This window comes from Peribacillus sp. FSL R5-0717, from assembly GCF_038002945.1.
In the GTDB taxonomy this organism is placed as follows: domain Bacteria; phylum Bacillota; class Bacilli; order Bacillales; family DSM-1321; genus Peribacillus; species Peribacillus frigoritolerans.
This window is the reverse complement of the sequence record NZ_JBBOOF010000001.1, coordinates 1-115,343: the sequence shown is the minus strand read 5'-3', so window position 1 is coordinate 115,343 and position 115,343 is coordinate 1. Positions and strand designations below refer to the sequence as shown.

Genomic DNA, 115,343 nt, shown 5'->3' with positions numbered 1-115,343 from the left:
CCTATGCCAAACTTGTTGGCTTGGAATACGTAGTTATTAAGTAATGTCTCTCCCTCCAAGGAGGCTCCGCTTCCTTGGAGAAAATAGGTAATCCAGAAGTTGAAGAATGGAAATAGTGACCATTAGTATGATTCCTTTATTTTCGTAAGCGTTTTCGTGGTTTTTAGGGAAAAGATGAAAGCGTTTTAATAGACAATGACGACACGGTATTCATCCTAATAAATAACTTTTACGATGGAAACTGGCATGTATTTGTGGTTGAAAACACTATTATTATTTCTCAAAAAGCAATCAATATTTTAGTAGTGGGATTAAATATATTTTAAAACCTTTAGGGGGAACTTAAATGGTTAATGAAAAGAAAATCTCAAGTGGATTCATTTATTTTTTTGGGGCTTTTGGAGGCATTCTCTTCGGTTATGATATCGGCGTTATGACGGGTGCTTTGCCTTTTCTGCAACATGATTGGAACCTTCAAAACAACCCAGGTGCCATTGGCTGGATTACCTCTTCGTTGATGTTTGGAGCTATTTTTGGAGGTGCCATGGCCGGACAACTTTCTGATCGTTTAGGACGGCGCAAAATGATTTTAATATCTTCTATCATTTTTGCTGTTGGATCCATTTTGGCAGGAATATCCCCTCATAACGGAATCCTTTTTATGATTGTTGCCAGGATTTTATTAGGCTTGGCTGTTGGAGCTGCTTCTGCGTTGGTCCCAGCCTATATGTCAGAAATGGCGCCTGCACGTTTACGTGGACGTCTGTCAGGAATTAACCAAACAATGATTGTCTCTGGAATGTTGCTTTCATACATTGTCGCTTATTTATTGAAAGACTTACCAGGGACAATGGCATGGCGGTTGATGCTTAGTTTGGCTGCCGTACCTGCTTTGATCTTATTTATTGGAGTGTCCAGGTTACCCGAATCACCACGTTTTTTAATTAAGAACAATAAAATGGATGAAGCTCGTAGGGTGTTGGGCTATATTCGTCCTAACAAAGAACAAATTGATTCTGAAATAACACAAATACAAGAAACTGTTAAAGAGGAAGAAAAGGTAAATCAAAAAGCATCATGGGGTACCCTTTTAAGTAATAAATACCGTTATTTAGTAATGGCTGGTGTGGGTGTTGCTGCGTTTCAACAGTTCCAGGGAGCAAACGCAATTTTTTATTACATTCCTATGATTGTGGAAAAAGCAACAGGGCATGAAGCCAGCTCAGTATTGATGTGGCCAATTATTCAAGGGGTTATTCTCGTACTAGGTTCATTAATATTCCTAATGATTGCTGATAAATTTAATCGCCGTACTTTATTAACAATCGGCGGAACGATTATGGGGCTATCCTTTATTTTGCCGGCTATATTGAATGTATTAATTCCTAATGCAAATCCGATGATGATGGTTGTTTTCTTAAGTATCTATGTAGCTCTTTATTCATTCACTTGGGCTCCATTAACTTGGGTCATAGTTGGAGAAATTTTCCCGCTGGTAATTCGCGGGCGGGCGTCAGGAGTGGCTTCATCATTTAACTGGATTGGTTCTTTCTTGGTTGGCCTGCTATTTCCGATCATGACCGCTTCGATGTCTCAAGAAGCTGTTTTTTCAATCTTCGGTGCTATTTGTTTACTTGGTGTTTTATTTATTCGAACATGCGTTCCTGAAACTCGAGGTCATACTTTGGAGGAAATTGAAAAAATTGGGGAAAGTAGACAAGCTAAGGGGAAAAGTGCTTAAATTAGACCTATTAAGGTTTGGAGCGGAATTAAAAGAAGCTATACCAGAATAGAAGAGATTATAAATCAGGGGGCAATAAGGAAAATACTTCATCAAGAATATGTTGATTTACTCATATGATTCCTTTTCTTAGGCCCGAGGTTGCTACTTCGGGCTTTACAATTATTAAAAATGGTAGCTGAACTCTTAGTGTAATTTATGGTGTTTTAGCTTTTTTTTATATGAAGGAATTTAATAGGGAAGGAGCCGATAAAAATGAAAGTATCACAAAGCTCGTTTGGAGATGAAGTCTTGCTGTTTACGATAGAAAATGATCATGGAGTAAGAATGGAAGTTACGAACTTTGGTGCAAGAATCGTCAATCTGTTCGTCCTAACGGAATCGGGTCGTAATAATATCGTATTGGGATTTGACTCGATTGAGGATTACAAAAAAGAAACGTATTATGGAGCAACAATAGGAAGAGTCGCTGGAAGAATAAAAAATGGCGAATTTTCAATTGGTGAATCACGTTACCAAACGTCTGTAAATCAATTAGGGAATACTTTACACGGTGGCAGCCCTGGATTCGATGAAAAAATCTGGGGTTATGAAGTGAAGGAGACGGATGAAAGTGCTTCGATCATCTTTTCAACCGACTCACCTGATGGGGAGAATGGTTTTCCGGGGAATTTGAAAGTAAGTGTGACTTACACATTGGACAACTTAAATATTTGGTCAGTAAGCTATCAAGCAAAAAGTGATAAAGACACAGTTTTTAATCCGACCAATCACGTCTATTTTAACTTAACAGGGCATCCCAGCCATCCAATCGATGATCATTTCTTACAAATCTCTTCTCAAGAATTTGCACCAGTAAATGAAGATACCACGGTAACTGGGGAAAAACGAAGCACAATTGGCACGCCTTATGATTTTCGAACCCCGAAGAAATTAAAATCAACCTTTGAAGCCATTGACGCAGAAGTTAAAAAGGTTCAAGGGATCGATCATCCATTCTTCCTTACGTGCCCAGGACTTCATCAAACTGCAGCCAAATTAATTAGTCCTGACCAGAAAATAACAGTCGAGGTATACACAGAAGAGCCTGCGGTTGTCATTTACACGGCAAACTTTGTGAAAGGTGTGCCACTTATGCACGGAGAAAAATTAATTCAACACGGCGGAATAACGTTTGAAACCCAAGCTGCTCCAGGGGCGATTGAGTTTGAAGGTTTTGGGGATATTCTTCTTTTAGCAGGCCAAAATTATACTTCCCAAACAAAATACAAAATTGAGGTCAGTACCCACTCAGCTGAAGGTTCCAGTTAGTGTTAAAGAGTAGAATTGGTTGATTTCATTTCAATAATTTTACATAGATTCGGCTGCTAGTTGGGATCAACATCCGTGACTGTAAGAACGATCGAGCATAGCTCGTGACATGTAGCAGGTAGGATTCCCGCCGAATAAGGGTTAGCCATTCACTCGAACTGAGTTTTCGAGGATAGAGGATAACTTATATCTTTAAGCGTAAACAGTTAGATAGTGGGCTGTAAAACTAAGGTTAAAGATAAGCACCCATTTAAACAGCACATATTCTATACGTAGCACCCCCTGATACTATCCTTGTATCAAAGGAGGTGCTTTTCCTATGCCTTAACAAAAATAAACGATTGTCCCCGACAAATCATTCACTCGATTGTTTTGTACGAAACAAGGAAGAATTGTACTAGAATGGAATGGCATCACGAAAAATATTCAGGCAGTTATTGTCGTGAGCGATATGCCTTTATTAGACACCACCTAATTTAAGGTTAAGAGGATTAAATCGAATATACCAAATTAATGTAGAACTTCGATGTATTTAATAAGCTCAAGGATATGTAACTAGTGAAAATAATAAAATGTAAGGAGTGGAAAATATATCACAGTACGAGGAGGCTATCCAAACCGGATGGTTACTACTATAAAAAGCAAGGAATTTACTCTTAATTACTACCTTTCGAAAATATGAGCAATATTTTGGTTATTTTGTATTTTATACTCACTTTATGTATGAATTTGTAATAATAATGTAAAATTAGGTAAATATGTGTGTCACTTAAAGGTGATAAAATGATAAAAAAGAGATTTAATCGGGGGAGAAAATGAAAAAAATCATAGCATCTTTTGTTGTTTCTGGATTGTTACTATCAAATCCGTTGGTTGGTAATGCTGCATTGGGCGATCGTACATTAAAAAGTGGAATGACTCATACAGAAGTAAAACAATTACAAGAGGTTCTAAAGAAAAAACAATATTTTAAGAGTAATAATACAACTAAATATTTTGGGACCGTTACTAAAAGTGCAGTCGTAAAGTTCCAAAAAAGTAAAGGTTTAAAAGCTGATGGTATTGTCGGTCCGAATACATATAAAGCTTTGGGAGTAAAAAAGAAGACCTCCAACGTAGCTAATGTAAATAAAACAAGCAATAAATCTACTGCGATAGTGAAGGAAGCAAAGAAACATTTGAATGTACGGTATGTATGGGGTGGAACTACACCAAAAGGTTTTGATTGCAGCGGATTCCTAAAATACGCTTTTGATAAAGGCGCAAATGTCAAATTACCAAGAACGGTATCGGAAATTTATAAAAAGGGGACAAAGGTGTCCAAACCACAAGTTGGAGATGTGGTCTTTTATGAAACCTATAAACCTGGTGCCTCACATGCTGGTATTTATATAGGCGGCAATCAATTCATACACAGCTCCTCATCAAACGGTGTAAGCATTTCCTCCATGGATAATAGTTATTGGAAGAAAAGATATGTAGGAGCCAAAAGAATGTAATAGAGAAAGTTGCCAGTTCTTTTTTGAAGAGACTGGCTTTTCTAGTTCTAACAATAGGTTAGGATACAAAGAAGTCCTATGGATGGTAGAATCGGTATTGATACATAAAATTTTTTTAAAATACAATTTTATCTTTTATTGCTCCCGGAAACACTTGGGTATAATGGATACTCTAAATACCACATATAATTTCTTTAATTCTCACATAAGACAGTCGAGGAAGTTTATAAAAGCCATGAAAAGTTTTCCCAGGAGGTTCAGAGGGTAGCCTCGCAGGACTTAGCTAAAGTTGGACTCATTATCGTAGCGTTCACCATTAAAGATGTTTGGGATTTTTATATACCTTATGTACACGATATATTAATAGTGTACATAAGGTATTTTATCTTTTAAGAGTAAGAATGAATAGGTGTACAAGTTTAAGAGGTGTTTACTTTACAAGAAATATCTAATGCAGCAGCCAATTATGTTCGATAAAGGTGTTATCGGTGCGATCTCCCCGTTTAATTCACCATATACAAGGTAGCTCCTGAATTGGCAGCGGGAAATACAATTGTGTTGAAGCCGGCATAAATGACGCCACTCATTGCATGCAAGATCGCAGAAATTTTTTCTGAAGCTGGATTGCCTGCAGGTTTTCTGAATGTGGTTTACGGGTTTGGATAGGAAACAGGTAAATACCTTTTGGAGGATGAACGAATTGCGATGTTCACTTTTATAGGGAGTCCCGGTTAGGTCGGCATATTAAGAGCAGTCGGGAATTCGTAAGTAACTTTGGAATTAGGAAATAACTCCCCGAATATCATTCACAAGAATGTCCATGATTTAGACAGAGCAGTTGAGCTCTGTGTCACCTGTGGGTATGTGAATGCAGGGCAAGTCTGCATCTCAGGGTGCGAGCCTTCTTTGTGGCGGACAAAGAATTGAAGGGGAATTGGCTGCTGGATTATACTATGAACCGACCGTACTGGGTGGAGTGAACAAGGATATGCTCATCACATACCAGGAAACATTTGGACCGGTCGCACCGATCACCCCGTTTAGAAGAGGTGATCGAGCTTGCCAACAATACAGAGTACGGGTTGGCCGCTTATTTTTACACACAGGATATAAGCAGGGGAGTCAGGGTATCCGAAGTTCTGGAGTTCGGCATCATCGGCTACAACGACGCCATTCCCACCGTTGTACAAGCGCCATTTGGCGGCATGAAAGAAGGCGGCCATCAAGGCCTTGAAGAATATTTAGAAGAAAAATATATATCGATGGGTTTTTAAAATAGGGCAAGATAAGGCTTAAGGTGGAGTCGAATCCTTAAGCCTTTCCTTATCTACCTCATAAAAAGTCTTAATTCAACACACGCTCCCCATTGATTAACAAACCTCAGTTACAGAACCTATGGCCAGGAGGAAATATCAATCTACTATCTCTACATTTCTAGAGTATTTAAAGGCAAGGCATGTTCTTGCAATTTTATTTCATCAAACAAATCCCTAATTATTTTAAAATTCATGAGATAATCACATACTGAAATAGAAAATGTAAAACTTTATTTAAATAATATAAAAAGCCTAACTTTCTCTTTAAAGAGAAAGTTAGGCTTTTTTAATTTTTTGTTTGGATCCGTCATCGGTCCCAACCCCTCATTAGAAAGCAAAGCAAGTACAACCGATGCCCCACTTAGTTCCATCATTTCCTATTACGGTATGAGTATGTTGATGGAGAGGGTTACTGCAACTATGTTTGTGATCATGGGCATCGTGAGAAAGTATATTGTCGGCTAGGTTAGCACCACCATAACCATAAACTCCCGTCGGTGACCAATCAGGTGATGCTGGCGGCAATTCAGGTGATAAATTTTTAAATTCATCATTTCCATAAACAACCTGCCCACCCATAATGGTGAGTATTGATTCAAGGTCTTTGATTTCTTCTTCTGGCACAGTAAAGTAGTCAGAAGACAATACAGCAATATCAGCAAACTGACTTACTGCAAGGGTACCCTTTTTATCTTCATCACCGGAGAACCACGCACTTCCTTTGGAATATAGTTCCAGAGCTACTTTTCTGTCAAGTTTATTCTTTTCATCGTATATCGAAAGACCACCAATGGTTTTTCCTGCAACCATCCAGTAAAGAGCAACCCAAGGGTTATAGCTAGAAACCCTCGTTGCATCACTACCGGCGCCAACAGGTATATCCAGGTCTAGCATACGATAAATCGGAGGAGTATGCTTTGCAGCTTCCTTTCCGTATAAATCAACAAAGTATTCACCTTGGAAAGCCATGCGGTCTTGGATGGCAATACCGCCATTTAAAGCCTTAACACGTTCCATACTACGATCTGAGATTGTTTCTGCATGGTCAAACCACCAGCGTAGACCATTAAATGGAATTTCTCTGTTGACTTCCTCAAAAACATTTAAGAAACGTGTTATTGACTCGTCATAAGTTGCATGTAAACGGAATGGCCAACGGTTTTCCACCAATAGAGAAATTACTTTCTTTAAGTCAGCTTCCATCATCGTAGCTAGGTCGGGCCGGGGCATTTGAAATTTTTCAAAATCGGCTGCCGAGAATACTAACATTTCTCCGGCACCATTCATTTTATACTTATCATTTCCTTGACCAGGAGAAACAATTTTTGCCCATGATGCAAAGTCTTCATATTCATGATCTGGATTTTGCGTAAATAGATTATAAGCAATACGCAAAGTTAATTGATCCTTCTCGGCTAAATGTTCAACAACTTTGTAATCATCAGGATAATTTTGGAATCCGCCACCTGCGTCAATGGCACTTGTGATACCTAATCTATTTAATTCGCGCATAAAATGGCGAGTTGAGTTAATCTGGTCGTCAATATTAAGAACTGGAGCTCTGCCTAAACTTGAATATAGAATAGAAGCGTTAGGATTGGCAATTAAAAGACCCGTAGGATTACCTCGTTTATCCCGCTGAATTAAACAGCCCGGAGGGTCTGGGGTATCTTTTGTGTATCCCAGTGCACGCAGCCCTGCTCGATTTACAAGTGCTCTATCATAAAGATGTAGCACAAAGACAGGCGTGTCTTCAGAAACAGCATTAATCTCTTCCAAAGTTGGCATCCGTCTTTCTTTAAACTGAAACTCAGACCAACCTCCAACTACTCTTACCCACTGAGGAGCAGGTGTACGCCTTGCCTGCTCTCTAAGCATTTCCAGAGCAATAGCAAGTGATGGTACACCTTCCCAGCGCAATTCCATATTATAATGAAGACCGCCACGAATAACGTGTATATGAGAGTCATTCAAGCCCGGAATAGCTCTCTTTCTTTTAAGGTCTATTTTTTTGGTTTTTTCTGTGGCACTATCAAGAAGCTCATCTCCACCTACTGCAGTGATTAAACCATCAGTTATGGCGATAGCCGATACCTCAGGTTGAGATGGGTCAAGGGTAGTGATTTTTCCGTTATATAAGATCATATCCGGTAAATTCATGTTCACACCTCGTCTACTTCCTTTTATTCTGTAACCATGGATGAAATATTTTACCGAGAACGGGCATTACTACCCATGATAGCAAAGACACTATACATACCGAAACAAAAAAAGTTGACATAATATGATTCATATTTTTTATAATAGGTCCTACCACTATAGGAACCAACATGCTAAGAGGCCATACACCAAGAACGGTAACAATGGACATTTTCCATTTTGGCGGCGGAACTGGCGTTTTCGGAGTAACAAACCAATAAGCCAAACTGCTTTCAGTTTTGTACGTTGGATTAGTAGCTTGAAATGGTTCTGCCTTTTTTAACAAATCTCGACGAATATCTGATTCTTGCCAAGCACGAAGATGATCATACGTATTAAAGCGAAAAACAACAGTATACTCTCTGGATCCGTTATTGGGGACTATTAGATTTACGCCTAAATGCCCTGGAAATTTAGTAGCGGCAGCTTCAATTTCATGTCTCCACGTTTCAAACTGTTTTTCTCTACCTTCTTGAATTTCCCATGTAACAATCGTGGTAACTGGACCACCGGCATCCATAGTGTTCCCTGTTTGAGTTTCTCCGACAGTTACTTTTTCTTGATTCATATTTTCCTGCTTGGAGGCGCGCCATGCACCATAGTATATGCGTATTCCACGCCTTGACCATAAGCGCCAGTGTGTTCTTTTACAATTTCCATAACAGCATCATAAGTGTCTTTGCGTGCCCAGTCACGTTGGTATTCAAGTAAAACTTGAATTGCTGTCACTGGAATTGCTCCAGCTTGTTCTACACGACGCATAGCAGCGTTATGTGCTGTCAAACTTGTGCCACCTGAAGCATCATCAACTGCATAAACTTCATAGCCAGCTTTAATTGCTTCAAGCACAGGGAATGCAAGACAAACTTCAGTCCAAAGTGCTGCAAATATCAATTTCTTTCTACCTGTTGCTTTAACTGCCGCAACAAATTTTGAATCTTCCCAAGAGTTCATTGAACTACGTTCTATAATTTCATGGTTTGGGAATATGTCAAGGATTTGTGGCCAAAAATAACCAGAAAAGCTTTGTGTTTCAACTGTAGTAAGAATAGTAGGTACATTAAAAGCTTTTGCTGATTTAGAAAGCAGCATAACGTTATTCATTAATGTTTGTCTGTCAATGCTTGCAACTCCAAAAGTCATTTGAGGCTGAAAATCGATCAAAATTAATGCACTGTTCTCCGGAGTTAACAATTCTAAATTACTCATAATAAAACACTCCTTTTTTAATTGTTTCATCTAAAAGGCAATTATTAGTTTCAGCTGTAATCGAAAAAATAAAAGCCTTGCTATACTTCTTAATTTAAAAAGGAGCGCTGATTAAATCAGCGCTAAATTTATACTATCCATTTTAAAAAAAGTGATTGATTTATAGCTATTTCTTAAGAATAAATTTATGCATTTTGTTTACTAAGATCTCGCTGAGCTCCCATATAGCTTCCAATTACATTTTGATAACCTGGAAGATTACTAGCAAGTAAATTGCCAAAACCTTCGACATCGTTGCGCCAATCGCGTTGTAGTTCGCAAGCTACGCTAAACCAGTTCATAAGTTGCACGCCACTATGTGCCATACGCGTATTGGCTGCTTCTGCAACTTGTTTACTGAAAGTTCCTGAAGCATCAGTAACAGCAAAAACTTCATACCCAGCTTTTATAGCGGAAAGTGCAGGGAAGGCAACGCATACATCCGTAACTACGCCCGCGATAATAAGTTGTTTTTTTCCAGTTTTTTCGATTGCTTTTACAAAATCGTCATTATCCCATGCGTTAATTTGTCCAGGACGAGCTATTTTTGGAGCGTTAGGAAAAAGATCAACCAATTCTTGCATAAGTGGTCCATTAGGTCCGTTTTCAAAGCTTGTTGTTAAAATAACTGGTAAATCAAAAAACTTAGCAGTATGAGCAAGAGCCAAAACATTGTTCTTAAATTCATCAACACCATAGTCACGAACAAGTCCAGCCATAAGGCCAGTTTGATGATCCACTAAAAGAACGACAGCTTCATCTTTATTAATACGAGAATAGAGATCAGACATTATGTATTCCTCCTAAATTAAAGTAATGAAGAAAGTTTAAACATTGGATTATTTACCAATTTCCTCATTTTCCGCAGTCACTTTATAACTAAACTTATATTTATGCCAATAATTTTCTTGAAAATCAGAAAAAACGTCAGATTTATTTTTAAAAATGCTTACTCTACTTCTTTATCTAAAACAAGAGTTTTATCTATCCAATTTATAAATTGTTGTAAATAACGCTGAAGATAACGTTTTGTTTGTTCGTCAGTAAGCACTTTCTGATCGGAATCAATCTTTTCATGTACTTGAGAAATCAGTACTTTTTGAAATGGAAGAACATGAGCTTGCATAGTTTCTAGTATTTCTCTGATTTGCATCTGAGCATAAACAGTACCTAACCCCCCAGGAGTTGCTCCGATTAGGCCAACCGGTTTTCTGCTAAGAACTGCGGATTCCCGGGGTCTTGATGCCCAGTCCAATGCATTCTTTAATACGCCTGGAATTCCAGAATTGTACTCTGGACTTACAATAATGATACCGTCAACGTCCTGGATAGCAGATTTAAATGATGTCACTGTTTCTGGAACACTTATTTCTAAGTCTTCATTAAACAAAGGTAGATTATTTATCTCGATCCAACGAAATTGATGGGAATCATCCATCTCTGTTAATGATTGAGCAATGATTCGATTATAAGAGTTTTTTCGTAAACTACCACAAATAAGGCCTATGGTTTTTGTCATACATTTCCTCCTCTGTTAAAATCACCTCATGATACCATGATATACCAAGATGGAAAAAGTGGCTTTATGCCTAATCATCAAACTGTTTAATTTACGGTGTTTAGTACAAATAATCTAGGATGTAAGGATTTCTCATTAGTTTTCTTATTATTGGCTTGTGTTTGCAAGCTATGGAAATAGACTATGTCTATATTATTTCCTCTTCAAATCACTATATATTTCCAGCATACTATTAACCGTAAAAAAATTGGAGGGAGGTGCAGAAATGGAAGAAAAGAAAGTTACGAACGTGGTTAGAACTATTTTATGATTTGTTGTTTGTGGCGACGGTTGCGGTCGCAACTCATGTTTTACTTCATGTTGAGGATGGTCATATCCATATAAAGTATTTAGTGAAATTTGTCTTAATTTTCATTCCGATCTGGTAGGCTAGGGTGAGGCAAACCATCTTTGTTAACCGTTTCGGAAAAGATTTATTTTATTAACGAATCTTTTTGATCCTGCAAATGTTTTTGTCCTAATAATGACATCAAGCTTTTCAGCTGATTTTGATCCTTATTATCTTTCTTTTTTAATAGGTTATATTGGGTTAAGGGCAGTGACTGCGATCCAATATCTTATTGTCCAGCGGATAGAAGCAGGAGTTCGTAAGCAAGGAGCACTTTTTCTAGGAAGATATTTTTGGATTGGAATCGTTATTTCATTATTATCCTTCTTTTTTGATTCTTGGATTCGGTATGCTGTGTTGTATTTTCGGAATTCTTATCGATATTATCCCACTGCTTGGAAGAAAGTGTTTAGAAAAGGTTCCGACTAATACAGCCCACTTGTTTTTCATCAATACAGGTTTGAACAACACCGTTTGAAAATTTATCATTTTTGCTTGTTTTTAGGGGGTTTTATCAGTCTTTTTTGTTATTAATTTGATTGTAGTAGTACCAAATATTATGATAATAGGACAATTAACCCTGTTTTTTATCATCTATGCTAAATTAACAACTACATAAATAAAAGCATCAATTAAACCAGTATCAATCTATAGTACTGGTTTATTTGTGTATATTGGTATTTTTTCAAATATCCATAAGTTGATTGAAATAAAAATGGGTATTATGAATAATTTCCACGCTTCTTTTTTTAATAAAATTAAGGTTCCAATATTTATAGACAATAAAAAACTTTGGACAAAGGAAAAAACACCCATAAAGTCGCATATACAATTATCGACAAATTGGCGATGCTTTTTTAAGGTTAGTGTCTAACCAGAAATAAAAAGAGGAGTGAAAATAAAATGAGTAAAAAAACGATGGGTATTCACCACATTACTGCAATTGTTGGTCATCCTCAAGAGAATGTTGATTTCTATGCAGGTGTATTAGGTTTACGTTTAGTGAAAAAAACTGTCAATTTTGATGACCCAGGTACCTACCATCTTTATTTTGGTAATGAGGGTGGAAAACCAGGAACAATCATGACATTTTTTCCATGGGCAGGAGCTAGTAAAGGGAAAATTGGTGATGGTCAAGTAGGCGTTACATCATATGTTGTTCCAAAAGGAGCTATGAAATTCTGGAAAAAAAGACTGGAATCCTTCAATATTCCTTTTACCGTAAGAGAGCGCTTTAGCGAGGAATACTTGGAATTTGATGACCCACATGGGCTACACTTGGAAATTGTTGAAAGGGAAGAAGGGGAAGTAAATGCATGGACCTTTGGCGGGGTAACACCTGAGGTAGCTATTAAAGGCTTTGGCGGTGCTACTTTATTATCGACCCATCCTGACAAAACGGCTGTATTGTTAGAAAACATATTGGGACTAGAATTAATCGGCAAGGATGGCGACTTTGCACGTTACCGTTCTTCAGCAGAAATTGGCAATGTCATTGACTTAAAATTAACGGCAATTGGACGCGGGACAATGGGTGCTGGGACCGTACACCACATTGCATGGCGGGCAAAGGATGATCAAGATCAATTGGAATGGCAAAAATATGTTGAGGAAAACGGATATGGGGTAACTCCTGTACGAGATCGAAACTATTTTAATGCAATTTACTTTAAAGAACACGGGGAAATTCTCTTTGAGATTGCAACAGATCCTCCAGGATTTGCTCACGATGAACCTGAAGCGACGATGGGAGAAAAATTAATGTTGCCAGAGCAGTATGAACAGTCTAGAGGGCAGATTAAACAAAGTTTAATACCATTTGAGGTAAGAGAATTAGAATTGTGAGCTTGTTAGCTGTTACAAATTATGCAAAATTAGGTGAGGTTTTTTCCATAGAGAGACCTAATTAATTTCTTGATCAAATTAATGAAGAGAATGGGAATGGTGAGGTTGCAAAAAACAACAGGGATCCATCATATAACAGCAATGGTGAACGATGCCCAAAGAAGTATTGATTTTTATGCTGGCATACTGGGGTTAAGACTTGTAAAAAAGACGATAAACTTTGATCGTCCAGAAGTCTATCATCTTTATTTTGGAAATGAAACTGGTCAACCTGGATCTGTTATAACTTTTTTTCCGTGGTCAAAGCAGTTAAAAGGTCGAATTGGAACAGGACAGGTTGGAGTAACCAGTTTTATAATCCCGAATCAATCGATTAAATTTTGGGAAAATCGTTTAGGGAAATTTAGAATCAGGTTTATTCAATCTGTACGTTTTGGAGAAAAATATTTACAATTTCAAGATCCAGATGGTCTCGAAATTGAATTAGTGGAACGAAATGAAGGGCCAAAAAATAATTGGAGTTTTGGGGAAGTTGATTCAGAGGTTGCAATTAAAGGGTTTGGTGGAGCTATATTAATTTCAACACAGCCTAATAAAACTGCAAATGTGCTTGAAAACGTATTAGGGCTCGAATGTCTTGGGCAAGAAGCGAGCTTCCTTAGGTTTAAATCGGATGGTCATTTTGGAAATACAATTGATATTAAGCTAACTCCTTCGGTTCGCGGGTTAAAAGGGGCTGGAACTGTTCACCATATCGCATGGAGGGCAAAGGATGACCAAGATCTATTGAGATGGAGAACACTTCTTCAAGATAAGGAGTATTATCCGACTGAGATTCGTGATCGAAACTACTTCAAAGCTGTGTATTTCCATGAACAAGGCGGTATCCTTTTTGAAATAGCGACAGATCCGCCAGGCTTTTCCGTTGATGAAACTGTCGCTGAGCTTGGAAGTAAACTGATGTTGCCATCCTCGCTGGAGCCAAAACGAGAAGAATTAGAAGAAGCCTTACCTACTGTGGAAGTTCGCGTTCTGGAGGGAGATCAATCATGAAACATATATTTAATAAGGGTAAAGATTCAACGAAACCAACGTTATTATTACTACATGGTACTGGCGGAAATGAATTAGATTTATTACCTATAGCGGGAAGAATTGATGACGAGGCTTCAGTGCTAAGTGTCCGCGGAAATGTATTGGAAAATGGAATGCCTCGATTCTTTCGGAGATTAGCTGAAGGTGTATTCGATGAGGAAGATCTGATTTTCCGTACAAAAGAATTATATAAGTTTCTTGATGATTCTGCTGCAAAGTATAATTTTGATCGTGAAAACATGATTGCCATTGGATACTCAAATGGAGCTAATATAGCTGCTAGTTTATTATTTCACTATCAAAATGCATTAAAGGGAGCCAGTCTCCATCACCCGATGGTACCGAGAAAAGGAATTGTTCTTCCTGATTTGTCAGGAAAATCAGTATTTATTGCTGCTGGTAAAAATGATCCTATATGTTCGCCGATGGAATCTACTGAACTTCAATCCTTATTTGAAAAGGCTAATGCAAAAGTTGAAATTCATTGGGAAAATAGGGGGCATCAATTGACTGTTGATGAAGTTGGAGCTGCGGCTCACTGGTATCGTAGGGTCTTTTAAACTTTAGTAATACAAATTAATTTTTTTGTAAATAACTTAAAATTTGCAGAGTGAAATCGATAAATAAGCCTTGATGTTTTAGGAAGGGCTGTGATTCCTAATTCCAACTTAATTGGAAATACCCCAATTGGAGTTGCTTAGAAATCTTTAATTCGATTTTTCAGTTTAGTTTTTTCAATATTTTTTAATAATTTACACACCTTGGTTTAAATAAATTGTAATCTAATAATATTAATCGATTTGATATTTTTTTGAATAATTTTACAATTTCGATAGTAGGGAATATAATAATCCTATAAACATTTTGCAAAAAATATGTTAAATGTTTTGGAGTGAAGAGTTTTTTTAGAGAAGCAAGAATATAGGTTTAATTCATGGGAGGAAATTTATATGGCAAAATTTACTGTAGGTAATGAAAATCATGCTCCAATTGAACTTTATTATGAGGACCAGGGTTCAGGGAAACCTGTTGTCTTAATACATGGTTGGCCTTTAAGTGGACGCTCTTGGGAATATCAGGTGCCAGCTCTTATTGAAGCAGGTTACAGAGTCATAACATATGATCGTCGAGGATTCGGAAAATCATCCCAGCCATGGGAAGGATATGAATATGAAACATTTGCTTCCGATTTACATAAACTGTTAGAACATTTAGATCTTCAAAATGTCACACTTGTTGGTTTTTCTATGGGTGGAGGTGAGGTAGCTCGATACATTAGTACGTATGGAACAGATCGTATTGAAAAGGCTGTTTTTGCTGGAGCAGTTCCTCCTTATTTATACAAATCAGAGGATAATCCTGAAGGAGCATTAGATGATGCAACAATTGAAGAATTCAAAAGTGGCGTGATAAATGACCGCCTTGCATTTCTTGATAAATTTACGAAGGGATTTTTCGCGGCGGGTAATCAAACAGATTTAGTTAGTGAGCCATTCCGTTTATATAATCGGGATATTGCAGCCAGTGCCTCACCTAAGGGTACGCTCGATTGTATAACGGCCTTTAGTAAGACAGATTTTAGAAAGGACTTGGAAAAGTTCAATATACCTACTCTTATTATTCACGGTGACTCTGATGCAACTGTACCTTTTGAGTTAAGTGGAAAACGTACATATGATTCCATTCCTGGTAGTAAGCTCGCTCTAATAAAGGGTGGACCGCATGGATTAAACGCAACTCATCCAAAAGAATTTAATGAAGCGTTACTAACATTTTTAAAAGATTAATAAAGTAATGACGATCCTATTTCAAATGAGAAGGAGGAGTAGTCTTTCTTTTTATAAGGTTGTAGGAAAACTCTTAATATGAGGCAGAAGTAGAGTGTTGCTTACTTTTAGTATAAATGACTCGTAGCCATTATTATTACACTGATATCAGGGGTTGATTGGATAATTCTACACTTTTCAATACCCTTTTTGTTAACTGCAATTGCATTTTTGGGGTTCAGCAATAAAAAAGTTAGCTGTGATATATACAGTATTATAGCTATTTGAAGAATCTAGGGCACCCCGAGATGTACTTGACCTTAATTGTTATAAATGTATTTCTAAAGGAAAAAGGCAGTCTAATACCTTCCTAGATAATAGAAGAAACCCGTCAAAAAAGGAGCCTTTGCCCAAAGTGGTAAAGGCTTACTTCTGTATTTATTTACCATTTATGTCCTTGCATCGAAACCGTCTTTAACTGAAAGAGTGAATGACTTTTTCTTCTTTCAGTCTCTCTATCAACTGTTTATCAATTCTATCTCTACTTTGAATTATTCGATTTGTTTTAAAGTTATATTTATGTGAATGTTTATTTAATTATTTTATTTAAACTAACAGCTACTCCTATAAGAGTTAATAGAATCTTCGATATTCAAATGCATACTTGTAGGAAATTTATCCTTTGTATAACCCTACAGCCGTTCCCCATACTAATATAGTCCAGACATATCCTTTTCATAATTCATCATATTTTGACGAATATCTTCTAAAGTTAATGTAAATGGAAGATGAATTTTGCCTTAATATAGTTACTGAGTTAATTAATTTATTCTCGTAACTATAACCAATGAAGGTGAAACAGTATTGGATTGTTTTATGGGTTCAGGATGAACAGGGCAGGCTACTATAAATCTAAATCGGAACTTTATTGGTTCAAATTAGACAATGATTACTTTAATGAAGCTTCGAATGCTTTACATAAAAGTTACGACAAGTTACATGATGTTGTTGCTGTTTGAAACCTTCTGAAGCCATCGAATTACCACCTCTTGTGACAATTACGAAGACGGACTGCGGGAATGCAGCCAGTAAAACTTGTATTAACCGGGGTGGGATTTTCTGTGGCCCTCTCAGGTCTGATGCTTGTCCTTATTTCATCTGCTGATTGACAAAAGGTGGATTTTATTGCAAATTGGCTGTCAGGGAACATATGGGGTGCAGACCTGATATTCTCATCCCCTTTACATTGTACAAAGCGACTCGGCTGAATCTTTTTGGGTTGAGTGAACCTATGCCAATAGGCTTAGGTGTATCAGTTGGAAAAAAGGGCAATCCTGTTGCTGAAATCGGTTTCGCTTGCAGCAGCAGCTGTCTTTGTCACAGGAGGCAGCGCCTTCGTCGGGCTCAGGGTCCGCACTTTGCAAAAGCTCTGGTCGGACCTCGAAATCAGCTCTTCCTGCCGGCAGCGATTCTGATCCGTGCCTGGCTACTGCTTGTGGCAGATACCATCGGAAGAAACATACTTGAACCTAAAGACATACCTGCGGGGATTATGATCGCTTTAATAGGGGCTCCTTATTTAATGTATTTGTTAATGAAGTGTAGGAGAAAAAGCATAATTTTTGTAAAAGCTGAAGATGTCTTCAGCTTTTTTTGTTTTTGCCTTATCATCTTCAAATCTCTGGCGCAGCGCAAATTGGAACATAATATAAGCCCGAACTGCGAAATATAACGATACATGCACTTACACGAATCCTACTTAAGCATGATTGACTTGGTTTTTTGATTTGATATAGTTTTAGGATGCTAAAGTGAGAAGATAAGTCAGACTAAAAAAATAGCCTTCTGCGAAAGGGGGTGCCTCCTTTGAAAAGCATACAAAGCCGTTTATTGATCATGCTGCTGATTTTCATCGTTCTGCCCTATTTCCTGTCCGTTTTTTTCATCTACACTTACACAAAAAAAAGTGTGGAGCAGTATGAACTTGAAAACAGCCGGGAGCAGCTTCAGAAGAATGCGGATGAACTGGAGCAGTATTTTGACGACATGATTGATTTTCCATATATTCTGTACCGCAACCCTGATCTGATTCGGATTTTTAAAAACGGCTTCGAAGACTCCATATATTTCAACCCTATGACCATGGAAAAGAGTCTCGAAACCTTTTATCTAATGAGAAACGAATTCCGGCAAATCCGTTTCTATATTGCTAAAAACAATGAGTCATTTACTGTCTATAATGCAATGATCAGCACACACAGGTATCAGCCGGATTTTCTGAACCGGGACCCGATCAGACAGCTGTATACATCTGACTCACAATATTTGATTGAGCCGCCCCACCCTCTTGAGAATTACAATAATGCAGCCATTGTTCCAAAATCGGACAAAACGATGGTGATGACTTTTCACCACAAAATTATTGACGTTCTTTCTAAAAGGTTTCTTGGGATGATTACAATCGACATTGATTTGGGCGAGTACGCCCGCATTTGCAATAACCTTGTCCAGGGAGACGCATCTTCAGTTTTGCTAATTGATTCAAAAGATCGCGTCATGTATGCAAATGATCGTGCCCTGATTGGAAAACCTCTTCCTGCCGAAGAAAAGCAACGACTTGACGGGAATAGGAGCCGGCATGATGACGATATTCTCTTATCAAAAGGGTTATCAGGGTCACTGAACGGCTGGAAATTGATTAAGGTCATGTCGAGTCAGGCTTTATATGAAGATGTCAGGAAAACCGCCTATACCAATATCCTTGTCGGCATCGGCGTAGGAATACTGGGTTTGCTGATGATAGGCATTATCTCAAATAGGATTACCCGTCCCATTACGAGGCTGAGCAGCAAAGTCCGCTCCATTGAAGGCGGAAATATGAATGTCCCTTTTGATGATACCAGAAGCGATGAAATTGGCCATTTGGAGTCACACATGAAGGACATGATGAACCGGATCAATTCCCACATTGACCGTGAATATAAGCTTGAAATTGAAAACAGGAAGAACCAGTTCAGGGCGTTAAAATCACAGGTTAATCCTCATTTTTTGTTTAACGCTTTACAATCCATAGGCGCTGTTGCCCTCAGGTCGAATGCACCAAAGGTCTATCAATTGCTGACTTCGCTGTCCAAAATGATGCGCTACTCAATGCAGGCAGATCAATGGGTACGGGTTCGGGATGAAGCTGAGTATACAAAAGCGTACCTCTCCCTTCAAACAGAGCGTTTTGGTGAAAATGTAAGTTACTCGGTCAATATCGATGAGTCCATTTTGGACATGACTATTCCAAGTATGATTCTGCAGCCCTTGGCAGAGAATTTCTTTAAACACACGTATGAGGAAGGGTACAGCAATGCTCATTTGTCCATTAACGGGGAAAAACAAGGAAACGATCTGTGCTTTACTGTCGAGAATGATGGTCCAGGTCTGAGGGAAGAAGAGCTTCAGAGACTACGGGAACATATCTATACACCCCCTTACGAAGGGACTTATTCGCATGAACATATTGGCCTGAAGAATATTCGTGACAGGCTGCTTCTAGGGTATGGACCAAGTGCAGAAATGAAAGTAGATTCGAATGACGGACTGGGGTTTTCCGTCAGCATGAGGATCCCGATAAAGAGCCCCTTGGGAATGATAAAGACTTACTTCAGGAAAGGAGATGAACACGGTGAAAGCACTGATTGTCGATGATGAATTCAATGTGCGGGACGTCATACGCCATTTAGGCCAGTGGGAAACTCACGGCATCACCAAGCTATTGGAAGCCAAGAATGGCCATGAGGCAAAATCACTGATTGAAAAAGAACGGCCGGAGATTATCTTTACAGACGTGAAAATGCCCGGTATGGGCGGAATCGAACTGATTGAGTGGCTGGATTCCATTTCCTATCCTGGGAAAGTTATTTTCATTACTGGTTATAACGATTATTCCTATATGCGCAAAGCCATTCAGCACAGCAGCTTTGATTACCTGCTGAAGCCGATTGAGTATGAGGCGTTCAATCATACACTGGAAAAATCGGTACAAGCCTGGAAGGATGACTTTGAACATGCTGAAGTGCTGGAAGACGTGAAAAAACTGCGGAGAAACCAGTTAGCCACTGCGATATGTCTGGGGGACCGTTCAGATTCAATCAGCCTTGCCGAGTTTCTTCCTGAATCGGAGGGCTATATGCTGACGCTGCTCTCCTTTTACCAGATGCACAATCCGGATCTCTATATTCAAAAGCTTTCAGATGAGCTTACGGAACGCAAATTAGGAAATGCGTTTTCCCTGCAGACGGATCTTAACCTTTGCCTTGTTATCACCATTCGCGATCAATGGCTCTCCGTTGAGGAATGGATCAGCCAGGAGTTCGATATCCCGGTAAGGCTTGTAACTGAAGAGCAGGTCGAAACTTTATCGGATATCAGGACCTCGTTTCAGGCTCTGCAGAAAAAGCTCGAGGAACAAAACTTCCGATCCATCCACCGTCTGGATGAAATAGATGCCGCTCGACGCATGGAAGACATGGTTTCCTATGTTGACATGTATTATATGGAGGATTTGAGTCTGGAAAAGCTGTCGAATGTTTTCTTTTTAAGCCGCGAGCATATCTCAAGAAAGTATAAGCAAGAAACCGGAATGACCCTGTCCAAATACATCACGGAGCTTAGAATCAGCCAAGCAAAGTCGTGGCTGAAACAAAAAGACAAAAGCATTTATTCCATCTCTACCATGCTTGGCTATCAAGATGAAATATACTTTTCAAAGCTATTTAAAAAGGTCGTCGGCATGACGCCTTTTGAGTTCAGGAACAGGAACGATCAACATGAATCTAAAGGGGTGACATGATGAAAAACAGGTTTTTATCCCTTTTGTTAATCGGAGCCGTCAGCCTGCCTCTTTCTGCATGTCAGGATGAAGCCCCACCAGAAAAAACAGAAAAGACAGAGCGGAAAATCACGCTGGATTTAAGGAATCCGAAAGTGGAAATCTCCACTCAATTTGAAGAAATGACGCGTGCTTATGAACGGGAAAATCCTCACGTCAATATCAGGGTACATACTGTTGGAGGGGCAATGGATGACCTCGCCGACCTAAAAGCCGAAATTGCTACCGGCACTGGTCCGGATATCTTTACAAACAGCGGCTATGAAAATGCCAAGCTGTGGCGGAACTATCTGGAGGATCTTTCAGGGGAGCCCTGGATTAATCAAGCATACAAAGAATCCCTGACGCCAGTCACATTGGACGGGAAAATTTACGGAATGCCGGTTAACCTTGAAGGGTATGGCTTTATCTATAATAAGGATCTATTTAAACAAGCCGGCATTACTGACCAGCCCGCCACTCTTTCTGAATTGACAGCAGCTGCCGAAAAGCTGCAGAATGCAGGCATTACTCCCTTTGCAACAGGCTATTATGAAGACTGGAAATTGGGAGACCATCTAATGAATGTTGCTTTTGCCCAGCAAAAGGATACTGATGCTTTTATAAGAAATTTAAATAACGGAACGGAAAAAATCAGTACCAATCAAACATTTAAGGATCTCCTTGCCCTGCTGGATCTCACCATAAAGTACGGAAATGATAATCCACTGTCTACGGACTATACAATGGAAGTGAATCTGTTTACCTCCGAAAAAGCAGCCATCATTCAGCAAGGCAACTGGATTCAGCCGATGATCGATCAAGCTTCGCCTGACATGAACATCGGTTTTATGCCGATTCCGATTAATGACCGACCTTTAAAGGAAGCCCTTGTCGTCAGCGTTCCAAATTATTGGGCCGTAAATAAACAGTCCATTCCTGAAAAGAAAAAAGAAGCCAAGAAATTTTTAAATTGGATGGTGTTGTCAGAACAAGGAAAACGGTTCATGACGGAAGAATTCAAATTCATTCCTGCGTTTAAGAACATTAAAACTGATGATATAGGGCCGCTCGCAGAAGAAACACTTCGAAATTACAAAGATGGGAACACCGTCCCATCTAACTGGTTTCACTTCCCTGTTGAAATTAGGGAAGAATTCGGAGCCGCGACTCAGCTCTATGTCGGGAAACAGCTGAACCGCAATCAGCTGCTCAATGAATATCAGAAGTCCTGGGAGAGGTTTTCGAAGGAATAGCCTCTTGCCGGGGCTTTTTTTGCCTTTTACAACTGCGATATCAATATACGACTAAATTCCAATCAATATGTGGCATACCTCTCTTTTCAGGAATCGCCTATAATTCTATTGTACTAGCAAACACATAAAACGAGGAGGAAGATTTATGAACTTTAGCAGGCTTGCCAAACAGGCAACAGCAGGAATACTCAGTACTGGCATTCTATTAAGCGGTACTGTCACCCAATCATTTGCAGCTCCAAAGGATCTGGCGGATTACAAAGAAACGTACGATACTTCACAAATCACTCGATCAGCTATGAAAGATATGATTAATCAGCACGGTGATACTAGATATGCCGTTCCTAGGTTTGACGAATCCACAATTAAAAACATCCCTTCTGCCAAAAAAGTAACGGAATCAGGCGAAACCATTGATTTAGATGTGTGGGATACATGGCCATTGCAAAACGCTGATGGAACTGTTGCAGAGTACAAAGGATATCATATCGTTTTTGGATTAGCAGGCGATCCTAAAAACGCGAGTGATACGTTCATCTACATATTCTACAAGAAAGTGGGCGACAACTCCCTTGATGCTTGGAAAAATGCTGGAAGAGTATTTGATGACAATGATAAAAACGTTCCAAATGATCCTTACCTAAAAGAGCAAGCCGAAGAGTGGTCAGGTTCTGCAACCTTCACTGAGGACGGGGAAGTTCGCTTATTCTATACAAACCGTGAACCGTATAAACCTGAGTCAGGGAATTATGGGAAACAAACCTTGACAACCGCTCAAGTAAACCTTTCAGAGCCAGATTCTGAAACATTAAAAGTGGATGGTGTTGAGGATTACAAATCCATCTATGAAGGCAAAGACAGCAAGTACTACCAAACTGTAGATAAATTTGTAGAGGACGGAAATTCCGCTGATAATCATACCTTCAGAGACCCTCACTATGTAGAAGACAACGGCCGCAAATACCTTGTTTTTGAAGCAAATACGGGTACAGAATATGGCTACCAAGGCGAAGAATCGCTATACAATAGAGCTTATTATGGCAACAGCAATAAATTCTTCCAGGGTGAGAAAAACAAACTTATGCAAAGCCCTAAAAAAGAGTTAGCTGAACTTGCAAACGGTGCAATTGGAATTATTGAAGTAAACGACGATTATACATTGAAAAAAGAAATGAAGCCATTGATTGTTTCAAATACGGTCACAGATGAAATCGAACGTCCAAACATCTTTAAAAAGGACGGCAAGTGGTATTTATTTACAAGTTCAAGAGGATCAAAAATGACCATTGATGGAATCGATAATCAAGATATTTACATGTTAGGCTACACGTCAAATTCCTTAACTGGCCCATATAAACCATTAAATAAAACGGGCATCGTCCTGCATCAGGATCTAGATCCATATGACATCACTTGGAACTATGCACACTATGCGATCCCGCAGGCTGGCAGTGATAATGTTGTAGTGACAAGCTACATGACAAACAGAGGTTATTTTGAAGACAATAAATCTACCTTTGCCCCAAGCTTCCAGCTTAACATTAAAGGGAAACAAACATCGGTAGTAAAAGACAGTATTCTTGAACAAGGCCAGATTACGGTTAAGTAGTTACCCAATGAAAAGAAAAAGAAAATGTCAGGAAAACTTGGCATTTTCTTTTTTCTATTTTAAAAGAGAAAAGTGGTGAGTTTAAGTGAACAAAAAGAAATATAAGATGGCAGGATTATTCTTTCTTGGATTATGGATGGTTATTTGCACAGGAATTTTGATTCATTCATTTTATAAAACAAAAGAAGCTAATCCGCCAAATAAGGTAGAAAAGCACTCATACCGGGCTGCCTATCATTTTACTTCTCCTGATCATTGGAAAAACGATCCACAGAAGCCCCTTTACTATGAAGGAAATTATCATTATTTTTACCTTTATAATGGAGATTACCCGGATGGCAATGGTACAGAATGGCGACATGCCACCTCTAAAGATTTGATTCACTGGAAGGATGAAGGAATTTCCATTCCAAAATATACGAATCAAAATGGGGATCCATGGACAGGGTCAGTCGTGTTTGACAAGGAAAATACAGCTGGGTTTGGAAAAGGGGCTTTTGTGGCGATCGTAACACAACCATCTAAGGATGGCCAGAAACAAGAACAATTTCTATGGTACAGTACGGACAAAGGAAATACGTTTACCTCTTACAGTGACGAGCCTATTATGAAAAATCCAGGAACGAAGGATTTTAGAGATCCAAAAATCATCTGGGATAACACGAATCAAAAATGGGTCATGACCATGGCCGAAGGATCGAAAATAGGTTTTTATGAGTCTTATAACCTGAAAGATTGGCGCTATACGAGCAGTTTTTCCACTAAGAACATTGGAGTTTTAGAGTGCCCTGACCTTTACCAGATCCGCGCTGATGACGGGACAGTAAAGTGGGTGCTGGGCGTCAGTGCAAACGGAAAAGCAGCAGGGAAACCCAACACCTATGCATACTGGACAGGAACGTTTGATGGAACGGAATTTCTTCCAGATAACAATGAACCGCAATGGCTAGATTACGGTTTCGATTGGTATGGCGGAGTAACGTTTGAAGATGGCAAGGCAAGTGACAAATTAGACAAACGCTATGCCCTCGCTTGGATGAATAACTGGGCCTACGCCAACAATACGCCGACATTAAAAGAAGGGTTTAACGGAATGGATTCGATCGTCCGTCAAATTGAACTAAAGCGTGAAAGCGAGAATAAGTATTATCTTTCTTCACAGCCTTCAGAAGCATTAAAAGAATTGACAAGCTCAACGAATTCTTTTAATAAAATCGAAGTGGATGGCTCGGAAACACTTGATTTTAAAGGAGATGCCTATCAAATAGAGGCGGATCTCTCATGGTCGGATTTTAAGAATGCAGGATTTAGGCTCAGGGAGTCAGATGATCAAAAACGCCACGTTGACGTAGGCATCTCTGCAGAAGGAAATTACTCTTATGTCAATCGGGTATTCACAGATCAACCTGACGAAACGAATCAGTTGGTTGAAAGTACTGCACCATTTGATGTCAGTAAGAAGAAGGTTCATTTAAAGATTCTCGTCGATAAAACGAGTATTGAAGTTTTTGTGGATGATGGAAAGGTTGCTTATTCAAACTTAATATTCCCTCATGCCGAAGATAAGGGAATTACTCTCTTCTCCGAGGGCGGCAAAGCGATCTTTAAGAATATGAAGGTTACACATTTTGATCCGATTAATTGAATCTCATCTTGGCAGATACCTTTCATATGAGTACACATACATTCTTTTATAAGAAATAACTCTTCAAATATGAAAATTTACTAAAAGGGACCCCACCAACATTTCGACAAAAACATACGTTAAGCAATTTCGACATAGAAAAAGCTCGATTTCTATAAACTAAGACTGTCTTATATGTACTGAAACTTATCTTTGTCATATTAACTGATCATAGATAAATGTATGAGTTTTTGAACATAAACAGATGAGGAAAATCTTCATAAATCCTTCAGCTAAAATGTGTTAAGAAACTTAGGTTTTCTGAATAGAACTTAGTTCTTAACACCTTACGGAAAAGATACAATTTTAGGTTTTATTTCTTCCAGAAACACTTGGGTTTAATGGATACTCATATACCATATAATTTCTCCCGTAATACAACCCTGTGACAAGGAGGGGCATCTTCGGTTCGCTGACAGTCGAGGAAATTTATAAAAACCATGGAAAGTTTGTAAAGGGGGTAGCCTCGCAGGACTTAGCTAAAATGGGACTCATTATCGTATCCTTCAATTAAAGATGTTGGGGTAAAAATGAATATCTTGAATCGCTCGGAAAGCCAAGGATTACGCAGGTGAAGAGGGAGGCCGATATAGCTACCGTCGATGCAGGAAAAAATCGCGAATCAAGCGAGCCTAAGCGAACATGAATATGGCAGCAAGCAAGGAAGAATAACAGGGGGAAATTTAAGGGGCACTTACCCCAGTATGTAGACAAAGTGGGTTCGGAAGTCAACATCCAAATGTATAGGCAAAAAACTGTAGGTCCAATCATATAGACAAGGGAGCTACGGTTTGTAGACTACTACTATCTAAAAGTTAAACCAAAGTTGATTGGAGAGAAAGGCGCGAGACTCCTGCGGGAAAAACGCGTCCAGGGGAGACCCCGCAGGCGCAAAGGCGCCGAGGAGGCTTCCCGGACCGCCCGCGGAAAGCGAGTGCCTGGAGCGGAATTCAACATCTAAATCGTACAACCAAAAAAAAACTGTAGGCAAACTCAATTTTAATCAAGTTTGCCTATATTCTCAGGTAAGGGACGATTATACTCTTACCTTTTTTTGAATAGTTTTGGCAGTTTATCTGGTCTTTTATACTTAACAAATATGTTCGTCATACTCGGTTTTCAAGTAATTCATCATCCTTTGTTTTTGGTGGGAATAATGAAAGCAATTAAAGTAGTAGGAAAAGTCGTCAAAAAAGAGAGGGTTTTTATCATCGAAGCCATAAGAATTTAAAAAATCCGAGATTACTTTTTCTTGTTCCACTACATCGAACAATCCGGATATATAAAAATGATAACTGAATTTATCATATAAAAAAAGGTATCCTGTATCATCAAAAATATTTTTCACTGTATGACCATCCAATTCTAACTCACTCCTTCCTTACCAATATACCTTTTTATCCATGAAATTATTCAGTGCTCATCTTTCAGGGATTATTATTATATTTATTGCAGCGTGTTTTTTATGCCTTCTATACATTAAAGGTATGGAATAAATGCAGGCAGAAGGAATAGCGAACGAAAAAAGCACATCCAATAAGGATGTGCTTTCATAAAAATATTATTTGTACATTTCAGCGACTTGTTTTTGCAATTCGCCATTTTCAAGGTACTCATCATAACTCATTTGCTTATCGACTGTACCTTTTGGAGTAAGTTCAATGATCCGGTTCGCAATAGTTTGGATGAACTGATGATCATGAGAAGAGAAGATCATAGATCCTTTAAAGCTGATTAAACCGTTGTTTAATGCCGTAATCGACTCTAAGTCCAGATGGTTGGTAGGTTCATCAAGCATCAGGACGTTCGAACCGCTTAACATCATTTTGGAAAGCATACAGCGGACTTTCTCGCCCCCTGAAAGTACACTTGCCTTTTTCGTGACTTCATCGCCAGAGAATAACATCCTGCCCAAGAAACCGCGCAGGAAGCTTTCACTCTGGTCATTAGGTGAATATTGACGGAGCCAATCGACAAGATTTAAATCGACACCTTCAAAGAATTCAGCATTATCCTTAGGGAAGTATGCCTGAGAGGTCGTAACGCCCCATTTGAATGAGCCGCCATCCGGTTCAATTTCACCTGCCAAGATTTTGAACATTGTTGTTTTAGCAATCTCATCTTTACCGACAAATGCAATTTTGTCGCCTTTATTCATCGTGAAGCTGACATTATCCAATATTTTTACGCCATCAATCGTTTTCGAGATTCCATCTACACGAAGCAGGTCGTTCCCGATTTCACGTTCAGGAGTAAAGCCGACATATGGATAGCGGCGTGAAGAAGGCTCGATGTCATCCAAGCTGATTTTATCCAATAATTTCTTACGGGATGTCGCCTGGCTCGATTTGGATGCATTGGCACTGAAACGCGCGATGAAATTTTGAAGCTCTTTGATTTTTTCTTCTTTTTTCTTATTGGCATCTTGAGTCAGTTTAAGGGCAAGCTGGCTTGATTCATACCAGAAGTCATAGTTACCGATATAAACTTTGATTTTACCGAAATCAAGATCCGCGATATGTGTACAAACTTTGTTAAGGAAGTAACGGTCATGGGAAACTACGATAACAGTGTTTTCAAAGTTTATTAGGAATTCTTCCAGCCATTTGATCGCTTTTAAGTCCAAGTGGTTGGTAGGCTCATCCAGTAAAAGAACATCCGGTTTACCGAATAGTGCCTGGGCAAGCAATACTTTAACTTTGTCGCCACCGTTCAATTCAGCCATTTTCTTCGTATGCAGGTCTTCTGTAATCCCAAGGCCTTTTAAGAGGATTGAAGCTTCGGGTTCAGCTTCCCATCCGTTTAATTCGGCAAATTCCCCTTCAAGCTCGGCCGCTTTCATTCCGTCTTCGTCGGTGAAGTTTTCCTTCATATAGATGGCATCTTTTTCTTGCATGACTTCATATAATCTTTCGTGTCCCATAATGACGACTTTAAGGACTTCTTCCTCTTCATAAGCGAAGTGATCCTGCTTTAGTACGGCAAGGCGTTCGCCTGGCCCCATATGGACATCACCGGATTGTGCTTCAATTTCACCTGAAAGGATTTTTAAGAAAGTGGATTTACCGGCACCATTCGCACCAATCAGGCCATAGCAGTTACCAGGAGTGAATTTTATATTAACATCTTCAAACAGTTTACGATCGCCATAACGTAAACCAACATTATTTACTGTAATCATTTATTTACATTCCTCCAAAATACTTTTGTTTCAACGTGTTCAACACTTTGTTTCATTAGTTTTACGCTGATTCATACAAACAGCAGTTTACGATCTTGTATGTTTTAAACTGTGCATCATTTAAATTGTATCTTATTTCTTAGGAAAATTAAAGGCAGATTAGTAAAAACAAACGTTTATAAGCAAAAATTACACAAAGATTTAATTTTGTTTATAAATTGCAACCTATAAATGTAAGTACTATTTTTTTATTGAATATGATTATGGGTATAAAGTCTCGTTACGCAACAACTTTATAATTGGTAATATAGGCAACTGTAACTGAACAATGGGAGGAACATATATGAGTGATTCAGTAGGTTTTTGGAAACTTCTTTTTGCAGGTGTTTTATAATAGTATCAGCACCATTAGCGATAATTTTCGGGGTGATTACCGGTGATTGGGAAAATGAAAATTTTTCAACTCTTTTTAACTTTCTTTACATGGTTGATTGTCCCGATACTATGGTATGGCTATACAGTTGGTAAAAGGATTATAGGAATACGCATAGTAAGGATGGACGGCAAAAAATTAGGCATAGGCACTATGCTATTGAGGTATTTAGTTGCTGCTTTGGTATATGCCATTACATTAGGGATAGGGTTTATTGTCAGTGCATTCATGGTTGGCATAGGGAAAGACCATAGATCGATACATGATTTCATAGCAGGTACATACGTGACATCAAATGAACCATGAATAACGGATAAGCAGTTTAATAGCTGCTTTTTTTTTTGCGAAAATACAGATTCAAACCGATATGATTTTTTAAATATGGAGGAAATTTTGCCGAATACTTTATTGTACGGTATTTAGGTATAAATATTACATTGGAAACCACGATAGAATATCCAGTGGCAGTTAGGAAGCTAAAGAGCACTTAACCTTAATGGTCAAGTGCTTTTGTTATTCAAAACCTCTTTATTTTGATTGATGATGATTTTATTTCTTAAAATCATTTCTTTATTATTAAGTCCAACATTAAGTTCTTTGGTATCATTCACTTTTTCCAGCAGTGAAATTACGGATATTTCCAGTAATTCAGAAATAGGCATTTGTGTTTTGGATGATAAGATTTCAAGTTCATGGATTAATTTAGGGGATAGCATTGGTTGTTTTTGATTTATTTCCATGACAGGACCCGCTTTCTTAAAAAAGTTATGTAATTGTCATTTAAGTATATAATGTCATTTTCCGATAAAACATTAAAGTTGCGTTATTTATGTTAAGAGTTGATGACAATTACAGAAGAAAGGCATAACCATGAAGGTCTCAGCATAAGTCAACATACCAAAGCTAAATCCAATCTGGAATATATCGTGTATTCTTCGAGTTATATGAAATATCAGGGAAGGTACATTACAACTATATAATTCTATGTCTCCAGATTTGTCAACCATTGGCTTTTCTGATAGTATAAATGTCCATTTCGTCTTAGCATCGGCATTTTAATAAGTTTGATCAATATACAAGGAAGGGGAGTGACTTCATTGGGTAATCACCCTGATTTTGAACAGGAACGACAGCGGCTGGATTTTACAAAACGTTATATCGATGTAGTCATCAAAACATCAGAAACAAGCAAAGATCAATTCCAGCGGAATATGCAAGAAGCCTTTGGCGATGCCGATTGGTCTGAATCAGCGTTATATTCACAGCTGCTGACGACGGCCAACTTTTTTGAGATGTCCAAGACCGAACTTGAAAGTTTACGCAAAGCAAGTAAAAAACCTTACTTTGCAAGAGTGGATTTTGAAAGGAATGATGGGGAGAGAGGCGAAGTCCTTTATTTCGGAAAAGCATCTCTTTATCAGAGGGAAAGCCAGGAACAGATCATCGTCGATTGGCGTTCACCGATTGCAAATCTGTATTATGAGGGACGGATTGGTGAAATAGAATATGAAGCGGAAGGAGAGACATTCAGCGGGAACATCACTTTAAAAAGACAGCTAATGATAGAAGAAGGTGTCTTGGAGGAGATAAGGGACATTGATTTGACAACAACGGATGAATTGTTGCAGGAATCCCTTTCCAAGAGTTCCAGCAATCGATTGACGGATATCATCACCACGATCCAGGAAGAACAGAATAGAATCATTCGGGCAGATTTGAATAAACCTATCATTGTCCAGGGCGCAGCGGGCAGCGGTAAAACCACAATCGCTTTACATAGGATCTCTTATTTCATTTACCACTATAAAGACTTGTTCGATCCGCGACAATTAATGATTCTTGCTCCGAGCCGGGTATTCATTGATTACATATCTGAAGCTTTACCTGAATTGGGTGTCGAAAAGGTAAAACAATTCACGTTTTCCGAATATGTTCAGGCAGCGATAGGAAAGCAAGTGAAGCTTATAGCGGATGATAAATTAACGCGATTGCTGGAAAAAGATGATGAAGAAATTAATTCAGCCGTCTGGATATCAGGTCTGAAAGGATCCCCTGCCTTTAAATATATATTGGACGAATATATAAAGGATATTTTCAGTGGGTTTCATCCGGATGCTGATTTTTATTGTGATAAATATCGCCTCTATTCCGCTAAGAAGTTCATTAGATTATTGGAAGAGGATTATTGGTATTTACCGTTATACAGCAGGCTGGACAAACTGAAGGCCATTTTACAAAATGAAGTGAAATTAAAAAAGAAAACAATGCTTGAACGTGTTGTTGATCTTTATGATGCCAAAATCGAGAAGGCGCTCTATAAGAATATCGATCCAGTCATACGCAAGGAATTTGTTACAAAATGCCTCGATAAAAAAGAGGAAAGGATAGGACAGATCCAAAAAGCGATCCGTTCTTCTGTAAAAGCGTATTTTAAGCAATTCAAAAGAAAAGATCTCCTGGAGTACTATCAGGAATTATACCAAGATCCAGAGCGCCTCGCCTCATACAGCAACGGTAAGCTTACTGTTGAAGATGCCAGGGTTTTATGTGAGTACAATCATAAATTATTTTCTGCTAATAGTTATGAGATGGAGGACTTAGGAGCACTATTATATCTTCAGGAGCGGCTTTTCGGTGTCGATAAAGAAAACAAAGCAAAAAATGTTGTCATTGATGAGGCACAGGATTATAGCTTCATGCAGTTACAGGCCCTAAAGACGGCAGTGGATACCGATATGTTCACACTTGTAGGCGACCTTGCACAAGGCATCCATTCATACCGCGGACTTCAAACATGGGAAGAGGTTCACAGTCGTATTTTCCCTCGGGCGACGTATACTGAATTACAAAAAAGCTACAGAACAACTGTTGAAATTATGAAACAAGCTAATGAAATACTTCAGTTGTTAACATACGATTTCCCGGAAGTTGAACCCGTGGTCCGGCATGGCAAGGATCCAGAATTCATTTACATTGAAAAGGAAGGTTGGGAAGAAGAACTGATCGAGCTGATCGCAACCCTTAAAGGAGAAGGTTTTAAAACGTTTGCCGTTATTGCAAAAACGATGAAAGATTGCAAGCTGGCAAATGAGAAACTAAGTGAATTCCATCAAGGCTTTCATTTAATAGATGAAGCGGGAAACATCCCTAAAGATAAAACATTGATTGTTCCTTCCTATCAAGCCAAAGGTCTCGAATTCGATGTCGTATTTGCAATATCCCTCGAAGAAGCGTATTGCCACGAAAATGAACTTGATATCAAATTGCTGTACGTAACAATGACAAGGCCATTGCACAGGCTATATTTTTTAGGTAAAGAGAAAAATGCTTTCCTTATTGAGACATGAAAGGGGGAGGGTGGAATGCCACCACCTCCTCGTGAAATGCTCATAGATGGAAAAGGATATCCTGAATATCTTCCCATCCGAAACCGACTTCGATAAGCTCGACGCCTGCCATTTTAACGGTTTTTTCAGCTATCACGTGACCTCCAAGTGCTTTGTAAAAACTGCATGATGGGTTATCCTTTAATGCCCAGATTATTAAATTCTTATGTTCCATTTTCATAAGCTCATGTATGACCGCTTTTATCATTTTTCGTCCAAGTCCCTGTTGTTGATATTCTTTTAAAAAATAAATGGCATATACTTCACCTTGAAAATGCGGATCATTCGTTTGTTCTGGTCCCCCGGCAGCGAAACCGATGATTTCCCCATTGGCGTTTTCCGCAACAAAGGTAGCATTATGCAGCATTTTTAAATTCCTTAGCCAGTTTTTCTTTTTGGCTTCAAGATTCATGGAAGACAAATATTGATCCGGAAGGATTCCTTTATAAGTTGTTTTCCAGCTGTTTATATGTACAATTGCTATTCCATCTACATCTTCTTCTATGGCTTTCCTTATCTTCATAAAAAACACCTTCAGATTTTCATATTTCCCCTTAGAATATCATGGAAAAAGTGAATAAGCATTTTATTTATGTTTATAACTGCTTGAGAAAGGATAAGAAATAAAAGAGTGATCAACCAGATGAAGGGAAGGATGAGAAAGATGAAATTGAAAGTTGGTTTTTATTTTCCGGGCGGCAAAGAACTAGAGCATGAGGTTGAAGGCGATGATTCAACTCAAATGATTTCAAATATTCAAAAGCACCGTTATTATAATTTAGTTAAAGGCGATTGCCATTATGTCGTAGATACGGAAAAAGCAGCATATTTTTCTGTAACCGAAATATTGGATTGAGAATGAACCGCATTGGACTTTTATTCCATTGCGGTTTATTCTTTTTGTTGTAAGGAAACCGGAAAAGGAGTATCGTCAATGAAAATCAATTTTACCAAGAAACAGTATGAAACATTATTCAAAATGGTTCAGTACGGATATTGGGTTGCTTCCGATACTGAAGATAATAAAGAATTCAGTGAAATGGAACAGTATATCAATTCCTTTGCGAAAGATTTCGGCATGGAAGGAGTACAGTTTATAAAGGATTACGAAATGTATGATCTGAGCAGGGAATTGGAGGATCAACTTCATACAGTCATAAATGAGTATGAGGATGGAGTGTTCAGGGATAAGCTTGCCTACCATTTGGCTAGGAAAGAGTTCGCCTTGGAGTCGGAAAACCATGAATACAATCAGGAGGAAGCGTTTAAACGTATCATGGAGCTCGAGGAAAAATATCACTTTCATATTGAAGAACACGGGTTAGGGAAATTGAAAATAGAAGAATAAAAAGAGAGAGGACGTAATCTGTCCTCTCTTTTCTGATTTTGAGAAGTAATGATTTCCATGATCATCACGTATGCCATCCATTACGGATCGGTTTTATGCACGAGGATTTTGACCTAATTTTTCAACTGAGTATTGATAAAATGCAATTAAGTCATTTTGTGATGCAAAGCCTGCTTGTGCAGTACGTCCGTTCCCTCCGCCTTTTCCATTATAGGAGCCCAGTTCCGCTTTGAAATATTGTCCGCAATTAAAGGGACTGTCCCCGCTGTGCGAGAGGATGACCTTTTGCTCCTTACGTGATGCAAATAATACGGTAACCTTTTCTTTTTTGACAATCGTACCTGCAAGGTAAAGCAGTTCTTTCATTGAGCTATCTTCGAAAATATGAGAGATGAATCCCCCTCCATTTTCTGCAAGCAGGGAGTCAGCAAGAAAATTTGCATTTTCAAGTTTTAAGTTTTCATTTGCCGATAGCAGCTGCTTATAGTCATTTTCAAGTTTCTCCACCTTATTCAGGATCTCTGTACGTCCGGTATTGAATTTAGTCGATAATGCAGAAAGAATTCCTAGACTTTCGGAATAATCATTCAATGCCCTGAAGCCGCACTTAAAATAGAGACGGGTAAGCTCTTTCTGCTTCTCCGCTTTGAAAATTTTTATTAACCCAATCTCACCAGTACGCTCTACATGAGTTCCACCGCAAGGGTTATATTCAATTCCTACTATCTCAACAATACGGATATTTTCAGACACTTTAGGCATTTTGACGACAGGAAGTGTCTGTAGTTGCTCGTTTGTCACGTAATAGATAAGTAATTCGCGATTCTCGATGATATATTGATTAACTAGCTTTTCAGCAGCAGCCGTATGTACCTCAGTCCATTGAAATCTTGCCATTATATCGATCGTTAAATATTCCTTTCCAAGGTGAAAGCTGACCGTATTAGAGTCAAACAGTTCCCTGCAGACAGCAGAGAGTAGATGCTGGCCGCTATGCTGTTGCATATGATCGAAGCGGCGGGGCCAATCAAGTTCACAGTGGACGATCTCTGAATCTGGCCGTCTCTCCATCTTATGAAGAATTTTTCCATCATTGTCTTTTATAACGTCAAGAACGGTGATTCCTTCTATTTTACCAGTATCTGCTGGCTGACCGCCGCCTTCGGGATAAAAAGCGGTTTCTTCAAGAGTGATATAGTAAAAGCCATTTTCTATAATGGTCTCCCGAATTTCGGTATCCCATTGGGAGGTCTTGGTGGACGTGTAATATAATTTTTTTGTCATGAATGATTTCTTTTTCCTTTCAGTTGATCATTAAATTATATCACCGAAATACTAGAGTTTAAAATCGCGGGTTTTAGAAGATTAGTCAGGGATAAAAGCAAAACTTTATGACAAATTCTAATTAAATGGTGTAAGATGGCATAACTATTTATAGACTGCCCTTTTGATGTAAAATATTCCTGAAAGTATACACTTTAGACCTATTAAAAATGCATTAAACAATTTATGTAGTTAAAGGATAATCATAGGGACATTTGGGTTGGGAGGGTTAAGTGATATGAAGTGAATCTTGTAAATGGTGGAAAAATACAAAAACAGCTTATTTGGGAATATAAAAAATAAACTTTCTGATTGGCTGGATCTGGATGTAGGGCAGACCATTCCGGCTCAAGAGATATTCCGATTTCTGCATTCAGTCAAAGGGTCGGCTGGAACGCTGCAATTATGCGGACTTATGGCCATCACCGAAAAGCTATTTGATGGACTTGATGAAGACAGTGAGCGGGTCTGGAATCGGACGGAACTTAGGAATTTCCTTTTTGAGCTCATTGAACATACATATGAATATGAGCATTTCGATGAAGTTGAAACAAAAGCTAAGCCTGTCCGCGATTCACAAGCTCCACTCATTCAGATCATTGATGATGATATTTCCATGTTGATTTTATTGAAAGACCTATTGGAGGATAAGGGGTGGATGGTCATAACGAATGCCTGATTTATATCTTCCCGTTTTATCAACGTTTAAAGAAGTGGATGCCATCATGGTTTACAGCAGGTATGGGACCCCGTTTACCGATCAGGAAGTGGAAGAATGCGAAACGTTGGCTAAGAAATTTCAACGTCGCTTGACAAGATCAAGCTTTACGAACAGACGGAAGAGAATAGAAGGCTGAATCAGGATATCCTGAAAACGATTCAGGAAGGCATCCAATTGATTGATCAGCAACGAAAGGTCATTTAAGTCAATCAGCCATTTTGCGATATTTTTAAAACAGGTTCTTTTCCTGATCAAATAATGGACTTGCCATGGGAAACGTGGAGTGCTGAAATGGTTGTTCAAATGGAGGGGGAGAGGTTTTTACATGCAATGGATGAAGCGATTGAAAATCTGGAAGGAGTAAATTATGAAGAACGAAGTTTTACATTCAAAAAGGAAGAGACGAATCAGGTCATAAAGGTTTATTTTGAGACACTGCATTATCGCGAAGAAGGATATGGCACAATTTTGGTATATTGTGATATCACAAAAGAATATGAAGTGGATCAAATGAAGTCCGAATTTGTCAGTACAGTTAGTCATGAATTAAGGACACCGCTTGCAAGCGTCCTGGGTTTTACCTAGAGTTACCCTAAAAGAAGTGGGGCTTAACAATGAAGGACAGTCAAGAAAACTGAGCCATGAAATTATGGTCATTGAAGATGATATGAACTTAGCGGAACTGCTAAAATATGAATTGATGGACAGTGGTTTCCATGTCAGCTATTTCAAAAGTGGTAGAAAGGCTTTTCAAAAGCTGAAATCCTCACCTCCGGACGCCATTGTACTGGATATCCTTCTTGAAGAGGGGGAGATGGACGGCTGGGCGATCCTGAGGGAATTAAAAGGATCCTCTGATTTGAATGAGATTTCCGTTTTTGTTTCGACTGCACTTGACGAAAGGGAGAAGAGGATTTCCTTGGGAGCTAAGGATTATTTAGTTAAACCTTATAAACCGGGCCAATTATCTAAAATGATCATGCATACCTTGTTAAGTAACGGTAAACAAGGACAGATACTAATCCCGCAGGCATTTCATGGAGAAAACAAGGGTTAAAAAATAAAAAACCGTAATAGGTATACAGAACATCAAAAAAATGATAAATTCAAATATGTTGGAAAAATAAATAATTGGGTACAATTGTAGGTAAAGGTAAGTTACAGGAGGATTTTTATTCATGCAAAAAATTCAGGCCGGCATGGCTGTAGAGTTAGAAGTGGAACGTAAGGCTGATTTCGGATGGTTTTTAACGGATGGTTCAGAAGATGTCTTACTTCATCATAATGAAATGAATGAAGGAACGGAACTTGAGATTGGCGATGAAGTAACCGTGTTCATCTACCATGACAAACAAGCAAGGCTAACAGCGACAATGAAGATACCCGAAATTCAGATTGATCAATATGGCTGGGCAGAAGTTGTCAATGTGAAAAGGAAACTTGGTGTTTTTGTTGACATCGGTCTTTCGAAAGATATTCTTGTATCCCTGGACGACCTTCCGAATATAGATCGATTATGGCCTGATGTTGGTGATCGTCTATATGTATCCCTGAAGACAGATCGTCATGATCGCCTGTTTGGTAAACTTGCAACAGAAGATGTCATTCAGGAGATTGCAGTAACAGCTCCATTAAAAGGGATTCGTAACACCAGTATTAAGGGAAATGTCTATCGTTTGCTTATGGTTGGATCATTCTTTATTTCAGAAGAAGGGTACCGCTGTTTCATTCACGAAAGTGAACGCAAGGAGGAGCCCCGTCTTGGTGAATTAGTTGAAGGGCGCGTCATTGATAGTAAAGAAGATGGAACGCTTAACGTTTCTTTAATCCCCTTTAAACAAGATTTAATGGGGGAAGATGCTGATGTCATTTTCACTTATTTAATGAATCGCGGCGGTGCAATGCCTTATGGTGACAAAACGCCACCTGATGATATCAAGTTTCACTTCGGTTTGAGCAAGGGAGCGTTCAAGCGTGCTCTCGGCAAACTGATGAAAGAAGAAAAGATTTACCAGGAAGATGGATGGACATATTCTTCAGACCGTAAATGAAAAAGGCAGCGGATTTATCCGCTGCTTTTTTATTGTGAATTTCATTAAAAGAACTTCTTTTTACCTTTTTCTTCTTTTAAAATCTCCACAGCTTCCCTGAACCTCATCGAATGGATAATTTCCCTCTCGCGTAAAAACCTGAGTGAATCATTGATATCAGGATCATCCGAGATGTCAATTAACCACTGGTAGGTTGCTCTGGCCTTCTCTTCAGCGGCGATGTCTTCATATAAATCTGCAATCGGATCGCCTTTGGCTTGGATATATGTGGCGGTCCATGGATTCCCTGCTGCGTCATGATAGAAAAGGGCGCTATCATGATTGGCATAATGATCCCCTAGCCCGGCGGCTGCCATCTGCTGAGGTGTGGCATCTTTTGTAAGCTTATATATCATCGTGGCGATCATTTCGAGATGGGCAAATTCTTCCGTTCCGATATCCGTAAGCAGGCCAATGACTTTTTCCGGAATTGTATATCGTTGATTTAAGTAACGGAGTGCTGCAGCCAACTCACCATCAGCACCGCCATATTGTTCTATTAAATATTTAGCCAATCGGGGATTACAGTCTCTTACTTTAACTGGATATTGCAGCTTCTTTTCATAAACCCACATAGCTCATCTCTCCTTATACCTGCCATGGCCAAGGGCCTTGGCCCCATTCCCATTTATTTTCACCGCCTGGACTGTTTCCAAATCCCAATAATGGACCATATTTAGGCTCAAAAACCGATTTCAGTTGTTGGGAGTATTCATGAAATTGATTGAATTGCTGTAAAGCCTGCTGGTCGTTAGGATGTGTATCCAAATAAAGAGTCAACTCGACAAGTACGAAATCGGCAGCCTGTATTTGTTCAAGCAACTGATAATATTCATCATCCAGTTTCTTATTCATTTACGTCTCCCTTTCCCGATATGGATTATCATAAAAATCATAAAAGAATTTCCAAAGTGTACCGTATTTCAAAGCTTCTTCCGGTGTGAACTGCTCCATATTGGGCGGTTGAAAATTAATATACAAATTAGGAGGTGTCCTGTAATACTTTCTCCCAATTGGCGGACACGGATCGAATTTACTATGGAAAGGTTTATATGACTTAACTAGGGTAAAAGTCTTTTCGCGAGTCACAAAAAATACCTCCTTTGTAAAGATATAGCCTCTAATTTTTATGCCTCGGTAATGCATAATATGACTGCTGTGGCCTGGAAAGGGAATTATATGGAAAATGATGTTTTTTCAGAATATTATAAAATCTTGTTATAGTCCCGTTATCTTACTGTGATGTTTGTCATCTATTCTTTATCTGTTTGTTCTTTGTATAGAAAAAAACTATGTTAAGATTTAACTCGTAGCTTATAAAGCAGCTCACAAGGAGGTAACAACATATGAAAAAATCAATCTTATCGTTAGCGGCAGCGGCTGCTATATCCGGTGCATTCACAATTCCGGTACAAGCAGAAGATGTCAAAGTGAAAGATGGAGACACATTATGGGGGATATCTCAAACATATAAAGTATCAGTAGAAGATATTAAGTCTTGGAACGATTTGTCTTCAGACGCGATTTATGCCGGAGAAACCATACATATTTCTCAAGAAGAGCATTATAAAGTAAAGTCAGGGGACACATTATCGGGAATTGCACACAAATATGATGTAAGGGTAAATGATATTAAATCTTGGAACGGTTTAAGTTCAGATACAATCCATCCTGGTCAAGAAATTGTCATTAAACCGGCAGCTAACAAAGTCGAAGCTGCAAGTGTAGGCCCTGCACAGAAATCAGAGCAAGCTGCACAAGCAGAGCAATCCGAACCAGCAGAACAAACAAAGCCGGTTGAACAATCGGAACCAGCAGATTCAAACAATGAATCCCAAGATCAAGCTGAATCTGGAAAAGAGATTACTGTTAGTGCAACCGCCTATACGGCTGATTGTCAAGGCTGCAGCGGAACAACAGCAACAGGAGTGGACTTGAAAGCTAATCCTGATGCAAAGGTGATTGCTGTGGACCCATCAGTCATTCCGCTAGGATCAAAGGTTTATGTCGAAGGTTATGGCTACGCAACGGCAGCCGATACAGGCAGTGCCATCAAAGGGAATAGAGTGGACATATTTGTTCCAAACGAACAGGATGCCGTGAATTGGGGCGTTAAAAACGTTAAAGTGCAAATCCTGAATTAATTTAGCCATGCAAAACATGTTTATATATTGAAAAAGCAGACACAGACATATTGTGTCTGCTTTTTTGTCCTTTAGGTTGTCGGGAAAAGCAGGTACAATAGAAGAAATAGATCCTTATAAATCCTTAGAAGTTAAATAGGAGGAATAGTAAATTGATGGAAAAAGCACGTGAATATTTACAAGAATACTTTGGTTATGAGTCATTCCGAAAAGGTCAGGAACAGATTATCGAACAGGTGTTGGGAGGAATAAACACTGCGGGAATCATGCCTACCGGCGGAGGTAAATCAATATGTTACCAAATTCCAGCTCTTCTGTTACCAGGTGTAACACTCGTTATATCCCCACTAATTTCCTTGATGAAGGACCAAGTAGATGCCCTCGAACAAAATGGGATTGATGCCACGTTTCTTAATAGCTCCATTTCTGGGTTAGAATCATCCAATAGAATGAACGATATTAAGCACGGTAGATATAAGCTGGTTTATGTTGCACCTGAACGTTTGGAAAATCTTGCATTTCAACAGGATCTATTTAATGTGGGAATTTCTATGGTTGCCATTGATGAGGCCCACTGTATATCTCAATGGGGACATGACTTCAGGCCAAGCTACCTAAAAATCAAAACCTTATTGAAAAACATGCCATCCGCTCCGACTGTACTGGCCTTAACTGCAACTGCCACACCGCATGTGACCGATGATATATGTCAGTCGCTCGGGATATCTGTACAGCATACAGTATCCACGGGATTTTCCAGAGATAACCTGTTCTTTTCCGTTGTGAAAGAAGAAAATCGCAGTCGGTTTTTAATGCGCTATTTGGAGAAAAACAAAAATGAATCGGGTATCATATATGCAGCAACCAGGAAAGAAGTCGATTCCTTGTATGCCAAGCTTATTAAAGCCGGATTCAAAACAGGTCGATATCATGCTGGCATGAATGAAAAAGAACGGTCGGAACAGCAGGATCAATTCATTCGTGATGACGTTCCCTTGATGGTAGCGACATCTGCCTTCGGGATGGGAATCGATAAGTCGAATGTTAGATACGTCATCCATTACCAAACTCCAAAGAACATGGAGAGTTATTATCAGGAAGCGGGCCGTGCAGGGAGGGATGGTTTGGATAGCGAGTGTATCCTCTTATATTCCCCACAGGATATGCAGATACAGCGTTTCTTGATTGATCAATCAAATCCCTCACAGGAGTGGCAATCCCAGGAATTGAAGAAATTGAACAGAATGAAGGATTATTGTTTTACCGAAGGATGTTTGCAAGCCTTCATTCTTAGATATTTTGGAGAAGAAAACCCTGAAGATTGCGGTCATTGCGAAAATTGTACAGATAAACGTGACTCAGTTGATGTAACTACACAGGCACAAATGGTCCTTTCATGTATGTTGCGAATGGGGGAGCGATTCGGTAAAACGATGATTTCCCAAGTGCTTACGGGATCACGCAATAAGAAAATTGAAGAGTTCGGATTCCAGAAGCTTTCAACCTATGGTATCATCAATGATCAAACTGCGAAGGATGTTGGTGATTTCATTGATTTCCTGACAGCAAAACAGTATATCGAAATGACGGGCGGACAGTTTCCGGTTCTTAAAGTTACCAATGCTGGCAGGGAAGTGCTTTTGGGACAGAAAAAAGTCCTGCGTAAGGAAATAAAAAAAGTAAGCAGCATCAGTGCTGATCATGGGCTGTTTGAAGAGTTGAGACAGTTAAGAAAAGAATTGGCAAGTACGGAAAATGTACCTCCATTCATTATTTTTTCCGATGCATCTTTGAAAGATATGGCCGTCAAACTGCCGAGGACGGAAGAGGAATTCCTGGAAGTCAAAGGGGTGGGGATGCAGAAATTCGAACGCTTCGGAGACGCATTTTTACAAGTGATTTCCCAGTATGTACAGGCACACCCTGAATTAGAAACGAATACTATGGTTACAAAGGAAACGGTAAAGAGAGCTACTAAACCATCTCACTTAGAAAGCTATCGCTTATATCAGGAAGGCAAATCAATCAAGGAAATAGGGGCGTTGAGAGGATTGTCTGCCATTTCAATTGAAAATCATTTATTAAAGTGTGCAGAAGAGCACTTGGATATCAATTGGGATGAGATTTTCTTGGAGAAAGATTTTAATCTTGTTTTGGAAACTGCGAAACAATTGGATTCAGAAAAATTGAAACCACTTAAAGAAGCCCTGCCCGAGCATATTTCCTACTTTATGATCAAAGCGATCTTGGTTAAGGCAGGGCTGGAAAACGAAAGGTGTTAAGGTTTTTTGGATAATTTCTTCATTGAATAAATAAGAATTTGGTTTAATGCGTATACTAGGAATGATAAAAAGGTGAAATTTCGCTCCTTTAATCAGAGTCTTTATAAAAAAGAGGAGGTTGCTCATGTATTTTGGTAAAAAGAATTCAGAGGAACCAGAAATAGTTATGGAAGATACGATAGTATATGCATGCGGATCAGCGGATTGCAATGGTTGGATGAGAAAAGATTTTGCCTCGGAAAACTATGATTGCCCAATGTGTGGAAGTCAATTGGTTGAAGAAATCAGGGAGCTCCCAAAAATTGAAAATGAGTATAATGCGTTTAAATAAAAGAGGTGAATCATAGCCTCTTTATTTTTTATTTTGAGAAGGAAGGATGGCGGAGTGTTTTTATCTGGGATTAATGCTTTACATATAAAGATATGTATGATATTATTAGATTTCAGTGTTATGAAAAGAATGCACTGGAGGGTAATTTAAAGTAACATTTTTATTAATAAAATAATTTTTCATCATTTTCATGATGAAGTAGAAACGAGTTAAACACATTTAGAAAAAAGAAATACATGTTATCACCAAGTATTTTCCTCGATCCATTTCTGTTCTTCATTAACTTACTTCTATGTACCATTTGTCTTTTGGAATTTAATCTACCCAATTGGAATTACGGACGGTTTTAATTAATAAACATGTACTTACAAGCTTTTATCTGATTCTCGCAGGCACGGTCTAGGAACCGTATGGATGGGAGAGAGGCAGGGCTTTCATTGTTTTAGGTTTTGGCATTAAAAATTACTCTCGTGCTCGCTTCGATTTGAAATGTTCAACGTACGAGCAGGAAGAACCATATGGAATGGATTCTTAAACAGGCGCAGTCTCGGTTATCTGAAGGGTAAGTCAGGGACTGTGTTTCATTTTGGGGAATACTTTCTTTTTTAGAATCTTTCCTCAAATATATAAAGCATATATATGATATAATGGTAACTGAGATATGAAAAATTCATGCCGTAATCTCAAGTTCTTACCATTCAAAAAGTTTGGTTGAAAGAACAATAATCATACTTAGATTTGCGAATGGTTATTTACTCACAATTTAGATTAAACGCCATCTATTCTTCTTTTATCTTTATGGCTTGTGATCTGTTATGCAGGACGGAGTCAATTCAATTCTAAGGAGTGAGATATATGTATAGAAGAAATAATACGGAAGAAATCATTCCTGAAGAAACAAAGGTGTGGGAATGTACATCAGAAGATTGCAAAGGTTGGATTCGCGATAACTTTACAAGTAATGATGAACATGTTTGTCCGTTATGTAGCAGCGAGATGAAACCTGGCACCAGAATGCTTCAAGCAATTAACAATCCAAGAAACTATTAAAGCTATAAAAAAAGCTGAAGGGGATTCCCTTCAGCTTTTTTTATCTTTCTGCCAATTGGATGAAGCAAAAAGCAGATGAATGATTAGTGGATATCTTTTTTCTTGAATCGGCCGCCTCGGACTTCCGCGATATCCCCTACAGCAAGAAATGCAGATGGATCGAAGCTTTTGACTATCTCTTTAAGTTTAGCTTCCTCAAGCCTGTTTATTACACAAAATATGACTTTTTTATCATCACCGGAATAAGCACCTTCACCAGCTAAAAAGGTTACGCCCCGTCCAAGGCGATTCATTATGGCTTCACCGATATCATTAAATTCATCACTGATAATCCAGACAAATTTGGATTCGTCCAAACCTGCGATGACGATATCCATCGTTTTATATGCCACGAAGTAAGCTATGATCGAATACATGGCACGATCCCACGAGAATACGAAGCCCGCACTTCCCAGGATGAATAAATTGAAAAACATGACGATCTCCCCAACGGAAAAAGGGAGCTTTTTGCTAGCGAGTATAGCAAGTATTTCTGTACCATCCAATGAGCCGCCATATCGAATGACCATTCCAACTCCAATGCCAAGAATCATTCCGCCGAAAGCGGACGCTAGGAGGATATCTTGAGTGAAAGCTGGTACATGATGAAGCAATGTAGTGGTAATGGAAAGGATTAAAATTCCATAAAGGGTAGATAATGCGAAGGTTTTGCCGATTTGTTTATAACCGATAAAAAAGAAAGGAAGATTCAAAATGAAAAGAAAGATTCCGAGCTTCCATCCAGTGATGTAAGATAACATAATCGATATACCCGTTATGCCCCCGTCGATTACGTTATTCGGCACTAAAAAAATCTCGAGGCCGACAGCCATCAAAACCGCACCGATTGTAATTAATAGACCTCTCTGTAAAATTTGTCTCAGTGTTAATTTTTTATGCTGGGTCTTCTTTTGCATAATTTCTGTTGTACTTGCACCTGCCAGGTCTGACATAATCATGCCACCCACTCCTTCTCTCTATATAGGTTCTATTTAATTATAAACCTATAGGTATAATTAAATAAAGAAATTAACATTCTGATTCATTTATTCCTGAATAATTATTGGTATCATTGATAACGTCCTGGGAATGAAGAAACAGGGTTGTTAATGCTTGTCATTACCATGTATTCTTATTCTACTCCATACAAAACAATAGTATTTCTAATTTTATTGAATTTATGAAAGAAACCTGCATTTTCTTTAGATATGGGGTGCACCGAAAGAATCGATGTGTAAATAAATAGGAATAAGGAAATAAAAAACCTTTGAGGTACTATAAAATTCCTTTACAATATAGGAGAATAGAACGTTTGAGGTGATCAAGTAAAAAAATGGAACAATCAATTGTAGCATCAAATCCTGTTCTCTTTATGATTGCAGTACTTTTGATAATAATGGCTTGTTATACGGCGTTGGATTTACTGACAACATTACTGACGATAAAGAGATTTAAACGCCTTGTGTATATAGGGAGCAGCTGCTCTATGGGAGTGGCTATTTGGACGCTTAATTTTGTTGTCATATTCACCCTCGATAATTCAGGAATGGCAGCAAACAACTTTTCTACAATAATTTTTTCGTTAGCATTAGCCATCGCTCTCGCAGGGGTTGGGTTATTGGCCATTTCGTATAAAACACAAGTACTGCAAATCGTTTTTTGCGGTTTCATGTTTACGATGGCCATATTATCCAATTATATAATGGGAACATCTTCATTAAACCACTCTTTGAACTTTAACCCATTATCGGTCTTCAGTACGCTTTTCAGCATCTTTATATTATTTGTAGCAGCACTTGCCATCTTATTTCATTTTAATAAATTAAGTCAATCCTCGCTAAAACCAGTCAGTACTCTTTTGATGAGTGGGGCAATCATTGAAGGCTATTATCTTTTTGTAAGGGTGTTACCGATGAACGCGAAAAATGAAGCGGGTGAATTTGTTCCACTCACTCCATTTATGCTTTATCTTACATGCTTCGTTTCATTATTCATCCTTGCCAGCTTGATAGCTTCAAGTACGATCGTGGGCCGGAGGTTAGCAAAAAGTGATAATACTGTAAGCGATATCCGTTATGCTTTAGATCAATCGGCGATCGTCGCCATCACGGATGCAAATGGGATCATTACATATGTAAACGAAAAATTCCTGGAAATATCACAATATGAAAAACATGAACTAATAGGGAAAAATCATTCCATAATCAATTCTGGTCATCATCCGAAAGAATTTTTCACTGACTTATGGCTAACGATCAGCAAAGGGAAAACATGGCATGGTGAAATATGCAATCGGGCTAAAGATGGTAATGTATATTGGGTGGATACAACTATCGTTCCTTTTATGAAAAAGGGTAAACCATATCAATATATTTCCATCCGTTCGGATATTTCCAGTCGTAAAAAAGCAGAAAATGCTTTAAAGGAGTCAATTAAAGAACTGGAAGATATGCATTATGCAATCAACCAGTCCTTGATTGTGGCGATTACCGATGATAAAGGAATCATTATCGAAGTGAATGAAAAGTTCTCGGAGGTTTCTGGTTATGGGAGAGGTGAATTGATAGGCCAGACCCATAAGATCGTTAATTCTGGATACCACTCAAAGGAATTCTTTGAAAAAATGTGGAAGACCGTCCGTGAATGCAAAGTTTGGAAAGGTGAAATTAGAAACAAGACGAAAGATGGCAGTTTTTATTGGGTCGATACAACAATTGTTCCATTTTTCAGCGAAGAAGGAAAGCCATTTCAGTATTTAACAATTAGATATGACATAACCGAGCGTAAACAATCGGAAGAGATGCTCCATCGGCAGGATAAATTAGCTGCTGTCGGTCAGCTTGCTGCTGGAGTGGCACATGAAATACGCAATCCCTTGACCTCCATGAAAGGGTATACGGAATTTTTGCAATTGGAAGAAACGGACGAAAATAAGCAAGAATATCTGGAAATAATCATGGAAGAAATCAATCGTGTGAATGAGATAGTTGAAGAGTTCCTACAATTGGCCAAACCACAGGCCTTGACTTTGGAGATGAAGAATCTCGTGCCAATCATTCAAAATGTTGTATCTTTGACGGAATTTGAAGCCAGGAAGAAGAACATCACGCTGTTTTCGGATTGTAATGACGAAGAGATCTTCGTTCGTTGTGATGAGAATCGATTAAAACAAGTCATATTGAACTTCATTAAAAATGGTATGGAAGCTATGCCTGACGGTGGGTTCATAAAAGTCATGACTGAAATTAAAGAGGATAAAGTGCAAATATCCATTACCGACACAGGAATCGGGATTCCGCCAGAGCAGCTTAAGAGACTGGGAGAACCATTTTTCACAACGAAAAAATCTGGTAATGGGTTAGGATTAATGATCAGCTTTAAAATCATAGAAAGCCATTTGGGTAATGTCTTTGTCGAGAGCGAGGTCAATAAAGGTACAGTCTTTAAAATTGTGCTCCCTATTTAGCCTAATGGGAGCAATGAAAAAATATCAACAACATTGTAGAAGATGTCTGCATGGGGGAACTGGATTTGGAAAAACAAAAGCAAGTCAATATCATTAGCTTGAAGGTGTTTTACCTTTTTTCATTTTTTGCAGTAGGAAGTTTAACACCGCTTTTAAGCGTTTATTTAGCCAATGAGGCAGGTTTGTCAGGTATTGAAATAGGTACGATCATGTCCGTTGGACCGATAGTGATGATCGTTTTTCAACCTTTGTGGGGGATTGTATGTGATTGGAGCGGGAGACCGGCAAAAATACTGGCAATGACATCGTTGCTTGCTGGTTTATTCGGTTTAGGTTACTTGCTGTTCGATCACTATTTACTTATAGTGTCCGTTGCTGTCGCATTGGCTATTTTTCAAAGTGCGATAATACCAGTTTCAGATAGCATCACCCTTCAATATACAACGAAGATCAAATCGAATTATGGGAAAATCCGTTTATACGGATCACTTGGTTACGGTGTGGCCGTTTTTGTAATGGGAAAATTATCTGAATCCTTCATGGGTCCTTCCGTGATATTTTATGCTTTTTTCTTCGGCCTTTTGATCGCGGCTAGTCTGGCTCTTCGTTTGCCCGAAGAGCCGCCTGGGGAAAAGGTGAAGCTTTTCGGTGGAATGAAAGAATTGATCACGATGAAACGATTTCTTATCTTTCTTGCTATAACGTTCTTGCTTTTTGGTCCTAATCTTGCAAATAACGTATACTACGGTTTGTTTGTAGAGGCAAGGGGAGGGACATATACAGGAATTGGCATTGCGTTCCTTTTAGCTGTATTATCGGAAATCCCCTTTATGAGAATCGCAGGTACATGGATTCATAAGATAGGCCTGCTGCCAATTACCTTATTGGCTGGAACGGCCTCATTGGTCCGCTGGGTTTTATACTTCACCGAACCAAGTTTGGCTACCGTATATGTGTCTTCGATCATTCAAGGGTTTTCACTTGGCTTATTCATTCCTGCAGCTTTACAATATATCAGGGAAGTTGTCCCTGTACGTATTACAGTAACGGCAATAACGCTTTATTCCGCCATAGGCAATGGATTGGGTAACTGGTTCAGTACCTTTAGCGGCGGAATAATCTTGGATAAATCAGGAATATATGCGGTCTATTTATTTTATGGTTTACTCACGCTTATCGGAATGCTGCTTACAATATGGCTCATGTGGTATGAAAAAAAATTAAAAGTTATGGGGAGACCCATAGGTATAATAGAAAAATGATGGAAAATAAAGCGAGAGACCTCTTTGCCTATCATGGTGAAGAGGTCTTTCTCTATTCTATGTACAAATTTGAGAGAACGCAGGCTAAATGATCAAGCAGAATGAACATACTTTGAAAGGGCGTAGGGGTTCATTAAAATTCCTCAGTAGACAAACTCGGTGAAAATGAATTTGTCTCCAATTTTATAAGGGTTTGTATAATTTACACGTTGATTGGAATGAAAGGCACTCGCTTTCCGCTGCTCTTTAGCCTGCCAGGTCTACCTTGGACACGCTTTTTCCTCAGAAGTCTCGAACGCCCGTTCCAATCAACTTTGTTTAAAATTTAGAGAGAACCCCTTTTGTAATCCCATTCCGCGGTAAGTTTATAAAAGATATGCTTTTATGTATTGGGAATTTTAACCAAAACAATCAGTTTTTTATTTTTGGAAATAATATGATTTAATGGAATATAGAGAATGAATGGAAGGGTGAGTGTTTTTGAGCAAACCAAAAGTGTTGGCCATTACCATCGCATCAGCTTTTATCGGCCTGTTTTTTTTATTTTGTCTTGGATGGGCGATTTTGGACCATTATGGAAAGGGAACTTCCGATAAGGAAGTGATTGAAGAAACCGCCATTAAAAAAAATGATTTTCCCGATAATTTTACGGTAGTTGCGATAGGCGATTCATTGACCCGCGGCACAGGTGATGAAACAGGGAAAGGTTACGTTGGACTTGTTATTGAAGATTTAAAGAGTGAGTACAATAGAAAACCAATCATTCATAACCTGGGAATTAATGGACAAGTGTCTAAAGAATTGGTACAGCAAGTTAGACAACCGGAAGTGAAGCGCCAAATCCAGGCTGCTGATGTTATTTTAGTTACAATCGGGGGTAACGATTTATTTCAAAAAGGCAGGACCCTGCTTGAATATGATCGTGAAGCTATTACGGTATCAAAAAAGAATTTCTTGGGAAATTTACATGAAATTTTTAAAGATATCAATAAAGTCAATGATACAGCTACCATTTTGTTGCTTGGGCTGTATAATCCGTTTATAGATTTGGATGAAGACTTTGATACGAACCGCATCGTACGGGACTGGAATAATGAAACGGCGGAAGTCGTGGCTCTTTATGAAAATGCCATTTTCGTTCCAACTTTTGATTTATTTCAATTGTCGGTAAATGAGTATTTGTATTCAGATAAATTTCACCCTAATAAGAAGGGATATCGTTTAATTGCTGATAGAGTTGCTCCTTTAATAAAATGGGAGGATGTGGAACGATGAAACAGGTGACATTGTCTGTCAGGGACTTGAAAAAAAGGATTGGCAAAAGGGAAATTATTAAAGGAGTTGATTTTGAGCTGAATGAAGGGGAAGTTTTCGGCTTTTTAGGACCGAATGGAGCAGGCAAGACGACGACGATCCGCATGTTGGTCGGTTTGATTAAGCCAACCTCGGGTTCCATCCATATATGCGGGCATGATGTTCGTCAGGACTTTACAAAGGCTATGAAGCAAATGGGCTGCATCGTTGAAAATCCAGAGTTATATCCATTTTTGAGCGGGTGGGATAATTTGCTCCACTTTGCAAGAATGTTACCTGATGTTGATGAAACAAGAATGGACGAGGTTGTTGAACTCGTCGGTTTGCAAGCGAGAATTCACGATAAAGTGAAGACTTATTCATTAGGAATGAGACAGCGTTTAGGAATCGCGCAGGCCATGCTGAATAGCCCTAAACTATTGATTTTGGATGAACCGACTAACGGGCTAGATCCTGCCGGAATCCGTGAAATGCGGCAATTCATCAGAAAGTTGGCTGAAGAAGATGGTATGAGCGTTCTGGTTTCCTCACACTTGTTAGGTGAAATCCAGCAACTTTGTGACCGAGTCGCAATCATTAAAGGTGGGGAAATTATTAAAACGGATACAGTGGAGAGCTTATTATCCACGCAGGAGCGGATATTTTGGCGGGTGGAACCTATTCAAAAGGGCGCGGAAATACTTAGCAGCTTCACCGAAATTACCTTAGATCAAAAATATATCATTACAGCCTATGATGAACTCAAGACACCTGAATGGAATGCTGCTCTTAACCAAGCAGGCGTGAGGGTCCATGAAATGAACCGAAAGCTCCCGGGATTGGAAGAATTGTTTTTGCAAGTTACGGGGGGAGGTGCGGGCATTGAATAACTTGGTCCAAAATGAAATGATGAAGTTGCTGGCAAAGAAACGGTTAATCATAATCGGTCTCATCGTTGGAATTTTAGTCCTGATGTTTACATATGCCCAATACAAACAAGTGGAAGAGCAGCGGGAGAAGTTGGGAACTGATGATTGGCGTGCAGCTCTTCAGCAGCAAATCATTGATACTCAAAATCGATTGGGCTCCAATAGGATGCTCGATGAATGGCGTGAACAGCTGCAAGTTAGTCTGAAGCAGCAGCAATATTATCTCGATCATGATATCAATCCCTCAGAACCAGGTGCAGCCACTTTTACACGCATGTTTTTGGAAAATGCAATCGATTTGTTCATTCCGCTGTTAATCATGATTGTGGCTAGTGATATGGTTTCTTCCGAAAATAGTCAAGGGACAATCAAGCTTTTGCTGACACGGCCAGTGGAGCGCTGGAAAATCTTATTGAGCAAATATGTAACATTATTATTATCGGTTTCGATTATCGTGGCGGTGACAGCCCTATTGTCTTACCTATTATCGGGTATCGTTTTCGGATATCAAGGTTGGGGAGCCCCTGTAATAACCGGATTTGAATTAAAGGGTGCTGACGTGGATGTCAGTCAAGTAAGGCTAGTGGAACAATGGAAATTCCTATTGATGGATTTGGGACTTGTCTGGCTGGTGGCGGTTGTTGTAGGGACCCTTTCTTTCATGCTTTCGGTTCTGGTGAGAAGCACCCCTGCAGGCATGGGTATCATGCTGGCTGCATTGATTTCCGGGGCTATATTGAACAATATGGTTTCATCATGGGAATCAGCGAAATATTTCTTTATGGTGAATTTGAAATTGACCGCTTATATTAGCGGAACGGCTCCGCCAATAGAAGGGATGACTTTATTATCCTCCGTCATTACTCTGCTCGTTTGGTGGGCGCTTGCTTTAATTGTATCTTTTACAGTATTTACCCGGAGGGATGTATACTGAGAAACAGCCTATAGAAATTATAAGTTGTTTCTGTTTGTTGACATAATTGGTTCGGAAGTGTCGCTTTTAAAACAAGACCTGGTTATCCACATGAAATTTTACTGTTTTATATGAACTGAAACACTCAATGGATTGAAGAAATTTGCGACACTCAGCCGAAATAACTGTCTAGCCGAGACACCACAGACGCTTGCGTCGAGGAGGCTTGGCAGAAAGTCGGCGGAAAGGGAGCGGATTTCTGAAATCAACTCCACCTTTTTTAAAAAAAATTGTAGGCTCGCTTTCGAATTTGCCTGGAGTCTGAACAGCCTATAAAAATTATAGGTTGTTTTTTATTTTCTCGTACAGGGTATCCTTTATAAAAAAGTATGTTCAAAATAGGAGGATTATAAATGGATGATAATCATTTGAATGAAAAATTCATGCCAATGACTTCAGTTTCCAGTGGAGATATACAGATTATAAATGAGGATATATATTGTCTGTCCGTCCAAATCGTTAATGTAATTTTTATAGGGTCACCCAAGGATGATAAATGGGTATTGATAGATGCAGGGATGCCACGTTCAGCAGAGGCAATAAAGAATACTGCTGAAGAAATATACGGACCGCAAAAACCACCTGCTGCAATTATTTTGACACATGGACATTTCGATCACGTTGGTGCACTTATTGAGTTAATGGAGTACTGGGAGGCTCCTGTTTATGCCCACATTAAAGAAATGCCCTATTTAACGGGACAGGAAAATTATCCCGAACCGGATCCAACTGTTGAAGGGGGGATGGTCGCCAAAATCTCATCGATATTTCCGAATGAGGGAATCAACCTTGATGAAAAAGTTCAGCCATTGCCTGATGATCATAGTGTTCCTGGGCTTCGTGATTGGAAATGGGTTCACACCCCAGGCCATTCGAAAGGACATATTTCACTTTTCCGTGAAAGTGACCGGAGTTTGATTGCTGGAGATGCTTTTGTGAATGTCAGGCAAGATTCCCTATACAAGGTTATCACTCAGGAGAAAGAAATAGCAGGACCGCCGCGGTATTTAACCACCGATTGGGAGGCTGCCAAAGAATCGGTACGTCTATTGGAAAGTCTGAAGCCTGCTGTTGCCATAACGGGGCACGGGTATCCTGTTGAAGGGAAAGAACTGGAAATGGGTCTAGCGAAGCTTGCAAAGGAATTCGATTCATTAGCTAAACCGGATCATGGGAAATATGTGGAATGAAGGGTGACCGTGTTTAATGAATAATTTCTCTACAAAAGTCAAAAATAAACAAGCAACTTATGAAAAATGGAGGGATTTCCGTGACTAATTTAAGAGATATCATGACAAAAGACGTTGACTGTTGCACTGCGGAGGATAATATATATGAAGCAGCAGTCAAAATGAAGAATGGTGATGTTGGTGTCATTCCTGTATTGGAGAATAACCATTTAATCGGTGTCATTACAGACAGGGATATCGTCATTCGCTGTGTTGCCGAGAAAAAGCCAAATTCGACTAGAATTACCGATGTCATCTCCACCAATCTTGTAACAGGTACGCCTGATATGTCAGTGGAGGAAGCTGAGGAGTTAATGGCTACCGAACAAATCAGAAGGCTCCCTATCATTGAGAATGAAAAGCTGGTCGGTGTCGTGGCATTAGGTGATCTTGCTGTACACCAACAGACAAATTCAATGGCGGGAGATGCTTTAAGTTCAATTTCCGAAGACAGAGATCAAATTCAGCACTAAAAATCAAAACTCTGTTAGCTATTGCTAACAGAGTTTTGGTTTTTAAAGATACTTATTGAACCAGCCCTTGATTTCCTCAACATGTTGCAGGCGCATTTTTGGAGATCCGCTTCGCGATACCTCATGAGTTTCATTTGGGAATGAAACAAGTATGGCTTCTTTATTTTGCCGTTTTAAAGCGACAAAAAATTGCTCGCTCTGTTCAATGGGACAGCGGAAGTCCTTTTCTCCGTGAAGTAAAAGTAAAGGCGTATCCACAGTGGAAACATATTTTAATGGAGAGTGCTGCCATAGTTTTTCAGCAGAGTTAATGATATCGCCGCCAACTTCCCATTCTGTAAAATAATAGCCAATGTCGCTGACCCCATAAAAACTTAGCCAGTTACTGATACAACGCTGAGACACAGCCGCCTTGAAGCGGTTGGTATGTCCGATGATCCAATTTACCATGAATCCTCCATAACTTCCTCCGGATACCCCTAACTCTTCATCGTCTATAAAATCATACGTAGCTAGAACGTGATCGACTCCAGCCATTAAGTCCTTATAATCCATGCCTCCATAGTCGCCACGGCAGGCGTTTACAAAGTCCTGGCCATATCCTACACTCCCTCGCGGGTTAGTGAACAATACAGTATACCCTTCATTAGCCAAGGTCTGGAATTCATGAACATAGGTATTAGCATACATCATATGCGGTCCGCCATGGATTTCTAAAATGAGCGGATATTTTTGACTACCATTAAAACCGTTCGGTCTCATGATCCAGCCGTGAATGGTAAGCCCATCGACTGATGGAAAAGTAATGGGTTCAGCAATGGACAAATGTTTATCCTTCAAAAACTCCTCATTAACAAAACTGATTTGTTCCTTATCACCATTGGTAAGGTTATAAGCAAAGAGATCGCCAGGATGAACAGGTGTACTGATGGCCACGACAGCACGGTGGCTTTCGGGATCTATAGTCAGGCCGTATATATGCTGCGGGTCAAGGATTGATGGATACATGGCTCCTTCAATGGAACCATAATATACTCCGGTATTACCATAATCACTTATTAAAAAGTAAAAACCTTGGCTATCGTTTGTCCACAAAATACCTGGGTCGACGGCTCCGATTTGGAAATCCCCTATTGCGGAATCTCCAATTTGCACGTCCCATCCGTCGGTCAAACACTTAGTCGTTTGGTCCATGATGGAATATAACCAGATATTTGAAAAGGTCGCACCGGCAAATTCTTTATTATGGCCTATGAAAGATAGATATTCGCCATTTGGAGACCATTTAGGATCTCTAAAGAAACCTGTACTATCCGTAATTTTCTCTAAAGATTTCGTATCAAGATCCATGATGAAAATATCTGAAAAAAGTTCATCATCACTTCTTTCTGCATCCCCGCTTATGAATGCAATACGTTGTCCGTCTGGAGACCACGCATTCGGAAGATGATCAATATTGTTTTCCGTCAGCAATGTGAATTCTCCCTTAAAAATGTCCGCTATTACAAGCTGCTGATATAACTGATCAAAATAGCCTCTCCCATCCCATTTGTACTTGATTCGGTCATACCTATTAACTTCTTTGGATAGATCATTTTCATTTACCGTATTAAGGTTTTCGCCTTCCTTTAACCCGGTAGAAAGCAGTAACTTGGTGGAACAAGGGGACCAAATTGGCTTTGATGCGCCGTTGACGAAATGGGTGAGCTGGCGAGCTTCCCCGCCAATGCTTCCGATAATGTGGACTTGTTTTTTTCCTGATCTATCTGATATAAAGGCGATATGCTTGCCGTCGGGGGACCAGGCTGGTGATGTATCACGATTATCCCCAAACGTCCATTGCTTTGTTTCATTCGTAATCAGGCTGAACATAAACAGATTGGAAATGTATTTTTCCGTTTTTTCATCTATTCTGGTTTGGACATAAACCGCCATGCTGCCATCCGGTGATAGCTTTGGATCGGTTACTGATTTCAAGTGAAATAAGTCTCTTGCTGTTATACCTATTTTGTTCATCCTTTTCACCCTTTCATTTCTCATAGTTATGTATTTCGCTAAAGAGAAATAAAATCCTTTAGTAAATGGTAAACGCGTCATGTTTATTTATCAAGGACGAAAGAAATGAAAATAATCCGGCCTTTTTATCAGGTCGGATTATCTGGAAATATCGGCAAAAACTTACAATTACTTATGCATATGTCCTGTATGCGGACGGTGCGGCGGTATTTGGAAATTATGTTCCTCCATCATTTTATAATGTTTTTCAAAATGTGAAACCATTTTATCGGCTTCTTCTTTCGAAAGCGCGCCATACTCAACATATTTTTCGATCAATATCTTTTTGTCAGCGAGTATTTGTTTTTGGATCTTAGCGATTTCCGATTTTTGAGCATCAGTGAATTGTACACTTTCAGTCTTTGCTTTATTTTCCTGTGCAGCCGGATGATTAAGGTTGACTAAGAATAGGGAACAAGCTGTTAAACAGATGACGAAAAACTTTTTCATGAATGAACGACTCCTTCTTTTTAATGATTTTTTCTGCCTAATTGAAGAACTGTAGAACCTTTAAAAAACCTGAAAGTCTCTTCCTAATGGTGAATGATAATCAATATGGAAGATTCCTTATTTCTCTATTATCATTTACAGCATTTACAGTTTTATGTAAAAAATAAGGGGGAGGTTTGTTAGAGAAAGATATGGGTATTTTAAATGTAAGTGGAATTCTTATTAATAAAAAGTCCTTTAAAAGGGAAGAAAGGGGGATTATCATGATTTGGACGATTATTGGTGTAATAATATTATTATGGGTTCTTGGTTTAGTCTTCAAAGTGGCTGCAGGCTTTATACATATCTTGCTTATCATCGCGGTCATTCTCATTTTGGTTAAGGTATTTAAGGGAAGGAATCGAATGTAGAGGTGTATTGAATGACTGACCTAGAAAAGCTTTAAATACCAATGTAAAAGGCGGCCTGGTGAACAGGGCGCCTTTTAATTCAGTAAACTGTCAATCATAAGGAAGTGGATGGCCTAACAGCCTCTTATGAATCCATATCGCTGACTGGGTGCCATCTCCCATGGAAATGGTGACTTGTTCGGAATGGGCAACGAGGTCGCCGCCTGCCCAGACTCCTTTAATATTAGTTTCTTTAGTCCGGGGATGAACCACGACATGATTGTTTTCATTGACCTGCACACCTAATTGTAAGGCTAGACCATTATTAAGCTTGTTCCCTTTAAACGCCGTAAATGCCTTTTCAGCTCTGATAATTTTACCAGATACTAATTCTATGCCCGTTAACTCGTGATTGGCATCGACATGAACCTCACAAACTTCCTCTTCAATTACGGGAATGTGATTTGCCGTTAACTTATCTCTATACTCATCATCAATTTTAGATTTCAAATGGTTTACGTAAATGATATCTTTTGACCAATATAATAGAGTAAGCGCCATGCCTGCACCCGTATTTCCGCCACCAAGAACAACGGTTTGCTTATCCATGATCTCATACCCATCACAGTCAGGGCATATATATGTGGATGTCCCAAGAGTTGAATAGATGTTTTTGATTGGAGGAATGTTATCGGTAATGCCAGTACCAAGAAAAATCATTTTTGCTTGATATTCCCTGTCATTTTTAGTTTGGATAAAAAACTTGTCCTGCTTTTTTTCTAGAGATGTCACTGTATCATCCATGAATTCGACACCGAATTTTTCAGCGTGCTGCCTGCCAAGCGTCCTTAATTGTTTCCCGCTTACCCCGTCTGGCCACCCAAGAATGTTATGGTATGCCTTGGCAATGGAGGAGCGGCCTTGAGCAGAATCAATGACGATAATATCATGTTTATATCTTCCTAGCTGGATGGCTGCCTGAATCCCGGCTATACCTCCACCAATAATAATGCAATCTGCTTGTTTCATGAATTCACCGCCCATAAATTTGGAATAAACCTAGTGTTATTCTATCTGTAAAAAATATACCACTAGTCGCTGGAGCTTAAACAAAAAAAAGGAGGAAGTCCGCATCTGGCAGATCTTCCTCCCTTATCTTTAGCCTATATCATTGATTTTGTATTGGTTCGAGCCATTCTTGTGCCCAATTTTGAATTTCGTTCATAACCGGTGCAAGGGCCTTGCCTTTTTCAGTTAAAGAATATTCAATCCTGACTGGTGTCTCTGGATATACGTCCCTTTTAACAATACCTTCAATTTCCAAGTCCTTTAAACGTTCAGAAAGAATCCTGCCGCTTATCGGGAATGCAGATTCAATATTACAAAACCGTTGAGGGCCATTAAGTAATTGATTGACAATCAATCCAGTCCAGCGTTTACTCAAGATTTGCATTCCTTTTTCAAATCGTGGACAAAGTGTCGTATTATTCATCATATCACCTCATTATTAATATATTATAATGCATTTACCTCATATGTAACAACTTTACCGAAAATTATTTAGTTACTAGAGATGTTATGGTATAAGAAATTCACGAGCTTACTTTAAGTATCATGAAAAGGATTCCGCCTCGGATTTGCCACATTTAAAAAAAAAGCGTGCTTTAAAAAAATGTGTTGTTTAGAGATACCATGAAAAATATGTTATTTTAATATGGAAGTCAAAGTTTTGCAAATGGAAGGATCCGTGGGAAAGATGAGTGAGTTACTGCAAGAGGCCGTATCCTTTATCAGGACAAGTTATCCGGAATTATTGAAAACGGAAGAGGACATAAATGGCAGGATCGAACAAATTAAAAAGGAAATAAATGAAACAGGCAGATATGAACATACATATGAAGAATTGGTTTATGGTGCTAAATTAGCTTGGCGGAATAGCAATCGTTGCATTGGGCGCTTTTTTTGGGAATCACTAAGGGTGATTGATAAAAGGATGATTCAAAGCGAAGAACAAATGGTATCGGCCCTCTTCGAACATATCGAATATGCTACGAATAATGGGAATATCAGACCTGTGATTACAATTTTTAAACAGAAAGATCATGATCGAAAAGTGGATATTTGGAATCATCAGCTTATTCGTTATGCAGGATATGAGACGGAACATGGTGTAATCGGCGATTCAAGTTCAATCGAATTCACCAAGCGATGTATGGCATTAGGGTGGGAAGGGAAATTCGGACCTTTCGATATTTTACCCCTTGTAGTCCAAGTGGACGGAAAAACCCCTAGTTTTCATGATATACCTGAAAGCCTCGTTAAAGAGGTTCAAATCACCCACCCTGAACTGACATGGTTCGAAGATCTTCAACTAAAATGGTATGCAGTTCCAATCATATCTGGTATGAGGCTGGAAATTGGCGGTATTACTTATTCAGCTGCACCATTTAATGGGTGGTACATGGGAACGGAAATCGGTGCGAGGAATCTTGCTGATGAACAACGCTACAATATGCTGCCGGCAATCGGTGAGAGGATGGGCCTGGATGTAAAACGTGATTCGAGTTTATGGAAAGATCGGGCCCTTATCGAACTGAATGAAGCAGTCCTTCATTCGTATAAAAAACACGGAGTCAGCATTGTTGATCACCATACAGCAGCTAAGCAATTCAAGAAATTCGAAGAAAAAGAAGCCTCTTATGACCGGAAAGTAACGGGGGATTGGACCTGGTTAATTCCACCGGTGTCACCAGCCACGACTCATGTTTTTCATCAGCCATATAACAATGAAATAATGAAACCTAATTTCTTTTATCAAATTCCTCCATATAAATAAAGGTTTACATGAACTGGCGGCGGGTATATATATAGCAAGCCAAAAAAATAAGGGGGAAGGTAATGATGGCATTAGGAAGAAACGTGGTATTACTAGGAGTCGGAGTTGCCGGAGTCTCATTTTTATCGAATAAAACGAACAGAGGAAAAGTGAAGGACATGTGGTCCAATGCAAAAGCAAAAACGGTACGCTTTTGGAATAGGACGGCTTCAGAGCTTGATCCTGTAATTGAAAAGGCAGGTCACCCTGATCCATATGATCATGATGACAATAAAATGGTGGATGAAGGCGCCATGTACGGTGTTCACTATTATAATAATGCAAAGCATGGATAAAGCAATCAGAATCGCTTGGGAGTACCCAAGCGTCAGACTGCAGACAAACTTGTTCAGTTTGTCTGCAGTTTTTTTAATTAAAAAGTTCTTTTGATTTCAGAAATCCGCTCCTTTTCCGCCGACTGTCTGCCAAACCGTATCAAAGCAAGCGCATGTGGTGTCTTGGCTACCCAGTAATTCGGCAGGAGTGTCGCAAATTTCTTCAATCTGAATGAGGGTTACCTCCATATAAAAAGTAAAAAAACATGAAGGATAACCATAATTTTAAAACAAAGTTGATTGGAACGTAAGGAACGAGACTCCTGCGGGAAAAGCGCGTCAAAGGGAGACCCCGCAGGCTTGCTCCAAGGAGGCTCCCCTATGCCCGTGGAAAGCGATTAACTGGAGTGAAAATCAACTTATGGAAATTTTAACCATCTACTAACTGTCGCTTGTGGCTACCCAAGCGTTTTTTTTGTAGTGGTATTTTATTTATCAATTGATAAAAGTCAGATAATTACGAATCCTGAACAAGGATTCAAGGTAATAAATTATTTATTGTGCTTTAAATGAATAAGGATTAAGATAAAAGAATCGAAAGGAAGTGGATACGAGTGAGCAGCAGTTCTTATGATCCTGAACCCAGAAAGCAAGAGGAAGCCAATATGATGCTAGAAGTCGAGACTGTTATTCTCCCTGAGTATCTGCTCGAAGAAGGTAAATAAGGCTTTCTCTATAGAAGAGGAGGTCAAAAAATGATTGAAATCTACAAGACGGATGATAACCGTCACCTGAACAATATCGAGGAAATGACAAAAGGTTCCTGGGTGAACATTGTCGCGCCCACAGAAGCTGAAATAGATTATATATGCTCGACTTTGAAGTTACCGATCAATTTCATGAAAGATCCACTCGATGATGAGGAAAGACCGCGAATCGAAAAAGAGGATGATAATGTTTTAATAATTGTCGACTTCCCATATTTGACCAGGGATGAAGCCGACTTACCGATTTTTGAAACGATTCCCATTGGCATGATCTTTACCAAAGACTGTTTCATTACGGTATCTCTGAAAGAAACTCCGATATTGGCGAATTTCAAAAACAATAAGATCAAAGGATTCTTCACCAATAAGAAGACGAGATTTGCTTTACAAATATTATTCGAGATTTCATCCTATTATTTACGTTACCTTAAACAGATTAACAAGATGACTAATGAAGCCGAACGTGAATTACATCAGTCAATGAAAAATAAAGAATTATACACTTTCCTTGCTTTGGAAAAAAGCCTGGTTTATTTTACGACATCATTGAAATCCAATCGTGTAGTCCTTGATAAGATCCTCCGATTTAATTATCTGAAAATGTATGAAGAAGATAAAGAATTGCTTGAGGATGTAATCATCGAAAATGCTCAGGCTATCGAAATGGCAGAAGTGTATCTATCCATTCTTAGCGGTATGATGGATGCATTCGCTTCGATCATTTCCAATAATGTCAATAATGCCATGAAGTTTCTAACATCAGTGACCATTATATTAACGCTGCCGACGATGGTGGCAAGTTTTTACGGAATGAATGTGGAACTGCCATTTGAACATAATCAGTTTGCTTTCATTTTTACATTATTAATTGCCATCACTTTGGCGGGGACGACTGCATTCATTTTTTGGAAGAAAAAATATTTTTAAGATCAACCGGCTTATTAAGCCGGTTTTTATTAGGGGTTTGTGCAATTTGAACATTGATTGGAACGTAGGGCACTCGCTTTCCGCGAGCTGTCCGCCCTCGGCGCATTTGCGCATGTGGGGTCTCCCATGGACTCGCTTTTCCCGCAGGAGTCTCGCACCTTACGTTCCAATTATAGATCAACTGGTGCCTGCGAACCATTTGGTTGAGGCTGCCAAGCATGTTTTGTTGTTTTATTCCTCAAAAAAATCAGAAAATCCTTCACTGTTAATGCGATCTGAATAAGGGTTCTCATCATTTACATTCTTTGCATCCAAATTGGTTTTAATCACTAAACGGGGACTCTGTGACGCTTCTCTTATAATACGATCGTTCAACTCTTTAAAATCCGGTACATTCTTATTGCCGGGTTTGTTTGGTTCCAATAAAACCACCTCCATTTTTATCTTTGCAATAAATGATGGGGTGTATTCATGAATATTCTTAGGTTTGGGAAGGATAAAGGACTGAGGAGGAGATCATGATGACCAAATGGAACGAGCAAGCATCTCGCAATAATAATTTAAGGGCAAGTGATTTAAACCCAGATGAAGCCGATAAAGGAAAAATGGATTCAAAAAAAATTGATGGAGATCAATTGAATGATCTAAAGATCCAAGAGGAAATCAGAAAGCAAAATATGTAAGAGAAGTCCCTGATTTTAAAGTAAAGCAAAAAAGAATCATGCATCGGAAAACGCTTGGCGGATAAACCAAGCGTTTTTTTCGTATCATGGTTTGAATTTCATGTTTGATTTAGGATTCTCTTTTATCAGGTACGCTTTTGCTTTTTAAGTGAAGAGGGTTGAGTGAAGGACCCGGTTTCTTTTGTAGTGGTACCTTGCCCCTCTACCTGAGAAGAACCTAAACGAGTTTGTGAAGCATCTTTCTTGTTTTTTCCATTCATGTTTATCACCTCGATATTACTTTTCCTATTTCCTTTGCATCCTATACATATATTGAGGGGGATAAGGACAGGTTAGAAGGTAGAGGAGGTGTGTGTTGATGTCAAGAATCGGTGTTGAAGAATCATTAACGAATATTCAGGAAGCACTTCGTGAAAAAGGTTTTGATGTTGTGGAAATTAAACAAGAAGCTGACGCAAAAAACGTGGATTGTTGTGTGGTAACAGGTTTGGAAAGTAATGTGATGGGTATAAGCGATACTTCATTAAAAGCGTCTATCATTGAGGCAAATGGTTTAACGGCTGATGAAGTGTGCCGCGAGGTTGAAAATAAAGTGAATACCATTCAATAGTTCAAAAAGTGCCTAAACCGATATAGGGTTAGGCACTTTTTCCGTTTATTCAAGGTTCCTGTGCTATGGAAATTTCCGCAATCAACTCCACTGTTACATTCCCTTTGATCGCCCTGGAAATCATACATGAAGTCTCGGCTTTTTCAGCAAGTCTCCCCGCTTTTTCAACCACTTTTTCAGAAGTACCCGGCACCAATATAAGTGCGGGGCGATGAATGATTTTCTTATAGGTGAATACACCATTCGTAACATCCACTAACGCTTCCGATTGCATGGTCAAGCTCACCTTTTCTATATGGGACCGCTCTAACATGGCAGCATAGGTAATGATATAGCAGGTCGATGCCGCTCCAAGCAGCATTTCATCGGGATTAGTTCCAATCCCTGGTCCTTCCATTTCCGTAGGAATGCTTATCTGTGTTTGAAGATTCCCTGAATGAATCGTGCCGCTATCATTTCTGCCGCCAGGCCACTCGGCAGTTAAATGAAAGTGATGTATTGTCATTTTTTAACCTCCTTACTATTCTATAGTGTAAACGACAAAACTGGTTAAGTATCCGATTTTGCTCAAACATTCAAATAATCCAGCGATTGCCAGAGTTTTTAAATGGCAAATAATCCACCGCTGTGCGGATCTAAGATATGAATCGATCAAATAAATTACCACCCTGCCGAATTACGTTTCCAGTAGGTTCAATTTCTGCTAGCTGACAGAAGCATACTTATTAAATATAAGATACATGTTGATGAAACAAAAGGCAGAGGCATTAGGCTATTTTAAGCACAATATTGGATAAGCTTTTCTATAATGATATAGACGGTTTTATATAAATAATACTTCATTAAGGAAGGGCTGAAAAGTTGACTACATTGAGTAATATGTTCGATTTGACTAATAAAACGGCTATCATTACCGGCGGCGGCAGAGGACTGGGCAAACAGATCGCCATGGCGTTGGGAGAGGCTGGCGCAAATATAGTCATTGCTTCACGAAATTTACCTGTCTGTAAGGAGGTATGTGAAGACTTGCAATCGATGGGTGTTAATGCCGTTGCATTTGAATGTGATATCACCGATGTGAGCGCCATTGACCATGTCGTTCAGGAAACGGTTGCTCAATTCGGCACGATTGATATTCTTGTCAATAATAGCGGTACATCTTGGTCAGGTCCGCTTTTGGATCTTCCCAAGGACAAGTGGGAAAAAGTATTGAATGTTAACGTTACAGGTACATTCCTGTTTTCACAGGCTGTAGCGAAGGTCATGAAGCAGCAAAATTCCGGAAAAATCATAAATATTGCATCGGTGTCAGGTCTTGGCGGGACGTTTCCTGAGCTTTTGGATACGATAGCTTATAACACCAGTAAGGGTGCCATCATTACAATGACCAAGGATTTAGGAGTTAAACTTGCTAGATACGGCATTCAAGTCAATGCAATTGCACCTGGATTTTTCCCGACTAAAATCACAAAGAAAATTCTTGAAAAGTCTAACTATGACATATTAGGTAAAACACCGGCTGGCAGGTTTGGCGATGAAGATGATTTAAAGGGTGCCGCCGTTTTTTTAGCCTCACAGGCTTCTGACTATATGGTGGGTCATATTTTGATCATTGACGGTGGAATATCAGCATTAGTATAAACGGAGGAGAAAGGAAGGAAGAAATATATGGCAGAAAAATCCAATTTTTATAAAGGGTTTAAATTACTGGGCACACAAAAAGAGCAACAGCTGAATAGTAAAATTCAAGATCTGCTGAATAATCGTAAATTAATCGAAAGAGTGAGTAATAATGCGCAAATGCAGGTACCAAGAATAAATAGTCTGCAGGAAGCCTCAGAAAGAATGTCCATCATCATGAATTATCCAACAAAAAAAGATGTGGCGAGTTTAGCGAAATTAGTCATCCAACTCGAAGAAAAAATTGATGGGTTGGAAGAATTGGTCTCTATACTTGTTGAGAATGGGGGCGGGAATGTCGGGGGTAATTCTTCAATTCGCAATAAAGGCAATGCCAATTCATCCCGCAGCATCAAAAAGAAATCAAGATTGGCATCCAATGAAATGGAAGGGAGTAAAAAAAGGTTATCTGATTTTATAAATAACTCCTTATTGTTAAGCTCACAGTTGCCTGAGTTCAATTCAGTTGGACAGGAGAATTCAAATGGCTAAGCGGAAAGTGCCGAAAAATCAATCTGAATCCAAAACTAAATGGCAACATTTATTGGATATTCCCAATCAGCCAATGCCTGAAATGGGACTGACTCCGAAAATAGCGGTGTGGAAAAAAAACAAATCAACGCTTTGGTTTTATCCCTCAGCACAAAAAAAATATGATGTACCGGTTTTTCTTATATATTCACTAATCAATACTCCTTTGATTCTTGATTTATCTCCGGGGAATAGTTTAATAGAATCTTTTGTAAATGAAGGTTTTGATGTGTATTTGCTTGATTTTGGAAGCCCGGGCTTTGAAGATGGTGACATATCGATCGAAGATTATATCGTCGATTATATTCAAAAAGGAGTGCAGCGTGCATTACGTCACTCTGGAGCATCAGAAATTACAGTCATGGGGTTTTGTCTCGGAGGTACAATAGCCGCAATATATGCTGCCATTGCAGACGAGCCCATCAAGAATTTGATACTTTCCGTGACCCCGGTGGATTTCAGTGCCTCGGAATTTTTTGATCAATGGCAGGAAGCGTTAAAAGAAGGAACAGCGGATTTTGACGAGACAATAGATATTTATCAAACGATACCGGCCAGTGCAGTTAAATATGGTATCAGGTTAATTACATCGCCCGTCTATATATCACCTTATTTATCTTTATTGAATCAAGCGGATGATGAAAAATACGTTCAAAACTGGCGCCGCTTCAATGCTTGGGCTAATGGGCATGTACCGTTATCCGGAGCAGCCGCAAAACAAATAACCGAGGATTTATTGATAAAAAATAGCTTGGTTAATGGTGGTTTTAAGGTAAGGGGAAAAAAAGCGAAGCTATCGAAAATTGATGCTAGTGTTTTGGTCATAGCAAGTAAGTATGATCGACTGGTCCCACAGGAAATGATTTATCCGGTAATGGAGCATTTAACATGTAAGGATAAGACATATAGCCTACTGAAAAGTGGACATGCTGCTAGACAATATTCCGGTGTACTCCCATATTATTTGAAGGAATGGCTGCCAGCGCGTTCTTCACCAATTCAATAAGATTAATAGGGGGATGTGAAATGCACGTGTTGAACGTCAGTGAGGATATCAAAATCATGCCGGTTGTTGAGTATATAGGCTTTGCGTCATTGATATTTTCAAAATTTTTTGCAACATTTCCGGATTACTAAAGCGAAATAAAATAAAAGGGCTGGCTCGTTAAGTAGAGCCAGTCTCTATTGTATCATTGATAATATTTCACACGTTCTTCAAGTGGTGAGAAGTCTTTATCGCCAGGTTCTGCAGTGGGTTTTCCAAAAGGCAACTGTGCGATGAGTTTCCAATCTCGTGATATATCCCATGTCTTTCTCACTTCGTCATCGATTAAAGGATTATAATGCTGAAGGCTTGCACCAAACCCCTCAATTTCCAAGGAAGTCCATACGACAAATTGTAAAATGGCAGAAGATTGGTTCGACCAAATCGGAAAATTTTCGGCATACGTTTTGTATTGTTCTTGTAGCCTATTTATTTTGGCCTGTTCTTCAAAGAATAAAACCGTTCCATAACCATTTATAAATGATTTTATTTTTTCTTCCGTTTTTGTAAAATCTTTGCCATCGGCTGCTTTTTTTAATGTTTCTTTCGTGATATCCCATAATTGGTCGTGGCTTTGACCAGTTAATACAATCACTCTGGCACTTTGGGAGTTGAAAGCGGAAGGGGAGTATTGAACGGCATGATCGATAACTTCCTTAATCCTTTTATCAGGAACAACATGTTCCTTGCTAAGGGAATAATAAGAGCGTCTATCTTCAATTGCGCTAAAAAAATCTTTAACCATATATCACAACCTCCATTCTTATACCGATTTATTTTGGCCTGTATTTTTTATTTTATGATAAGTGAATCCGGTTGAAATTATTTGAATGAAAATGGTTGACAATTTTATCCCTGTCGTTTATCTTTAAATCAAGATATTTGCATTAAAAGTATTATGTTAGGTTAAATGCCTTGAATTCGAGATATTATTAGCGGATTAATTCATCTCCGTAAGGGGAGATTTATAAAGATAGGAGTGGTACGGATGGAATTAAAAGGATTACATCATGTTTCAGCGATTACAGCAAAAGCGGGAAATAACTTTGAATTCTACACAAAAGTCTTAGGGATGCGATTAATCAAAAAAACGGTGAATCAAGATGATGTTCGTGTGTATCACTTATTTTATGGAGATCAAATTGGTTCACCGGGTACGGAATTGACGTTTTTTGAAATTCCAAATGCTGCCCGCACTCATGAGGGAAACAATAGCATTTCAGAAATTTCTTTAAGGGTGCGGGATGATGAAGCGCTAGGATATTGGAAAAAACGGTTTGTGGAATTCAATGTTGAGCACGATGAAATATCGAGCCGTTTTGAAAGAAAGGTGCTTTCTTTTAAAGATCCTGAAGGGCAAAGGCTTCTTCTGGTTTCCGATCAGGATAATAACGGCGTTGATGGAGGATTTCCGTGGGATGGAAGCCCAGTCCCGCAAGAGTTTTCCATACTTGGATTAGGACCAGTAAAACTCACAGTACCCAATATTGAACAAACAGAAAGTGTTCTTATCGAGGTATTGGGGTTCAGGAAATCAGGCACATACCCATCCGCAATCAGCGGGCAAAATCCGATAGTCGTTTACGAGACAGGTGAAGGAGGAACTGGAGCAGAACTCCATATTGAAGAAAGGAATGACATACCTCGGGAAAGGCTGGGGAGGGGTGGAGTACACCATGTTGCCTTTCGGGTGGATGATGAAGAAGAATTGAGAAAATGGGTAGAAAAGATTAGTGAATCGAAATTCGTGAATTCGGGATATGTGGACCGCTTTTATTTCCGTTCACTCTATTTTAGGGAGCCGAATGGCATATTATTTGAACTAGCTACTGATGGACCTGGTTTTGAAGTGGATGAAGCTGAGCAGCATCTAGGTGAGAACCTTGCCCTGCCACCTTTTTTGGAATCGAAAAGAAAGGATATTGAATCGAATTTAAAACCACTTAATACAAAATCAACTAATTAATCAAAGGGAGGAAGTAATCGGCATGCAAAAGCAAAATGCAGGGATACATCATATAACCGCAATTGTAGGCAATCCTCAAGAGAATGTGGATTTTTATGCTGGAGTATTGGGAATGCGTATGGTGAAGAAAACCGTTAATTTTGATGATCCAGGCACCTATCATTTATATTTCGGAGATGAATCCGGTTCACCGGGCACAATCATCACGTTCTTTCCTTGGCCTGAGGCATACCGAGGGACAATTGGCTCCGGACAAGTGGGAATTACAACATATGCAGTTCCGGAGGGTTCAATGGGCTTCTGGGAAAATCGTTTAGGTAAATTTAATATAGACTTTGAAAAGGTTTCACGTTTCGGTGAGGAATATCTTGAGTTCCAAGACCCACATGGTTTGCAACTTGAACTGGTTGAGCGTAAAGAAGGTAAAAATAGCGAGTGGTCATTCGGCGGTGTACCAGCTGATAAGGCGGTCAAGGGTTTCGGCGGAGCTGTATTATTGACGTCAAAACCGATCAAAACGATGGAACTATTAGAGGAAGTGATGGGCCTTCAAAAGGTTGGGGAAGAGGGCGATTTCATCCGCTTCAAATCCACATCGGATATCGGAAATTTGATCGATGTTAAAAAAACGGTTTTACCAAACGGTAAAATCGGAGTGGGAACTGTCCATCACATCGCATGGCGTGCGAGCGATAATGAAGATCATAAAGAATGGAGGGAGCATATCGGTAACCATGGCTATGGTGTGACACCCTTTACAGACCGACAATACTTCGATGCGATTTATTTCAGGGAAGATGGAGGCATACTCTTTGAAGTTGCCACAGATCCACCTGGCTTTGCTCATGATGAAACGAAGGAAACGATGGGCAGTAAATTAATGCTGCCGCCATGGTTGGAAGAAAAGCGGGAAGTTATGGAAAAAACGTTACTGCCGGCAGTGCCGAGAGTACTAGAGGAGGATAAATGATGAAACATATTTTTCAAAAAGGAAGTAATCCAGAAGCTCCGTTACTACTGCTTTTACATGGCACTGGAGGAACGGAAACAGATCTCTTGCCATTATCCGAAATGGTTTCACCGGGTTCGTCCGTACTGAGCGTACGGGGAAATGTACTTGAAAATGGAATGCCCCGTTTTTTCCGACGGTTAGCTGAAGGGGTTTTTGATGAAGAGGATTTGATTTTCCGAACGAAGGAGCTTTATGACTTCTTGGAATCAGCGTCCGGAAAATATGACTTCGACCGTGACAGAGTGGTGGCATTAGGTTATTCCAATGGTGCAAATATAGCTGCAAGTTTGCTGTTCCATTACGAGGGGGCCTTACAAGGAGCAATTCTTCATCATCCAATGGTTCCAAGACGAGGGATCGCTTTGCCGTCCCTTTCAGATATACCTGTATTTATTGCTGCAGGTAAAAACGATCCGATTTGCCCGGCAGAAGAAACTGAAGAACTTAATCAACTTTTACAGCAAGCTGGCGCAACAGTTGGAGTTCAATGGGAAAATTATGGTCATCAGTTAACACGTTCAGAGGTTGATGCAGCAGGTTCATGGTTTCAAAAGAACTTTTTATAAGAATGAGAGGGAATGAAGATGATTTCTGTTAACCCTGAAAGTCTGACTGAACGGGATAATTATAAGTTTTTGACTGGAAGCATTATACCGAGACCTATAGCGCTGGTTACGACACAATCCGAAACCGGTACAATCAATATAGCACCGTTCAGCTTTTTTAACATAGTCAGTTCAAATCCTCCGATGATTTCCATTTCTGTTCAACGGAAAGAAGGAGTTTCAAAGGATACAGCCCGAAATGCAATTCAAACAGGTGAGTTCGTTGTTCATATCACTGACGAAAATAATGTTGCCGATGCAAATCGAACGGCCAAGGAACTCCCATCTGAAGAAAGTGAATTGGGTCTTACTAATTTCACGCTGGCTGTTAGTGATAGGGTATCCGTACCAGGATTGGAAGAAGCGAAGGTACGTTTTGAATGTACATTAGAGCAATCGATTCCATTGGCAGGTTCCAAGAATGAACCTGGTTGTGATTTACTGATAGGGAAAATAGTCTGCTATCATATAGAGCAAGATATTTACCATAATGGCCGTATTGACCCGAATGGGCTAAAACCTGTAGCAAGATTAGCAGGTCATTCTTATACAAAACTAGGGGAATTATTTGAAATAGAACGTCCTTAAGGAAAAAGTAAAAAATGGCGACATCTTTTAAGATGTTGCCATTTTTAAGACCAAAATGACCCCGGTTAGTTTTATTTGCCATTATAATACGCTTAGCGCCTGTTCCAAAAATAAGCAACCTTTTAATATTAATGCCGCAAACGCCATGATCGTTAGCATTTAAAAGGAAGTCTTTACATTCCGAAACAAAACTTGACAAATTTTTCATAGATTGATACAGTTATAAAAAAATAATTTCTTATCCAGAGAGGTGGAGGGACTGGCCCTATGAAACCTCAGCAACAGGTCTACAAAGACACTGTGCTAATTCCAGGGGGTGAAACCTTGATAGATAAGACCGTACGTGTTTATTTGTCAGTAACGCACTCTTTTTTAGAGTGCGTTTTCGTTTTTTCTGGATGCAAGATTAAGGAGAGTAAGAATGGATAACAAAAGGAAGCATGATTTTCAAAGGCAAATGCAAGCACGGCATATAATAATGCTATCGCTTGGCGGGGTGATTGGAACTGGTTTATTCTTAAGTTCGGGTTATACGATTCAACAGGCTGGTCCGTTCGGAACCATCCTTTCGTATCTGATTGGTGCATTAGTGGTTTATCTAGTCATGCTATGTCTAGGTGAACTATCTGTGCATATGCCCGAGACAGGTGCGTTTCATAGTTACGCAGCCAAATACATCGGACCAGGGACAGGGTATACAGTAGCCTGGTTGTATTGGCTAACCTGGACTGTTGCACTAGGTTCGGAATTCACGGCTGCAGGATTGTTGATGCAGCGATGGTTTCCATCAATCAGTGTCTGGATATGGAGTGCTCTATTTGCCATTTTGGTTTTGGCATTAAATGCGTGGACCGTTAAGTTTTTCGCTGAATCCGAATTCTGGTTTGCGTCTATAAAGGTATTTGCTATTGTAATATTCATTATTCTGGGAGCTGCGGCAATGATAGGTTTCATTCCTATGATTAACGCACAATCAGCTCCGTTATTTTCCAATGTTACAAGTGCAGGTTTATTTCCAAATGGTGCTTTTGCCATTCTAATGACGATGCTCGCGGTGAATTTTGCATTTTCTGGAACTGAATTGATCGGAGTTGCAGCTGGAGAAACTGTGAATCCGGAAAAAACGATTCCAAAGGCAATCCGTATGACATTATGGAGATTGATTATCTTTTTTGTAGGTACCATCGTTGTTTTATCCGCATTATTGCCTGTTTCGGATGCAAGCGTATTAGAGAGCCCCTTTGTTGCCGTTCTAGAACGAATTGGAGTGCCATATGCAGCGGATATTATGAACTTTGTTATATTAACTGCCATTTTGTCCGCTGCGAACTCAGGACTATATGCCTCATCCAGGATGCTTTGGTCACTTGCAGATAAGAAAACTATTTCACCAATATTTGCAAAATTGACAAAACGGGGTGTTCCCTTGAATGCAGTCCTTTTCAGTATGCTGGGCGGTGTTTTAGCACTTTTCTCGAGTATTATAGCGCCGGATACTGTTTATATAGTGCTTGTATCCATTTCTGGACTAGCCGTGGTGATAGTTTGGATGAGTATTAGCGCGTCACAGTTTCTATTTCGCAGACGATATATAAACGAAGGAAACTCAGTTAATGATTTGGCTTATCATACACCATTATATCCATTCGTTCCAATCGTTTCATTTATGCTATGTCTTGCTTCTTGCATAGGAATTGCATTTGATCCTACACAAAGAATAGCACTATATTGTGGCATTCCGTTTATTTTGTTTTGCTATGGAAGTTATTATCTGACACAAACCATAAAGAAAAGAGGAGTAGACCATGAAAAATAAAATTAACCCAATTGAAGCAATTTTACAAGGTCATTCAGTTATGATTTTGGACGGAGCTTTAGCTACAGAGCTTGAAAGTCATGGGTGTGATTTGGACGATCCCCTGTGGTCTGCACGTGTATTACTTGAAAATCCAGAAGTGATTTACCAGGTGCACTCTGACTACTTTCGAGCTGGTGCTGACTGTGCGATAACGGCAAGCTATCAAGCAACGGTTGAAGGTTTCGCCCTCCGCGGAATACAAGAAAAAGAGGCATTGGATCTAATCAGGAAAACGGTTTTACTAGCAAGAAAAGCAAGAGATGAATTTTGGAAGGAAGAATTTCAAACGATTAGACCTAAGCCATTGGTTGCTGCATCAGTTGGACCTTATGGGGCTTATCTTGCAGATGGTTCAGAGTATGTCGGGAATTATGGTGTTTCAGATGAAACTTTGGCGGCATTTCATCGCTCACGAATATCAGCTTTGATTGAAGCAGGAGCTGACATTTTAGCATTTGAAACGATTCCTTCCCTGCAAGAAGCAAAAGTATTACATTCATTATTGAAAGATTATCCAGAAGTCTATGCTTGGCTGTCCTTTTCTTTGAAAAATGAAAAAGCGATTAGTGACGGCACATTGCTGGAGGAGTGTGCCAGATTGTTTGGGGACAGTGAGCAAATTGCCGCAATTGGCATCAACTGTGCGCCTGTATCAGTTATCACGGAAGCCATACAGGTGTTGCGTGCAAACACGCATAAACCAATTATCGTTTATCCGAATTCCGGTGAATCATATAATCCAGAAACTAAAACATGGCATGGTCCAGAATCATGTAATAGGCTCGATGTGAAATCTGAAGATTGGCACCATGCGGGGGCAAATATAATTGGAGGATGTTGCAGAACCGCTCCTCATCATATTGCGGGCATTTCAAGAAAGTGGCGACCTTCCGTGGTAACGTTCTCCTAGCCTTTTTTGTTATCAAAAATATTGTTATTAAATATGTAAGTAGTCGGGAAACCTATAAACAAAAAGAACAGGAATTTGGCGGTTCCTGTTCTTTTTTTTGAGCTCTTTATTCAGATTCGAGTAATTTGAAAGGATTGAATTATTAATTTCTTGACACTTCAGAAATAAGCTGGAAATTACAGGTAAAACAACCCTTTTGCAAAAACTGTAAAAAGAGAAATTAAATCATATTTTTTTCGTGCTTGGGAAAACTAGACAAACAATGAATGGAAAGGAGAGAATGAGTTATGAGTCGTGGTAAAAATTTTAATCATAAAGAAAAAGGACATCCAGGAAATTTACCCAATAATAGAATTAGCGAAGAGAAGGAACACAGCCGCCAGTATGAACAGATTGAGGATATTGTCACTCATGAAGCTTTCAAGAATAGGGAAAAAGAAGATGAAATGCCTTAAAATATGGAAATGCAGCATATCTGTTGAGACATTATATTGAGGAATTTACCATTTCTTTAAGGATTCCAATAATAGAAGCACATGAATTAAGACATAACGCTCACTTCATGTTGCTTCTTTTTTGATTAATTCACCGGGGGAAACCATGATCTTTGCCATGTTTTTTCTTTCATTGCAAATAGATAAAGAGGGAAAATAAATAAGTCTAAAGAGGACAACAGAAAATGAAAATGGATGACTTTTTTAAAAAAACCGACTATCTTCTATATAATAATTAATGAAATTTAAATTTCTAAACACAGAAATAATTACGTGCAACCGTCAAAATGGGCGAACCGACCTATCCTAATTGATTAAAGCCGCGGTATATTACAGTTATAATGAACATGTCAGGCAGTATAAGAACCTGCTGATGAAGTACGGTTCTTTTACCCAATACCAGTTTAAACTCAATGTCTGCTATGTTTCATTTTGTTTATCGCGATTTATTTCCACTTCCCGTTTAGCTCTAATAAAAGCGATAAATTGAATCGTTTCCTCTTCAGAAAGGGAAATTCCATCTACAGCTAGCTTCATATCTGGTAAATCCGTTAATTCCATGACTTGAGGCGACTCATTATCCATATCATTAGATTGATAATCTACTCGACCCAGAATGTAATCAGTTGAGGTATCATATAAGCCTGCCAATAAATTAATCGTTTCTAATGAAGGGCGGCGGTGGCCCGATTCGTAACCGGCATAGGTACTTTTGGCGATTCCGAGCCTGTCAGCGGTATATTGCAAAGACCATCTTTTGGACTTCCTTAATGTAGTCAATCTATTTAAAATCATTATTATTACTCTCCTTTTATATAAATCCATTATAACATCATATTGAAAAAAGTGTACGCGTAATGAATAACTTTCGCTTGATTTCACTATGAAACATGACTATAATTACATGTGTTGTACGCGTTACATGAACATTTACAGCGGAAACATCCTTTTCTGAGATATTAGAATGATAGTGAAACAGGGAGGCTTATTAGGGGGTAGTATATTGGAAAAGTTAAAATCAAAAATGAAGAAGTTGATGTTGCTTACTACAGGTGGTACAATTGCATCGTTAGAAGGAAAAAATGGACTTGTTCCAGAAATGAAAGCTGACGAAATTTTAGGCCACCTACCGGGATTGGATTTACTGTGTGAGATTGATAGTAAGCCTTTGATGAATATTGATAGTACAAATATGCAGCCGGAAGATTGGACAGAAATCGCACAATCCATCCATAAGCACTACCATGATTACGATGGCTTTGTGATTACCCATGGAACAGATACAATGGCTTACACTTCTGCTGCGCTCTCATATATGTTACAAGATTTAGGGAAACCAATCGTCATTACTGGTTCTCAGGTCCCGATTGCCTTTAAAAAGACAGATGCCAAAAGGAATATCTCTGATGCGATCCGGTTTGCTTGTGAAGATATTGGAGGAGTATATGTTGTTTTTGATGGCAGAGTCATTCAGGGTACGAGGGCCATTAAATTGAGAACGAAAAGCTATGATTCGTTTGAAAGTATTAACTATCCTTATATTGCGACCATATTCAAAGATAAAATTGAGTATCTAAAGCCAGTTCATTCACCAAAGAATAAGGAAGCTAAGTTGGATGCTTCCCTATGTACTGATGTTGCTTTAGTCAAGCTGCATCCCGGTATTAAGCCTGAATTCTTTGATTTCCTGAAAAATCAATGTCGGGGAATCGTAATTGAAAGTTATGGAAGCGGTGGTATTCCATTTCAAGGAAGAAACATTTTAGAGAAATTGAATGAGTTAGTACAATGTGGAATATCCGTTGTCATTACTACCCAATGCTTAGAAGAAGGGGAAGATATGGATATTTACGAAGTGGGACGAAAAGTGAACAAGAATGCCATCATTCGTTCCAGGAATATGAATACAGAAGCCATCGTTCCTAAGTTGATGTGGATATTAGCGAAGACGCAGGATCCTAAAAAAGTGAAGGAAATGATGGAAACACCGATTGCAGAGGACATTACATTCTAGAACAAACAAAGGGGCAAGAGGAAATGTTGATAGAAGAGAAAACATACCGAATCGAGAAAGACTTTCTTGGGGAAAAGGAAATTCCAGCAGATGTTTATTATGGTATACAAACTTTACGCGCAGTGGAAAATTTTCCGATTACCGGTTACAAAGTCAATGAAGAAATGATTCGTGCACTGGCCATGATTAAAAAAGCGGCCGCTTTAGCGAATATGGATACCAAACGGTTATATGATGGTATTGGAAGCGCTATCGTCAAAGCTTCTGAAGAAGTGATCGATGGAAAGTGGCATGAATATTTTATCGTTGACCCAATTCAAGGCGGTGCGGGTACATCGATGAATATGAATATTAATGAAATCGTTGCCAACCGTGCGTTAGAACTTATGGGACACAATAAAGGTGATTATGTACATGTTAGCCCAAATAGCCATGTTAACATGTCTCAATCAACCAATGACGTATTCCCAACTGCCATTCATTTATCAACACTGCGTCTTTTGGAGCAATTGTTACAAACAATGACCAAGATGAGTACGGTTTTAAAGAAAAAAGCAAAACAATTTGATCATGTTATCAAAATGGGACGCACACATCTTCAGGACGCAGTGCCGATTCGCCTTGGTCAAGAATTCGAGGCTTACAGTCGCGTTTTGGATCGGGATATAAAAAGAATAAGTCAATCACGTCAACATTTATATGAAGTGAATATGGGAGCAACAGCAGTGGGAACGGGATTGAACGCAGATCCGCGTTACATTGAAAACGTTGTTACATATTTAGCTGAAATCAGTAACTTGCCGCTTGTAGGAGCAGAACATTTAGTAGATGCAACCCAAAATACGGATGCATACACTGAGGTATCAGCTTCATTGAAAGTATGTATGATGAATATGTCTAAAATTGCAAATGATTTACGTTTGATGGCTTCAGGTCCGAGAGCGGGATTAGGAGAAATCACACTTCCAGCCCGTCAACCAGGTTCATCCATCATGCCTGGTAAAGTAAATCCAGTCATGCCAGAATTAATTAATCAAGTCGCTTTCCAAGTAATCGGTAACGATAATACGATTTGCTTAGCATCAGAAGCGGGACAACTAGAGTTGAACGTAATGGAGCCAGTGCTTGTATTCAATTTGTTGCAATCAATCAGCATTATGAACAATGCTTTCAATGTCTTTACAGATTTTTGTTTGGAAGGCATTGAGGCCAATGAGCAACATTTAAAAGATTATGTCGAACAAAGTGTCGGAGTGATTACAGCAGTCAATCCGCACCTTGGGTACGAAGTGGTTTCACGTATTGCCCGTGAAGCGATATTGAAAGGGAAATCAGTTCGCGAACTTTGTTTACAATATGATGTGTTGACAGAAGAAGAATTAGATCTGATTCTAAATCCTTATGAGATGACAAAACCCGGAATAGCGGGGGCTTCTCTTTTTGATCGGCAATAACCAGTATTTTGGTAGAAAACATGAATCTATATGATTTTTGATATAATGACCATGCCTTTAGGCCCGTTGGTATAAAGGCATGGTCATTTTTTATATGCATTTCAATAAGGTATGTCAAACAAACGTCCGTCAACTGCTTTCCGCCACTGATAACTGAATATTCAGTTATTTCGGGCGTCAATCTAATCATGGATGGGTTTAACTGATAATAGAAAACCCATCCCCCTTAGAATATATCCATGGGGATGGGGAAACTTGAGCTCAATAATATGTCTGAATTAGCCCTTTACTACTTCCTGTCCTCGAACATTCCAAGTACATGCAAAGACCACTACTGCCAGCACACAAGAAATCGTAATCAATGTAAAACCTGCATTCCAGCCTGAAAAGTCAACTACATATCCCATAATGGCATTAGCCGCTACAGATCCACCTAGATATCCAAACAAGCCAGTCAGTCCTGCTGCAGTGCCTGCAGCTTTTTTAGGAACTAAATCAAGTGCTTGCAGACCTATTAACATTACTGGTCCATAAATTAAGAATCCAATCGCAATTAGGGATATAATATCAATCATTGGGTTGCCTGCAGGGTTAAACCAATAAACAAGGACTGCGAGTAATACTCCTAGCATGAAGACAACGCCAGCAGGTCCCCGACGGCCTTTAAAAACTTTATCAGAGATATAGCCGCATAATAAAGTGCCCGGAATACCTGCCCATTCGTATAAGAAATAAGCCGTACTGGACTCGTCCATGTTGAAGCCCTTTTCTTCGCTTAAATAGGTTGGTGCCCAATCAAGTACCCCATAACGGACGAAATATACAAAGATGTTGGCAATCGCAATCGCCCAGACCCATTTGTTATTTAATACATATTTAAATAATATCTCTTTTGTTGTCAGTTCTGTTTCAAACGTTTTTTTCATTTTATTTGGAAAATCATTACGATACTCTTCAATCGGCGGCAATCCAACTGATTGTGGTGTATCACGTATCAAGATAAATGATATGATTGCTATTAATATGGCAACTAGAGCAGGTAATATAAAAATTCCTTCATAACCTGCATATGAAGAACCCATTAATGTTGCAAAGATGGAGACACCTGCAATTGCCAATGGTGCCATTAAGCCACCACCCACATTGTGGGCAACATTCCATATTGCCGTTTTCCCTCCTCTTTCACTTACACTGAACCAGTGGACAAGTACTCTCCCTGATGGAGGCCAGCCCATTCCTTGAAACCACCCATTAATGAATAACATGATAAACATGATTGTAACCGATGATGTGAAAAATGGAACAAGTCCCATAAGTAAGCTGACGATTCCAGCAAGTATCAAACCTACTGGCAAGAAATACCTCGCGTTACTTCGGTCTGACACAGTTCCCATTACAAACTTACTTATCCCATATGAAATCGAGATAGCTGATAATGCAAGACCTAGCTCTCCAGTTGTATAGCCTTCCTCCTTTAAATATGGCATTGCCATGGAAAAGTTTTTACGAATTAAATAATACGCTGCATATCCAATGAAGATACCGATGAAAACTTGTAATCTGAGTTTCTTATATTCAGAATCTATTTTTCCTTCCGGTAATCTTTCAACTGGCAGAGCTGGCTTAAATAATTTGAGCATCCAATTCCTCCTTAATGATATTTTTGAACCTAATTAACTAAAGTAATGATGATGATACATAAAAAAAACCCATACCAAAATAGTAACCTTTTTGTTAAAAGGTCCTATTAAAGCATGAGTCTCCAAATCTCCACCATCGTTAACTTGTAATAATTATACTATCTTCATAAGAAACAACATTTTTTTGTGCCCATTCGGACAAAGAAGGAACCATTGACTTCAAGTTACTGACTGAGTCCTTTTTGGCATCAGTTTTAGAACAGGATAAAATGTTGCTAACTTGAATTGGCTTAATCGGTTAATCTTTCATTTGAAAATTTTTTCTGAACGAATGGTATGTATCCAAAGTTCCAATGAATATTAATGGTAATGGTAAAAATCCAAATGGAATGACATGCGCAATTTTTCATCTTTTTTAGATTGTTAAAATCATGTAATCAGTCATTACCATATGGAAAGGGAGGATATTTTGAAACAAGTGAATCGTTTTATCCGAAGCGTTACATTTCTAATGCTCGCATTTCTCATGTTTAGTGTGCAGGCTGCTTATGCTTCAACAGATTCAATATCAACGCAATCCACGCCAGACCTTTTGATTCGGCAAATCATGGGTTTAGCCTACGAATCCCAACAATCCATTAGCAGTGGACCATTTTCTGTAGGTGATTCGCTGAAGATAGCGGAAAAAGCCTGGGGTGAACCGGAAGATTTAAGTACCGTTGCAGCCAATTATTGGAGCCGGAATGTCCGATTCCTCTATGACGGTTCAACAGGTAGAAAGACGATTACCGCCATTGATGATTTTGATCCGCAATTGCAAACCATTCATTTATCCATGTTGAAGGAATTGATCGGTGAACCGGTAAGTGAAGTGGAGCAAGAAGGGAATTACTATGTCACTTATACCGATTACGTAAATTATAAAGTGGTTTTCGTGTTTGAAAGCGCCTGGATTGACCCAATTCCAAGATTGAATATGTATACGGTTCAATTCGCACCAGATTAATAAGTTATTCTGATCCTGAACCTTCTTTAATTGTAAAATGAAGAAACTGAAAAACATAATAATAATCTTTCCAAAAAAAGACCCAGCGATTAAGCTGGGTCTGAGTTTGTAGACCAAAGGGGTTCCGTCTGAATTTTAAGCAAAGTTGATTGGAACGGAGGGTACGGGACTCCTGCGGGAAAAGCGCGTCCAAGGGAGACCCACAGGCGCCAAGAGCGCCGAGGGCGGGCCGCCCGCGAAAAGCGAGTGCCTAATAAAGTGGAAATCAACGCTTATATTCTACACTCCCTCAAAAAATGTAGGCATTCTATATTTGTATCGAGTTTGTCTAAAGTCTGAGGCCCAGCAATAAAAAACGATCGTCCCTTTTTTACAGGGGCGATTCTTTGCTGTTATTATCTTTAAATGGTTTCTTATACCGGGAGAATTTTGTTCAAGAATCTAATCTTGCCGTTCTATTCAATATTGTTAAGCCATACATTACAAAGATGTAAATAGAATGATTAAGGGGGAACTGCTTTGTCAGAAGGTGTGCATAGTATCATATTACCTGTTTCCAAAAAAACGGTATGGGATTTTGTAAGTAGCATAGATCGTTGGGCACCTCTAGTCCCAGGATATATCAATCATGAGATGATAAATGAGCGGACACTTATTTGGGAGTTTAAAAGCGATTTGGGATTAATGAAGAAGAAAATTAAACTGGAAGTGAATATATTGGAATGGGTTGAACCCGATAAGGTAACATTTAAGCTTAAGGGATTAAATGAAAAATTTGATGGGCATGGCTATTTTTTAGGGGAAGAGTGCGGAATTGGACAGACTAAAATGACTGGCTGCCTGGCGATTACGGCAAAAGGCGCCAAAGCCCCTATCGTCAATGCTTTGTTAAAAACCTACGTTCCCCAAATGACGATCGAGTTTTCTGAGGCAGTTGCACAAAGTCTTCTTGTACAAAAATAGGAATTACATATTGGAGTTTCATTGGATATTGGCACTTGACAATTATACCTAAGTGGTATGTATTATAAATTGTAAGATTTTTATCTAACCTTCATTTCGACTGAAAGGGTTTTATGATGGATGTCTGGATAGGATTCATAAGTAATAGGCAGGGTAGGAGGCCTCACATGGAATACGATAAGCAGGTTAAAAATAGAGTGAAGCGAATTGAAGGACAGCTTCGTGGGATTTTGAAAATGATGGAGGATAATAAAGATTGCAGGGATGTGGTAACTCAGTTATCTGCAACCAGATCTGCAATCGATCGGACAATTGGGGTAATAGTAAGTTCCAATCTTGTTGAATGCGTCCGGGAGGCTAATGAATCCGGAGAAAAGAATCCCGAAGAGCTAGTGAAAGAAGCTGTGAATTTATTAGTGAAAAGCCGGTAAGCAATTATATTATTGTTAAATAGGAATTTTTAAAACAAATATTATTAGACTGCCTGGCCAATCTGAGAAATTTTAGTGTCCGGGTTGGATGGATTTTTTAAAATGGGCCTCTACAAGAAGAGGTCCATTTTTGTGAATTCTCTGTTTTCATTTCTGATAAGCAAATCCTTTGATATAAAGTATTTGCATGGTATCCTTAAAGGGATAAAAATTTAGTGAGGGTATGCTATGGAATTTACGCATGTTACATCGGTTTTGCTCGGCCTCGTCATCATTCTAAATATTTTATTTGCAACGATTGTCATATTTTTTGAAAGAAGGGAAGCGAGCACGACCTGGGCTTGGTTATTGGTTTTATATTTTTTGCCTGTAGTCGGTTTTATTTTATACCTGCTTTTTGGAACAAGTTTAAGGCACGCACACTTATTCCAATGGGAGGATAAGAAGAAGATCGGGATCGAAGAAATCATTGATAAACAGATGGAAGAGCTTTCAACGAATCATTTTCCTTTTCGAAATGCTTCTTCGAGTAATTATCGTGATTTGATTTATATGCATCTCCGAAACAATGATGCCGTACTTACTGAAGATAATCAAGTCGATATTTTTACGGAAGGGAAAAATAAGTTTGACCAGCTTTTTAAAGATATCGAAGCGGCCGAAAACCATATACATATACAATATTACATCATTCAAAGGGACGGCCTGGGTAAACGATTCATTGAAGCTTTGACTAAAAAAGCGAATGAAGGCGTCAAAGTTCGGCTGCTTTATGACGAACTGGGATCTAGAGGGATGACTAAACGTTTCTTCAGGGAATTTAGGCAGGCTGGAGGACGAGTGGAGGCATTCTTTCCATCCAAATTAAAATTTATAAATTTACGACTGAATTTCCGAAACCATCGAAAGCTCGTCATCATAGATGGAAAAGTAGGGTATGTTGGAGGCTTTAATGTTGGTGATGAATATTTAGGGCTTAATCCAAAATTCGGTTATTGGCGTGATACACACCTTCGTATAGAGGGTTCGGCTGTCAAAGCCATTCAAACTCGGTTTATCCTGGATTGGAATCAGGCATCAAAGCATCATGATATAACTTATCAGCCTCATTATTTCCCTATTGTAGAGACCCAAGGAAATATAGATTTGCAAATAGTGACAAGTGGGCCGGATTCAGAATGGGAACAAATTAAAAATGGCTATATTAAATTAATTTCATCAGCAAAGAAATCGATTCTCATTCAAACACCTTACTTCATACCGGATGCCAGTTTATTGGATGCACTCAGGATTGCCAGCTTATCAGGGGTAGATGTGAAAATCATGATTCCGAATAAACCTGATCATCTTTTTGTTTATTGGGCAACGACTTTCAATGCAGGGCAGTTATTAAGAGCGGGTGCTAAGATATACATCTATGATAACGGCTTTATTCATGCGAAGATGATCGTGGTGGACGAAGAGGTCTCCTCGGTGGGGACAGCAAACATTGATGTCCGTAGTTTTAAATTGAACTTTGAAGTCAATGCCTTCATTTATGATGAAGGAATGGCCGAAACACTGACCAGGATTTTTTATAAGGATGTCGAAGTTTGCAGGCAGCTTACAATTGAAGAGTTTGAAAAGCGATCAAAGTGGATTCGTTTAAAAGAGTCCATTGCAAGGCTGGTATCACCGATATTATAATATTTTAAATAAGCGAACCATTACTACATGGTCTGTTCAGACTGTAGACAAATTCGAAAAAACGAGTTTGCCTGCAGTTTTTTTACTTAAAAATAGTACGAAGCTTGATTTCAGAAATCCATTCCCTTTCAGTTATAGACCATTGTTATTCATTGAGTTTGCAAAATCGTTGACTTCCTCTCCAGGCACTCGCTTTCCGCTGCGGGGTCTCCCTTGGACGCGCTTTCCCGCAGGAATCTCGCACACCCACTCCAATCAACTTTGCTTTATTTTAGATGGAACTTCTTTTGTCTCAAAGTCAATAATTGAGGCTTCCTGCATTTTTAAAACAAGTACGGAGCTTGATTTCATAAAACAGTAGTCTTATCTTAAAACCACGGTATGTGGTGAGACCATTCCGAACTCGATTTTGGTACAATAATTTATATCCAGAAAAGGGGGAAAAGCCGTGAAAACGTTTATAATCACAGGAGCTTCAAAAGGTTTAGGTGCTGCCATCGCCAAAGGGTGTTTGCAGACGAGTGATCATTGCATTTTAGTTTCCCGTACGGCCCATCCTGAAATGCAGCGGATGGCTGACCGTTCGGGGACGAAACTTACATTTATTTCGCTGGACTTGAATGAAACTGAAAAGTTGCCTTCCTTAGTCAATGAGATTCTTACTGAAGTCGATGATACAAGTGATATTTATTTCATTAATAATGCAGGTGTCATTGAACCTATTAAGCCGGTAGGAAACCTTGGTGTAGTAAATTTGGAAACGAGCATGCGGGTGAATTTCATGGCACCCATCGTATTGGCTGATGAATTCGTTAAACAGACAAAGGAATGGAACAGAAAGAAGGTATTGGTCAACGTATCTTCAGGAGCAGCAAAAAATCCTTATCATGGCTGGGCAGCCTATTGCAGTACTAAGGCGGGGTTGGAAATGTTTACACGGGTTGCAGGGTTGGAACAGGATAAAACGTCTTTTCCTACGTCTCTCATTTCTTTTTCACCAGGTGTAATGGATACGGAGATGCAAGGGATAATCCGATCAGCAGACGAACGGGACTTTGCCGATCGAGACAAATTTCATGAATATAAAGAGAAGGGCAGATTAAGAAGCCCCGAATTTGTGGCAGATAAACTTTTGCAGCTGCTTGAAGCAGAAGATTTGGAGAATGGGAAGTTCTACGACATTAAGAATTTACTTTGATGTATAGGGGAATATGGCTTATAGCGTAGGGGGTGTCCCTTTGGACAGCCTCTTTTTTTTGTGATCCATTATTCCATTAAAAAAACGACTGAAAAACCAGAATATCATCATTAGGAAATGTGATAATTCGTTCTATCCAATTACCTGAATAACATAAACTTTTTTGGAGGGAGTTTGGAGGGTTTTGAATGACGATCATTATTGTGAAAAAAGGTGACAGCCTTTGGGAAATTGCCTCGAAAAATAAAGTTGCCCCATCGAGGATAATTGAAGTCAACGGATTGGAATCAACAACTTTGGTTCCTGGTCTGGCATTGTATATACCTAATGAAAAAGCGGTGAATCGAAGGTATCTAATTAAAAGTCAGGATACCCTTACTAAAATCGGCAGTCGTTTTGGTACGAGTGCAGCGGCAATCAAGGAGGCAAACCCAGGAATCTCTGAAAACTCGCTAAAAGTCGGTACGGATATTTTGATACCGTCTCCTTACAAAAATCAATTGATTACGCTGGGTTTTGCCTTCCCGACTTCAGGTGGAGTCGTATTTGAAACACTTGAGCAGAATGGTGATAAATTATCCTATTTAGCCATTGTCGCTTATTCGTTTACAAGGGAAGGAAATGCGTACGTTGATGGAGATGATCTCCCGCTTATCGCGAAATGCGAACAGACAGGGGTGAAGCCGCTACTGATGATCCGAAACTTTCAAGATGGTGATTTTGACGCTGATTTGGCTGGTGATGTCCTTGCCAGTTCAGTATACAGATCGAATTTAATCAATAGTATGCTGACTTTCGTTAGGGAGAAAGGCTATGGGGGTGTCAGCATGGACATCGAATTCATCCCACCTGCCAGGCGTTCCGATTATGTGCTTTTTTTAAAAGAATTAAAGGAGGGGTTGAACGAACTGATCCTGCATGTGAACGTACATGCAAAAACAGCGGATAATCCTGATAATCGAATTGTAGGCGGGCATGATTATCGGGGGATCGGAGAGGCAGCTGACCTTGTTGCCGTGATGACCATTGACTATGGATATCCGACTGGACCGCCTGAACCCATTTCCCCACTTTGGTGGATGGGAGAGGTTCTTCGTTATGCTTTGTTGAATATTCCTGAATATAAACTGCAGTCGGCATTTCCTATGTATGGATACGACTGGATAGTACCGAGCCACGAGACGAAAGCTTTATCAGCTCAAAATGCCCAAAACCTTGCCATTGCAACTGGTGCTGAAATCACTTTTGACACCTCAGCGGCTTCACCTTCCTATTCCTACCGAAGAGAGAATTCGAATCATGTCGTGTGGTTTGAAGATATACGATCGATAAGTGCAAAATATGAACTGATTGATGCATATGAACTGATAGGAGCAACTTATTGGCAGATTGGTTTAGAATTCCCGCAGAATTGGGAGTTTATAAATAATAATATCTGGATTATCAAATAGAATGAATGGGTGCAGGCGGTTTATATATTTACTTCCCTTGTTTGGTTGTACGGCTTTTAACAGAGGCAAGCCAATCATACCGACCAAGATTTTAAAGAGAGGCAATATTGTTAGACGGGTCTTGAAACGATAAAAAAGGTGCCATGGAAAACCAAGGCTCCTTTTTTTCGTGAAACGAAATCATCTAGGAAGATTAGATGACTTACTTGACAGCAATTGATCACATTGCTTCCCTATTAAGTCGTTCCTTTTAAAAGTTGCATAAAGAAAGGCAAGGAATATCAGCGTGGAGGAAAATTGGAACGTTGTTTTGACACTGTATGTTTCCGTTATAAAGCCTAATAGTAAGACAGAGCCGGCAAATGTAAGATTGATGACTGCTCCCCAAACGGCATGAATTTTTGCAAGAGTCTTTTCCGTAGCATGGTCTTGGAATAGCTTGGTATAGATCACTTCCCGGATTTGTTCTGGGAGCCCGTACAGGCATGCCAGCAGCAAAGCTAATGCAGGAATACTGGTAGTTCCAAAAAGCAGGATCAGCAGTGAACTGAGAAATAGCCCGAAAGTGATGAAGAATCCAATATATTTTTCTAGTAACTTGGCAAAACGGATGACGATCAATCCACTGAAAATCATGCCGACAAAGTAGCTTGTGTTAATGTACCCCCACCATTCCTCACCCAGTTGCAGGTTCTGTTCTACATATATATAGATAACGGCAGCCACCCACACGCTTGAAGCTAAAGTGGTTATGAAATCAATGGAAATGAGGGTACGGATAGTTGGGATTTGACGAATCGCAACCCATCCGGATTTAATCGAATCCCAGTTTGAAGGAGCAACAGGGTCCGTCGGGACTTTGATTCTCCCTGTATAGATCGTTGAAACGGCATAAAGCATGACCGTAAGCCAAATGATGAAACTGCTGTTGGTACTTATCAATAAGACGGAACCTAGTGGCCATCCTGCTACAAAGATGGTCTGGGTGATCACATTCAAGAAACCATTCGCTTTCATCCGCTCTTCTTTTGGAACTAATTGAGGAACCAAAGCTGCGCTAACCGGGGCAGCGACGCCGTCCAATAATGAAATCAAGGCAATGAAGAAAATGACGGCAACAGAAAAACCATGATCGAAACTTATTATAAAGATTCCTAGGCAAACGAGTAAGATCGTTTTCCACCATTGAGATTGAACGATGATTCTTTTTAAAGGAAACCTGTCGATGACAAGGGGGGCAAGTAAACTGCTGATGAACCGAAAAATCGTTGTAATGAACGGGAGCAAACTCAAATAGAAGGCAGACCCCGTCAAATTATATAATAGTGAAATCAACCCGACTACATAAAAAATATCCCCTAGATTTGCAAATGCCTGTCCAATCCAAAGGCATCGAAACGATGTGTTTTTCATGAATACCATCCTTTACGAAAATAAAGTTCATGGATATTTAGAATGGTTATTTTTTTACACTGGATTCACTCCTTAGATTCAATAGATTGCATGAGCCGGGTTGGCTTTTTTTATAAATGATTTTACCATAATATGAACGTGGGCGTTCTGAAATGCTTGCTCAATATGGAATATGGAATTATACTCCTTAATATATGTAAAAAAGGAGAAAAATTTGATGATTCGACGTTTTGCTTCATATTACCTGCCGCATAAGCGGTTATTCATTATTGATTTCTTCAGTGCAGTGGTCGTGGCTGTACTTGAACTTGCATTTCCGCTAGCTGTTCAGTGGTTTATTGATACACTGCTGCCTGGCGACGATTGGTCTGCCATAGTTTCGGTAAGTGCCGGTTTGTTCCTGCTTTATATCATTAGTACCTTCTTACAGTTCATAGTAGGGTACTGGGGCCACAAATTGGGTATAAATATCGAGACTGATATGCGTGAGGAATTATTTGAGCATGTGCAGAAACAATCTTTTCGTTTTTTTGATAACACGAAAACCGGCCATATCATGAGCCGCATAACCAATGATCTGTTCGATATTGGTGAACTTGCTCACCATGGTCCCGAAGATTTATTCATTGCCTTCATGACTTTTATAGGTGCATTTTGGATTATGTTGACAATCAATGTGAAACTGGCACTCGTATCGGTTTGTATTTTACCGTTTCTCGTGTTATTGATTGTCATAAGTAATTTAAAGATGAATAAGGCTTGGAAGAAAATGTATACAGAGGTTGCGGATGTAAATGCCCGTGTGGAAGATAGTGTCTCAGGAGTGAGGGTTGTACAATCCTTTACGAATGAAACATATGAAATGAAAAGATTTGCTACTAATAATCGCAGATTCCGTAAAGCTAAACTACTAGGTTATAAGGTTATGTCATTTAGTTTATCAGGCATTTACATGATGACGAGGTTTATGACCCTTGCCGTGTTGGTGATTGGAGCTTGGCTGACTTTTCATGGGCAGCTCTCTTATGGGGAACTGGTTGCATTCGTCTTATATGTTAACGTATTATTTAAACCGATCGACAAAATCAGTGCGTTGATGGAACTCTATCCAAAAGGGATGGCCGGCTTTAAGCGTTTTACGGAACTACTGGATGTCGCGCCTGATGTAGAGGATAAAAAGGATGCAATTGAGATGACCACCCTATTAGGGGATATTTCCTTTAAAGATGTTTCTTTTAACTATGAAGACAAAAAGCCGGTTTTAAAAGGAATTGATCTAACAATTAAAGCTGGTGAAACCATCGCTTTTGTCGGGCCTTCAGGAGCTGGGAAAACGACCATATGTTCATTGATCCCGCGTTTTTATGATGTTAAGGCCGGTTCAATATCCATTGATGGAATTGATATTCGTGAAATGACGAAAAAGTCATTGCGCTCACAAATTGGCATAGTCCAGCAAGATGTATTCCTTTTCACAGGAACTGTAAAAGAGAACATTGCGTACGGAATGCTTGGAGCATCGGATGAACAAATTCAAGAAGCCGCAAGGAAAGCCCATTTGGAGACTTTCATTGAAGGTCTTCCAGAAGGCTATGAAACTCAAATAGGTGAACGAGGCTTGAAATTATCCGGAGGACAAAAACAACGAATTGCAATTGCAAGGATGTTTTTGAAGAATCCGCCAATATTAATTCTCGATGAGGCAACCTCTGCACTCGATACGGAGACGGAAAGAATCATTCAGCAGGCTCTTACGGAACTAGCTGAAAACAGAACGACGTTAATCATCGCACACCGATTGGCAACCATTCGAAACGCTGACAAGATCGTGGTTGTTACGGAAGAAGGAATTGCTGAAGAAGGCGGTCACGATGACTTACTTAAGCAGGGGGGCATTTTTGCCAATCTGCATCAATTACAATTCCAAAAATGATAAAAAGCTATATGTCCTAACAAGGAAAGCTGAGTTTGTCTACAGTTTGAGCTATATGTCCTTACAAGGGCATATAGCTTTTTTAATAGAATGGAAAGGAGTTCAATCAATATTGAGTTCGGTATAACATCATGTCTGATTAATATTTCAATAAGGAATAAAAGTCTTTTAATTAAATCCGGGTTGCGGGGGAATGGCGGCTTATTAATCGGTTATAAGTTCAAATTGAGGCGAAATCTAATAGGTTAGCCTATAACAATAGAATTGGTTGTGCATACAATAAGGGTAGACGGTGAGGCCATAAACCAGAAAAGATTAAGGAGTGTAAATCGTGAAAGTAATGACTATTTTAGGGACTCGACCTGAAATTATCAGATTAAGTCTAATCATAAAGAAACTGGATCAATATGCCGATTCACATATTCTAGTGCACACTGGACAAAATTTCACCTCATCCTTAAGTGAAATATTCTTCCAACAGCTAAAGGTACGAACCCCTGATTATGTCTTGCTGAATCAACAGCAAACCCTCGGTGAACAGTTAGCAGCCATATTTAGTAAATTAGAGACCATTCTTTTAAATGAAAAGCCCGATAAAGTATTAGTGTTGGGGGATACAAACTCCGGACTCAGCTCCATCTTAGCAGAAAGAATGGGCATACCAGTCATTCATATGGAAGCAGGGAACCGTTGTTTTGACTTGGAAGTGCCTGAAGAAAAAAATCGTCGTATTATTGATGCTGTTTCAAGCTTTAATTTACCTTATACTCCTCAAAGTAAAGAAAATCTTATGAATGAAGGTATCCCGAGTAAAAGAATATATTTATCGGGAAACCCAATTTGCGAGGTCTTGAACCATTACAACAATGAGATTGAGCAAAGTGTAGTTTTGGAGAAACTGAATCTGGATAAGGATGATTATTTCCTCGTTACAGCCCATCGTGCTGAAAATGTTGACCATGAAGACCGTTTGCTGGAGATTATTAAGGGCATTAATTTAGTTGCCGAAACCTATCAAAAAAGAATCATATGCAGTTTACATCCCCGGACAAAATCCCGCATTGAACTCAGTCCCAAATTAGAAGTGCATCCATTAATTGAATTTCATGAGCCATTTGGCTTCTTTGATTTCGTAAAGCTTGAAAAAAACGCTTTTTGTGTGCTGACCGATAGTGGAACCGTTCAAGAGGAATGCTGTTTGTTCCATGTACCGACCGTTACGATACGAAAAACAACCGAAAGGCCAGAAACCATTGAGTCGGGCAGCAATATGTTATCAGGAATTAACGCTAAACAAATCGTCAATTGTGTGAAGGTTATGGTTAACCAGCAAAAAGACTGGACTTTTCCAGAAGGCTACGACCATAAAAACGTTTCAGATAAAGTGCTAAAAATAATACTGGGAGGCCATGAAATTGATTAAGAATCGAACCATCATGGTAACAGGCGGTACAGGCTCATGGGGATATGAATTGGTTAAGCAGCTATTGGATTTTGAACCGAGTGAAATACGGATTTTTTCAAGAAATGAGTGCAATCAATTTACAATGAAGCAAGAATTTGATAACAACCCGAAATTGCATTTCATAATCGGTGATGTAAAAGAAAAAGAAGCACTAATGGAAGCATGCCAAGGCGTTGATTATATCTTCCATTTGGCAGCATTAAAGCATGTTCCTGTATGTGAAGATCAACCCATTGAAGCTTTAAAGACGAACGTAATTGGAACACAGAATGTTATAGAAGCAGCAATAAGCTGTAATGTGCATTCGGTTGTAAACATTTCTACTGACAAGGCTTCGAATCCATCCAATTTTTATGGTCTATCAAAGGCGATGGCAGAAAGGTTGATTATACACGCTAATACATTAAACACAAAAACAAGATTTGTTTGTATCAGGGGCGGAAACGTGCTGGGCACAAATGGAAGTGTCATTCACGTTTTTAAAAAGCAGATTAAAGAAAAGGGGAAAATCGGAATAACTGACTTGAACATGACGAGATTCTTTTTAACCATTGAGGAAGCGATTAAATTGGTATTTAAGGCAACCTTTGAAAGCATTGGCGGAGAAATTTTCGTAATGAAAATGCCGTCCTGTAAAATTATCGACTTAGCTGAAGTGTTGATAGAAGCATCGAAGAAAACAAATGTAGATGTAGAAGTCCTTGGCATCCGTCCTGGTGAAAAACTCCATGAGATCCTGCTTTCTGAATATGAAAGCACAACGGCGATTGCCTTTGATGATGAATATTATGTAATACTTCCAGCCATTCATATAGATGGGATAAAAGAACATTACTCTAATTACCAGCCTGTTAGTTTAGAAGACTATAACTCTGGCTCAGGACTAATGGATAAACCCCAGATTAAGGAAATGTTAAAGAATGGGGGCTTTATTTAACATGAAGGTACTAGTCCTTGGTGGACAAGGGATGGCTGGCCATGTAATAAAGGAGTATTTCACACAGGACCCGAAGTATCGGGTGACCTATACGTCAAGGGATCCGAATGATAAAAAGGGTTTATATCTGGATGTAACCGATTTAACGAGTCTAGAGGAAATCATGGATAAAGTTAAACCTGACATTACGATAAATTGTATCGGCATTTTAAATGAGCATGCTAGTGATAATACGAAACTCGCTTTTCAGGTTAATAGTGTTTTTCCCCATCAGCTTGTTAAATTGGCCGAACGCAATAATGGAAAATTGATTCATATCAGTACAGATTGTGTATTTTCAGGTACAAAAGGTGATTATACCGAGGCTGATATCCCCGACAGTTCCACAATTTATGGCCAATCAAAACATTTGGGAGAAATCATTAGTGAAAAACATTTGACTATACGGACCTCCATAATAGGCCCGGAGCTAAAAGAAAATGGAATTGGTTTATTTCTTTGGTTCATGAAGCAAAAGGGAGAAATAAAAGGATACGAAAAAGTGTTATGGAATGGTGTAACGACTCTCGAGCTGGCTAAGGCACTGGACACGATGATCCAAAAAGACATTACTGGGTTATATCATCTGGGTGCAGATGAAAAGATTTCTAAGGCGGCCTTATTGAAATTGATTTCTGAAATCTTTGAAAAAAATGATGTGGAAATCATTCCGGATTCAAATATAGTTCTGGATCGAACCATAAAGAATAGAAGATCCGATTTTAAATACCAAGTTCCACCTTACGAAAATATGTTAGTAGAATTAAGGGAGTGGTTGAGAAATCAACCTTCAAAATAGACCAATTGATTAAATAATGGGAAGCACTAATGTCATATAAATAGCTTATTATAAATTACATCATTTTGAATCTCTAACCCAACAGTGTGTCATAAACTAGTTTCTCATGAGGCAGTAAATTCAAATGCTCTGCAAATATTCTAAAAAGACTCTTCGCTAGGAATCTTCCCTTCGGATTAGTTAGTTCAAACCTACCATTCTATCTGTCTATGCAGGCTATTTCTTAATAAATGTGAAGGGAGAGTCCAATATTAGAGGGGGAAGTAGAACTGCCCCTCCGATGAGTTTTGTATTGACCGATTTTTTAGGCACCCAAAGTCCTTATGAACTATCTGAAAATCGCTTATAATTTGGATATTAAATAATGGTGGAGGTTACCTAACTATAGAGTATTCGATCATTTGAGTTCTAATTCTACTAGAAGAGTCCTAAAAAAATTCGTTTACTTTAATTTCTATAAATAATACTCTATTTTTTTGAAATTTAAGAAAGATGTAAGTGAAAATGAAACAGTAGAAAAATCGTTTCCAAGAAATATAAGGAATGGTAGGAAATAATAAATCTATTCCGGTATTTATCATGAGTATTATTAAAAGGAGAGCTCAATTAGATTGGAGTACAATAAGGGATATTTATAGGACTTTAAACGATTAACTTGTCCAGTTTTTGGAACGATCCACAAACCTAAGGAAATATCGATTTTGTCAATGTCTAGCTTATGATCAATGAAAATAACATTAAACCCATTTAGGATTAATTGTAAGACTAAACATTAATGTGGACACCACTCAATATAGTTTTCCAATAATGATTATTTTCATTATTTAAGCTCTTTATATGTTAAATGTGTCTGGAAATCTATCAAAAGGCCAAACATTCTTTAAATTAGTCACAGCGTACAAAAATGTTTGTTATAGAAGTTAGTAGGTTTTCTCTTTCCCCATCTAAACTAGGATAGTGGAATAAAATCCTACATCCATTCACCTTCACTCCTTTTACGATATTAAATGTAGAATAGTATAAAGTGATACGGTAGAAATCAATACGAAAATGGACATAAATAAAAGTATCATTAAGGATAAAGTAAATGGAAGTGGGTACGGTTTATAAGGGGCTAACAGGCATAATCCCCCCTATACCTTTATGCTAATCCATAATGTATTACATAAAAAGCCAAAACTATCTGTGACCAATAAATCAGTGGAAAACAGAAGTTAAATAACGTTCCTGATTATTCATGTCAGGATGGCCATTCTACTCGATTGAATAATTTTACTGAGTCCGATAAATGTTTTACGACATAATCAAAAGAAACTAATGTAACAGTAACTTTCTTGGACTGGGTGAAATTAACAAAATAGAGGCTTCAAGAGTGAGCCTCTATCCAAGAATTAATCCTTTATGGAACTATTGATTAAATGAAGAGAATAGGTTTCTGATAACCCGTGAAAAATATCAATCTTTGGATGCCATTTCAGTATTTGTCGTGCTTTCTTGTTATCAAGACAGCTGTGTTTGATATCTCCTGTTCTTCCGGATGTATGGACAGTATTCACTTTGGAGCCGTGAATTTGTGTAAGCATTTTTAATAAGTGATTTACTGATGTTTTCTGTGCAGTACTAACTTGAATGGTTTCTTGATGTCCTTGATTCACCGCAGCTATATTCGCATTAACAATATCTTTCACATAAATAAAATCGCGAGTTTGTTCACCATCGCCATGAATACTTAGAGGCATTCCTTTTTTAATCCTATCTAAAAAGACAGCGACCACACCGCCTTCTCCTTTTGCCGTTTGTCTTGGTCCATAAACGTTGCCATAGCGGAGAATCGTATATGGAAGTCCATATAGCTGATGGAATAAACGGATATATGATTCCGCTGTTAATTTTGATAAGCCGTAATAAGAAATAGGGCATGTCAGGTCTTCTTCAGAAATAAAGGCTTTCTGTAAATTACCATAAACCCCGGAGGTAGAAGAAAAAATCACCTTTCTTACAGAAGCTTCATGACACGCCTCTAGGATATTTACCGTTCCATTAATATTTACATTAGCATCATATTGGGGGTCATGAATTGATCTTCCCACATCAGCCTGAGCGGCCAAATGGAATACAACATCTGGCTTTTCTCTTACAATAATTTTTTTAGCTTCCGTACTGCATATATCTTCAGTATGGATGAATGCATGTGGATGTACATAGTCTCTTTGTCCAGATACCATGCTATCTAATACATGTACCTTTGCACCATTGGAGATAAGTTCTTCAACGAGATGGGAACCAATAAATCCTGCCCCTCCAGTCACAATAGCCTTCATACATCATACCCCTTTTATATGTTTTTAGTATTGTATGTTAGCTAATAATAAGGGTTTAAGGCAGTTACCTAGTATTCTATAAAAAATGGATAAAGAGAGATGCTTACGAAAAGGAAAGGGTTCAATGTTTCAATGGTTCTAATTAGCTATCTAAAAATAGAACCAAGCTTCTCATTAGTTTTAGCCTATGTTTTTAATTTGAAATTCTTCTTTAGTAAGGTAGCCTTGTTCTCTCAATTCTGCTAACTTCTTATGGCCCTCAAAATGATTGGAATAAATTATTGGGACAGAATTAAACAATATCAGTACTTGATTTGTACCGGTACGATCAAGCACATGATACTCTTTACCATTTGGCACACAGTAGCGATTAACTTTGCAACTATCATCATCTCTAAATAACAGTTTCCCTAAAAGTCCTTTCGCTACCCATTCAGGTTTGCTACTGCAAGTTGGTATTCGAGGTTAGCATCCCAATTAGGGATTAATACTACCCTAGGTTTTGTCGGTTTCGCGTTGAGGCATTAATGCCATTTGCCAGGTACCAAGAAAACGGCAGCTCGTTTGTGCACCGAATTGTCCTATGCCATGAATGCATTCCCAAAGGATAGCATAATCGATTGTCCTTCTGTGTGGGAGAAGAAACCGAGTTTACTCCTTCACCGTGTGAGGCCATTTCCGTTAGAGGCGTTTAGGCATACGAAGATTCCCTTGCGCCCTCGTAACTTGTCCCTTCGCATGAGAGCTAAGCCCACTACTAGTGATTGTGTTTTCACCCTCTACAGGGGATTCAATACCAGAGGCAGTCGTTTGATTTCCCTCTGAATGGGTGTGTAGGTTTAAAGTACGTGAGTTTGATCCTTTCCGCGTGGGAATCCACACCCTTTGCCCACCGTAGTAGAACCTTCTGCGTACGCTGCATAAGTTGTCGTTCCAAGCGTTTCCACTGCAATTGTACTACTTCCTTCGGTATGTAAAGCCGCCCCATGGGCTATTATATTAGTCCCTTCACCTTCTGAACAAAATCCATTTGGATGATGATTACATCCATTCACCATTTTTTTCTCTCCCACTAGGTATAAAATTTATCAACGCCTCGTTACGTGCTCCAACATATAAATGAAATAAATATTGTGGCTTCGCCTTCCCATCTCTGTAATACGGAAAATGAAATCCAATTAATAAAAAGCATTTCTCAGTACTTACCCGTTCTTATAGCTAATGTTAAAGATGATAAATTTATACCAGAGGTAGTAAGGAATATTTTCGTTATTTTATTAACTATTGTCAATTCGGGAATATTCATGAATAGTAGGAAAGTTGATGTTATATTAATGAATTTTAACGTTTTACCTTTTTTATTGTGAGTTTTTTCCGGAAGGCAACAGAAAGTATCCTGTTACTATTGTATTCATAATCCGCAAATCGATATGGGGAACATATTCATTTACCGTGTAGTTTAAATTTTTACTGAATGGTTAAACACCCTGTTACTCAAAGCGATACGTTGGAAAATGATATTTAATCATTAAAAAATCATAGCAATAATATAAATGCCCTATTGTTATTGGAAGGAGAGAGTAGCCTATAGCAGCAGGGGAGGGGAATGCATATTGTAATATAGAGACTGTATTTGTTATGAACCAAGGATAAATAAATATGGCTAAATATTGGAAGACATTGAAAATGTGAAAATATGATTTATGAGGAGAAAAGGAATTTATATGGGTTGAGGGCAATTTAATGAACTGGTGTCCCTAGGAACAAAATGGGTAGAGAATATTCCAAGCTTATACCGAATATTTGGGATGTTAAATAAAAAAGTCTCCAAAACCATGAGTTTATTAAAAACGAGTGTTAATATCAATAGTGATTGGATGAGAAATTAATGAATAAACAAGGAAAATTAATAATCACAGGGGCTAGTGGATTTACAGGTCGGCATGCATGCGCACACTTCTTAAAATCAGGATTTGATATAACGGCGGTTTCAAGAAAAAAGAATATTTTCGAAGGAAAGATACATGCAGAGTGTTGCGATCTGACAAATTGTAACGATGTATACAACCTTATTAAAAAGACAAAACCTCAGTACCTTCTTCATTTAGCTGGACAAAACCATGTTGGGGAGTCATGGTCGGAACCCGTTTCAACTCTGGAGGCAAATACCATGTCGACTGCCTACTTAATCGATGCGATTCGTAAAGAAAGTCCAACCTGTAAAGTAGTGATAGTTGGTTCAGCTCTTCAAATTGATCCTAGTTCCGTCTCCTCAATTCCCCACCCTTATAGTTTAAGTAAAACACTTCAAGTACTTATCGCACAATCATGGGTTGTTTTATATAACATGGACATCATCATTGCAAAACCATCCAATCTAATCGGACCTGGATTATCCAAAGGAGTTTGTTCCATTTTTGCACAAAAAATCGCAGATATGGAAAACGAAGGAAAGCAAAAGGTGCTTGAGGTCGATAATCCAAATGTCCAACGTGATTTTCTGGATGTAAGGGATGCAGTGAGAGCATATGACCTTCTTTTGAGGAGGGGGCAGTCTGGGGAAACGTATGATGTTGCTTCAGGTTATAATCGTTCTTTAGGGGAAATCATCGAAGGCTATAGGTCGGTAACAGCAGATGAAATAAAGGTGAATTCACAAAGAAATGATCTTATCGAAAATAAAATGGCAATCGATCCTATTAAGCTAGTGAATTTAGGGTGGAAGCCAAGTATCCCAATTGAATCATCTTTGATGGACATCCTTGCTTTTCAGCGCGGTTTAAAGTAAAAGTGCTGAAAATGAAATGAAGGCGTTGGAAAAATACTTTATGTAAAAAGTTTTTAAGAAGGGTAGGCAAAGGAGCCGAAAGTATCAATCATTATTCCATTTTATAATTGTTCCTATATAGATCAAGCCATTCAAAGTGCGCTTAACCAAACCTTTAAGAGGTCATAGTTGTAGATGACGGTTCGACAATTTTCACAGAAAAAATCCAGCCGTTCATGGAAAAAATCCGTTACATAAAAAAGATAACGGAGGAACAGCTACAGCATTGAATCATGGGATACAGGCAGCTACGGGAGAATATATCTCTTGGTTAAGCTCGGATGATTATTTTCTCCCTGAAAAAATTTCTAAACAAGTATCTTTTATGATTAGCCATCAAGCAGAAGCAATTTTTACAAATTACGATTGCATTGATAACGAAGACCAATTGTATTTTCGCTTTTCAGAAATAAATGAAGTGTATCAATCTTTTTACTTTATAATGCAATAAATGGTTGTACTGTTATTATAAAGAAAGCAGTTTTTGAGAAAGTTGGTTACTTTAATCCTTATCATCGCTATACACATGATTATGAAATGTGGCTTAGGTTATTAGTAAACGGCTGTAAGATATATTATTTAGATGAAGCCTTAACGAAATTCAGACAGCATGAAGTATCGGGAACAATAAATTCCAATCGGAAATGCAAGAAGATATAGTTATTATTGAGAGCTATTATCGACCACTTCTTACAAAAAATATGAAAAATCTATAATGATAAAAGGATCTTTCTTAAGATATTATATAGAAATAAAGAGGGGGAAATGAATATTTCCTAAAAAGTTTTGAAGTGTTAAACTATGTCTAACATAGATAAACAGGCAATAGATAAATTGATAGCATCACCATCTTATATTCCCCTTTATCACAAATATTTTCCATTAATACTTTTATGGACTCTTAAATGCACAACATATAATAAATGGTTTTTTTAAAATAGGATTATTTGAAAAAGTATATCAAGATACAGAAGGAGATGTTTATAGGTATAGAGATTTCGTATTCAGAAAAGAACCTGATTACACACAAGAAAATAAGCTTTTAGAGGCAAAAAAGATATCCATGTGGCTTTCTAGAGGATAAATCTAGTTTAAGGATTTTCTTCTTGACTTGATTCGATTCTAAAGTAGCTTTTTGTATGATATGGTACTTATCGAGATTAATTGTGTTAAGAAAAGCTGTATGGTTCTCAAATATGATCACCAAGTATAAACCTGTTCAGTAAATAAGAATTTTAACTATAAGAGTAATACTGAGTGAACCAAAATCAAGGTGTTCATGCATCACTTTGAAAGCTAATAAGACGGGCTGAGCTATCATTAATGCTTAATCATCATATGTTCATTTTGATTTTCTTGAATGGTGATTAAAGCTATTGTCTAGATAAACATTTTAAAGATTTTTTTAAGCCGAAATAATTTCTATTCCGGCTTGTTCTTTTATGCTTTATAGTTTATCCCGAGAGAGACCAGCATATTGATGAAATTTTGAGCATACAAATCAGGACTAAAATGGGTTTTGACGTGCTCAAGGGCATTTGAACGGATGCTTTCCCTTATTACCTTGTTATTCATTAATTCTTTTGCCTCTCCGACTGCATTATCAATATTTCCTAAAGTGTAGAACTTTCCCGTTCGATTATGAATGATAGAGCTCCTTACCCCATCGGAATCCGTCGTCAGCACAGGGCATCTACAACTCATCGCTTCAAGCAGTGCGTATGGGGCTCCTTCCACTTTTGAAGTAGAGCATAAAAAGCCTCCTGAATCGCCGATTAGGGAGAAATAATCGGCCATTTGGGAATTCGGAACATTTGTGTGTACAGTAAGATATTTGCTCAAATTTAATTGTGTAATTAAACTTTTAAATTTCATTCTTTCTTTAGGGTCACTTAAAGTGGGATCTTCAAACATAAGTAACTGTATATTTGAATTATGCTTGTGAATTAGTCGATACCCTATCTGAAGAAATTCCCTCCAATTTTTGTTATCTTCAATTCTGCCGATCCATGCAATTTTTCTAACCCCATCTAATGGTAATGGTCTATGTGAGAACTGACTTGTATCAAAACAATTATTGAAACTGAATTTAGGAAATGAAGGGTAAAGTTCATCTAATAATTGCATGATGTGTGGAGTTTTTGGATTAAGGAATCCATCCGCATAGGCATTGACCTGTGGTATGGCATTTGTAAGCGCCGCTCTTGCTACATGTTTGGGACCGTATCCTTGAATTTCGATTATCATCTTTCCGATATAACCCAAGTTTCTAAATCTTGCTAAAGCTTGGAAATCTGAAACGACAACGACAGCGCTATATTTTCCATCTTCTAATATTTTTTTGATTTCAGCATCATTGTTCGTTATAAATGTTGGGGCACTGTGGTCATTTAAAAGTTTTCTTCTGTTTTCATAATAAAGAAAATGAGAATTAATATTAAATTTTTTAAGAGCGGCAAATCGTTGTCGATTTAAGGTTTCTACCCCGCCGCTTGGAACGTAAAAAACAAACAGTATATTCATTCTTCCTCCTCCTCATACAAAATGAAGCATCAGGACTATGGGATAAGGTTGAATCAATATTAAGGCAACAAGGTTTATTTGATTCATCCTTTTTAAAGAAATTTAAACATATGAATTATATATATGATTCGATGAAGGAGTTATTCAGGTTATTCTTGCATTTTGAATTTTGGTTAATGTCATTTGAAGGGAATATTTCATATCTTAATAAGATTGAAATAAACATAAGAATGAAAATAAATTAAGTCACAATATATACACAATGAGTATGTATGTGTATAGAAAATATAAAGCTGTTTATTAGGAAGGCGGTTCACATATGTCAAAAGTATCTATTGTTGTTCCGTTTTATAATTGTCCCTACATTGATGAAGCATTGGAAAGTTTGATGAATCAAACATATAAAAATATTGAAATTATCGTTGTGAATGACGGCTCTACAAAATATTCGGAAAAAATCACACCGTATCTAGATAAAATTATATACATTGACAAGGGAAACGGTGGAACAGCAAGTGCCTTAAATATGGGCATCAAGAATGCGACTGGTGACTATTTTTGCTGGCTTAGTTCAGATGACATCTTTTACCCTGAGAAAACAGAAGTCCAATTAGACTTTATGAATAAAAATCGAGCTTTATTTAGTTATACTTCTTATTATTGTATAAATGAAAATGGGGAAATTATCACTCCTAGCTTGGGTATACATCTGCCTAATAAATTTGAATTAATAAAAACAATGAGCAGGGGAAATATTATTAATGGCTGCACCGTAATGATTAATAGGAAGATATTTGATCTAATTGGAGTGTTTGATGAAACACTCCAATATACTCACGATTATGATTTATGGTTAAGGATCGTACAAAAATTTGACATACAGTTTTTGTCTCAACCTTTATTACTTTATAGGGTTCATCCACAAATGGGCTCGAACAAGCATGCAGTTAATATCAAAAAAGAAACTTTTATCGTTGTTAATCGACACCGAGCTAAAATGAAACAATTAATGTTAAAACAACTTAGAAAAAAATAATTATTCAGACAAAATATGCAACTAGCCTTGTTTCGCTAAAGTCCAAAGTCCTTGTGTTTTAACAAGGGCTTTTCCTATTTTAAATAGAAGAAATTTTATTATTTCATATTACTTTCAGGTTAGGACATTAAGTCTTGTTTATGCTGAGGTTAAACATACCCTGTCTAAGGGAAGCGGTAAAGTGATTTTTTTGACTTATTCGTCTATAGCAAGTAAGGGAGTTTTTGCATATCTTATAGAGATTAATCTCCTATCTTATCAATATGTGGTTGTTTCCTTTTTTCGAACATGACTTTTAAGTCTAGAATAAGCAATATTTTTTGTTAGGTATTACTTAAATCAAATAAAAGACGAGCATCCGTTAGCAATGTGTAAAGGATTTATGATATTAGAATTACGTAATTAATTAAAACAAAAAAGGAACCGTTTTGTAGGAGGGGAACATGAGAAAGCTCATCATATTCGCGTTTATCGGTTTTTTGGCTCAGTTAATTGATGGATCCTTAGGTATGGCATATGGGGTTACTTCAACATCTCTGTTGTTGACATTTGGAATTGCCCCTGCAGTGGCTTCTGCATCCGTACATTTGTCCGAGGTAGTGACTACTGCTGCTTCTGGTATATCCCATATTAAATTCGGGAACGTTGATCGTCAAGCGCTTTTAAAATTAATCATTCCTGGTTCAATTGGGGCATTTGCGGGAGCGTGTTTTTTGAGTAATTTACCAGGAAATGTAGTAAGACCTTATATTTCGATCTTTTTGTTAATTCTTGGCGTATATGTACTTTTTCGTTTTTTAATTATGTCTAAAACAAGAAGTGAAAGAAAATCAATTAATATATCAAGAAAAAAATCAATCGTTTTGGGGTTAATAGCTGGATTTGCAGATGCAACCGGTGGGGGAGGGTGGGGCCCGATTACAACTCCAGTCCTTTTATCCCAAAAAGGTGTTCCTGCTAGAAAAGTAGTTGGTACGGTCGATACGAGTGAGTTTGCTATTGCTGTTTCTGCAACGATGGGGTTTCTTATTGCATTAGGCTGGCAGGAAGTGAACTGGTTTTGGGTAATTGCACTTATGGCAGGGGGAATTATTGCAGCACCAATCGCTGCCTGGATCGTTACAAAATTGCCATCTTACTTATTGGGAGTACTTGTAGGGGGATTTATTATTTTGACCAATGCACGAACGTTGATTAACACTTGGACGTTTCATGATCATTGGTCTCCCGTTATTTATATGCTCATATTAATTGGTTGGACAGTTTCTATAGTCTATGCCATTCGGAATAACAAAAATTCTGTTCCATAACTAAAAAATAAAGGGGAGATTATATGGGTCAAGATGAGAATATCCATCATCATTCATTTTCCATTACAAAAGAACTTAGGCAAGCTTTACATGGACATAAAAGCTTGATTCTTTGGTTTACAGGTTTATCAGGTTCAGGGAAGTCAACCATAGCGAATATGGTCGAAGTAAGACTTCATGAGAAGGGGATCTCGACATATATTTTAGATGGAGATAATTTACGGAATGGATTAAATGAAGACCTTGGTTTTAGTTCTGAAGATAGAAAGGAAAATATACGCCGAATAGGGGAAGTTGCCAAAATTTTTGTCGATAGCGGGATTGTGGTATTAGCCACGTTTATTTCGCCTTATATTAGTGACCGAGAAGATGTCAGAAAAAAGGTACAACAGGGTGAATTTCTTGAGATATATGTCAAATGTCCTTTAGAAGCCTGTGAGAAACGAGATTCCAAAGGGTTATATAAGAAAGCTAGAATAGGGGAAATCACTCAATTCACAGGGATTTCAGCCCCTTATGAAGAACCGGTAAACCCTGAAATCATTATTGAAACCAGTCAATATTCTATTGAAGAATGTGTGCAGCAGATCATAAACTTCTTAAAAGATAATGGGCATTTAAGGGATGTCAATATTTAGGTCTCAAAAAGTCACAATGGAACGTACAAATGATAGAGGTGTTATTTATGGATGTTCAAAAAAACATCATTGAACCACATGGCGGAAAGCTGATTAATCGTGAATTAACAGGAATTGCTCGTAAAGAATATTTGGAAAAATGCAAATCCCTTTCGCCCCTTACTATCTCAAAATGGATTATTTCAGATATGGAAATGATTTCAAATGGTGGGTTTAGTCCGCTTATTGGATTTATGGGGGAAAAAGATTACCAGAGCGTCTTAAAATATATGCATCTGGCAAACGGATTACCATGGACACTTCCGGTTACTCTTCCTGTTATAAAGGCAGAAGCGAAGAGTATAAATGTGGGGGATGAAGTGGCTCTATATAGTGTTGAGGGAGAACTGTCCGGGGTCATTCAGGTAGAAGAAATGTTTGAATACGATAAACAGGAAGAAGCTAGACTCGTTTATAAAACAATAGACTCTAACCACCCTGGGGTCAAAAAGCTATTTGAGCAAGGGGACATATATATTGCTGGACCTATTTTTCTAGTAAATAGGCCTTCACATAAACCATTTGAAGAATTTTATTTGAGTCCAAACGAAACTAGAAAAATGTTCACCGACTTAGGTTGGAATACTGTGGTCGGATTTCAAACTAGAAATCCAGTGCACCGAGCCCATGAATACTTGCAAAAAACAGCATTAGAAACGGTTGATGGGCTTTTGTTGAATCCTCTTGTGGGTGAAACGAAAAAGGATGATATACCAGCTGATGTCCGGATGGAAAGCTATCAAATTTTATTAAAATATTACTATCCATTGGACCGGGTCCGTCTTGCAATTTACACAGCCGCTATGCGTTATGCCGGTCCTAGGGAAGCGGTCTTTCATGCGCTTGTTCGAAAGAATTATGGTTGCACACACTTTATTGTCGGCCGTGATCATGCTGGGGTAGGAAATTATTATGGAACGTACGATGCACAAGAAATTTTTAGCCAGTTCGACCCTATGAAAATAGGTATTAAACCATTGTTTTTTGAACATAGCTTTTACTGTAAAAAGTGTATGAATATGGCTTCATTGAAGACATGCCCTCATTCTGCTGACGATAGGTTCATTTTAAGTGGAACGAAAGTCAGGGAAATGCTTCATGATGGTCTTACACCACCACCGGAATTTACTCGCCCTGAGGTGGCAGAAGTACTTATTAGGGGCATGAAGAAAAAGTAAATAAACGAAAAATAAACTTGTGAAAAAAGATTTTTGTGGGATTTTATGAGTAAAAGATTATATATGGAAGGGATTTTTCTATGGGTAATATTAAGAGAACGTTTGTTAAAGATTCATAAAGCAGACCGTTGATTTATACCTTAAAGGAGATATGAGTTATCAATCGGTCGGTGATAAAAACAAGTCCACCGCTGGGTTAAGTACCTCGAAGCTGAAGGCATACAGGGTTTGGAAGAGAAACAAGGGAAAGTGAAAGAGTCTTGGTAAGGGCAGACCAAGAGCAGCTCTGGAGGATCCTGAAGAAAAAATCAGACGTTTAGAAGCGGGGAACAAAATGCTAAAAAACCTCTTAAATATGTAAAAGGAGGAATGGAGGCAGTAACGATAAGGAAGAAGTATGAGGTAATTAGGGAAATGTCCAAGGGACACGAACCTTTCGGATTTTGTTTTGCCTTTCTTGACCCGGAGAATCTTGTATTGTTTGCCTTTAAGGTCCAGGATTTGCTTGGGGGGGAGATTGAGTAGGTCCCCGACACGTAAGTCGGTCTATGAACCTTCAACAAACAGATATATTCACGCTCAGCCCCATTTCATATATTCTAACTTCTGTTGATAACGGAATCGGCGGCTGCACATCTTTTGGTTGCGTCAGTTTCATCGACCTTTCTTTTTATTCAAAATCCGACTTCTAAATTCTTTCAAACCCACGATTTGAATGTACAATATTTCTCTTTTTGTAGTATGAAGAGAAAAATCTTGAAAAGTTAATGAAATCAAGGATTTGAATGTATGATAATTACACTTTTTTTAAAAAAATTAATTTAAAAGTGTACCCCTTCTTCAACTATAGGAGCAGTATTCATGTAATGAGTGAAAATGAGATTTGAGCATAAAAGAGACCTAGGTATGATAAAAGTGTCCTGGAGCTGGCTAGCTTATGGGACAAAATTTCGAAACTAGAAGGCCTATCATGAATTATAACCAATTTAAGTAAATCGCTCAAATTACTTCTTAAACACTTATAATTGGTGTCGATATTTTCAAAATTCAAACATGTAGCCAGAGCTCAAGACTTTAGATGATTAGAGTTTGGCTCACCCTGATTCTTCGAAAATCGAAAGAAGGATTTCGGCATTTTCTGGACTGGATTTCGCAAGTAAAACGTGTTCAAGAAATGGGATGGAAAGGCAGATTTGCAACTTTCTAAAGCTAAATGCGTTGCCATATGAACTTGTAGAACTCTCAGAACAAGAGCTATTAAGCCACTTAAGAAAGGCTGTTTTACGCAGGTAGGGCTTTGTAAAATTCAAGCATTAAAAAAGCAGCTAGTACATCTATTGGCATTCGCTCAGGGTCGAATATGACTGAATTAAAATTAAAAACATTAATTGATAGATATGAATTAATTCAGTATGAAATCCGAAGAATTGGATGCCCAAATATAGATGTGTTAATTTACCAAATACCTGGCGTTCAACCAATGATGGACATTAAGGGAATAGGAAGAGATACTGTCGCAGGCTTCTTTGCGGAAGTCGGAGGTTTAAATGAGTACTCCCATCCTCGGCAAATCATTAAACTCTAAATCTAAAAGAAATTACATCCGGTAAACACAAGGTACAAATGAGGATTACGAAGCTAGACAGAAAGAAATTGCGTGCTCTATTCTTTAAGGTGTGTATGATACTTGTTGCGAAGAATACAGCTTTTAAAGCACTTCATTTGTATTATATGCAACGGCCTGATAACCCTTTGGAAAAGATGCAGTCCTTGATCGCTTATGTAACAAACTAATTAGGGTTTTATTTGCCCTCTGCAAAACAATATTTGAATTTCGGGAAGATAAAATGTTGAAGGACATTCCTCATATGGCAGGACACCAGGTAGTAGAAGCAGTCGCTTAATTCTTGTGAGATCGGATTGAATAGTATGGTATCAATGGTATTTGGACATTTAAAGCACGGATCAGTCAGTAAAGCAACTAAACATCGGGCATGGAGACCCTCTCGGGCAGCGTGACTGACATCCACCTCATAGAAAGGTTGGACGAAGGGATTTAAGAGCGAAGTCTCTGTGAGACATGGGAGGATTGTCCTCCATTAGATATACGATCATAATTTCTCTTATTACCAAATTTTTGTATGGAATTGGCTAGTAAGTTATGAGTCTTTTTCTTTAAAAATCCATTTTTATCCTCTAGTATAATCGATCTGTTTGATAACCCCTTAAATCAGCTGACTATGAAACTTTAAGAAAACATGAGAAATCGAGAGATTTCGCTTTCTATATTTATGGAAGTTATTTCAACAAAAAGTCAAAAAAAAGAGTAAGGTTATACGTTTGAAAAGAAGGGGAATTAAATAATATTGGAAGCTCTTATTTACAAGTTAAGGAAGGTATGGAAGTAGAATATGAAGAAGCATTTCGTGGGGGGATCAGAAATTATTTCATCAATGAAAGGGTACAATCTAACGATTAACAGCGTTGTATGGAACTTGAGGAGAAATATTTACCACTGGTGCAATGAGATACATTAGAAGACCAAATAATTGGATTTAGACAACTCAACGAGTAAGAAATGAAAAAAATTACATATCAGTATGGACAGTATGGACACTTCCTAACTTTTTCATTCACTGTGGCGAAACACTGTTTTTGTTCTGCATAGAAGGCAACGGGTGCGTTATTCGCCATAACAAGGCCGCCAATTCGCGGCCTTTTGAACGTATGAATCTTGCATTACCGTACATTTTTTTGCCAATCTACTATAATCGTCGGTTTATGAGTTTTTATTGTTTCTAATGGCTTTATGATAAAAATTTAGAGTGTTGTTGATCATTTTATCCATTGACCAGCGTTTATGCGCCCATACCTTGGCATGATGGGAAAACTGCTCTCTAATTAAGTCATTTTCCAAGAGGTATTTTAATTTTAAATAAAGTTGTTGACTATTTCCTACAGGAAAAACTAATCCATTTTGTCCATTTGAAACCATTTCAGGAAGTGCAGCTGCATCGCTTACGATAGCAGGAAGACCGATCAATTGAGCTTCCATTAGAGAGTGCGGTTGTGTATCTTGCAATCCAGGTAGCACAAAAATATCTGCTTGTTTAAGGAAATGGGGGACATTGTTTGTAACTCCTAAAAACTTGACTTCATTTGTAAGACCTAATCTTTTACACTTTCCTTGGAGTTCAAGTTGCATTTCCCCCTCCCCTAAAATCCAGCACTCCCAATCTCTTCTATCAAGCTTTAACTTTGCGAGCGCTGAAATGAGATATTGAATTCCTTTCAAAAACACAAGGCGGCCCGTAAAAAGAATGATCTTTTTATCCTTCGGTCGTGAAATGGGTGATACTCCTTTAGAACGGCTTAAAAATCCTTCAATGTCCATTCCGTCCGAATAGGTAAACAGTTTTTTTGGCATAACTGAAAATTCGTTAACAATCTTGCTATAAGACCATTTAGATGGTGCATGAATGTAGTCACTAGCATGATAACCTTCATACTCTAATGCATTGTGGTATTGATATTCAAACATTTGTTTAATTTGTTCATCCGTTTTATTGCGATGCAGTGTTTTAAGATGATAGAAAATACCTCCTGACAAATAGCCATGGGCACTAGTGACTAAAGGAATATGTTTCGGTTTTACCCTTCTTAGTGCATCCGCAGCAATTACATCTTGTGCATGAATGATATCATATTGGTTAAGTCCGTAATATAAAGCTGACAATTCTAGCGAGTAACGGTATTCCTCCGTTTTGTCTATCCATTGATTAGAATGCTGGGGAAGTATTCTCTTTAGTTTTGGATCAATATAAGGAGTTATTTGTGAAAGGGAAAGCTCCGGTTTTCGGCCAATAATTCGGTATTTGGTAGAATCAAAATTATGGCTAAGGATGTCAACGTTATGCCCTAAACGTTCAAGACGCTCCTTTAATTGTGAAACAAAACTCCAAATTCCGCCAAGAGCTGGAAGTGGATAGTAAGAAGCAATTAAGATATTTATCTCTAGACACCTCTTTCATTATTTTTCATGAGAAATTCTACCTTGTTATTATAAATCAGATGTATAAATTTCTTGATGTTTACAGGCCACCTTCATTTTCACTATGAATTGAATAAATTGCATTCATGTCATGCTCTTCAACCTGTTGCTCCCACAGTAGTTTGCCTTTATTCAGATCATAGCAGGCAATTCTTGTCGGTAAAATACCATATTGTCCCTCCCATGATATTGTTCCGTCAACTCCTACCTTTTTTATAGGTCGTATTCTTGTAAATCCGACAATTACTCGATCCTGATTTATAATTTTTATCCCTCGGCACCAACCTAAAGGGATTTTTGGAGAGGTCATAAGGTTTAAGTTATATCGATTTTTCACTTGAAGATTACGAATATCAACAACTACCACATGTCCATCAACTTGTGTAAAATAAATCGAGTTGCCAAAAACAACTCCGTCGTGAATAAGTTGACGACCAATATTTATTGTTTTATTTGCTTTAGTCAAACAAACTGCATCTTTTTGTAGACAACGGGTAGCCCAAATATCCCTCCCAATTTTAAATACAAAGTTTGGGTGTGATTGGTGAGGTTTTGTTGTCGGTACTTTTCGGTAATCTGTTGTACGGGAAAATTTTGTCCAAGGATTATCTCCAAGGACATTCCATTCTTTTACAACCTGCCCTTTAAGAGATAACTCAATTACCATGTCTAAACCGGTATTAGCTATCAATAAATTCCCCTCTGCACTTGGCCGAACATGATGAATATCGTTAAAGGAAGGAATAGAAAGTGAATTAACGATTTGAAATTGAGGGAGTGAATATATTAATACTTCTGTTTGTGTACCTACATATAAATGATTGTCGCACATTGTTCCAGCGGTAAACGAAATAGAAGGGTTTTCTTTGGGACAAACTTCTGGAGGAGAAGTATATTCTACGCACTTAACAGCTGATTTGTTTTCTGGAGAAACTTTGATAATTAGTCCTTTTTGGTACATTTCCCAATCTTTAAAAATTTGATTCTTTTGTTGAGCGCCGATTATATAGTATTTTTCCAAATATCTCACCTTCTTACTTATATTTCTTGTAAATTCATACTAGTAGATTAGTTGAAGATTTGAACCTGCGTATCTCCAAGATATCTTTGTACAGGTGAATTTTTTATTAAAGAAACTGATTAGGGGATTCTCAGTAAATGTGTTTTGTCCTATAGTTATTAGGAATGATGTGAAGGATTATTTCGCTCTAAAGCAAATCGGTGAAAACCTTAGTTTAAATGTTTAATGTACTCCCTCAACCGTGGATGATGGTAGCTTTTAACGGCAGTTATTTCCTTCTTAATTTGTGGCTGAAACTTTTTTGTACCCGACTCTTCATGTGACCTAAATCTCGTTAATGATTCATCCAAGTAATGCATTTTATATCCATTCAGTAATAAACGGAACCACATATCATAATCATGTGTATAAAGTAAATCAGGGTTAAAGTATCCAATATGATCAAATATTTTCTTCTTCATAATCACAGTACATCCATTGACAGGATTGACATCGAAAAAATCTTGATATATTTCTTTTACATTTGAAAATCTTTTTCCGACAAATGGTAATGAAATATTGTTGTCTTTATCAATGTAATCGTAATTTGTAAAACTTACATCAGCTTTATGGTTTAGCATGAATTTCATTTGTTTAGCTATTTTTTCAGACAAAAAACAATCATCCGAACTTAACCATGCAAAATATTCCCCAGTAGCTGTACGGATACCAAGATTTAATGCTGTAGCGGTACCTCCGTTCTCTTTTCGTATATATTTAATTTTCTTGCGGAAGGGATCAAGTTTTTCAGTGAAGAGCGTAGAACCATCATCTACAACGATAATCTCTATATTTTTGTAGGTTTGATTCAAACAACTTTGAATAGCCTGATTAACATAAGAACAATTATAAAATGGGATAATTATTGAAACTTTCGGAATCATTAAATATCATCCTTAACTTAAATTTAGTTAATTGTCAGTGACCTAGAGCTGCATGATTTACTTCTTCTCTTGAAAACAAGCTCCCTAAGACTATGCTAGTCTAAAAGGTCCGACAGGTGTAGTCATCATGTCGGTACTATTACCATTTCTCATTACATTTTCTCAGATAAGATATGTAACACTTGCTTTAAATGAAACGGCTAATATTAACTAATTATAAATTTTTTTTACCGGATATTTTAAAAAATCTTTTTGAGCCGTTAAATAAAGTGATTAAATTTTAATACGTGTGCCCTCACAATTTATTTGTTTGAGCATTATCTTATTATAGGAGAAGCGCCCTCTCCCAAGGGGCGCTTTTTTTGTTGAAGCTATTCCAAAAATCCCGAAGGAGGATTAGGGGGTCCAATGGCTTTACACAAGTTCCATAGTTCTTTTTTCAAAATTTACACATTCGAAATGACACTAGATACCCTTGCTAAAATGTATTGGATTGAGTAAAAGTAAAGCATTTTTTGAAGGATATTGCCTATAGGGTGATTAATACATTATAGAGGTGATGATACGTGGACGATACAAAAGTATTAGATATTAGAAGATTATAAACAATTAAAAACTTTTGATTTTGCTAAACAGTTAGATATCGCTGAATCAACAATACGAAAGTATCCTCAGGTTTTAGAATAAAAAGGGTACCAATTCAGAAAGGATTCAACGCTATTGCGTATATATACCTGAATAGATGAACTTGCTGTTAACGATTCAATTAATAAGAAAAACCATTAAAGAACAGGATGGTCTAATGGAAGATTTGAAATCTATATTACACGACATAAAGAAAAAACAATTTTTAGAGGCAAGTTAATTACGTGGTTGAGATAGTATAGAAGGTACTAAATACTAATAAGGTTCTGCAAGAGGAAATGAAGTTTTGAAAGGGAAATTAGATACAATGCTCGATACTCAACAAAAAATGTATGAAATTTTGGAGAAAGCACAAAAAGAAAAAAAGGATGGATTCTGGAAACGTATATTTGGTTAATAACCAAATTAAAAGAACTCTACTGAATTTCAGTAGGGTCTGTATCTCAGCTCCCGGTAAGGTGTCGACAACCAAATGCTGATTTACTACGTTATTATGTAAGTTTTCTTCCACGCTAAGAGTGTAATTGAAGGGTATACCAAGATACGTGTAAAATAGTCTATACTGTTAAATAAAAAAAGCATTTAATGCTGCACTAAAGAAATTCGTTAATCAATAACAACACCGTCTAAGAACAAATCCACCGGGAACGATGTCGAAGAAAAATCTAAAATAAACTTTTTTTTTATTTCCGCAAACTACCAATTTTGTACGTCTCAAACGTTTATTAATCTCCGTCATAGAATAATAGTAACCAAAATAGATCAAAGGTGATTTAGACTGCAACAACTACTTATACTACTGGCCCGGTTGATAGAACTTTCCCAGCTACAGACACCGAAAGCGTAATAGTAAGAGACTTAAATCCTAACACTACGGGCAACGCAAGTGTAACAGAAAGAGTGATCGACGTAGAAGTATTTCGAACTCTTATTCCGGACGCTCAGCATGTCTTAATCGTTCCGCCTTACAGCGGAAGCGGAGGGAATACAAATAAGTTCAATACAGAACTATTTTCTTCATACGAAGGCATCATTATAGTAAATGTAAACGAGGTACAGGTTTACCGTTTGGGGATTAGCTGGGGCTTCCTATTATAATGGATACTCCCTGTTTGTTCACGAAAAAACGCACCGCATATAGTAACACTATATTCCTCCCTATGAAGTCTATCGAAGTTTTGGGCGAAAAAATCTATTTATCCAACATCATAAAGCAATTGTTGAATTGGTTTTGTGGGACTCTTTATTGATTTTGCTTCTTAATTAAGATAATTATTTATATAAAAATTTTAGAAATACTATTTAAGGAGGTTGAAAATTCAAATTATTATAATTACTTATTACTAATTCAACTATCGGGTGCGTTAGTATTATAAGGTCAACCAGTAAATAAACTGTAGAGTAGAAGACACTTTAAAAAATCCGCTCTCCAAAAAGCACTTTACTGATAAGGAAATAAAAACCTTATCCAAAAACTTCTTTTTCAAATCTGTAAGTACAAAGGGTATTACGTATAAAGATGTATTTAAAAGGAAATTACCAAGATGATTATTGAGGAGAATGGTTAGACGTATTATAACGAGTTTAGATACCAATAGAATTTAAAGAAGATGACCTGTAGAATACAGAAATCATCTTCTTTGAATAAGTTTGATATGTATCCCCTTTTTTAGGCATAATAAGATCTATCCAAGTAGTAGTTTAACATCCATGTTATTTCATGGACTTTTACACAGTCTAACTAAGGGGATAATATCATGCGCAAGTGGAAGTAGATATATATTTTTTTAAAAAAATGATGATATCCTAATCCCATAAAGCTAGTGATTTTTTAGAGTCGAGATTGTAGTAGACAATCTTTTGTAATGTCCATATGAAAAAACTGTACATTGTTTAATCGATATTTTTTTTTATTTCTTTTAATTATCTCATCCAGGATATCAATCCCAATATATAATTCTGTATTTTTGGATATTTCCTTCATCCAATTAAAATCACCACATGGTGCATCTATCATTTTTTTATCTGAAGTTATTTTATTATGCTTGGTAATTCCTGAATGAGTGTTTTGGTTTGAGCATGTGATGAACCCGTACCAGATACAGACTTAGAATTTCCCACCTGTTTTTCTTATATATTAGTAAAAAGCTCTTTCATTTACATTCTCACCTTTCATCATTTTGTTAATTTATAAAGGAATAAATAAAACGACATGACTCGAAAGGGTGGATCTGTAAAATCTAGAAATCTATTTTGAATTTGGCAAAGTACCAATCATCATCATATTTTCGTTTTTGAAAGTAAGCCCGTCGCTGCTTTTTAACTCCATCAAGGAGCACTTGGGATTCAATCGGGTTTGCTTTTACATGTATCATGAGTTTTTTGCACTTCTGGATGCGGTGAGTATTAAAATGAGAGTAGGCCATCCTTAATAAATTATAATAAACTTCATCATAGCTAACTTCATACGGGTGAGCTTTTCTGAACAAGTGGATTATTTTAACATTAGGCAGGGCGTGGCAGCGAAACCCAAACAGCCATAGCTTAATAGAAAGCTCAACATCTTCATGTCCCCAAGTTTTAAATCCCGTTTCAAATCCGCCGACATCTTCAAACACTTTTTTTGAGATAATAAAACATCCTCCGGGTAATACGGCAGTTTCAAAGAGGCCATTTTGTTTAGCGTTCCATTTAATTCTGAGGTTTGACTTTAAAGTCTGACCATAACCAATGAAATCGGAATTGCCAAACGAAGCGATTGCTGGGGTTACTGCATCAGATTTTCCTGTAAGCAGGGGTTCTACAATATGATCGATCCATAAATCTTCAAACTGTAAATGGGCGTCGCAAAAAATCAGGAATTCTCCAGAAGCTTTTGCTGCTCCTAAATTTCGTGCGCTGGCAGCTCCAATGCCATCTGTTTCAAAAAGCTTAACCTGGTTTGCGTGATTATAGGTAGTAAGAAAATCACAGCAATCATCTGATGATCCATCGTTTATAATAATCACTTCAAAGGAATAATCTGTATTAACTGAAAATAATGAATCGAGAGTGTTTTTCACATTTTCCCCTTCATTTTTGGCGGGAAAAATTATTGAAATTAAAGGATGATTTTTCACTTCATTTATCTCTCCTTTTGTGGGATTCTTCATTAGTAAGAAAAGTTCAAGGACTGTGATATTGATAGGGGGGATTATCACAATCCTTGATCTTCGGTTGAAAGTGGTATTTAAGTTTCTGTTTGTAGTTCAATGAGTTAAAGTGAGGGTACCTATACTCAAAATAATGGTTATTATTAATGCCTCCTAAAATTCTTAAAAGGATCTATCGCTGTTTTTTGCGATCCGGAATGTAAATTATATAAAGGATGATTTTTATAAAACATATCTAATGAAAATGAATCTGTATTAGTTTTGTTAAATTTAGTTTCTTGGTAATCCTTTTTTTGATAGGATGACATAATCCCGGAATTATAATTTTGTTGAGTTCGATCAATTTCCGTGTAACTCGGTTTATTTAGGGGAGAGGATATTTGACAATTTGATGTTTGCATATTAAAATTTTGGGTTGTATTTTTTTGTTGGTTTGTTTCATTCGAGAATCGAAACGCACTTGGTTGATTAATTACTTCTTTGTTATTAGGCGAATTGAAATTTCCCATATTAACACGAGTATTTCCAACTTGCTGTTGTATTCCATTATTATTAAAAGGTCTTTCCATTTTTCCTGTTGCTTGCAAATGATTTTTTTCTCGTTGTTTAATATATTTTGTTCGTTCATCTTTATCATGTATTTCTTTTGCTTTTTGATCATTTACCGTTTTGTTTATAGTTTCTATTTTTTGTAAATAATTAATTTCTTTATCTTTTAAATCTATTATGGAACCGGTTAAGTTCTTAATTTCCTGTTGAAGTTGGCTTTCATTTTCCTTTAAATTGATAATCGTCTTTTCTAAATTATCAATCTCCGTTTTATATTTAATTTCCTGCTCTGAAACAAGAGCAATCGTTTGATTCAAATGATCGATTTCATGTTGATGTTGATTTTCATTTTCCTTAAAATTTATTATCATTTGCTCTAGGTTTTCAATTTCGGCTTTATATTTATTTTCTTGCTCCGAAACAAAAGCGATCGTTTGATTTAACTGATCGATTTCCTGTTGACGATGATTTTCATTTTCCTTTAGATTGATAATCGTCTGTTCTAAATTATCAATCTCGGCTTTATATTTATTTTCTTGCTCCGAAACAAGAGCAATCGATTGATTTAACTCATCGATTTCTAGTTGATGTTGATTTTCATTTTCCTTTAAATTGATAATCGTCTGTTCTAAATTATCAATCTCGGCTTTATATTTATTTTCTTGCTCCGAAACAAGAGCAATCGTTTGATTTAACTGCTCGATTTCTTGTTGATGGTTATCTTCATTTTTCTTAAAATTAATAAGCATTTGCTCCAGGTTATCAATTTCCGCTTTATACTTATTTTCTTGCTCCGAAACAAGAGCAATCGATTGATTTAACTGTTCGATTTCTTGTTGATGGTTATCTTCATTTTCCTTAAAATCAATAATCATTTGCCCTAGGTTATCAATCTCGGCTTTATATTTATTTTCCTGTTCGGATAGGCGGTCGATCGTTTGAGTATAATTTTTAATTTCATGTTTAAAGTTTTCGATAACTTGTATATGATGATTTTCCTTTTCGGAAAGTTCAATCATGGCTTTTTCTAATCTTTCAATCTCCTCTTTATATTTATTTTCTTGTTGGGATACAACGCTAATCGTTTGATTTAACTGCTCGATTTCTTGTTGATGATAGTTCTCTTTTTCCTTTAAATCTATAATCATCTGTTCTAAATTCGCAATATCCACCTTATATTGACTTTCCTGTTCCGATAGTTGGTCGATCATTTGGGAATAATTTTCTATTTCATGTTTAAGGTTGTCGATAACTTGTGTCTGCTTTTCTTCTTTTTCGGAAAGTTCGATCATGGCTTTTTCTAAACGTTCAATCTCCACTTTATATTTATTTTCTTGCTCCGAAACAAGAGCAATCGTTTGATTTAACTGCTCGATTTCTTGTTGATGGTAGTTCTCTTTATCCTTTATATCGGTAATCATCTGTTCCAAATTCTCAATGTTCAATTTATATTGACTTTCCTGTTCGGACAGGTGGTCGATTGTTTGCGTATAATTTTCAATGTCATGTTTAAAGTTGTCGATAACGTGTAAATGATGATTTTCCTTTTCGGAAAGTTCGATCATGGATGTCTCTAAATTTTCAATCTCCGCTTTATATTTATTTTCTTGCTTTGAAACAAGAGCGATTGTTTGATTTAACTGCTCGATTTCTTGTTGATGATAGGACTCTTTTTCCTTTAGATCGGAAATCAT

102 protein-coding genes, 7 pseudogenes and 1 riboswitch (1 of these 110 running past the window's edge) are annotated in these 115,343 nt (G+C 38.2%); of the genes and pseudogenes, 76 read left to right on the top strand and 33 right to left on the bottom strand.

The annotated features are described in order from the left end of the window. The 7 genes and pseudogenes from araA to NYE65_RS27140 form a co-directional block, all read left to right on the top strand. A protein-coding gene (gene araA / locus NYE65_RS00560) for an L-arabinose isomerase (protein WP_340859523.1) crosses the window boundary here: on the top strand, nucleotides 1–44 show its 3' portion. The gene continues 1,381 nt to the left of window position 1, outside the view; only the last 44 of its 1,425 coding nucleotides appear in the window; its start codon lies off the left edge, out of view; it ends in the stop codon at nucleotides 42–44. A gap of 302 nt (nucleotides 45–346) precedes the next feature. After that, nucleotides 347–1,741, top strand: coding sequence for a sugar porter family MFS transporter (locus tag NYE65_RS00555; protein WP_057277403.1), 1,395 nt, complete (start codon nucleotides 347–349; stop codon nucleotides 1,739–1,741). A 255-nt stretch (nucleotides 1,742–1,996) separates the two neighbouring features. Further along, nucleotides 1,997–3,052, top strand: a complete 1,056-nt coding sequence (locus tag NYE65_RS00550; protein ID WP_340859522.1) for an aldose epimerase family protein — start codon at nucleotides 1,997–1,999, stop codon at nucleotides 3,050–3,052. A gap of 815 nt (nucleotides 3,053–3,867) precedes the next feature. Continuing rightward, entirely contained in the window at nucleotides 3,868–4,551 is a 684-nt protein-coding gene (locus NYE65_RS00540) for a C40 family peptidase (RefSeq protein WP_328176962.1), read from the top strand. A gap of 210 nt (nucleotides 4,552–4,761) precedes the next feature. After that, nucleotides 4,762–4,884, top strand: a pseudogene (locus NYE65_RS00535) (hypothetical protein); the annotation flags it as partial. 240 nt (nucleotides 4,885–5,124) lie between these two features. Next, nucleotides 5,125–5,478 (top strand): annotated as a pseudogene (locus NYE65_RS00530) (aldehyde dehydrogenase family protein). Next, nucleotides 5,420–5,825, top strand: a pseudogene (locus tag NYE65_RS27140) (aldehyde dehydrogenase family protein). The pseudogenes NYE65_RS00530 and NYE65_RS27140 overlap by 59 nt, the downstream one beginning before the upstream one ends. A gap of 369 nt (nucleotides 5,826–6,194) precedes the next feature. Here the strand turns inward: NYE65_RS27140 and NYE65_RS00515 are convergent. The 5 genes from NYE65_RS00515 to NYE65_RS00495 form a co-directional block, all read right to left on the bottom strand. Beyond that, a complete protein-coding gene (locus NYE65_RS00515; protein WP_340859520.1) occupies nucleotides 6,195–8,027 on the bottom strand; it encodes an amidohydrolase in 1,833 nt (610 codons plus the stop codon). Nucleotides 8,028–8,040: 13 nt separating this feature from the next. Further along, nucleotides 8,041–8,634, bottom strand: a complete 594-nt coding sequence (locus NYE65_RS00510; RefSeq protein WP_340859519.1) for an antibiotic biosynthesis monooxygenase — start codon at nucleotides 8,632–8,634, stop codon at nucleotides 8,041–8,043. Further along, nucleotides 8,631–9,275, bottom strand: a complete 645-nt coding sequence (locus NYE65_RS00505; protein WP_063590908.1) for a hydrolase — start codon at nucleotides 9,273–9,275, stop codon at nucleotides 8,631–8,633. The genes NYE65_RS00510 and NYE65_RS00505 overlap by 4 nt, the downstream gene beginning before the upstream one ends. Nucleotides 9,276–9,460: 185 nt before the next feature. Then, the gene (gene ycaC / locus NYE65_RS00500) at nucleotides 9,461–10,105 is read right to left on the bottom strand and encodes an isochorismate family cysteine hydrolase YcaC (RefSeq protein ID WP_098864717.1); all 645 of its coding nucleotides are present in this window, start codon (nucleotides 10,103–10,105) and stop codon (nucleotides 9,461–9,463) included. A gap of 158 nt (nucleotides 10,106–10,263) precedes the next feature. Continuing rightward, the gene (locus NYE65_RS00495; protein ID WP_340859518.1) at nucleotides 10,264–10,833 is read right to left on the bottom strand and encodes an NADPH-dependent FMN reductase; all 570 of its coding nucleotides are present in this window, start codon (nucleotides 10,831–10,833) and stop codon (nucleotides 10,264–10,266) included. Between the two features lie 257 nt (nucleotides 10,834–11,090). Between NYE65_RS00495 and NYE65_RS00490 the strand changes: the two are divergent. The 12 genes and pseudogenes from NYE65_RS00490 to NYE65_RS00435 all read left to right on the top strand — a co-directional run. Beyond that, nucleotides 11,091–11,840: pseudogene (locus NYE65_RS00490) on the top strand (low temperature requirement protein A). A gap of 284 nt (nucleotides 11,841–12,124) precedes the next feature. After that, nucleotides 12,125–13,066: a ring-cleaving dioxygenase gene (locus NYE65_RS00485; RefSeq protein WP_340859517.1), complete on the top strand. Its 942-nt coding sequence runs from the start codon at nucleotides 12,125–12,127 to the stop codon at nucleotides 13,064–13,066. 96 nt (nucleotides 13,067–13,162) lie between these two features. Next, nucleotides 13,163–14,119 (top strand): ring-cleaving dioxygenase, encoded by a 957-nt coding sequence (locus NYE65_RS00480; RefSeq protein ID WP_340859516.1) that lies wholly within the window; start codon nucleotides 13,163–13,165, stop codon nucleotides 14,117–14,119. Continuing rightward, on the top strand, nucleotides 14,116–14,721 hold the full coding sequence (locus NYE65_RS00475) for an alpha/beta hydrolase (protein WP_340859515.1): 606 nt from the start codon (nucleotides 14,116–14,118) through the stop codon (nucleotides 14,719–14,721). The genes NYE65_RS00480 and NYE65_RS00475 overlap by 4 nt, the downstream gene beginning before the upstream one ends. A gap of 390 nt (nucleotides 14,722–15,111) precedes the next feature. Continuing rightward, nucleotides 15,112–15,948, top strand: coding sequence for an alpha/beta fold hydrolase (locus NYE65_RS00470; RefSeq protein WP_054395612.1), 837 nt, complete (start codon nucleotides 15,112–15,114; stop codon nucleotides 15,946–15,948). 1,046 nt (nucleotides 15,949–16,994) lie between these two features. Further along, nucleotides 16,995–17,527: pseudogene (locus NYE65_RS00465) on the top strand (FecCD family ABC transporter permease); the annotation flags it as partial. A 266-nt stretch (nucleotides 17,528–17,793) separates the two neighbouring features. Further along, the gene (locus NYE65_RS00460) at nucleotides 17,794–19,623 is read left to right on the top strand and encodes a cache domain-containing sensor histidine kinase (protein ID WP_340859514.1); all 1,830 of its coding nucleotides are present in this window, start codon (nucleotides 17,794–17,796) and stop codon (nucleotides 19,621–19,623) included. Next, nucleotides 19,601–20,767, top strand: coding sequence for a response regulator transcription factor (locus NYE65_RS00455; protein WP_340859513.1), 1,167 nt, complete (start codon nucleotides 19,601–19,603; stop codon nucleotides 20,765–20,767). Before NYE65_RS00460 ends, NYE65_RS00455 begins: the two co-directional genes overlap by 23 nt. Beyond that, nucleotides 20,767–22,041, top strand: a complete 1,275-nt coding sequence (locus NYE65_RS00450) for an ABC transporter substrate-binding protein (RefSeq protein WP_328176971.1) — start codon at nucleotides 20,767–20,769, stop codon at nucleotides 22,039–22,041. The genes NYE65_RS00455 and NYE65_RS00450 overlap by 1 nt, the downstream gene beginning before the upstream one ends. A gap of 145 nt (nucleotides 22,042–22,186) precedes the next feature. Next, the gene (locus NYE65_RS00445; RefSeq protein WP_328176973.1) at nucleotides 22,187–23,650 is read left to right on the top strand and encodes a glycoside hydrolase family 68 protein; all 1,464 of its coding nucleotides are present in this window, start codon (nucleotides 22,187–22,189) and stop codon (nucleotides 23,648–23,650) included. Between the two features lie 106 nt (nucleotides 23,651–23,756). Then, nucleotides 23,757–25,295: a glycoside hydrolase family 32 protein gene (locus NYE65_RS00440; protein WP_340862067.1), complete on the top strand. Its 1,539-nt coding sequence runs from the start codon at nucleotides 23,757–23,759 to the stop codon at nucleotides 25,293–25,295. Between the two features lie 433 nt (nucleotides 25,296–25,728). Then, nucleotides 25,729–25,967 (top strand): annotated as a pseudogene (locus tag NYE65_RS00435) (SPFH domain-containing protein); the annotation flags it as partial. Between the two features lie 457 nt (nucleotides 25,968–26,424). Here the strand turns inward: NYE65_RS00435 and NYE65_RS00430 are convergent. Next, complete coding sequence (locus NYE65_RS00430) at nucleotides 26,425–26,697, bottom strand: hypothetical protein (RefSeq protein ID WP_034307327.1); 273 nt, start codon at nucleotides 26,695–26,697, stop codon at nucleotides 26,425–26,427. Nucleotides 26,698–26,895: 198 nt separating this feature from the next. Next, nucleotides 26,896–28,515 carry an ABC-F family ATP-binding cassette domain-containing protein gene (locus NYE65_RS00425; RefSeq protein WP_034307325.1) on the bottom strand — a complete coding sequence of 540 codons (1,620 nt, stop codon included), beginning with the start codon at nucleotides 28,513–28,515 and terminating at the stop codon, nucleotides 26,896–26,898. A 448-nt stretch (nucleotides 28,516–28,963) separates the two neighbouring features. On the opposite strand from NYE65_RS00425, the gene NYE65_RS00420 reads away from it, so the two are divergent. Next, on the top strand, nucleotides 28,964–29,254 hold the full coding sequence (locus NYE65_RS00420) for an RDD family protein (RefSeq protein WP_328176976.1): 291 nt from the start codon (nucleotides 28,964–28,966) through the stop codon (nucleotides 29,252–29,254). A gap of 194 nt (nucleotides 29,255–29,448) precedes the next feature. Here the strand turns inward: NYE65_RS00420 and NYE65_RS00415 are convergent, their stop codons facing one another. After that, on the bottom strand, nucleotides 29,449–29,688 hold the full coding sequence (locus NYE65_RS00415) for a hypothetical protein (protein WP_057277417.1): 240 nt from the start codon (nucleotides 29,686–29,688) through the stop codon (nucleotides 29,449–29,451). A gap of 348 nt (nucleotides 29,689–30,036) precedes the next feature. Between NYE65_RS00415 and NYE65_RS00410 the strand changes: the two genes are divergently transcribed. Beyond that, nucleotides 30,037–32,295, top strand: a complete 2,259-nt coding sequence (locus NYE65_RS00410; RefSeq protein ID WP_340859512.1) for a HelD family protein — start codon at nucleotides 30,037–30,039, stop codon at nucleotides 32,293–32,295. Between the two features lie 40 nt (nucleotides 32,296–32,335). Here NYE65_RS00410 and NYE65_RS00405 read toward each other — a convergent pair whose 3' ends face one another. After that, nucleotides 32,336–32,857: a GNAT family N-acetyltransferase gene (locus NYE65_RS00405; RefSeq protein WP_340859511.1), complete on the bottom strand. Its 522-nt coding sequence runs from the start codon at nucleotides 32,855–32,857 to the stop codon at nucleotides 32,336–32,338. A gap of 141 nt (nucleotides 32,858–32,998) precedes the next feature. Between NYE65_RS00405 and NYE65_RS00400 the strand changes: the two genes are divergently transcribed. Together NYE65_RS00400 and NYE65_RS00395 are read left to right on the top strand one after the other, a co-directional pair. Continuing rightward, the gene (locus tag NYE65_RS00400; RefSeq protein WP_034307314.1) at nucleotides 32,999–33,190 is read left to right on the top strand and encodes a hypothetical protein; all 192 of its coding nucleotides are present in this window, start codon (nucleotides 32,999–33,001) and stop codon (nucleotides 33,188–33,190) included. 78 nt (nucleotides 33,191–33,268) lie between these two features. Then, a complete protein-coding gene (locus NYE65_RS00395; RefSeq protein WP_340859510.1) occupies nucleotides 33,269–33,682 on the top strand; it encodes a hypothetical protein in 414 nt (137 codons plus the stop codon). A 93-nt stretch (nucleotides 33,683–33,775) separates the two neighbouring features. Here the strand turns inward: NYE65_RS00395 and NYE65_RS00390 are convergent, their stop codons facing one another. Then, nucleotides 33,776–34,966 (bottom strand): alanyl-tRNA editing protein, encoded by a 1,191-nt coding sequence (locus tag NYE65_RS00390; protein WP_340859509.1) that lies wholly within the window; start codon nucleotides 34,964–34,966, stop codon nucleotides 33,776–33,778. Nucleotides 34,967–35,261: 295 nt separating this feature from the next. Here NYE65_RS00390 and NYE65_RS00385 point away from each other — a divergent pair, with 295 nt between their 5' ends. The 5 genes from NYE65_RS00385 to NYE65_RS00365 all read left to right on the top strand — a co-directional run bounded on the left by NYE65_RS00385 (nucleotide 35,262) and on the right by NYE65_RS00365 (nucleotide 37,777). Next, nucleotides 35,262–35,684: a hypothetical protein gene (locus NYE65_RS00385; RefSeq protein ID WP_328176980.1), complete on the top strand. Its 423-nt coding sequence runs from the start codon at nucleotides 35,262–35,264 to the stop codon at nucleotides 35,682–35,684. Continuing rightward, nucleotides 35,677–35,862 carry a hypothetical protein gene (locus NYE65_RS00380; protein WP_268589586.1) on the top strand — a complete coding sequence of 62 codons (186 nt, stop codon included), beginning with the start codon at nucleotides 35,677–35,679 and terminating at the stop codon, nucleotides 35,860–35,862. The genes NYE65_RS00385 and NYE65_RS00380 overlap by 8 nt, the downstream gene beginning before the upstream one ends. A 155-nt stretch (nucleotides 35,863–36,017) precedes the next feature. Next, the gene (locus tag NYE65_RS00375; protein WP_340859508.1) at nucleotides 36,018–36,311 is read left to right on the top strand and encodes a histidine kinase dimerization/phospho-acceptor domain-containing protein; all 294 of its coding nucleotides are present in this window, start codon (nucleotides 36,018–36,020) and stop codon (nucleotides 36,309–36,311) included. Beyond that, nucleotides 36,286–36,783, top strand: a complete 498-nt coding sequence (locus tag NYE65_RS00370) for a response regulator (RefSeq protein WP_340859507.1) — start codon at nucleotides 36,286–36,288, stop codon at nucleotides 36,781–36,783. The genes NYE65_RS00375 and NYE65_RS00370 overlap by 26 nt, the downstream gene beginning before the upstream one ends. Before the next feature lie 121 nt (nucleotides 36,784–36,904). Next, nucleotides 36,905–37,777 (top strand): CvfB family protein, encoded by an 873-nt coding sequence (locus tag NYE65_RS00365; RefSeq protein ID WP_340859506.1) that lies wholly within the window; start codon nucleotides 36,905–36,907, stop codon nucleotides 37,775–37,777. A gap of 44 nt (nucleotides 37,778–37,821) precedes the next feature. Here NYE65_RS00365 and NYE65_RS00360 read toward each other — a convergent pair whose 3' ends face one another. The 3 genes from NYE65_RS00360 to NYE65_RS00350 are packed head-to-tail and all read right to left on the bottom strand — an operon-like array spanning nucleotide 37,822 to nucleotide 38,905. Beyond that, entirely contained in the window at nucleotides 37,822–38,391 is a 570-nt protein-coding gene (locus NYE65_RS00360) for a manganese catalase family protein (RefSeq protein WP_328176985.1), read from the bottom strand. Between the two features lie 13 nt (nucleotides 38,392–38,404). Further along, nucleotides 38,405–38,671 (bottom strand): spore coat protein CotJB, encoded by a 267-nt coding sequence (locus tag NYE65_RS00355; RefSeq protein ID WP_034307303.1) that lies wholly within the window; start codon nucleotides 38,669–38,671, stop codon nucleotides 38,405–38,407. Continuing rightward, on the bottom strand, nucleotides 38,672–38,905 hold the full coding sequence (locus NYE65_RS00350) for a spore coat associated protein CotJA (RefSeq protein ID WP_048679115.1): 234 nt from the start codon (nucleotides 38,903–38,905) through the stop codon (nucleotides 38,672–38,674). Nucleotides 38,906–39,162: 257 nt separating this feature from the next. Between NYE65_RS00350 and NYE65_RS00345 the strand changes: the two genes are divergently transcribed. From NYE65_RS00345 to NYE65_RS00330, 4 genes are all read left to right on the top strand, one after another. Then, nucleotides 39,163–39,960: a 3D domain-containing protein gene (locus NYE65_RS00345; RefSeq protein ID WP_340859505.1), complete on the top strand. Its 798-nt coding sequence runs from the start codon at nucleotides 39,163–39,165 to the stop codon at nucleotides 39,958–39,960. A gap of 155 nt (nucleotides 39,961–40,115) precedes the next feature. Continuing rightward, nucleotides 40,116–42,242, top strand: coding sequence for a DNA helicase RecQ (recQ, locus tag NYE65_RS00340; RefSeq protein WP_340862066.1), 2,127 nt, complete (start codon nucleotides 40,116–40,118; stop codon nucleotides 42,240–42,242). A gap of 124 nt (nucleotides 42,243–42,366) precedes the next feature. Then, nucleotides 42,367–42,573 carry a cold-inducible protein YdjO-related protein gene (locus tag NYE65_RS00335; protein ID WP_034307297.1) on the top strand — a complete coding sequence of 69 codons (207 nt, stop codon included), beginning with the start codon at nucleotides 42,367–42,369 and terminating at the stop codon, nucleotides 42,571–42,573. Nucleotides 42,574–43,428: 855 nt separating this feature from the next. Then, a complete protein-coding gene (locus tag NYE65_RS00330; protein WP_034307294.1) occupies nucleotides 43,429–43,623 on the top strand; it encodes a cold-shock protein in 195 nt (64 codons plus the stop codon). A gap of 83 nt (nucleotides 43,624–43,706) precedes the next feature. Here the strand turns inward: NYE65_RS00330 and NYE65_RS00325 are convergent, their stop codons facing one another. Next, nucleotides 43,707–44,621 (bottom strand): YitT family protein, encoded by a 915-nt coding sequence (locus tag NYE65_RS00325; RefSeq protein WP_222619851.1) that lies wholly within the window; start codon nucleotides 44,619–44,621, stop codon nucleotides 43,707–43,709. A 374-nt stretch (nucleotides 44,622–44,995) separates the two neighbouring features. On the opposite strand from NYE65_RS00325, the gene NYE65_RS00320 reads away from it, so the two are divergent. From NYE65_RS00320 to NYE65_RS00290, 7 genes are all read left to right on the top strand, one after another. Next, nucleotides 44,996–47,128, top strand: coding sequence for a PAS domain S-box protein (locus NYE65_RS00320; RefSeq protein WP_340859504.1), 2,133 nt, complete (start codon nucleotides 44,996–44,998; stop codon nucleotides 47,126–47,128). A gap of 65 nt (nucleotides 47,129–47,193) precedes the next feature. Next, entirely contained in the window at nucleotides 47,194–48,390 is a 1,197-nt protein-coding gene (locus NYE65_RS00315) for an MFS transporter (protein ID WP_328176988.1), read from the top strand. Between the two features lie 480 nt (nucleotides 48,391–48,870). After that, nucleotides 48,871–49,665, top strand: coding sequence for an SGNH/GDSL hydrolase family protein (locus tag NYE65_RS00310; RefSeq protein WP_328176990.1), 795 nt, complete (start codon nucleotides 48,871–48,873; stop codon nucleotides 49,663–49,665). After that, nucleotides 49,662–50,573, top strand: a complete 912-nt coding sequence (locus tag NYE65_RS00305; protein WP_340859503.1) for an ABC transporter ATP-binding protein — start codon at nucleotides 49,662–49,664, stop codon at nucleotides 50,571–50,573. Before NYE65_RS00310 ends, NYE65_RS00305 begins: the two co-directional genes overlap by 4 nt. Then, a complete protein-coding gene (locus tag NYE65_RS00300; protein ID WP_034307282.1) occupies nucleotides 50,566–51,546 on the top strand; it encodes an ABC transporter permease in 981 nt (326 codons plus the stop codon). Before NYE65_RS00305 ends, NYE65_RS00300 begins: the two co-directional genes overlap by 8 nt. A 392-nt stretch (nucleotides 51,547–51,938) precedes the next feature. Continuing rightward, nucleotides 51,939–52,775, top strand: coding sequence for an MBL fold metallo-hydrolase (locus tag NYE65_RS00295; protein ID WP_328176993.1), 837 nt, complete (start codon nucleotides 51,939–51,941; stop codon nucleotides 52,773–52,775). Nucleotides 52,776–52,855: 80 nt separating this feature from the next. After that, nucleotides 52,856–53,287 (top strand): CBS domain-containing protein, encoded by a 432-nt coding sequence (locus NYE65_RS00290; RefSeq protein WP_328176994.1) that lies wholly within the window; start codon nucleotides 52,856–52,858, stop codon nucleotides 53,285–53,287. Nucleotides 53,288–53,329: 42 nt separating this feature from the next. On the opposite strand, the gene NYE65_RS00285 is transcribed toward NYE65_RS00290, so the two are convergent. Both NYE65_RS00285 and NYE65_RS00280 read right to left on the bottom strand, forming a co-directional pair. Further along, complete coding sequence (locus tag NYE65_RS00285) at nucleotides 53,330–55,303, bottom strand: S9 family peptidase (RefSeq protein ID WP_340859502.1); 1,974 nt, start codon at nucleotides 55,301–55,303, stop codon at nucleotides 53,330–53,332. Nucleotides 55,304–55,471: 168 nt separating this feature from the next. Next, entirely contained in the window at nucleotides 55,472–55,792 is a 321-nt protein-coding gene (locus NYE65_RS00280) for a YckD family protein (RefSeq protein ID WP_048678029.1), read from the bottom strand. A 263-nt stretch (nucleotides 55,793–56,055) separates the two neighbouring features. Here NYE65_RS00280 and NYE65_RS00275 point away from each other — a divergent pair, with 263 nt between their 5' ends. Beyond that, on the top strand, nucleotides 56,056–56,202 hold the full coding sequence (locus NYE65_RS00275; RefSeq protein WP_106027466.1) for a lmo0937 family membrane protein: 147 nt from the start codon (nucleotides 56,056–56,058) through the stop codon (nucleotides 56,200–56,202). Between the two features lie 90 nt (nucleotides 56,203–56,292). Here NYE65_RS00275 and NYE65_RS00270 read toward each other — a convergent pair whose 3' ends face one another. Together NYE65_RS00270 and NYE65_RS00265 are read right to left on the bottom strand one after the other, a co-directional pair. Further along, nucleotides 56,293–57,210 (bottom strand): NAD(P)/FAD-dependent oxidoreductase, encoded by a 918-nt coding sequence (locus tag NYE65_RS00270; protein ID WP_340859501.1) that lies wholly within the window; start codon nucleotides 57,208–57,210, stop codon nucleotides 56,293–56,295. Nucleotides 57,211–57,349: 139 nt separating this feature from the next. Beyond that, the gene (locus tag NYE65_RS00265; RefSeq protein ID WP_048678030.1) at nucleotides 57,350–57,673 is read right to left on the bottom strand and encodes a winged helix-turn-helix transcriptional regulator; all 324 of its coding nucleotides are present in this window, start codon (nucleotides 57,671–57,673) and stop codon (nucleotides 57,350–57,352) included. Between the two features lie 243 nt (nucleotides 57,674–57,916). Between NYE65_RS00265 and NYE65_RS00260 the strand changes: the two genes are divergently transcribed. The 3 genes from NYE65_RS00260 to NYE65_RS00250 all read left to right on the top strand — a co-directional run bounded on the left by NYE65_RS00260 (nucleotide 57,917) and on the right by NYE65_RS00250 (nucleotide 61,025). Next, nucleotides 57,917–59,017: a nitric oxide synthase oxygenase gene (locus tag NYE65_RS00260; protein WP_340862065.1), complete on the top strand. Its 1,101-nt coding sequence runs from the start codon at nucleotides 57,917–57,919 to the stop codon at nucleotides 59,015–59,017. A gap of 62 nt (nucleotides 59,018–59,079) precedes the next feature. Beyond that, nucleotides 59,080–59,352, top strand: a complete 273-nt coding sequence (locus tag NYE65_RS00255) for a hypothetical protein (RefSeq protein ID WP_340859500.1) — start codon at nucleotides 59,080–59,082, stop codon at nucleotides 59,350–59,352. Nucleotides 59,353–60,086: 734 nt separating this feature from the next. Next, entirely contained in the window at nucleotides 60,087–61,025 is a 939-nt protein-coding gene (locus NYE65_RS00250; protein ID WP_063590932.1) for a magnesium transporter CorA family protein, read from the top strand. A 231-nt stretch (nucleotides 61,026–61,256) separates the two neighbouring features. Here NYE65_RS00250 and NYE65_RS00245 read toward each other — a convergent pair whose 3' ends face one another. Beyond that, a complete protein-coding gene (locus NYE65_RS00245; protein ID WP_034307263.1) occupies nucleotides 61,257–61,448 on the bottom strand; it encodes a hypothetical protein in 192 nt (63 codons plus the stop codon). 95 nt (nucleotides 61,449–61,543) lie between these two features. On the opposite strand from NYE65_RS00245, the gene NYE65_RS00240 reads away from it, so the two are divergent. After that, entirely contained in the window at nucleotides 61,544–61,708 is a 165-nt protein-coding gene (locus tag NYE65_RS00240) for a hypothetical protein (RefSeq protein WP_340859499.1), read from the top strand. Nucleotides 61,709–61,833: 125 nt separating this feature from the next. Here NYE65_RS00240 and NYE65_RS00235 read toward each other — a convergent pair whose 3' ends face one another. Further along, nucleotides 61,834–61,968, bottom strand: coding sequence for a YuzL family protein (locus tag NYE65_RS00235; RefSeq protein WP_095392115.1), 135 nt, complete (start codon nucleotides 61,966–61,968; stop codon nucleotides 61,834–61,836). Between the two features lie 98 nt (nucleotides 61,969–62,066). Between NYE65_RS00235 and NYE65_RS00230 the strand changes: the two genes are divergently transcribed. Further along, nucleotides 62,067–62,318, top strand: a complete 252-nt coding sequence (locus NYE65_RS00230; protein ID WP_034307261.1) for a YkuS family protein — start codon at nucleotides 62,067–62,069, stop codon at nucleotides 62,316–62,318. A 49-nt stretch (nucleotides 62,319–62,367) separates the two neighbouring features. On the opposite strand, the gene NYE65_RS00225 is transcribed toward NYE65_RS00230, so the two are convergent. Continuing rightward, a complete protein-coding gene (locus NYE65_RS00225; protein WP_340859498.1) occupies nucleotides 62,368–62,823 on the bottom strand; it encodes an OsmC family protein in 456 nt (151 codons plus the stop codon). 374 nt (nucleotides 62,824–63,197) lie between these two features. On the opposite strand from NYE65_RS00225, the gene NYE65_RS00220 reads away from it, so the two are divergent. Genes NYE65_RS00220 through NYE65_RS00210 form a run of 3 tightly spaced genes read left to right on the top strand, consistent with a single transcriptional unit; the run spans nucleotide 63,198 to nucleotide 65,535 of the window. Beyond that, nucleotides 63,198–63,959, top strand: a complete 762-nt coding sequence (locus tag NYE65_RS00220) for an SDR family oxidoreductase (RefSeq protein ID WP_106027420.1) — start codon at nucleotides 63,198–63,200, stop codon at nucleotides 63,957–63,959. A 27-nt stretch (nucleotides 63,960–63,986) separates the two neighbouring features. Continuing rightward, nucleotides 63,987–64,490, top strand: coding sequence for a hypothetical protein (locus NYE65_RS00215; RefSeq protein ID WP_340859497.1), 504 nt, complete (start codon nucleotides 63,987–63,989; stop codon nucleotides 64,488–64,490). After that, nucleotides 64,483–65,535 carry an alpha/beta fold hydrolase gene (locus tag NYE65_RS00210; protein WP_340859496.1) on the top strand — a complete coding sequence of 351 codons (1,053 nt, stop codon included), beginning with the start codon at nucleotides 64,483–64,485 and terminating at the stop codon, nucleotides 65,533–65,535. The genes NYE65_RS00215 and NYE65_RS00210 overlap by 8 nt, the downstream gene beginning before the upstream one ends. Nucleotides 65,536–65,719: 184 nt before the next feature. Here the strand turns inward: NYE65_RS00210 and NYE65_RS00205 are convergent, their stop codons facing one another. Then, nucleotides 65,720–66,319 carry a nitroreductase family protein gene (locus tag NYE65_RS00205; protein WP_340859495.1) on the bottom strand — a complete coding sequence of 200 codons (600 nt, stop codon included), beginning with the start codon at nucleotides 66,317–66,319 and terminating at the stop codon, nucleotides 65,720–65,722. A 243-nt stretch (nucleotides 66,320–66,562) separates the two neighbouring features. Here NYE65_RS00205 and NYE65_RS00200 point away from each other — a divergent pair, with 243 nt between their 5' ends. The 7 genes from NYE65_RS00200 to NYE65_RS00170 all read left to right on the top strand — a co-directional run bounded on the left by NYE65_RS00200 (nucleotide 66,563) and on the right by NYE65_RS00170 (nucleotide 72,968). After that, nucleotides 66,563–67,540 carry a ring-cleaving dioxygenase gene (locus tag NYE65_RS00200; RefSeq protein ID WP_340859494.1) on the top strand — a complete coding sequence of 326 codons (978 nt, stop codon included), beginning with the start codon at nucleotides 66,563–66,565 and terminating at the stop codon, nucleotides 67,538–67,540. Nucleotides 67,541–67,562: 22 nt separating this feature from the next. Then, entirely contained in the window at nucleotides 67,563–68,510 is a 948-nt protein-coding gene (locus NYE65_RS00195; RefSeq protein ID WP_063590937.1) for a ring-cleaving dioxygenase, read from the top strand. Further along, a complete protein-coding gene (locus NYE65_RS00190) occupies nucleotides 68,510–69,118 on the top strand; it encodes an alpha/beta hydrolase (RefSeq protein WP_328177005.1) in 609 nt (202 codons plus the stop codon). The genes NYE65_RS00195 and NYE65_RS00190 overlap by 1 nt, the downstream gene beginning before the upstream one ends. An 18-nt stretch (nucleotides 69,119–69,136) precedes the next feature. After that, nucleotides 69,137–69,745, top strand: coding sequence for a flavin reductase family protein (locus tag NYE65_RS00185; protein ID WP_340862064.1), 609 nt, complete (start codon nucleotides 69,137–69,139; stop codon nucleotides 69,743–69,745). A 235-nt stretch (nucleotides 69,746–69,980) separates the two neighbouring features. Continuing rightward, nucleotides 69,981–70,083: riboswitch (SAM riboswitch) on the top strand. 83 nt (nucleotides 70,084–70,166) lie between these two features. Beyond that, on the top strand, nucleotides 70,167–71,561 hold the full coding sequence (gene mmuP, locus NYE65_RS00180; RefSeq protein WP_063576036.1) for an S-methylmethionine permease: 1,395 nt from the start codon (nucleotides 70,167–70,169) through the stop codon (nucleotides 71,559–71,561). Next, the gene (mmuM, locus tag NYE65_RS00175; RefSeq protein WP_328135118.1) at nucleotides 71,551–72,513 is read left to right on the top strand and encodes a homocysteine S-methyltransferase; all 963 of its coding nucleotides are present in this window, start codon (nucleotides 71,551–71,553) and stop codon (nucleotides 72,511–72,513) included. The genes mmuP and mmuM overlap by 11 nt, the downstream gene beginning before the upstream one ends. A gap of 287 nt (nucleotides 72,514–72,800) precedes the next feature. Continuing rightward, nucleotides 72,801–72,968 (top strand): hypothetical protein, encoded by a 168-nt coding sequence (locus NYE65_RS00170; protein ID WP_162878727.1) that lies wholly within the window; start codon nucleotides 72,801–72,803, stop codon nucleotides 72,966–72,968. 459 nt (nucleotides 72,969–73,427) lie between these two features. Here NYE65_RS00170 and NYE65_RS00165 read toward each other — a convergent pair whose 3' ends face one another. Further along, nucleotides 73,428–73,802 carry a helix-turn-helix domain-containing protein gene (locus tag NYE65_RS00165; protein ID WP_340859493.1) on the bottom strand — a complete coding sequence of 125 codons (375 nt, stop codon included), beginning with the start codon at nucleotides 73,800–73,802 and terminating at the stop codon, nucleotides 73,428–73,430. Nucleotides 73,803–74,031: 229 nt separating this feature from the next. Between NYE65_RS00165 and NYE65_RS00160 the strand changes: the two genes are divergently transcribed. Together NYE65_RS00160 and aspA are read left to right on the top strand one after the other, a co-directional pair. Continuing rightward, nucleotides 74,032–75,021: an asparaginase gene (locus NYE65_RS00160; RefSeq protein ID WP_340862063.1), complete on the top strand. Its 990-nt coding sequence runs from the start codon at nucleotides 74,032–74,034 to the stop codon at nucleotides 75,019–75,021. 23 nt (nucleotides 75,022–75,044) lie between these two features. Beyond that, nucleotides 75,045–76,475, top strand: a complete 1,431-nt coding sequence (gene aspA / locus NYE65_RS00155; RefSeq protein WP_340859492.1) for an aspartate ammonia-lyase — start codon at nucleotides 75,045–75,047, stop codon at nucleotides 76,473–76,475. A gap of 278 nt (nucleotides 76,476–76,753) precedes the next feature. Here the strand turns inward: aspA and glpT are convergent, their stop codons facing one another. Then, the gene (gene glpT / locus NYE65_RS00150; RefSeq protein ID WP_340859491.1) at nucleotides 76,754–78,115 is read right to left on the bottom strand and encodes a glycerol-3-phosphate transporter; all 1,362 of its coding nucleotides are present in this window, start codon (nucleotides 78,113–78,115) and stop codon (nucleotides 76,754–76,756) included. 478 nt (nucleotides 78,116–78,593) lie between these two features. On the opposite strand from glpT, the gene NYE65_RS00145 reads away from it, so the two are divergent. The 6 genes from NYE65_RS00145 (at nucleotide 78,594) to NYE65_RS00120 (ending at nucleotide 84,850) form a co-directional block, all read left to right on the top strand. Then, nucleotides 78,594–79,121, top strand: coding sequence for a DUF4309 domain-containing protein (locus NYE65_RS00145; protein ID WP_340862062.1), 528 nt, complete (start codon nucleotides 78,594–78,596; stop codon nucleotides 79,119–79,121). A gap of 519 nt (nucleotides 79,122–79,640) precedes the next feature. After that, nucleotides 79,641–80,084 (top strand): CoxG family protein, encoded by a 444-nt coding sequence (locus tag NYE65_RS00140; protein ID WP_340859490.1) that lies wholly within the window; start codon nucleotides 79,641–79,643, stop codon nucleotides 80,082–80,084. 167 nt (nucleotides 80,085–80,251) lie between these two features. Continuing rightward, a complete protein-coding gene (locus tag NYE65_RS00135) occupies nucleotides 80,252–80,515 on the top strand; it encodes a metal-sensitive transcriptional regulator (RefSeq protein WP_034307218.1) in 264 nt (87 codons plus the stop codon). Nucleotides 80,516–80,743: 228 nt separating this feature from the next. After that, nucleotides 80,744–82,201, top strand: a complete 1,458-nt coding sequence (cls, locus tag NYE65_RS00130) for a cardiolipin synthase (RefSeq protein ID WP_328177009.1) — start codon at nucleotides 80,744–80,746, stop codon at nucleotides 82,199–82,201. A gap of 448 nt (nucleotides 82,202–82,649) precedes the next feature. Further along, nucleotides 82,650–83,399 carry a (S)-benzoin forming benzil reductase gene (locus NYE65_RS00125; RefSeq protein WP_340859489.1) on the top strand — a complete coding sequence of 250 codons (750 nt, stop codon included), beginning with the start codon at nucleotides 82,650–82,652 and terminating at the stop codon, nucleotides 83,397–83,399. 188 nt (nucleotides 83,400–83,587) lie between these two features. Beyond that, nucleotides 83,588–84,850 (top strand): glycosyl hydrolase family 18 protein, encoded by a 1,263-nt coding sequence (locus NYE65_RS00120; protein ID WP_340859488.1) that lies wholly within the window; start codon nucleotides 83,588–83,590, stop codon nucleotides 84,848–84,850. A 180-nt stretch (nucleotides 84,851–85,030) separates the two neighbouring features. On the opposite strand, the gene NYE65_RS00115 is transcribed toward NYE65_RS00120, so the two are convergent. Continuing rightward, entirely contained in the window at nucleotides 85,031–86,263 is a 1,233-nt protein-coding gene (locus NYE65_RS00115; RefSeq protein ID WP_340859487.1) for an MFS transporter, read from the bottom strand. A 217-nt stretch (nucleotides 86,264–86,480) separates the two neighbouring features. Here NYE65_RS00115 and NYE65_RS00110 point away from each other — a divergent pair, with 217 nt between their 5' ends. The 4 genes from NYE65_RS00110 to NYE65_RS00095 all read left to right on the top strand — a co-directional run bounded on the left by NYE65_RS00110 (nucleotide 86,481) and on the right by NYE65_RS00095 (nucleotide 91,436). Continuing rightward, complete coding sequence (locus tag NYE65_RS00110) at nucleotides 86,481–88,196, top strand: ABC transporter ATP-binding protein (protein ID WP_098865287.1); 1,716 nt, start codon at nucleotides 86,481–86,483, stop codon at nucleotides 88,194–88,196. A 331-nt stretch (nucleotides 88,197–88,527) separates the two neighbouring features. Continuing rightward, nucleotides 88,528–89,619, top strand: coding sequence for a non-hydrolyzing UDP-N-acetylglucosamine 2-epimerase (gene wecB / locus NYE65_RS00105; protein WP_340859486.1), 1,092 nt, complete (start codon nucleotides 88,528–88,530; stop codon nucleotides 89,617–89,619). Continuing rightward, entirely contained in the window at nucleotides 89,612–90,598 is a 987-nt protein-coding gene (locus NYE65_RS00100; protein ID WP_340859485.1) for a polysaccharide biosynthesis protein, read from the top strand. The genes wecB and NYE65_RS00100 overlap by 8 nt, the downstream gene beginning before the upstream one ends. 1 nt (nucleotide 90,599) lies before the next feature. Further along, complete coding sequence (locus NYE65_RS00095; RefSeq protein WP_340859484.1) at nucleotides 90,600–91,436, top strand: dTDP-4-dehydrorhamnose reductase family protein; 837 nt, start codon at nucleotides 90,600–90,602, stop codon at nucleotides 91,434–91,436. 1,391 nt (nucleotides 91,437–92,827) lie between these two features. Here the strand turns inward: NYE65_RS00095 and NYE65_RS00090 are convergent. Continuing rightward, a complete protein-coding gene (locus NYE65_RS00090; protein ID WP_340859483.1) occupies nucleotides 92,828–93,757 on the bottom strand; it encodes an NAD-dependent epimerase/dehydratase family protein in 930 nt (309 codons plus the stop codon). A gap of 839 nt (nucleotides 93,758–94,596) precedes the next feature. Continuing rightward, on the bottom strand, nucleotides 94,597–94,815 hold the full coding sequence (locus NYE65_RS00085; RefSeq protein ID WP_340859482.1) for a hypothetical protein: 219 nt from the start codon (nucleotides 94,813–94,815) through the stop codon (nucleotides 94,597–94,599). Nucleotides 94,816–95,645: 830 nt separating this feature from the next. Between NYE65_RS00085 and NYE65_RS00080 the strand changes: the two genes are divergently transcribed. After that, the gene (locus NYE65_RS00080; protein ID WP_340859481.1) at nucleotides 95,646–96,545 is read left to right on the top strand and encodes an NAD-dependent epimerase/dehydratase family protein; all 900 of its coding nucleotides are present in this window, start codon (nucleotides 95,646–95,648) and stop codon (nucleotides 96,543–96,545) included. A 265-nt stretch (nucleotides 96,546–96,810) separates the two neighbouring features. Then, nucleotides 96,811–97,035, top strand: a complete 225-nt coding sequence (locus NYE65_RS00075; RefSeq protein WP_340859480.1) for a glycosyltransferase — start codon at nucleotides 96,811–96,813, stop codon at nucleotides 97,033–97,035. Nucleotides 97,036–98,024: 989 nt separating this feature from the next. On the opposite strand, the gene NYE65_RS00070 is transcribed toward NYE65_RS00075, so the two are convergent. Then, the gene (locus NYE65_RS00070) at nucleotides 98,025–99,107 is read right to left on the bottom strand and encodes a glycosyltransferase family 4 protein (protein ID WP_340859479.1); all 1,083 of its coding nucleotides are present in this window, start codon (nucleotides 99,105–99,107) and stop codon (nucleotides 98,025–98,027) included. A 319-nt stretch (nucleotides 99,108–99,426) separates the two neighbouring features. Between NYE65_RS00070 and NYE65_RS00065 the strand changes: the two genes are divergently transcribed. The 6 genes and pseudogenes from NYE65_RS00065 to NYE65_RS27135 all read left to right on the top strand — a co-directional run. Further along, nucleotides 99,427–100,143, top strand: coding sequence for a glycosyltransferase family 2 protein (locus NYE65_RS00065; RefSeq protein WP_340859478.1), 717 nt, complete (start codon nucleotides 99,427–99,429; stop codon nucleotides 100,141–100,143). Nucleotides 100,144–100,586: 443 nt separating this feature from the next. Next, on the top strand, nucleotides 100,587–101,453 hold the full coding sequence (locus NYE65_RS00060; RefSeq protein WP_340859477.1) for a sulfite exporter TauE/SafE family protein: 867 nt from the start codon (nucleotides 100,587–100,589) through the stop codon (nucleotides 101,451–101,453). A gap of 23 nt (nucleotides 101,454–101,476) precedes the next feature. Beyond that, a complete protein-coding gene (gene cysC / locus NYE65_RS00055) occupies nucleotides 101,477–102,091 on the top strand; it encodes an adenylyl-sulfate kinase (RefSeq protein WP_340859476.1) in 615 nt (204 codons plus the stop codon). 47 nt (nucleotides 102,092–102,138) lie between these two features. Beyond that, nucleotides 102,139–103,308 (top strand): sulfate adenylyltransferase, encoded by a 1,170-nt coding sequence (gene sat, locus NYE65_RS00050; protein ID WP_340859475.1) that lies wholly within the window; start codon nucleotides 102,139–102,141, stop codon nucleotides 103,306–103,308. A gap of 369 nt (nucleotides 103,309–103,677) precedes the next feature. Then, nucleotides 103,678–103,833 carry a hypothetical protein gene (locus NYE65_RS00045; protein ID WP_340859474.1) on the top strand — a complete coding sequence of 52 codons (156 nt, stop codon included), beginning with the start codon at nucleotides 103,678–103,680 and terminating at the stop codon, nucleotides 103,831–103,833. Nucleotides 103,834–104,471: 638 nt separating this feature from the next. After that, nucleotides 104,472–105,212: pseudogene (locus NYE65_RS27135) on the top strand (transposase); the annotation flags it as partial. An 875-nt stretch (nucleotides 105,213–106,087) separates the two neighbouring features. On the opposite strand, the gene NYE65_RS00030 reads toward NYE65_RS27135, so the two are convergent. The 3 genes from NYE65_RS00030 to NYE65_RS00020 all read right to left on the bottom strand — a co-directional run bounded on the left by NYE65_RS00030 (nucleotide 106,088) and on the right by NYE65_RS00020 (nucleotide 109,303). Continuing rightward, nucleotides 106,088–107,272: a glycosyltransferase family 4 protein gene (locus NYE65_RS00030; RefSeq protein ID WP_340862061.1), complete on the bottom strand. Its 1,185-nt coding sequence runs from the start codon at nucleotides 107,270–107,272 to the stop codon at nucleotides 106,088–106,090. 127 nt (nucleotides 107,273–107,399) lie between these two features. After that, nucleotides 107,400–108,380, bottom strand: coding sequence for a hypothetical protein (locus tag NYE65_RS00025; RefSeq protein ID WP_340859471.1), 981 nt, complete (start codon nucleotides 108,378–108,380; stop codon nucleotides 107,400–107,402). A gap of 209 nt (nucleotides 108,381–108,589) precedes the next feature. Further along, the gene (locus NYE65_RS00020) at nucleotides 108,590–109,303 is read right to left on the bottom strand and encodes a glycosyltransferase family 2 protein (RefSeq protein ID WP_340859470.1); all 714 of its coding nucleotides are present in this window, start codon (nucleotides 109,301–109,303) and stop codon (nucleotides 108,590–108,592) included. Between the two features lie 1,545 nt (nucleotides 109,304–110,848). Between NYE65_RS00020 and NYE65_RS00015 the strand changes: the two genes are divergently transcribed. Continuing rightward, nucleotides 110,849–111,046, top strand: coding sequence for a hypothetical protein (locus NYE65_RS00015; protein ID WP_340859469.1), 198 nt, complete (start codon nucleotides 110,849–110,851; stop codon nucleotides 111,044–111,046). A gap of 1,142 nt (nucleotides 111,047–112,188) precedes the next feature. Here the strand turns inward: NYE65_RS00015 and NYE65_RS00010 are convergent. Beyond that, nucleotides 112,189–113,100 carry a glycosyltransferase family 2 protein gene (locus NYE65_RS00010; RefSeq protein WP_340859468.1) on the bottom strand — a complete coding sequence of 304 codons (912 nt, stop codon included), beginning with the start codon at nucleotides 113,098–113,100 and terminating at the stop codon, nucleotides 112,189–112,191. 143 nt (nucleotides 113,101–113,243) lie between these two features. Next, a partial coding sequence (locus tag NYE65_RS00005; protein WP_340859467.1) for a hypothetical protein occupies nucleotides 113,244–115,343 on the bottom strand: 2,100 nt, incomplete at its 5' end.

What these genes read in the sequence shown, in the direction of transcription:
- NYE65_RS00225 (WP_340859498.1), bottom strand. Translation starts at nt 62,823, where the DNA reads ATGACAATACATCACTTTCATTTAACTGCCGAGTGGCCTGGCGGCAGA.
- mmuP (WP_063576036.1), top strand. Translation starts at nt 70,167, where the DNA reads ATGGATAACAAAAGGAAGCATGATTTTCAAAGGCAAATGCAAGCACGG.
- NYE65_RS00345 (WP_340859505.1), top strand. Translation starts at nt 39,163, where the DNA reads ATGAAAAAATCAATCTTATCGTTAGCGGCAGCGGCTGCTATATCCGGT.
- NYE65_RS00390 (WP_340859509.1), bottom strand. Translation starts at nt 34,966, where the DNA reads ATGACAAAAAAATTATATTACACGTCCACCAAGACCTCCCAATGGGAT.
- NYE65_RS00445 (WP_328176973.1), top strand. Translation starts at nt 22,187, where the DNA reads ATGAACTTTAGCAGGCTTGCCAAACAGGCAACAGCAGGAATACTCAGT.
- cls (WP_328177009.1), top strand. Translation starts at nt 80,744, where the DNA reads ATGGAATTTACGCATGTTACATCGGTTTTGCTCGGCCTCGTCATCATT.
- NYE65_RS00425 (WP_034307325.1), bottom strand. Translation starts at nt 28,515, where the DNA reads ATGATTACAGTAAATAATGTTGGTTTACGTTATGGCGATCGTAAACTG.
- NYE65_RS00330 (WP_034307294.1), top strand. Translation starts at nt 43,429, where the DNA reads ATGTATAGAAGAAATAATACGGAAGAAATCATTCCTGAAGAAACAAAG.
- NYE65_RS00325 (WP_222619851.1), bottom strand. Translation starts at nt 44,621, where the DNA reads ATGATTATGTCAGACCTGGCAGGTGCAAGTACAACAGAAATTATGCAA.
- NYE65_RS00170 (WP_162878727.1), top strand. Translation starts at nt 72,801, where the DNA reads ATGAGTCGTGGTAAAAATTTTAATCATAAAGAAAAAGGACATCCAGGA.
- NYE65_RS00070 (WP_340859479.1), bottom strand. Translation starts at nt 99,107, where the DNA reads ATGAATATACTGTTTGTTTTTTACGTTCCAAGCGGCGGGGTAGAAACC.
- NYE65_RS00380 (WP_268589586.1), top strand. Translation starts at nt 35,677, where the DNA reads ATGCCTGATTTATATCTTCCCGTTTTATCAACGTTTAAAGAAGTGGAT.
- NYE65_RS00505 (WP_063590908.1), bottom strand. Translation starts at nt 9,275, where the DNA reads ATGAGTAATTTAGAATTGTTAACTCCGGAGAACAGTGCATTAATTTTG.
- NYE65_RS00555 (WP_057277403.1), top strand. Translation starts at nt 347, where the DNA reads ATGGTTAATGAAAAGAAAATCTCAAGTGGATTCATTTATTTTTTTGGG.
- NYE65_RS00090 (WP_340859483.1), bottom strand. Translation starts at nt 93,757, where the DNA reads ATGAAGGCTATTGTGACTGGAGGGGCAGGATTTATTGGTTCCCATCTC.
- NYE65_RS00230 (WP_034307261.1), top strand. Translation starts at nt 62,067, where the DNA reads ATGTCAAGAATCGGTGTTGAAGAATCATTAACGAATATTCAGGAAGCA.
- NYE65_RS00010 (WP_340859468.1), bottom strand. Translation starts at nt 113,100, where the DNA reads ATGAAGAATCCCACAAAAGGAGAGATAAATGAAGTGAAAAATCATCCT.
- NYE65_RS00550 (WP_340859522.1), top strand. Translation starts at nt 1,997, where the DNA reads ATGAAAGTATCACAAAGCTCGTTTGGAGATGAAGTCTTGCTGTTTACG.
- NYE65_RS00120 (WP_340859488.1), top strand. Translation starts at nt 83,588, where the DNA reads ATGACGATCATTATTGTGAAAAAAGGTGACAGCCTTTGGGAAATTGCC.
- NYE65_RS00095 (WP_340859484.1), top strand. Translation starts at nt 90,600, where the DNA reads ATGAAGGTACTAGTCCTTGGTGGACAAGGGATGGCTGGCCATGTAATA.
- NYE65_RS00260 (WP_340862065.1), top strand. Translation starts at nt 57,917, where the DNA reads ATGGAAGGATCCGTGGGAAAGATGAGTGAGTTACTGCAAGAGGCCGTA.
- NYE65_RS00360 (WP_328176985.1), bottom strand. Translation starts at nt 38,391, where the DNA reads ATGTGGGTTTATGAAAAGAAGCTGCAATATCCAGTTAAAGTAAGAGAC.
- NYE65_RS00080 (WP_340859481.1), top strand. Translation starts at nt 95,646, where the DNA reads ATGAATAAACAAGGAAAATTAATAATCACAGGGGCTAGTGGATTTACA.
- NYE65_RS00540 (WP_328176962.1), top strand. Translation starts at nt 3,868, where the DNA reads ATGAAAAAAATCATAGCATCTTTTGTTGTTTCTGGATTGTTACTATCA.
- aspA (WP_340859492.1), top strand. Translation starts at nt 75,045, where the DNA reads ATGTTGATAGAAGAGAAAACATACCGAATCGAGAAAGACTTTCTTGGG.
- NYE65_RS00495 (WP_340859518.1), bottom strand. Translation starts at nt 10,833, where the DNA reads ATGACAAAAACCATAGGCCTTATTTGTGGTAGTTTACGAAAAAACTCT.
- NYE65_RS00375 (WP_340859508.1), top strand. Translation starts at nt 36,018, where the DNA reads ATGGTTGTTCAAATGGAGGGGGAGAGGTTTTTACATGCAATGGATGAA.
- NYE65_RS00335 (WP_034307297.1), top strand. Translation starts at nt 42,367, where the DNA reads ATGTATTTTGGTAAAAAGAATTCAGAGGAACCAGAAATAGTTATGGAA.
- NYE65_RS00115 (WP_340859487.1), bottom strand. Translation starts at nt 86,263, where the DNA reads ATGAAAAACACATCGTTTCGATGCCTTTGGATTGGACAGGCATTTGCA.
- NYE65_RS00485 (WP_340859517.1), top strand. Translation starts at nt 12,125, where the DNA reads ATGAGTAAAAAAACGATGGGTATTCACCACATTACTGCAATTGTTGGT.
- NYE65_RS00085 (WP_340859482.1), bottom strand. Translation starts at nt 94,815, where the DNA reads ATGGTGAATGGATGTAATCATCATCCAAATGGATTTTGTTCAGAAGGT.
- NYE65_RS00215 (WP_340859497.1), top strand. Translation starts at nt 63,987, where the DNA reads ATGGCAGAAAAATCCAATTTTTATAAAGGGTTTAAATTACTGGGCACA.
- NYE65_RS00320 (WP_340859504.1), top strand. Translation starts at nt 44,996, where the DNA reads ATGGAACAATCAATTGTAGCATCAAATCCTGTTCTCTTTATGATTGCA.
- NYE65_RS00470 (WP_054395612.1), top strand. Translation starts at nt 15,112, where the DNA reads ATGGCAAAATTTACTGTAGGTAATGAAAATCATGCTCCAATTGAACTT.
- NYE65_RS00400 (WP_034307314.1), top strand. Translation starts at nt 32,999, where the DNA reads ATGAAATTGAAAGTTGGTTTTTATTTTCCGGGCGGCAAAGAACTAGAG.
- NYE65_RS00450 (WP_328176971.1), top strand. Translation starts at nt 20,767, where the DNA reads ATGAAAAACAGGTTTTTATCCCTTTTGTTAATCGGAGCCGTCAGCCTG.
- NYE65_RS00395 (WP_340859510.1), top strand. Translation starts at nt 33,269, where the DNA reads ATGAAAATCAATTTTACCAAGAAACAGTATGAAACATTATTCAAAATG.
- NYE65_RS00265 (WP_048678030.1), bottom strand. Translation starts at nt 57,673, where the DNA reads ATGAATAATACGACACTTTGTCCACGATTTGAAAAAGGAATGCAAATC.
- NYE65_RS00475 (WP_340859515.1), top strand. Translation starts at nt 14,116, where the DNA reads ATGAAACATATATTTAATAAGGGTAAAGATTCAACGAAACCAACGTTA.
- NYE65_RS00440 (WP_340862067.1), top strand. Translation starts at nt 23,757, where the DNA reads ATGGCAGGATTATTCTTTCTTGGATTATGGATGGTTATTTGCACAGGA.
- NYE65_RS00255 (WP_340859500.1), top strand. Translation starts at nt 59,080, where the DNA reads ATGATGGCATTAGGAAGAAACGTGGTATTACTAGGAGTCGGAGTTGCC.
- NYE65_RS00355 (WP_034307303.1), bottom strand. Translation starts at nt 38,671, where the DNA reads ATGAATAAGAAACTGGATGATGAATATTATCAGTTGCTTGAACAAATA.
- NYE65_RS00185 (WP_340862064.1), top strand. Translation starts at nt 69,137, where the DNA reads ATGATTTCTGTTAACCCTGAAAGTCTGACTGAACGGGATAATTATAAG.
- NYE65_RS00210 (WP_340859496.1), top strand. Translation starts at nt 64,483, where the DNA reads ATGGCTAAGCGGAAAGTGCCGAAAAATCAATCTGAATCCAAAACTAAA.
- NYE65_RS00405 (WP_340859511.1), bottom strand. Translation starts at nt 32,857, where the DNA reads ATGAAGATAAGGAAAGCCATAGAAGAAGATGTAGATGGAATAGCAATT.
- NYE65_RS00305 (WP_340859503.1), top strand. Translation starts at nt 49,662, where the DNA reads ATGAAACAGGTGACATTGTCTGTCAGGGACTTGAAAAAAAGGATTGGC.
- NYE65_RS00480 (WP_340859516.1), top strand. Translation starts at nt 13,163, where the DNA reads ATGGTGAGGTTGCAAAAAACAACAGGGATCCATCATATAACAGCAATG.
- NYE65_RS00045 (WP_340859474.1), top strand. Translation starts at nt 103,678, where the DNA reads ATGGAGGCAGTAACGATAAGGAAGAAGTATGAGGTAATTAGGGAAATG.
- NYE65_RS00190 (WP_328177005.1), top strand. Translation starts at nt 68,510, where the DNA reads ATGAAACATATTTTTCAAAAAGGAAGTAATCCAGAAGCTCCGTTACTA.
- sat (WP_340859475.1), top strand. Translation starts at nt 102,139, where the DNA reads ATGGATGTTCAAAAAAACATCATTGAACCACATGGCGGAAAGCTGATT.
- NYE65_RS00415 (WP_057277417.1), bottom strand. Translation starts at nt 29,688, where the DNA reads ATGGAAATAAATCAAAAACAACCAATGCTATCCCCTAAATTAATCCAT.
- NYE65_RS00065 (WP_340859478.1), top strand. Translation starts at nt 99,427, where the DNA reads ATGTCAAAAGTATCTATTGTTGTTCCGTTTTATAATTGTCCCTACATT.
- NYE65_RS00160 (WP_340862063.1), top strand. Translation starts at nt 74,032, where the DNA reads ATGAAGAAGTTGATGTTGCTTACTACAGGTGGTACAATTGCATCGTTA.
- NYE65_RS00250 (WP_063590932.1), top strand. Translation starts at nt 60,087, where the DNA reads ATGATTGAAATCTACAAGACGGATGATAACCGTCACCTGAACAATATC.
- NYE65_RS00220 (WP_106027420.1), top strand. Translation starts at nt 63,198, where the DNA reads ATGTTCGATTTGACTAATAAAACGGCTATCATTACCGGCGGCGGCAGA.
- NYE65_RS00285 (WP_340859502.1), bottom strand. Translation starts at nt 55,303, where the DNA reads ATGAACAAAATAGGTATAACAGCAAGAGACTTATTTCACTTGAAATCA.
- NYE65_RS00240 (WP_340859499.1), top strand. Translation starts at nt 61,544, where the DNA reads ATGATGACCAAATGGAACGAGCAAGCATCTCGCAATAATAATTTAAGG.
- NYE65_RS00365 (WP_340859506.1), top strand. Translation starts at nt 36,905, where the DNA reads ATGCAAAAAATTCAGGCCGGCATGGCTGTAGAGTTAGAAGTGGAACGT.
- ycaC (WP_098864717.1), bottom strand. Translation starts at nt 10,105, where the DNA reads ATGTCTGATCTCTATTCTCGTATTAATAAAGATGAAGCTGTCGTTCTT.
- NYE65_RS00060 (WP_340859477.1), top strand. Translation starts at nt 100,587, where the DNA reads ATGAGAAAGCTCATCATATTCGCGTTTATCGGTTTTTTGGCTCAGTTA.
- NYE65_RS00385 (WP_328176980.1), top strand. Translation starts at nt 35,262, where the DNA reads ATGGTGGAAAAATACAAAAACAGCTTATTTGGGAATATAAAAAATAAA.
- NYE65_RS00275 (WP_106027466.1), top strand. Translation starts at nt 56,056, where the DNA reads ATGATTTGGACGATTATTGGTGTAATAATATTATTATGGGTTCTTGGT.
- cysC (WP_340859476.1), top strand. Translation starts at nt 101,477, where the DNA reads ATGGGTCAAGATGAGAATATCCATCATCATTCATTTTCCATTACAAAA.
- NYE65_RS00135 (WP_034307218.1), top strand. Translation starts at nt 80,252, where the DNA reads ATGGAATACGATAAGCAGGTTAAAAATAGAGTGAAGCGAATTGAAGGA.
- recQ (WP_340862066.1), top strand. Translation starts at nt 40,116, where the DNA reads ATGGAAAAAGCACGTGAATATTTACAAGAATACTTTGGTTATGAGTCA.
- NYE65_RS00295 (WP_328176993.1), top strand. Translation starts at nt 51,939, where the DNA reads ATGGATGATAATCATTTGAATGAAAAATTCATGCCAATGACTTCAGTT.
- NYE65_RS00235 (WP_095392115.1), bottom strand. Translation starts at nt 61,968, where the DNA reads ATGAATGGAAAAAACAAGAAAGATGCTTCACAAACTCGTTTAGGTTCT.
- NYE65_RS00510 (WP_340859519.1), bottom strand. Translation starts at nt 8,634, where the DNA reads ATGAATCAAGAAAAAGTAACTGTCGGAGAAACTCAAACAGGGAACACT.
- NYE65_RS00270 (WP_340859501.1), bottom strand. Translation starts at nt 57,210, where the DNA reads ATGAAACAAGCAGATTGCATTATTATTGGTGGAGGTATAGCCGGGATT.
- NYE65_RS00420 (WP_328176976.1), top strand. Translation starts at nt 28,964, where the DNA reads ATGAAAATTTTTCAACTCTTTTTAACTTTCTTTACATGGTTGATTGTC.
- mmuM (WP_328135118.1), top strand. Translation starts at nt 71,551, where the DNA reads ATGAAAAATAAAATTAACCCAATTGAAGCAATTTTACAAGGTCATTCA.
- NYE65_RS00200 (WP_340859494.1), top strand. Translation starts at nt 66,563, where the DNA reads ATGGAATTAAAAGGATTACATCATGTTTCAGCGATTACAGCAAAAGCG.
- NYE65_RS00195 (WP_063590937.1), top strand. Translation starts at nt 67,563, where the DNA reads ATGCAAAAGCAAAATGCAGGGATACATCATATAACCGCAATTGTAGGC.
- NYE65_RS00165 (WP_340859493.1), bottom strand. Translation starts at nt 73,802, where the DNA reads ATGATTTTAAATAGATTGACTACATTAAGGAAGTCCAAAAGATGGTCT.
- NYE65_RS00515 (WP_340859520.1), bottom strand. Translation starts at nt 8,027, where the DNA reads ATGAATTTACCGGATATGATCTTATATAACGGAAAAATCACTACCCTT.
- NYE65_RS00280 (WP_048678029.1), bottom strand. Translation starts at nt 55,792, where the DNA reads ATGAAAAAGTTTTTCGTCATCTGTTTAACAGCTTGTTCCCTATTCTTA.
- NYE65_RS00205 (WP_340859495.1), bottom strand. Translation starts at nt 66,319, where the DNA reads ATGGTTAAAGATTTTTTTAGCGCAATTGAAGATAGACGCTCTTATTAT.
- glpT (WP_340859491.1), bottom strand. Translation starts at nt 78,115, where the DNA reads ATGCTCAAATTATTTAAGCCAGCTCTGCCAGTTGAAAGATTACCGGAA.
- NYE65_RS00110 (WP_098865287.1), top strand. Translation starts at nt 86,481, where the DNA reads ATGATTCGACGTTTTGCTTCATATTACCTGCCGCATAAGCGGTTATTC.
- NYE65_RS00020 (WP_340859470.1), bottom strand. Translation starts at nt 109,303, where the DNA reads ATGATTCCGAAAGTTTCAATAATTATCCCATTTTATAATTGTTCTTAT.